Source organism: Nitrosospira multiformis (assembly GCF_900110185.1).
GTDB lineage: Bacteria > Pseudomonadota > Gammaproteobacteria > Burkholderiales > Nitrosomonadaceae > Nitrosospira > Nitrosospira multiformis_A.
Genome location: NZ_FOCT01000001.1, coordinates 228740 through 343055 on the forward strand (window position 1 = coordinate 228740; position 114316 = coordinate 343055).

At 52.4% G+C, this 114316-nt stretch carries 117 protein-coding genes, 3 tRNA genes and 2 pseudogenes (1 of these 122 only partly in view); 63 read left to right on the forward strand and 59 right to left on the reverse strand.

Translation table 11 applies throughout. The features are described 5' to 3' along the window. The 6 genes from BMY01_RS01110 to BMY01_RS01135 all read right to left on the reverse strand — a co-directional run. A protein-coding gene (locus BMY01_RS01110; protein ID WP_074743751.1) for a hypothetical protein crosses the window boundary here: on the reverse strand, window positions 1-227 show its 5' portion. It extends 94 nt beyond the left edge of the window; the window shows 227 of its 321 coding nt (coding positions 1-227); the start codon lies at window positions 225-227; its stop codon lies beyond the left edge, outside the window. Window positions 228-327: 100 nt separating this feature from the next. Continuing rightward, on the reverse strand, window positions 328-546 hold the full coding sequence (locus BMY01_RS01115) for a helix-turn-helix transcriptional regulator (RefSeq protein ID WP_074743752.1): 219 nt from the start codon (window positions 544-546) through the stop codon (window positions 328-330). A gap of 57 nt (window positions 547-603) precedes the next feature. Next, entirely contained in the window at window positions 604-1323 is a 720-nt protein-coding gene (locus tag BMY01_RS01120; RefSeq protein WP_074743753.1) for a hypothetical protein, read from the reverse strand. Window positions 1324-1400: 77 nt separating this feature from the next. After that, window positions 1401-2084 (reverse strand): hypothetical protein, encoded by a 684-nt coding sequence (locus BMY01_RS01125; protein WP_074743754.1) that lies wholly within the window; start codon window positions 2082-2084, stop codon window positions 1401-1403. An 89-nt stretch (window positions 2085-2173) separates the two neighbouring features. Next, window positions 2174-3373, reverse strand: a complete 1200-nt coding sequence (locus BMY01_RS01130; RefSeq protein ID WP_074743755.1) for a tyrosine-type recombinase/integrase — start codon at window positions 3371-3373, stop codon at window positions 2174-2176. Between the two features lie 163 nt (window positions 3374-3536). Beyond that, window positions 3537-3625: transfer RNA gene (locus tag BMY01_RS01135), tRNA-Leu, on the reverse strand. A 472-nt stretch (window positions 3626-4097) separates the two neighbouring features. On the opposite strand from BMY01_RS01135, the gene BMY01_RS01140 reads away from it, so the two are divergent. Both BMY01_RS01140 and BMY01_RS17680 read left to right on the forward strand, forming a co-directional pair. After that, window positions 4098-5318, forward strand: a complete 1221-nt coding sequence (locus tag BMY01_RS01140; RefSeq protein WP_074743756.1) for a PEP-CTERM sorting domain-containing protein — start codon at window positions 4098-4100, stop codon at window positions 5316-5318. Window positions 5319-5443: 125 nt separating this feature from the next. Continuing rightward, on the forward strand, window positions 5444-5602 hold the full coding sequence (locus tag BMY01_RS17680) for a hypothetical protein (RefSeq protein WP_175463182.1): 159 nt from the start codon (window positions 5444-5446) through the stop codon (window positions 5600-5602). Here the strand turns inward: BMY01_RS17680 and BMY01_RS01145 are convergent. Beyond that, the gene (locus BMY01_RS01145) at window positions 5577-6119 is read right to left on the reverse strand and encodes an LPD38 domain-containing protein (RefSeq protein ID WP_074743757.1); all 543 of its coding nucleotides are present in this window, start codon (window positions 6117-6119) and stop codon (window positions 5577-5579) included. The two genes, BMY01_RS17680 and BMY01_RS01145, sit on opposite strands and share 26 nt — an antisense overlap. Before the next feature lie 1346 nt (window positions 6120-7465). Here BMY01_RS01145 and BMY01_RS01155 point away from each other — a divergent pair. After that, the gene (locus BMY01_RS01155) at window positions 7466-9127 is read left to right on the forward strand and encodes a di-heme-cytochrome C peroxidase (protein ID WP_302848410.1); all 1662 of its coding nucleotides are present in this window, start codon (window positions 7466-7468) and stop codon (window positions 9125-9127) included. Window positions 9128-9390: 263 nt separating this feature from the next. After that, window positions 9391-9690 (forward strand): hypothetical protein, encoded by a 300-nt coding sequence (locus tag BMY01_RS01160; RefSeq protein ID WP_074743760.1) that lies wholly within the window; start codon window positions 9391-9393, stop codon window positions 9688-9690. A 272-nt stretch (window positions 9691-9962) separates the two neighbouring features. Here BMY01_RS01160 and BMY01_RS01165 read toward each other — a convergent pair whose 3' ends face one another. Continuing rightward, the gene (locus BMY01_RS01165) at window positions 9963-10982 is read right to left on the reverse strand and encodes an SDR family oxidoreductase (RefSeq protein WP_074743761.1); all 1020 of its coding nucleotides are present in this window, start codon (window positions 10980-10982) and stop codon (window positions 9963-9965) included. A gap of 560 nt (window positions 10983-11542) precedes the next feature. Here BMY01_RS01165 and BMY01_RS01170 point away from each other — a divergent pair. Then, on the forward strand, window positions 11543-11746 hold the full coding sequence (locus tag BMY01_RS01170) for a cold-shock protein (protein WP_074709327.1): 204 nt from the start codon (window positions 11543-11545) through the stop codon (window positions 11744-11746). A 486-nt stretch (window positions 11747-12232) separates the two neighbouring features. Here BMY01_RS01170 and BMY01_RS01175 read toward each other — a convergent pair whose 3' ends face one another. Next, window positions 12233-12844 carry a CHRD domain-containing protein gene (locus BMY01_RS01175; RefSeq protein WP_074743762.1) on the reverse strand — a complete coding sequence of 204 codons (612 nt, stop codon included), beginning with the start codon at window positions 12842-12844 and terminating at the stop codon, window positions 12233-12235. A 399-nt stretch (window positions 12845-13243) separates the two neighbouring features. Here BMY01_RS01175 and BMY01_RS01180 point away from each other — a divergent pair, with 399 nt between their 5' ends. From BMY01_RS01180 to BMY01_RS01205, 6 genes are all read left to right on the forward strand, one after another. Continuing rightward, on the forward strand, window positions 13244-15172 hold the full coding sequence (locus BMY01_RS01180; RefSeq protein WP_074743763.1) for a Tar ligand binding domain-containing protein: 1929 nt from the start codon (window positions 13244-13246) through the stop codon (window positions 15170-15172). Further along, complete coding sequence (locus BMY01_RS01185) at window positions 15169-15582, forward strand: response regulator (protein WP_074743764.1); 414 nt, start codon at window positions 15169-15171, stop codon at window positions 15580-15582. The genes BMY01_RS01180 and BMY01_RS01185 overlap by 4 nt, the downstream gene beginning before the upstream one ends. Window positions 15583-15627: 45 nt before the next feature. Continuing rightward, a complete protein-coding gene (locus BMY01_RS01190) occupies window positions 15628-17340 on the forward strand; it encodes a hybrid sensor histidine kinase/response regulator (protein WP_074743765.1) in 1713 nt (570 codons plus the stop codon). 50 nt (window positions 17341-17390) lie between these two features. Next, window positions 17391-18020, forward strand: coding sequence for a UdgX family uracil-DNA binding protein (locus BMY01_RS01195; RefSeq protein WP_074743766.1), 630 nt, complete (start codon window positions 17391-17393; stop codon window positions 18018-18020). A gap of 127 nt (window positions 18021-18147) precedes the next feature. Then, window positions 18148-18489, forward strand: a complete 342-nt coding sequence (locus BMY01_RS01200) for a cupin domain-containing protein (RefSeq protein WP_074743767.1) — start codon at window positions 18148-18150, stop codon at window positions 18487-18489. Window positions 18490-18494: 5 nt separating this feature from the next. Beyond that, window positions 18495-19355, forward strand: coding sequence for a DUF72 domain-containing protein (locus BMY01_RS01205; protein ID WP_074743768.1), 861 nt, complete (start codon window positions 18495-18497; stop codon window positions 19353-19355). A 230-nt stretch (window positions 19356-19585) separates the two neighbouring features. On the opposite strand, the gene BMY01_RS01210 is transcribed toward BMY01_RS01205, so the two are convergent. Next, entirely contained in the window at window positions 19586-20026 is a 441-nt protein-coding gene (locus BMY01_RS01210) for a KGG domain-containing protein (RefSeq protein WP_074743769.1), read from the reverse strand. A 784-nt stretch (window positions 20027-20810) separates the two neighbouring features. On the opposite strand from BMY01_RS01210, the pseudogene BMY01_RS01215 reads away from it, so the two are divergent. Both BMY01_RS01215 and BMY01_RS01225 read left to right on the forward strand, forming a co-directional pair. After that, window positions 20811-21853, forward strand: a pseudogene (locus BMY01_RS01215) (IS481 family transposase). 833 nt (window positions 21854-22686) lie between these two features. Next, complete coding sequence (locus BMY01_RS01225) at window positions 22687-23079, forward strand: hypothetical protein (protein WP_074743771.1); 393 nt, start codon at window positions 22687-22689, stop codon at window positions 23077-23079. Window positions 23080-23145: 66 nt separating this feature from the next. Here BMY01_RS01225 and BMY01_RS01230 read toward each other — a convergent pair whose 3' ends face one another. Beyond that, window positions 23146-23463: a phage antirepressor KilAC domain-containing protein gene (locus BMY01_RS01230; RefSeq protein ID WP_074743772.1), complete on the reverse strand. Its 318-nt coding sequence runs from the start codon at window positions 23461-23463 to the stop codon at window positions 23146-23148. A gap of 268 nt (window positions 23464-23731) precedes the next feature. Between BMY01_RS01230 and BMY01_RS17685 the strand changes: the two genes are divergently transcribed. After that, entirely contained in the window at window positions 23732-23896 is a 165-nt protein-coding gene (locus BMY01_RS17685; RefSeq protein WP_175463183.1) for a site-specific integrase, read from the forward strand. Window positions 23897-24161: 265 nt separating this feature from the next. On the opposite strand, the gene BMY01_RS01235 is transcribed toward BMY01_RS17685, so the two are convergent. The 7 genes from BMY01_RS01235 to BMY01_RS01265 form a co-directional block, all read right to left on the reverse strand. After that, window positions 24162-24235, reverse strand: a tRNA-Cys gene (locus BMY01_RS01235). Between the two features lie 147 nt (window positions 24236-24382). After that, window positions 24383-24457: transfer RNA gene (locus BMY01_RS01240), tRNA-Gly, on the reverse strand. Window positions 24458-24741: 284 nt separating this feature from the next. Beyond that, window positions 24742-25017: a hypothetical protein gene (locus BMY01_RS01245; RefSeq protein WP_074743773.1), complete on the reverse strand. Its 276-nt coding sequence runs from the start codon at window positions 25015-25017 to the stop codon at window positions 24742-24744. A 28-nt stretch (window positions 25018-25045) separates the two neighbouring features. Then, on the reverse strand, window positions 25046-25618 hold the full coding sequence (gene pgsA / locus BMY01_RS01250; protein ID WP_074743774.1) for a CDP-diacylglycerol--glycerol-3-phosphate 3-phosphatidyltransferase: 573 nt from the start codon (window positions 25616-25618) through the stop codon (window positions 25046-25048). A gap of 81 nt (window positions 25619-25699) precedes the next feature. After that, window positions 25700-27520: an excinuclease ABC subunit UvrC gene (uvrC, locus tag BMY01_RS01255; RefSeq protein ID WP_074743775.1), complete on the reverse strand. Its 1821-nt coding sequence runs from the start codon at window positions 27518-27520 to the stop codon at window positions 25700-25702. 5 nt (window positions 27521-27525) lie between these two features. Then, window positions 27526-27714, reverse strand: a complete 189-nt coding sequence (locus tag BMY01_RS01260) for a tautomerase family protein (protein ID WP_074709302.1) — start codon at window positions 27712-27714, stop codon at window positions 27526-27528. Window positions 27715-27716: 2 nt separating this feature from the next. After that, window positions 27717-28466, reverse strand: coding sequence for a uracil-DNA glycosylase (locus BMY01_RS01265; RefSeq protein ID WP_081353620.1), 750 nt, complete (start codon window positions 28464-28466; stop codon window positions 27717-27719). A gap of 18 nt (window positions 28467-28484) precedes the next feature. On the opposite strand from BMY01_RS01265, the gene efp reads away from it, so the two are divergent. Beyond that, window positions 28485-29051, forward strand: coding sequence for an elongation factor P (gene efp / locus BMY01_RS01270; protein ID WP_074709301.1), 567 nt, complete (start codon window positions 28485-28487; stop codon window positions 29049-29051). 164 nt (window positions 29052-29215) lie between these two features. Here the strand turns inward: efp and BMY01_RS01275 are convergent, their stop codons facing one another. Beyond that, window positions 29216-30529, reverse strand: a complete 1314-nt coding sequence (locus BMY01_RS01275) for an OprO/OprP family phosphate-selective porin (protein WP_254772549.1) — start codon at window positions 30527-30529, stop codon at window positions 29216-29218. A 323-nt stretch (window positions 30530-30852) separates the two neighbouring features. Here BMY01_RS01275 and BMY01_RS01280 point away from each other — a divergent pair, with 323 nt between their 5' ends. Next, complete coding sequence (locus tag BMY01_RS01280; RefSeq protein ID WP_074743776.1) at window positions 30853-31227, forward strand: hypothetical protein; 375 nt, start codon at window positions 30853-30855, stop codon at window positions 31225-31227. A 129-nt stretch (window positions 31228-31356) separates the two neighbouring features. Here BMY01_RS01280 and BMY01_RS01285 read toward each other — a convergent pair whose 3' ends face one another. Beyond that, a complete protein-coding gene (locus BMY01_RS01285; RefSeq protein ID WP_081353621.1) occupies window positions 31357-32283 on the reverse strand; it encodes a DMT family transporter in 927 nt (308 codons plus the stop codon). 152 nt (window positions 32284-32435) lie between these two features. Between BMY01_RS01285 and BMY01_RS01290 the strand changes: the two genes are divergently transcribed. Together BMY01_RS01290 and BMY01_RS18210 are read left to right on the forward strand one after the other, a co-directional pair. Next, window positions 32436-33002, forward strand: a complete 567-nt coding sequence (locus BMY01_RS01290) for a DNA-3-methyladenine glycosylase (RefSeq protein WP_074743777.1) — start codon at window positions 32436-32438, stop codon at window positions 33000-33002. Window positions 33003-33352: 350 nt separating this feature from the next. Then, the gene (locus BMY01_RS18210) at window positions 33353-34132 is read left to right on the forward strand and encodes a PEP-CTERM sorting domain-containing protein (RefSeq protein WP_074743778.1); all 780 of its coding nucleotides are present in this window, start codon (window positions 33353-33355) and stop codon (window positions 34130-34132) included. Window positions 34133-34154: 22 nt separating this feature from the next. On the opposite strand, the gene BMY01_RS01300 is transcribed toward BMY01_RS18210, so the two are convergent. After that, entirely contained in the window at window positions 34155-34826 is a 672-nt protein-coding gene (locus BMY01_RS01300; RefSeq protein WP_081353622.1) for a response regulator transcription factor, read from the reverse strand. 41 nt (window positions 34827-34867) lie between these two features. Continuing rightward, window positions 34868-36184, reverse strand: a complete 1317-nt coding sequence (locus BMY01_RS01305; RefSeq protein ID WP_074743780.1) for a cache domain-containing protein — start codon at window positions 36182-36184, stop codon at window positions 34868-34870. A gap of 279 nt (window positions 36185-36463) precedes the next feature. On the opposite strand from BMY01_RS01305, the gene BMY01_RS01310 reads away from it, so the two are divergent. The 4 genes from BMY01_RS01310 (at window position 36464) to BMY01_RS01330 (ending at window position 41364) form a co-directional block, all read left to right on the forward strand. Further along, window positions 36464-38536: a carbon starvation CstA family protein gene (locus BMY01_RS01310; RefSeq protein WP_074743781.1), complete on the forward strand. Its 2073-nt coding sequence runs from the start codon at window positions 36464-36466 to the stop codon at window positions 38534-38536. A gap of 50 nt (window positions 38537-38586) precedes the next feature. Continuing rightward, window positions 38587-38787, forward strand: a complete 201-nt coding sequence (locus tag BMY01_RS01315) for a YbdD/YjiX family protein (RefSeq protein WP_074743958.1) — start codon at window positions 38587-38589, stop codon at window positions 38785-38787. 310 nt (window positions 38788-39097) lie between these two features. Then, window positions 39098-39910 carry a PEP-CTERM sorting domain-containing protein gene (locus BMY01_RS17230; RefSeq protein WP_139176637.1) on the forward strand — a complete coding sequence of 271 codons (813 nt, stop codon included), beginning with the start codon at window positions 39098-39100 and terminating at the stop codon, window positions 39908-39910. 848 nt (window positions 39911-40758) lie between these two features. Beyond that, entirely contained in the window at window positions 40759-41364 is a 606-nt protein-coding gene (locus BMY01_RS01330; RefSeq protein ID WP_074743783.1) for a PEP-CTERM sorting domain-containing protein, read from the forward strand. 68 nt (window positions 41365-41432) lie between these two features. On the opposite strand, the gene BMY01_RS18690 is transcribed toward BMY01_RS01330, so the two are convergent. From BMY01_RS18690 to BMY01_RS18215, 5 genes and pseudogenes are all read right to left on the reverse strand, one after another. Beyond that, window positions 41433-41597 carry a PepSY domain-containing protein gene (locus BMY01_RS18690; RefSeq protein ID WP_175463184.1) on the reverse strand — a complete coding sequence of 55 codons (165 nt, stop codon included), beginning with the start codon at window positions 41595-41597 and terminating at the stop codon, window positions 41433-41435. After that, complete coding sequence (locus tag BMY01_RS17980; RefSeq protein ID WP_139176639.1) at window positions 41578-41814, reverse strand: hypothetical protein; 237 nt, start codon at window positions 41812-41814, stop codon at window positions 41578-41580. Before BMY01_RS17980 ends, BMY01_RS18690 begins: the two co-directional genes overlap by 20 nt. After that, the gene (locus BMY01_RS17240) at window positions 41815-42129 is read right to left on the reverse strand and encodes a PepSY domain-containing protein (RefSeq protein WP_175463185.1); all 315 of its coding nucleotides are present in this window, start codon (window positions 42127-42129) and stop codon (window positions 41815-41817) included. Then, window positions 42126-42509 (reverse strand): hypothetical protein, encoded by a 384-nt coding sequence (locus tag BMY01_RS17245; protein WP_139176643.1) that lies wholly within the window; start codon window positions 42507-42509, stop codon window positions 42126-42128. Before BMY01_RS17245 ends, BMY01_RS17240 begins: the two co-directional genes overlap by 4 nt. A 590-nt stretch (window positions 42510-43099) precedes the next feature. Next, window positions 43100-43206, reverse strand: a pseudogene (locus tag BMY01_RS18215) (IS200/IS605 family transposase); the annotation flags it as partial. Window positions 43207-43374: 168 nt separating this feature from the next. On the opposite strand from BMY01_RS18215, the gene BMY01_RS01350 reads away from it, so the two are divergent. The 13 genes from BMY01_RS01350 to BMY01_RS01410 all read left to right on the forward strand — a co-directional run bounded on the left by BMY01_RS01350 (window position 43375) and on the right by BMY01_RS01410 (window position 57330). Beyond that, window positions 43375-44949, forward strand: coding sequence for a hypothetical protein (locus BMY01_RS01350; RefSeq protein ID WP_139176645.1), 1575 nt, complete (start codon window positions 43375-43377; stop codon window positions 44947-44949). 389 nt (window positions 44950-45338) lie between these two features. Next, on the forward strand, window positions 45339-45938 hold the full coding sequence (locus BMY01_RS01355) for a YpsA SLOG family protein (protein ID WP_074743785.1): 600 nt from the start codon (window positions 45339-45341) through the stop codon (window positions 45936-45938). Next, entirely contained in the window at window positions 45925-46305 is a 381-nt protein-coding gene (locus BMY01_RS01360; protein WP_074743786.1) for a hypothetical protein, read from the forward strand. Before BMY01_RS01355 ends, BMY01_RS01360 begins: the two co-directional genes overlap by 14 nt. A gap of 164 nt (window positions 46306-46469) precedes the next feature. Then, on the forward strand, window positions 46470-46814 hold the full coding sequence (locus BMY01_RS01365) for a hypothetical protein (protein ID WP_074743787.1): 345 nt from the start codon (window positions 46470-46472) through the stop codon (window positions 46812-46814). After that, window positions 46808-47563 carry an HAD family hydrolase gene (locus BMY01_RS01370; RefSeq protein ID WP_074743788.1) on the forward strand — a complete coding sequence of 252 codons (756 nt, stop codon included), beginning with the start codon at window positions 46808-46810 and terminating at the stop codon, window positions 47561-47563. The genes BMY01_RS01365 and BMY01_RS01370 overlap by 7 nt, the downstream gene beginning before the upstream one ends. Window positions 47564-47977: 414 nt before the next feature. Further along, a complete protein-coding gene (locus BMY01_RS18560) occupies window positions 47978-48109 on the forward strand; it encodes a hypothetical protein (RefSeq protein ID WP_302848408.1) in 132 nt (43 codons plus the stop codon). 46 nt (window positions 48110-48155) lie between these two features. Then, entirely contained in the window at window positions 48156-48974 is an 819-nt protein-coding gene (locus BMY01_RS01380) for a c-type cytochrome (protein WP_074743790.1), read from the forward strand. An 8-nt stretch (window positions 48975-48982) separates the two neighbouring features. After that, window positions 48983-50374 (forward strand): cbb3-type cytochrome c oxidase subunit I, encoded by a 1392-nt coding sequence (locus BMY01_RS01385; protein WP_074743791.1) that lies wholly within the window; start codon window positions 48983-48985, stop codon window positions 50372-50374. Between the two features lie 11 nt (window positions 50375-50385). Beyond that, window positions 50386-51231 (forward strand): CbbQ/NirQ/NorQ/GpvN family protein, encoded by an 846-nt coding sequence (locus BMY01_RS01390; protein WP_217638597.1) that lies wholly within the window; start codon window positions 50386-50388, stop codon window positions 51229-51231. A 71-nt stretch (window positions 51232-51302) separates the two neighbouring features. Continuing rightward, window positions 51303-53336, forward strand: coding sequence for a nitric oxide reductase activation protein NorD (locus BMY01_RS01395; RefSeq protein ID WP_074743792.1), 2034 nt, complete (start codon window positions 51303-51305; stop codon window positions 53334-53336). A 207-nt stretch (window positions 53337-53543) separates the two neighbouring features. Continuing rightward, window positions 53544-54989, forward strand: coding sequence for an amino acid permease (locus tag BMY01_RS01400; protein WP_074743793.1), 1446 nt, complete (start codon window positions 53544-53546; stop codon window positions 54987-54989). Window positions 54990-55004: 15 nt separating this feature from the next. After that, window positions 55005-56726: a glycoside hydrolase family 13 protein gene (locus tag BMY01_RS01405; protein WP_074743794.1), complete on the forward strand. Its 1722-nt coding sequence runs from the start codon at window positions 55005-55007 to the stop codon at window positions 56724-56726. A gap of 106 nt (window positions 56727-56832) precedes the next feature. Then, a complete protein-coding gene (locus BMY01_RS01410; protein ID WP_074743795.1) occupies window positions 56833-57330 on the forward strand; it encodes a hypothetical protein in 498 nt (165 codons plus the stop codon). Window positions 57331-57483: 153 nt separating this feature from the next. Here the strand turns inward: BMY01_RS01410 and yut are convergent, their stop codons facing one another. The 9 genes from yut to BMY01_RS01455 form a co-directional block, all read right to left on the reverse strand. Beyond that, window positions 57484-58449, reverse strand: a complete 966-nt coding sequence (gene yut / locus BMY01_RS01415) for an urea transporter (protein ID WP_074743796.1) — start codon at window positions 58447-58449, stop codon at window positions 57484-57486. 76 nt (window positions 58450-58525) lie between these two features. Then, entirely contained in the window at window positions 58526-59167 is a 642-nt protein-coding gene (ureG, locus tag BMY01_RS01420; protein ID WP_074743797.1) for an urease accessory protein UreG, read from the reverse strand. A gap of 19 nt (window positions 59168-59186) precedes the next feature. Continuing rightward, entirely contained in the window at window positions 59187-59867 is a 681-nt protein-coding gene (locus BMY01_RS01425; protein WP_074743798.1) for an urease accessory protein UreF, read from the reverse strand. Window positions 59868-59869: 2 nt separating this feature from the next. After that, a complete protein-coding gene (ureE, locus tag BMY01_RS01430; RefSeq protein ID WP_074743799.1) occupies window positions 59870-60403 on the reverse strand; it encodes an urease accessory protein UreE in 534 nt (177 codons plus the stop codon). 9 nt (window positions 60404-60412) lie between these two features. After that, complete coding sequence (gene ureC, locus BMY01_RS01435; protein WP_074743800.1) at window positions 60413-62119, reverse strand: urease subunit alpha; 1707 nt, start codon at window positions 62117-62119, stop codon at window positions 60413-60415. A 34-nt stretch (window positions 62120-62153) separates the two neighbouring features. Further along, window positions 62154-62495, reverse strand: coding sequence for an urease subunit beta (locus BMY01_RS01440; RefSeq protein ID WP_074743801.1), 342 nt, complete (start codon window positions 62493-62495; stop codon window positions 62154-62156). A 23-nt stretch (window positions 62496-62518) separates the two neighbouring features. After that, window positions 62519-62821 (reverse strand): urease subunit gamma, encoded by a 303-nt coding sequence (gene ureA / locus BMY01_RS01445; RefSeq protein WP_011380583.1) that lies wholly within the window; start codon window positions 62819-62821, stop codon window positions 62519-62521. A gap of 95 nt (window positions 62822-62916) precedes the next feature. Continuing rightward, complete coding sequence (locus BMY01_RS01450; protein ID WP_254772550.1) at window positions 62917-63762, reverse strand: urease accessory protein UreD; 846 nt, start codon at window positions 63760-63762, stop codon at window positions 62917-62919. A gap of 226 nt (window positions 63763-63988) precedes the next feature. After that, entirely contained in the window at window positions 63989-65329 is a 1341-nt protein-coding gene (locus tag BMY01_RS01455; protein WP_254772551.1) for a hypothetical protein, read from the reverse strand. A 291-nt stretch (window positions 65330-65620) separates the two neighbouring features. On the opposite strand from BMY01_RS01455, the gene BMY01_RS01460 reads away from it, so the two are divergent. Then, window positions 65621-67699, forward strand: coding sequence for an ATP-binding protein (locus BMY01_RS01460; RefSeq protein WP_074743802.1), 2079 nt, complete (start codon window positions 65621-65623; stop codon window positions 67697-67699). Between the two features lie 34 nt (window positions 67700-67733). After that, window positions 67734-68369, forward strand: coding sequence for a response regulator (locus tag BMY01_RS01465; protein ID WP_081353624.1), 636 nt, complete (start codon window positions 67734-67736; stop codon window positions 68367-68369). Window positions 68370-68465: 96 nt separating this feature from the next. Here the strand turns inward: BMY01_RS01465 and nikR are convergent, their stop codons facing one another. From nikR to BMY01_RS01475, 3 genes are read right to left on the reverse strand one after another with little or no spacing between them, the layout of a single operon-like run. After that, window positions 68466-68927 carry a nickel-responsive transcriptional regulator NikR gene (gene nikR, locus BMY01_RS01470; RefSeq protein WP_074743803.1) on the reverse strand — a complete coding sequence of 154 codons (462 nt, stop codon included), beginning with the start codon at window positions 68925-68927 and terminating at the stop codon, window positions 68466-68468. Continuing rightward, window positions 68899-69780 (reverse strand): TonB-dependent receptor domain-containing protein, encoded by an 882-nt coding sequence (locus tag BMY01_RS18220; protein ID WP_254772565.1) that lies wholly within the window; start codon window positions 69778-69780, stop codon window positions 68899-68901. Before BMY01_RS18220 ends, nikR begins: the two co-directional genes overlap by 29 nt. Beyond that, a complete protein-coding gene (locus BMY01_RS01475; protein WP_254772552.1) occupies window positions 69665-71110 on the reverse strand; it encodes a TonB-dependent receptor in 1446 nt (481 codons plus the stop codon). The genes BMY01_RS18220 and BMY01_RS01475 overlap by 116 nt, the downstream gene beginning before the upstream one ends. 399 nt (window positions 71111-71509) lie before the next feature. Here BMY01_RS01475 and BMY01_RS01480 point away from each other — a divergent pair, with 399 nt between their 5' ends. The 3 genes from BMY01_RS01480 to BMY01_RS01490 are packed head-to-tail and all read left to right on the forward strand — an operon-like array spanning window position 71510 to window position 74095. Then, the gene (locus BMY01_RS01480) at window positions 71510-72394 is read left to right on the forward strand and encodes a metal ABC transporter substrate-binding protein (RefSeq protein WP_254772553.1); all 885 of its coding nucleotides are present in this window, start codon (window positions 71510-71512) and stop codon (window positions 72392-72394) included. Beyond that, window positions 72366-73193: a metal ABC transporter ATP-binding protein gene (locus tag BMY01_RS01485; RefSeq protein ID WP_074743804.1), complete on the forward strand. Its 828-nt coding sequence runs from the start codon at window positions 72366-72368 to the stop codon at window positions 73191-73193. The genes BMY01_RS01480 and BMY01_RS01485 overlap by 29 nt, the downstream gene beginning before the upstream one ends. Continuing rightward, window positions 73190-74095: a metal ABC transporter permease gene (locus BMY01_RS01490; RefSeq protein ID WP_074743805.1), complete on the forward strand. Its 906-nt coding sequence runs from the start codon at window positions 73190-73192 to the stop codon at window positions 74093-74095. The genes BMY01_RS01485 and BMY01_RS01490 overlap by 4 nt, the downstream gene beginning before the upstream one ends. 59 nt (window positions 74096-74154) lie before the next feature. Here BMY01_RS01490 and ftsB read toward each other — a convergent pair whose 3' ends face one another. From ftsB to BMY01_RS01505, 3 genes are all read right to left on the reverse strand, one after another. Continuing rightward, window positions 74155-74436, reverse strand: a complete 282-nt coding sequence (gene ftsB / locus BMY01_RS01495) for a cell division protein FtsB (RefSeq protein WP_074743806.1) — start codon at window positions 74434-74436, stop codon at window positions 74155-74157. Between the two features lie 65 nt (window positions 74437-74501). After that, complete coding sequence (gene eno / locus BMY01_RS01500) at window positions 74502-75785, reverse strand: phosphopyruvate hydratase (protein WP_074743807.1); 1284 nt, start codon at window positions 75783-75785, stop codon at window positions 74502-74504. A 127-nt stretch (window positions 75786-75912) separates the two neighbouring features. Then, window positions 75913-77613 carry a CTP synthase gene (locus BMY01_RS01505; protein ID WP_074743808.1) on the reverse strand — a complete coding sequence of 567 codons (1701 nt, stop codon included), beginning with the start codon at window positions 77611-77613 and terminating at the stop codon, window positions 75913-75915. 248 nt (window positions 77614-77861) lie between these two features. Between BMY01_RS01505 and BMY01_RS01510 the strand changes: the two genes are divergently transcribed. Next, complete coding sequence (locus tag BMY01_RS01510) at window positions 77862-78755, forward strand: serine hydrolase domain-containing protein (protein ID WP_074743809.1); 894 nt, start codon at window positions 77862-77864, stop codon at window positions 78753-78755. Window positions 78756-78911: 156 nt separating this feature from the next. On the opposite strand, the gene BMY01_RS01515 is transcribed toward BMY01_RS01510, so the two are convergent. Beyond that, window positions 78912-79391 (reverse strand): L,D-transpeptidase, encoded by a 480-nt coding sequence (locus BMY01_RS01515; protein ID WP_074743810.1) that lies wholly within the window; start codon window positions 79389-79391, stop codon window positions 78912-78914. Next, window positions 79381-79872, reverse strand: a complete 492-nt coding sequence (gene tadA, locus BMY01_RS01520; RefSeq protein WP_074743811.1) for a tRNA adenosine(34) deaminase TadA — start codon at window positions 79870-79872, stop codon at window positions 79381-79383. Before tadA ends, BMY01_RS01515 begins: the two co-directional genes overlap by 11 nt. Before the next feature lie 450 nt (window positions 79873-80322). Between tadA and BMY01_RS01525 the strand changes: the two genes are divergently transcribed. The 8 genes from BMY01_RS01525 to murI all read left to right on the forward strand — a co-directional run bounded on the left by BMY01_RS01525 (window position 80323) and on the right by murI (window position 88287). Next, window positions 80323-81264 (forward strand): DUF5996 family protein, encoded by a 942-nt coding sequence (locus BMY01_RS01525; protein ID WP_074743812.1) that lies wholly within the window; start codon window positions 80323-80325, stop codon window positions 81262-81264. Window positions 81265-81391: 127 nt separating this feature from the next. Continuing rightward, complete coding sequence (locus BMY01_RS01530; protein WP_074743813.1) at window positions 81392-81859, forward strand: hypothetical protein; 468 nt, start codon at window positions 81392-81394, stop codon at window positions 81857-81859. Next, window positions 81856-84522, forward strand: coding sequence for a M64 family metallopeptidase (locus BMY01_RS01535; RefSeq protein WP_074743814.1), 2667 nt, complete (start codon window positions 81856-81858; stop codon window positions 84520-84522). The genes BMY01_RS01530 and BMY01_RS01535 overlap by 4 nt, the downstream gene beginning before the upstream one ends. Window positions 84523-84689: 167 nt before the next feature. Next, a complete protein-coding gene (locus BMY01_RS01540; protein WP_074743815.1) occupies window positions 84690-85154 on the forward strand; it encodes a VOC family protein in 465 nt (154 codons plus the stop codon). 350 nt (window positions 85155-85504) lie between these two features. Beyond that, a complete protein-coding gene (gene ccmA / locus BMY01_RS01550; RefSeq protein WP_074743817.1) occupies window positions 85505-86125 on the forward strand; it encodes a cytochrome c biogenesis heme-transporting ATPase CcmA in 621 nt (206 codons plus the stop codon). 1 nt (window position 86126) lies between these two features. Beyond that, window positions 86127-86786 carry a heme exporter protein CcmB gene (gene ccmB, locus BMY01_RS01555; RefSeq protein ID WP_011380560.1) on the forward strand — a complete coding sequence of 220 codons (660 nt, stop codon included), beginning with the start codon at window positions 86127-86129 and terminating at the stop codon, window positions 86784-86786. Between the two features lie 85 nt (window positions 86787-86871). Continuing rightward, a complete protein-coding gene (locus tag BMY01_RS01560) occupies window positions 86872-87375 on the forward strand; it encodes a GNAT family N-acetyltransferase (protein WP_074743818.1) in 504 nt (167 codons plus the stop codon). Between the two features lie 105 nt (window positions 87376-87480). Continuing rightward, window positions 87481-88287 (forward strand): glutamate racemase, encoded by an 807-nt coding sequence (gene murI / locus BMY01_RS01565; protein ID WP_074743819.1) that lies wholly within the window; start codon window positions 87481-87483, stop codon window positions 88285-88287. A gap of 116 nt (window positions 88288-88403) precedes the next feature. Here the strand turns inward: murI and BMY01_RS01570 are convergent, their stop codons facing one another. Next, window positions 88404-89297: a DNA glycosylase family protein gene (locus BMY01_RS01570; RefSeq protein WP_074743820.1), complete on the reverse strand. Its 894-nt coding sequence runs from the start codon at window positions 89295-89297 to the stop codon at window positions 88404-88406. 425 nt (window positions 89298-89722) lie between these two features. On the opposite strand from BMY01_RS01570, the gene ccmC reads away from it, so the two are divergent. The 7 genes from ccmC (at window position 89723) to ccmI (ending at window position 95635) form a co-directional block, all read left to right on the forward strand. Continuing rightward, the gene (gene ccmC / locus BMY01_RS01575) at window positions 89723-90463 is read left to right on the forward strand and encodes a heme ABC transporter permease CcmC (protein ID WP_074743964.1); all 741 of its coding nucleotides are present in this window, start codon (window positions 89723-89725) and stop codon (window positions 90461-90463) included. After that, window positions 90460-90657, forward strand: a complete 198-nt coding sequence (ccmD, locus tag BMY01_RS01580) for a heme exporter protein CcmD (RefSeq protein ID WP_074743821.1) — start codon at window positions 90460-90462, stop codon at window positions 90655-90657. Before ccmC ends, ccmD begins: the two co-directional genes overlap by 4 nt. Further along, window positions 90641-91087, forward strand: a complete 447-nt coding sequence (gene ccmE / locus BMY01_RS01585; protein ID WP_074743822.1) for a cytochrome c maturation protein CcmE — start codon at window positions 90641-90643, stop codon at window positions 91085-91087. Before ccmD ends, ccmE begins: the two co-directional genes overlap by 17 nt. A 94-nt stretch (window positions 91088-91181) precedes the next feature. Then, complete coding sequence (locus BMY01_RS01590) at window positions 91182-93221, forward strand: heme lyase CcmF/NrfE family subunit (RefSeq protein WP_074743823.1); 2040 nt, start codon at window positions 91182-91184, stop codon at window positions 93219-93221. After that, complete coding sequence (locus BMY01_RS01595) at window positions 93218-93742, forward strand: DsbE family thiol:disulfide interchange protein (protein WP_074743824.1); 525 nt, start codon at window positions 93218-93220, stop codon at window positions 93740-93742. Before BMY01_RS01590 ends, BMY01_RS01595 begins: the two co-directional genes overlap by 4 nt. Then, window positions 93739-94317 carry a cytochrome c-type biogenesis protein gene (locus BMY01_RS01600; protein WP_081353626.1) on the forward strand — a complete coding sequence of 193 codons (579 nt, stop codon included), beginning with the start codon at window positions 93739-93741 and terminating at the stop codon, window positions 94315-94317. Before BMY01_RS01595 ends, BMY01_RS01600 begins: the two co-directional genes overlap by 4 nt. Before the next feature lie 7 nt (window positions 94318-94324). Next, a complete protein-coding gene (gene ccmI, locus BMY01_RS01605; protein ID WP_074743825.1) occupies window positions 94325-95635 on the forward strand; it encodes a c-type cytochrome biogenesis protein CcmI in 1311 nt (436 codons plus the stop codon). Window positions 95636-96224: 589 nt separating this feature from the next. Here ccmI and BMY01_RS01615 read toward each other — a convergent pair. Continuing rightward, on the reverse strand, window positions 96225-97295 hold the full coding sequence (locus BMY01_RS01615; RefSeq protein WP_074743827.1) for a COX15/CtaA family protein: 1071 nt from the start codon (window positions 97293-97295) through the stop codon (window positions 96225-96227). A 38-nt stretch (window positions 97296-97333) separates the two neighbouring features. Continuing rightward, window positions 97334-97777 (reverse strand): SsrA-binding protein SmpB, encoded by a 444-nt coding sequence (smpB, locus tag BMY01_RS01620; RefSeq protein ID WP_074743828.1) that lies wholly within the window; start codon window positions 97775-97777, stop codon window positions 97334-97336. A 366-nt stretch (window positions 97778-98143) separates the two neighbouring features. Here smpB and BMY01_RS01625 point away from each other — a divergent pair, with 366 nt between their 5' ends. The 4 genes from BMY01_RS01625 to guaA all read left to right on the forward strand — a co-directional run bounded on the left by BMY01_RS01625 (window position 98144) and on the right by guaA (window position 102277). After that, on the forward strand, window positions 98144-98581 hold the full coding sequence (locus tag BMY01_RS01625; protein WP_074743829.1) for a type II toxin-antitoxin system RatA family toxin: 438 nt from the start codon (window positions 98144-98146) through the stop codon (window positions 98579-98581). Between the two features lie 24 nt (window positions 98582-98605). Then, window positions 98606-98896: an RnfH family protein gene (locus BMY01_RS01630; protein WP_074743830.1), complete on the forward strand. Its 291-nt coding sequence runs from the start codon at window positions 98606-98608 to the stop codon at window positions 98894-98896. A 194-nt stretch (window positions 98897-99090) separates the two neighbouring features. Beyond that, the gene (gene guaB / locus BMY01_RS01635) at window positions 99091-100551 is read left to right on the forward strand and encodes an IMP dehydrogenase (RefSeq protein WP_074743831.1); all 1461 of its coding nucleotides are present in this window, start codon (window positions 99091-99093) and stop codon (window positions 100549-100551) included. A gap of 163 nt (window positions 100552-100714) precedes the next feature. Beyond that, a complete protein-coding gene (guaA, locus tag BMY01_RS01640) occupies window positions 100715-102277 on the forward strand; it encodes a glutamine-hydrolyzing GMP synthase (protein ID WP_074743832.1) in 1563 nt (520 codons plus the stop codon). Window positions 102278-102322: 45 nt separating this feature from the next. On the opposite strand, the gene BMY01_RS01645 is transcribed toward guaA, so the two are convergent. The 8 genes from BMY01_RS01645 to BMY01_RS01675 all read right to left on the reverse strand — a co-directional run bounded on the left by BMY01_RS01645 (window position 102323) and on the right by BMY01_RS01675 (window position 106942). Next, window positions 102323-102742 carry a CBS domain-containing protein gene (locus tag BMY01_RS01645; RefSeq protein ID WP_074708578.1) on the reverse strand — a complete coding sequence of 140 codons (420 nt, stop codon included), beginning with the start codon at window positions 102740-102742 and terminating at the stop codon, window positions 102323-102325. A 46-nt stretch (window positions 102743-102788) separates the two neighbouring features. Further along, window positions 102789-102938, reverse strand: coding sequence for a lmo0937 family membrane protein (locus BMY01_RS17255; RefSeq protein ID WP_139176647.1), 150 nt, complete (start codon window positions 102936-102938; stop codon window positions 102789-102791). 167 nt (window positions 102939-103105) lie between these two features. Continuing rightward, a complete protein-coding gene (locus BMY01_RS01650) occupies window positions 103106-103522 on the reverse strand; it encodes a hypothetical protein (protein ID WP_074743833.1) in 417 nt (138 codons plus the stop codon). A 72-nt stretch (window positions 103523-103594) separates the two neighbouring features. Continuing rightward, on the reverse strand, window positions 103595-103813 hold the full coding sequence (locus tag BMY01_RS01655; protein ID WP_074743834.1) for a CsbD family protein: 219 nt from the start codon (window positions 103811-103813) through the stop codon (window positions 103595-103597). Window positions 103814-103908: 95 nt separating this feature from the next. Continuing rightward, window positions 103909-104478: a BON domain-containing protein gene (locus BMY01_RS01660; protein WP_074743835.1), complete on the reverse strand. Its 570-nt coding sequence runs from the start codon at window positions 104476-104478 to the stop codon at window positions 103909-103911. Window positions 104479-104556: 78 nt separating this feature from the next. Continuing rightward, window positions 104557-104775, reverse strand: a complete 219-nt coding sequence (locus tag BMY01_RS01665) for a CsbD family protein (RefSeq protein ID WP_074708585.1) — start codon at window positions 104773-104775, stop codon at window positions 104557-104559. A gap of 73 nt (window positions 104776-104848) precedes the next feature. Further along, on the reverse strand, window positions 104849-105448 hold the full coding sequence (locus BMY01_RS01670; RefSeq protein WP_074743836.1) for a BON domain-containing protein: 600 nt from the start codon (window positions 105446-105448) through the stop codon (window positions 104849-104851). 477 nt (window positions 105449-105925) lie between these two features. After that, the gene (locus tag BMY01_RS01675; protein WP_074743837.1) at window positions 105926-106942 is read right to left on the reverse strand and encodes a sulfate ABC transporter substrate-binding protein; all 1017 of its coding nucleotides are present in this window, start codon (window positions 106940-106942) and stop codon (window positions 105926-105928) included. Window positions 106943-107194: 252 nt separating this feature from the next. On the opposite strand from BMY01_RS01675, the gene BMY01_RS01680 reads away from it, so the two are divergent. Beyond that, window positions 107195-109288 (forward strand): hybrid sensor histidine kinase/response regulator, encoded by a 2094-nt coding sequence (locus BMY01_RS01680; protein WP_074743838.1) that lies wholly within the window; start codon window positions 107195-107197, stop codon window positions 109286-109288. Window positions 109289-109656: 368 nt separating this feature from the next. Continuing rightward, entirely contained in the window at window positions 109657-110463 is an 807-nt protein-coding gene (locus BMY01_RS01685) for a PEP-CTERM sorting domain-containing protein (RefSeq protein WP_074743839.1), read from the forward strand. 291 nt (window positions 110464-110754) lie between these two features. On the opposite strand, the gene BMY01_RS01690 is transcribed toward BMY01_RS01685, so the two are convergent. The 4 genes from BMY01_RS01690 to BMY01_RS01705 all read right to left on the reverse strand — a co-directional run bounded on the left by BMY01_RS01690 (window position 110755) and on the right by BMY01_RS01705 (window position 113395). Next, on the reverse strand, window positions 110755-110961 hold the full coding sequence (locus tag BMY01_RS01690) for a YqaE/Pmp3 family membrane protein (RefSeq protein ID WP_074743966.1): 207 nt from the start codon (window positions 110959-110961) through the stop codon (window positions 110755-110757). A gap of 568 nt (window positions 110962-111529) precedes the next feature. Continuing rightward, the gene (locus tag BMY01_RS01695; RefSeq protein ID WP_074743840.1) at window positions 111530-111844 is read right to left on the reverse strand and encodes a DUF1840 domain-containing protein; all 315 of its coding nucleotides are present in this window, start codon (window positions 111842-111844) and stop codon (window positions 111530-111532) included. 51 nt (window positions 111845-111895) lie between these two features. Then, window positions 111896-112933 (reverse strand): SGNH/GDSL hydrolase family protein, encoded by a 1038-nt coding sequence (locus BMY01_RS01700; RefSeq protein WP_081353627.1) that lies wholly within the window; start codon window positions 112931-112933, stop codon window positions 111896-111898. Between the two features lie 147 nt (window positions 112934-113080). Beyond that, entirely contained in the window at window positions 113081-113395 is a 315-nt protein-coding gene (locus BMY01_RS01705; protein ID WP_074743841.1) for an ElaB/YgaM/YqjD family protein, read from the reverse strand. Window positions 113396-113597: 202 nt separating this feature from the next. Between BMY01_RS01705 and BMY01_RS01710 the strand changes: the two genes are divergently transcribed. Continuing rightward, window positions 113598-114200 carry a cyclic nucleotide-binding domain-containing protein gene (locus BMY01_RS01710; protein ID WP_074743842.1) on the forward strand — a complete coding sequence of 201 codons (603 nt, stop codon included), beginning with the start codon at window positions 113598-113600 and terminating at the stop codon, window positions 114198-114200. Window positions 114201-114316 lie beyond the last annotated feature (116 nt).

A 114316-nucleotide genomic window follows, 5' to 3' on the forward strand; every position in this document is an offset into this window, starting at 1 on the left:
AAGCAAGGATTAACCTTGGCTACTTCCTGTACAACTGCATCTACTCGATGCGCGTCTTTGCTGCGGTAGGTTATTTGAACAGGCAGGCCCGCAAGGAACCTGAATTCAATCTCAGCAGGCGTGAGATTGTCTGGAATGATGATCCGAGGATAGGCCTTACCCAGATCCCAATCGAAAGCAACTATTACCATCTTGACAGGCGCTTTTCCTGCTTGCCGGATAGTCATTAATTGCTTGCGTAGGGCGGAAGTCGTTTATAATTGCGGTTCAGTTTGTTATCACATCGCGCCTCGGTTGCCGCCGAGGCGTTTTCTTTTGTGGTGTCTGTCATTCCACCCCCGCTTTCGATTCAAGCCATTCCTTAATGTCTGCCACTTTCCAGGCCGTAATGCGCTTAGAGAGTTTGACTGGAGATGGGAATTCGCCAGTTTTTACTTTTCTCCACAGGGTTGCGTGTGAGATGGGTACAACATCGGGAATCAAGTTTTTTTGGCGGATATAACCAGATGCGGGCAGCTTGTCGAAGCCGGATAAATCTTTTGTCATTTCATTTTTCCTTATGTGATGATGTGTGACGTGGTGAACTTTGGACTATAGATTGAGCTACCACCAGTTGAAGAGAGCGTTCCAAATCCGATTGCCGCAACCCCTTGTAGCAGCATCATTAGGCAACAACCTTCCTAAGCATTTTTGCAACGGTCGAATTCCCGGTGGTCCAGTTACCGCGTCTGCTTCAATTAGAGCCAGTAAACAGGTGGTAAATGCAACAAGCGGCGCAACCTTGCTCTCAAACTTGCCCTCAAACTCCCATATCGCATTATTTTTTCCCCCCATCTCTTTCCACAGAGAGATGGCATAACGGGCAAAAGGCTCGCGGTACCACTTAACCCTCGATCCCCCGCGATCGTTAGGAAATTCCGCAGAAGCCAGCATTGCCGCAGCTTTCCATTTAGCTGGGGCGTGATCAACGGGCAGAAATTTCTTCTTTTCGCCCATTCGCCAAAGCGCGCGGATCAATTTTTCCTCCGTCCAGCTGTCACAATTACTGATGGCGAGATGTATCTCTTCATCCGGCAGCATCGAAATTTTTCTTAAGGTTGCTTTTACATCTTGGGCAGCGACGTGATCGCTCTCATAGTCTTCGCGCATTGACGCGAATAAACTTAAGGCATCTGCTATTGAGACTTTCTCTTCTGCTGTAATGGATCTCTCCAAAAGCCCCTCAAGCCGGGACCAATCCTCAGCCTCAATGGAAATGTCTTTAACTTGCCGGCCTTCTCGACTAGGGTGCGGAATGTTTCCCGCCGTGTTTTTTCCCGCCATCTAAAGTACTCCTGTCTTGTTTTGAAATAACCGCCTAAAAACCGAAGCGGTTATTTGTGGATTATGATGAATAAATTTTACTCAAGGGCAGCTTTCCCTACAGCAAGAGTCGTCTTCATGAATGCCGAGAATTCCGGATTTTCTTTCTCGAACTTTCTTTCGATGTAATCAAGGAAATATTTTTGTCTTATCGGATCGAAACAAACCCTTCCGTTTTCAGCAAGGGAAACAAGGTCTGCTATTAGCTCTTGTGCTTCTTCAACCACCTCAGGAGCGTAGTGGAAACCGTTTTCATCTTCTCTAAACATGCTGTGAACGATTTCCATGAAACCCTTAATTTTCCACGACCCGCTCTTTAGAAAATCACCCGTGGTTTTTGGAGCTTCGTCCAATTCCCTCTTTTTCTCAGCGTACAATTTTTCAATGCGTTTATTCAGGTCTCTACGGTCTTGTTCTTCTTCGCTATAACGCACCCACACTTCGAATCTGGATTTGCCAGAGCGGAAAATTTTTATGGTGTATTTCTTCCGGACGCTCTCTGAAACAGCAAGGTAGGGCAATACTTTCATCTCTCCGTCCAGCATGCCAACGCGGACAGAAGTCTTTGGGTTGCCGGGCTTACCTGGAAACCACCCAGGCTTAATTAAACCAGCGGCCACAAATTCAGCTTCGGATCCTCGGTAAAGTTTACCCCACGAATACTCATCGACCTTGAGACGGTCTAAGGGCGTGCGGATAGGTGTAGAATTGGCGTTAGCCATGATGCGTACCTCCTTATCAGGTTGCGTTGTGGTTAGGGGTGTAATAGTGCTCGCAACACTTTACGCCCCGCTTTATTGCCTGAAGTCCGTCAGGTCACGGTGTTTATACCTTCAGTTTTAAGCCTGTCTAAATAATCAGCCCAAGCCTGCATCATCTCCCTGCGTTTGGGTAAATGCTCAGCGTAGTTATACGCTGCGCTTACTTTATTTCGTTCGGCGTGCGCGAGCTGTCTCTCGATTGCCTCATGCGGCCATCCCTGCTCGTGCAAAATGGTTGAAGCCATACTCCTGAACCCATGACTGGTCATTTCGTCTTTCTCGTATCCCAGGCGCCTCAGAGCCGCGGTCACGGTGTTTTCGCTCATCGGTCTGGACCAACTTCTAACGCTTGGGAAAACATACCTGCCCTGCCCTGTAAGCGGGCGTAGCTCCCCCAATATGGATAGAGCCTGTCTGGGCAAAGGCACAAGATGGACAGCTTTCATTTTCATCTTAGCGGCCGCTATGCGCCACTCAGCAGCTTCAAAATCAATCTCTGCCCATTCAGCATGCCGAAGCTCTCCCAGGCGCACAAAAAGCAATGGAGCGAGCTTTAGGGCCTGCTGCGTAATGAAGGATCCGCTATACCCCTCCAGGGCTAGCAAAAGGTGTTTTATCTTCTTCGGGTCGGTAATGCTTGGATGATGCTTTTCTTTTACGGGGATTAAAGCGCCTTTCAAGACCAGGCTTAGATCTGCTTGCGCTCGGCCAGTGGCTATTGCATACCGGAATATTTGGCCGCAGGTTTGCATTGCTCGATGTGCCGTCTCGATATTGCCCCGCTTCTCGATCTTCTGAACGGTGCTTAGAAGGCTTCCCGCGGTTACCTCGGCTATTGGAGTTTTCCCAATGGACGGAAAAATGTCTCGCACAAGCAGGCTCAAAATTCTGGCCGAATTCTTTGGTGACCACTTAACCGATTGCTTTTCGTGCCACTCCCGCGCCACAGCCTCAAACGTATTAAGCGAAAGCTGCTTGGCTCGTTGCTTCTCCGCTTGCTTTATTGCGCCCGGATCATCACCGTTCGCAATAAGCTTGCGAGCATTACTGCGTCTGCTCCTTGCATCAGCCAGAGAAACATCAGGATAAACACCTAGCGCCAGCGTCTTACGCTTTCCAAGATAGCGGTAGTCAAAGCGCCAGTATTTACCCGCGCTATTGACCAGCATGTAGAGCCCCTCACCATCCGTTAACTTGTATGGTTTGTTAGTAGGCTTTGCGTTGCGCACAGCCACGTCGGTAAGAGGCATGACGGTATCTGAAACTGACGGTATTTAATATACCGACAAAGATACCGCCAACCTTGACGGTATGTCAAGGTATAAATTGATACGTTAAGACACTATGTATTAATATAAGTATCGGTATTTATTAGCCTTTTAATATATCTTGATACCGTATGAAATGCTAAGATGGTGCCCGGAGCCGGAATCGAACCGGCACGGGCGGTTAAGCCCGAGGGATTTTAAGTCCCTTGTGTCTACCAATTTCACCATCCGGGCAATTGATTTTATTCAGTTTTTTGCGTCACATTGCGACATATTTCCCCATGTTTTGGCAGTAAAGTGGTACAAAAATGGGGCAAAATTTTCTATGCAAAAGTTATATAAGTAATGACTTATTTATCATATCACAACCTGTAACAGATATACTCTGCAACAGGCTAGAGAGATGATACGCACCCCTTCACCGCAGCCCGTAACTTCACCTCGCACGCTGTCCGCTCTTCCAATTCTGCCTGCAGCTCTCTATCGGTAGATTTGCCCTTCTGCTTAGAGTATACGTTTTCAACTACTTAGTTGATGCCCGCGTCCTTAGAGTGAGCCCCGGTCAAAACATGCGCCAACCTGATGGCTCCGTCACATATTTACATGTCTGGAGTGATCATTTCTCTGATATGCTGAGCTCGGGTTTCTTCTGTTCCTTTGCTTCTGCTGTGCTTGCTTTCAAAAATAATACTATATGGAGATGTGAGTGAACTCAAAAACCAACCGCGTAGTAATCGCCGCTTTTTCGGCAGTGCTTGCCATGCCTTTATTAGGGCAAGCGGAGCTGTTTACGTTTGACCCGAGCGGCACAGGTCATGGAATTGCAAATTTCGAGTATATTGATCTAGCCCCAGGCAACGCGCTAGTACAGAAAGTGGGAGATACAGAATTCCAGCTCAATCGGTATCAAGCTAACCTTGGATACATGGGGGGGCATGCGGATTCCTCTCCTGGATTCTCCAACGGAACCGGCGGTAATTTCTTCACGTTTGCGGCGAACTCCACCTCCTTCGCCTTATACGCCGCAACCACTCCTGGTGATAACTCGACTGGCACGGGGTTTATAACCGGTACTCCAATTTTGCAAGCTCATCTGGCAAGCATCCCCGTGACAATGTTGGCTGTCCTAGATACCACTCCCGTAGGATTGGATCGTTCCGACAATGGAAATCAAACGCCCACTCTGGAAACGGTAACGGCAAGGGGAGCCTCATACCACGTGTTAGTAGTTGACTCGGTCAATTCTCTCTATTTTCCTTCAATTTTGCCGCATGAAGGAATTTTAGCGGAGATGTCTGCTTCGCTAGAAACTCCATTCAACATGTCAGATCCCACAATCACCTGGGCAGGCGCATCAGGATTAATCAATGGCTCTGGACCAAACATGCTCATTCAAATGGATACAGCTCTATCGCTCGCAGCAGCGCCCGGGGTAAGTCCGGCTACTCCTATTCTCCCAATAGAAAATTTGGCGAGTGGTTGGCAGTTTGATTTCATGGCACCTGCTGCGCCCGTTTTCGTTGATCCATTAGTAGCAGTGGGTTACGATTATCTCTTGGATTCGGGACCGAATTTCACATCTGTGCGACTTCCTAGCATGGGAGATGATCAATTTGCCCTCTATTTATGGGATGGGACTAACTGGATGTTTGATGCTACGATCAGTGCTGGCACTGAACATTTTTTCGGTGGCTCGGGTGTCGATCGATTTCGTATTGCAGACATCGAGCCCAGCGCGGGGTTGGATCCGAACTCCCCTACCGCATTCGTTACGGAACTCACTTTCGCGGGCACGGGTCCGGTAGGTATGCATATGATCCCCCTCACTCAGGACGTAAGTGTGGTCTCCGAGCCTGGAACCCTCGCAATAATCATTGGGGGGCTTGGCATGATGGGCTTTGTGGCGCGTCGTCACACCGCTTGCTAAATTGAATCTGTTCAACCAGAGAGCTGAGGATGTTTATTCTCAGCTCTCTGGTGTTTGGTATCTCGCATACTACTTCCTGTTGCCTGGGCCCCCATCAAGTAAGTACATATTTGAAGTGATCGCGAATGTTCCTCGTCCTCGCCGCAGCATTCTTCGTCGCTTTCCTTGCGTTCGTCGCCACAGCGCCGACCGAGGCGATTCAGATATTCCTGATGTTCGCTTGGATCGGCATGTTGATTCCGAGCGTCTACCTGCTTCTCAAGGGGCTGTTCTCACTTCTTTAACCCGCTCATTCAATCGTGTCATCAACTCAGTGATTCGATCCTCGATGGCCTTCACCTGTTCTTTCGAGGAGTCCTTCTCGATCAATTCAGATTTCCGCCGGCGAAGATTCGAGACAGATCGCTCAGTGTAATTCGCGGCCGTGATCAGCCGGTACTCCGGATTCTCGGTCTTGAATTCATCTACTGGCAGCCGATCCTTGATGCGCCCTTTCAACTCCGCTTCGACCTCGTTGATGCGTTTTAGGTTTGAGTAGAACTTGTTGCCCTGACTCGACTGGCCTGAAGAATCACCAAAGAATCTGCCGACAAGCGGAATTTTATGCGGCGGCAAATCTTCTCCGCTCCCGATTGAGCTGATCGTCTGGTTTAGCTTGCTCGCCTCCCGACCCACACCGCCGGTCGCCTGCCCAAACAGATAATCGATCTGATCTGCAGTCGGACTTGCCAACCCCGGAACGTATTTATTTCCGCCCGTGATGATATTGATCGCTTCAGCTATCCACTTTGCAGGAAACAACCCTTCTCTCCATATGTTAAGTATTTAACGGTAGAGCTTTCGTTGTATTGTTAAGCTATCCATTCGCTTCTCCCTCCAAAACAGGGAAGCGATGGTAGTAAACTCCTCCCGGCCCGGCGTTCGTCGGGCCTTTTTGTTGCTTCTCTTCCATTTAATCAATAAGCAATATTAAATCTACTTTTATTAACTGATTGACGCTCTGTCACAGAGCTAAGATAGCCATATGTTTGCAGTTACCTCCAATCTAGCGTCCCAGGCCCTGAAGTCACTCCCCCTTTTCACCGTTTATGGAGCCGGGGTTTTACTTCCCAATCCTGAAAGTGCGAATGCCAAATGGAAAATAATCAACTGATTAATGACGTCTTAAAGCTATGGAATGACGAGCTAGAAGAATCGCAACGGGCTTTGATTGATTTGATAAGAAGCCTAGACCAAGCTACTCGACAAGAAGTCCTCCAAGTTCTTGAGAGCTCAGTAGGAGCGAAGCCGCATCAAGATTATCGCCGCAAATTGCCTAACTAAGTTATTCCGGGTTGCGTTAGTTATTTAACGGTAATGTTTTATTCACACGGTTACACTTTTTACTCGTTTCCCCTCCCTCCATTCAGGGAAACGAATTTGAAGCGCTCCCCCTAGCCCGGCATAAGCCGGGCTTTTTTGTTGCCCCACCTGCTTCAATAGGTGTTACAACCGAGAAACGCACAATCAGGCAGGTTATAAATGCGTCAAGAAGCTCTACAATCGATTATATTCGTGCGCTATTCATGAAAAATAAAAAATACGAATAAACCCATACAGCTTCCTTCCAGAGCTTGAATAGCGAGGATAAAACTCTTCTTTTTCGCTTATCACCTCTCGTTTCACGCAACCATACTTCCTGTCACCCTTCCCCAGCACTGATCCGGATCAGCAGGCCGAGACCTGCAGCTGTATTACCAGCCATCAGAGATGAGTTCTTCCACCCCCTTTCCGCAAGGAGGTGGTAGCAAGGTCGCATTACCTTCGTGGCGAAGGGCGAGTCGAAATCAGCAATTAAAAAGTGCAACGCAAGGTACCACCAAACACCCAGCTGATTTGATATCTGACATTAGTCGGTTCAAGCACCCAGGATGTTTCTAATGTTCGTCAATATTACCCCGGTTCGTGTTGCGAAGGATTGATGGCCGTTGACCCAGTAACGGCGTCTCGGCACATTTTATCGCTCAACCGGCAAGACCATTATGCAACACGGGTAGCAAGGTACGACAGCCTCAAAACATATCGTTCATTAATCTAAAGGGAGATAAAAATTGAAAATCAAGTTCCTATCCTGGATTGGAAGCCTCCTATCCACACTAGCCTTGCTCGTGTCGTCGATTTCTTCGGCAGCCGAACAAATAATCACGGATCAGGGGGCAGAGTGGACAGTTTCAGCCCGAAAGGATTTCTATAGTCGCGATCAGGGATCTCGTATCATGCCACTTCGCTGGATATCCGCCTTGAAGCAACCAGACGGCCAGCCGTTCATGGCGGAAAGCCTGGACCGATATGGCTACCTCCCCAATAAGACCAGAAAACCCGCCGGATTACCCGTGGGATTCACCGTTGCCAGTGGAAGCGAAGGACAGGAAATTGGCATGAACTGCTCCGCTTGTCATACGCGTCAAATCGAAGTCAACGGTACTGCATACCTGATCGATGGTGGGCCTGGAATTGTCGATTTCCAGAGTTTTCTGGCTGATCTCGATGCCGCGGTGAAAGCCATTTTGACGGACAAGCAAGCGTTCACGGATTTTGCACGCGCCGTCCTTGGCCCGTCAGCAACCTCGAAGGACAAGGAAAAGCTGCAGAAAGCGGTGAAAGCGTGGTATTTACCCTACCACACGTTGATCGAGCGCGCACTTCCGGCAAAACCCTGGGGTCCGGCGCGGCTTGACGCGGTATCGATGATCTTCAACCGACTGGCCGGCCTCGATATCGGTTCTCCACCCACGTATATGATTCCCGAAAACATCCAACCAGCCGTCGCACCGGTACGCTACCCATTCCTCTGGAATGCGTCGATCCAGGATAAGACACAATGGCCCGGTTTCGCCAGCAATGGCAATGATATTCTCGCCCTCTCCCGAAATCTCGGTGAGGTTTATGGCGTATTTGGAGTTTTCCACCCTAAAAAGGATAAATGGCGTCTACTGGGAGTTGATTACCTGGCCAACAATTCGGCTGAATTTCAGGGTCTGGAGGCATTGGAAGATCTGGTAAAAAAAATCAGTCCTCCCAAATGGCCATGGAAGATAGATCAGGCACTCGCCGATAAAGGCAAGGAAATCTTTGCCCGCAAGACTGAGCAGGGTGGTTGCGCGGATTGTCATGGCATTAAACCAGGGCAGACACGGTTTCGGGATCGCAAAACCTGGGCTACGCCCCTCATGGATGTCGGTACGGATTCCAAAGAATATGAAATACTTGCACGGACTGTTAAGACAGGTGTACTTGAAGGTGCGAAGATTCCATTTCTCGCCAGCCCGCTCAAACCCGTGGATACGGCCTTCAATGTCCTGGGAACATCCGTTCTCGGCTCTATCCTCCAGCACTATGTTCCCGTGCTCATGAAAACTGAAGAGGAAGTTGGAGCGAAGAGCACGCAACCTCCCTTCCCCCCAGAGACAGAGTCTCTTCGAGAGGCTTTCATTGCGCGCCCGGTCGAGGCCAAGCCGTCCTATCCGTATGAATCACGCGTCCTCGAGGGTATCTGGGCTGCTGCTCCCTATCTTCATAACGGATCAGTTCCGACATTGGCAGAGTTGCTGAAGCCTGCGGCTGAAAGGATCAGCTCGTTCAAGATTGGCCCGGCTTACGATATCGTCAATATAGGACTGGCCGCCGAGCAGAATAAATTCGACTACACGTTGGAAACTACGGATTGCAGTGATCGCAATTCCGGAAACAGTCGTTGCGGCCATGAATTTGGGACAAAGCTTTCGGCTGAAGAGAAAAAAGCACTGCTGGAATATCTCAAAACACTTTAGCCACCATATCGCTCATTTCCAAATCCATATCATCTTCTTCTCTTATATTCCGGGGTTCATCGCACTTCCCTCACCGTGTGACGAACCCTTCTCTTCTGGGCAGCAATCAATTCCTCGAAACCCTAAATCCCTCCAAACGAAAGTGATAGCGTTTTCATTCAGAGAACATGTACTTAAGTACAATTTATTCTCACCTGACCAAGGCCTAGAATGCAATTATGCAATCCGTAAATTATCTCGCGTTCACATCCTTGGAGGAAAAAATGAAACTTGCGATGGCGCTCCTGGCAGGAGGCTTTTTCGCACTCTCATCAGGAGTTCAAGCACAGCATTCTGTCATCGAACATAAGTACAACGGTTTGCAGGATTTGCAGCGCGCCGGACATGCAACGTACGAACAGAGGCTGCTGGAACAACAGCAGTTGCGAGCGCTGCAGGAGCAGAACGCGCACTGGCGAAGAGATCACCTCCGTTCGCAGCGGTTACGAGCGGGTAACTCCTGGGGGGGACATAGGTTCCGACTCCGGGCATGGGCGGCTGCCACCCTTGCGAAGGACTCATAATCTCCCTGGCCATCGGTTCAACTCCAGCATAAGCACCACCAGATTGAGGAGTTACAAGAGTCTACTTGTAACTCCCTTTTATTTTCTGAATGACAATGAATACCTTCAAGGTTCGCGTATGGAATAATGAGGCATGAGGTAAATCAAGACCATCAAAAGGGCAACAGATATCTGCGATGTAGGGTCGGGTAGCGGAGAGAGTTCCGCACTTGAAGATTTACAGCCCATCCTCACTTGTGTCGACGTAAGAAACCTTGAGGTTTTAAACATCGTTAGGGCTGCCCTTCCCCGCCTGAAGCACCGTACACTTGTCCGGTTGCGTAGCTTGATTCCTGCGATGCGAGAAAGACGTAAAGGGGAGCGAGTTCCACCGGTTGGCCGGGACGCTCCAGCGGCGTTTCTTTGCCAAGTCTGCTGACATCTGTCCATCCAAGCGTTTGCAATGGTGTCCAGAATGGTCCCGGCGCCACTGCATTCACCCGGATACCCTGTTTGGCGACCTGCTTCGCCAGCGATTTCGTGAAAGCAATATTGCACGCCTTTGTCTGCGCGTAGTCGAGAAACGCATCGGATGGAGTGTAAGCCTCAACAGAACTTGTGTTGATGATCGTGGCTCCGGGCTTAAGGTGCGGCATGGCCGCCTTGGTGATCCAGAACATGGCATAGACGTTGCATTTGAAGATCGAATCGAACTGTTCCGTCGTGAGATCGACGATTGAGGGCTGCGCGGCCGCCATAGCGGCATTGTTGACAAGGATATCCAGTCCGTCCAGCTCCCGGACGGCGTTGGCGACAAGCCTGGAGCAAAAATTCTCGTTCCTGATATCGCCAGGAATCGCGACCGCCTTCCGCCCTTCCGCCCGGATGATTTCCACGACCTCACGAGCGTCGGACTCCTCGACAGGGAGATAATTGATCGCGACATCGGCCCCTTCACGTGCAAAGGCGATGGCGGCGGCGCGCCCAATGCCCGAATCTCCACCGGTCACAAGCGCCTTTCTACCCACTAGCCGGCCCGAGCCCTTGTAGGTTGTTTCGCCGTGATCAGGCCGCGGCATCATCTTGCTTACAAGGCCGGGAGGCTCCTGTTTTTGCGGGGGGAAAGGGGGAATAGGATATTGCGTTCTCGGATCCTGTTTACGGGATTGGCTGGGCCCTTGTAAGGAGCCGGGAGGGCTTGCTTGCTGCCCTTGCTGTGCGAAGGCCGGGTAGACAAATGCTGCGGCAAGGCCGGTTGTCATGCCGCCCACGAACTGGCGCCGTGTGGCGCTGGCGTTGTCTTCTGGTTTCATATCTGTTCTCCTGAGAAAATTGCTGGGACAGTTTCCGATCAGTTTTCGCCAGTTCCGGGAGCAACCCGAAAACAGTTTCGTTGCGAACCGATATCGAACAAAACCACGAAAACAAGCAATAATTCATCCGGTGCGGATATATGGGACTTCTCTTTTCATATATTCCATCCGCATTAGGCACATTCAGGTATTTGATTCCCTTCATGATGATATGCCGTGCAGGGTATCTGATACTCGATGCACTACAGTCTTGCTCAAGCCCCCAATAACAGTTGGCCGAGCTTCGGTGAATACCGCTAATGGAAGTTTTCCCTAATTGGCGTGGATAGGTCTGTTGATAACTGCTGGAGCTTGAGTCCCAGCTTAGGTTTCCTGCACTGATCAGAATTATGGCATCGAGAAAGATTTGCTCTCTCGCTAATGATCCAAAAAATGTACGATCTAACGGAGCGCATGGGTTTCTCGGTACGGTAGCGAACATATTTCTCATTCAGGGATTGTCAGAATGCGGTCAGACCTGAAAAAGAGGTCTCTTTTTAACTGATATATAGGAAGTAAAAATGGCAACTGGCACAGTAAAATGGTTTAATGAGGCAAAAGGATTTGGTTTTATTACCCCTGTTGACGGCAGTGAGGATTTATTCGCACACTTCTCCGCAATCAACATGTCCGGCTTCAAAACGCTCCAAGAGGGACAAAAAGTAACGTTTGAGGTTACGCAAGGCCCAAAGGGCAAGCAAGCATCAAACATTCAAGCCGCGTAAGATTGCACGCTGGGCGGAATATTCGTACCAGCGTGCAGCCCTATTATAGAGTTACCCGATCCATATGCTATTTCTATTTGACTGATTGGTGGTCAGCCAGATCAGCGAGAGCGCATGAATAACTCAAGGCTCGGAGCAGATTGTCCCAATAGGTTAAAGAGAACGAAAACTCAGTTGTTCCTCAGTTGTTCTTATGCAATTGCTTTTGAACAGTGAGTAGAAAAATCCTGTTCTCTTGACTCATTACTGTTCTCTTGACTCATTACTCGAAGAGCGGCCGAATGGGTTAGGGGTTACGCGCAATCCCCATCCGGCGAATTTAATAAACGAGAAAAAACGGCGCCTGTGCCCTTCGATTCCGGCTTCGAGCGCTATCCAAGCAATCCTTGAGGATCAGCAGGCCCCCTTCTCTTGGAAACAAAGAAAGCCTGCTTACAGGCCAGCCGTCAAAATCATTCCGCGCAGAGATTACTCGACAGCAGATGTTCAGCCTATCCTGACGCCGCTATCTTCGCGGGAAAGAAGACGCCGCCGCGACATCATGCTCACCATTGCTAAACCGGCCAGCAGCATCGCGTAAGTTTCCGGTTCGGGCACTAGCGTGCCACGAATCTCTCCGGCTTGGAACATCTCCGTATGGATATTGGCGTAGGCAGTTCCGTTATTCAATCCGTCTACGAACGCGTTGAATGCACTTGCGGCAGTCCCACCATTAGCCGAAATGAATGCCGGGTTATAGCTTGAGGTTTCCAGCATATTGAAGGTTTGATCATAAGTACCGGCGGTCACTTCCACTGGAAACCCTGGAAAAGAGGGCACAGTGGTAGCGGGCGCCGCGGTGCCATCTGGACCAGCACAGCAATGGATATGGGAAACTGTTGTAGGTGCCAAAAGGCCGCTGAAAGTCTCGTGAACATGCATCGTTCCCTGATCCGGATCAATCGTAACGGTCGCCATACCTGTACCGGTAGAATTATTGGGATCCGGCCGTTCGTTCGCTCCAAGGAGTTCGGCGGTAAAAATTAACTGCTGCGCGATAGCTGGCCCCGATACAGTTGCGGCAAGCAGACATCCTGCGATTAAGGCGCTCGGTTTCATGATATATCCTCCTTTATTATGGATTCCAGGTATTGCAACCTGAGCAGATTAGCCAGAAAAACGAGAATCGGCGGGCCGGATTAGCAATCCGGGAACGCTATCTAAATATAGTACATATCAAGGAGAACCTCTCAATAGGAATAGGCCGATTGGTTGTGCGAGTACCCGATGAACGCCTGCAGGACGCTCATAACATCTGCTGATCCACATATTTGGATCATAAATTTCCTGCTCCCGGCCGTGAGTTCAATCAACGTTGCCTTCTTTCCCTGGATGAGTCGTGAACAGGGTTTGTCGTATTAAAAGATATTTTTCACTTGAGGTTCATAGGGGTATATTTGTAACTCCCTGTGCAATAGAAAGCTTCAGATATCACCTTTTCGAATCCTTGCAGGTCATATGTTCAAAAAGCTGACATTTAAAAACCTGACGATCAAATCCCGCCTGATCTTTACCCTTTCCTATCTGATCGCCTTTTTGCTGGGAATGGGAATGATTGGCTTGTTCGGCATGAGCCATGCGATAGACGGCCTGAGGACCGTCTACCATGACAGAGCCATCCCACTGAGCCAGGTTGGATATATTGAGTCACTTTTGCTGCAAACCCGGCTTGCCATTACATCTGCCCTGGTAATGCCGACGCCTGAGATCATCAGGAACAAGACCGCAATGGTTGAGAAGAATATTGCGGAAATCAGCAGAACCTGGGAAGAGTACATTGTCACCCGCCTGACCCCGGTGGAAAAAAAGCTTGCCGCCCAGTTTGCTGCCGACCACCGGAAATATGTGACCGAGGGGCTGTTGCCAGCAACAGCGGCCTTGCGGGCCAATAAGATCGGTGAAGCAAACAGGATACTTGTGGAAAAAATCCGGCCAATGTATTTGCCTGTAGGCGAAAGCATAGACGCCCTTGTTTTGCTCCAGATCAATGAAGCGAAAAGAGAATATGATGACGAACAAAACCGGTACGAGACAATCCGTGTCATTCTCATCGCTTCGATAGTCGTTGCCCTGGTGCTGGCGGTGGTGTTCAGCCTGATGTTCATCCGCGCGATTTTTCAGCCTCTCGAGAATGTGGTACGAATCTCCCGCGGCGTGGCGGCAGGAAACCTGAGGCAGGAAATCGAGGTTCCTCCATCGAATGACGAAATTAGCCAACTAATGGGAGCCGTGCGGGAAATGCGCGACAGCCTGGTAGAGACGATTGGCCAGGTTCGCGCCAGCGAAGCCAATACACGCGCCTTGATAAATAACCTGATTGTGGGTGTGGTCTCCGTTAACGAAGAGGGCGTGATCAAAACCGGGAACCCGGCAATGGAACAGATATTCGGTTATTCGGAAAGTGAGTTGATCGGACAAAATATTGGATTCCTGTTCCCCCGGCCTGAACACGGTCAACTGACAGATTATTTTAAAAATTACCAGGAAAACACGAAACTGCAGGCGCCCGGAAAAACGAATGAAGTTATTGGGTTGCGAAAAAATTGTGTAACGTTTCCCCTGGATATTTCTGTGACTGAGATGCATGGCCAGGAGCACCGGATGTTCGTCGTCATTCTGCGTGACATCAGTGAACGCAAACAGGCAGAGGAACAGAAAGCGATACTGATGGCCGACCTGGAAGGTGCCAATGAAGAGCTGAAAAGTTTCGCATACGTGGTATCGCACGATTTGAAAGCACCGTTGCGCGCAATTGGCGCACTTGCAGATTGGCTCTCTACTGACTACCTCGATAAGTTCGATGATGAAGGCAGGGAACATATGCGCCTCCTTGTCAGCAGAGTCCATCGTATGGGAAACCTGATCGACGGTATCCTGCAATATTCACGTGTGGGGCGGGTCAGAGAAGCCCCTGTGGAGGTAAAGGTCGATGAAGTCCTGCGCGATGTAATAGATTTCATTGCCCCTTCGCCAAATGTTACCATTACCGTCGAAAATACATTACCAAGCATAGTGATAGAACCAACACGCATCCAACAGATATTTCAGAATCTGCTTTCAAATGCCATCAAATACATGGATAAGCCTCAATGCGAAATTCGTATTGGCTGCATTGCGGAGGGCGAACATTGGAGGTTCAGCGTCAGTGATAATGGCCCTGGTATTGAATCACGCCACTTTGAAAAGATCTTTCAGCTTTTCCAGACGCTTGCGCCAAGAGACCGGGTAGAAAGCACCGGTGTTGGACTCACTCTGGTAAAAAAGATCGTGGAAATGTATGGTGGCAGTATCTGGCTGGAATCCACGCCCCGTGAGGGTACAACTTTTTTCTTTACTCTCCCTAAAACAGTAGCAGTCGCAAATTCAACCAAAGGAACAGCAGCGTGAAAATAACCAATAGACCCATTCTCCTAGTGGAAGATGATCAAGTAGATAAAATGACGGTCGTACGTGCTCTAAAAGAGATTCACGTAACGAACCCGCTCGTCCACCGGGAAAATGGTGAGGAGGCTGTTCATTATCTCCAGGATCCGGTAAGCGAAAAACCCTGCATCATTTTGCTAGACTTGAACATGCCCATCATGAACGGTACCGAATTCCTGAAAGCGGTTAAAAATGATGACAAGCTGAAGCGTATTCCCATAGTAGTTCTGACTACCTCAGAGGAACAGCAGGATAAGATAAACAGCTTCGACTTAGGCGTGGCGGGGTATATGGCCAAGCCCGTGGATTATCGTCAATTCGTCGAAGTCATGCGTTCCATCGATGCTTACTGGACCATCAGCGAGATGCCATAATAAAGATTCAATCAACTCCCTGATTTTACGAAAGCTCATCCACTTATGACCAAACCCCTGATTCGCGTTCTACTCGTCGAAGACGATGCCGTGGATCGTATGGCGTGTCGACGTGCTCTTGCCCGGGACCCGGACTACGAATTCGTGCTTTCCGAAGCCGAATCAGGCCGGGAGGGATTGCAACTTGCCCATGAGCAAAAGCCGGACTGCGTCCTGCTTGATTACCACTTGCCGGATGTGAATGGTCTTGAGTTTCTGGCAGCGCTGACCGACGAGAGTGGCGATGTTTTCATTCCGGTCATGATGCTGACAGGTACGGACAATGCCGCCATTGCGGTAGAAGCAATGAAGCGCGGGGCGAAGGATTACCTGATCAAGGACCTGGAGCACCAATACCTTGAATTATTGCCTGCCGTTATCCAGCGCGTAATGAGCGACCGGCGGATACGGCTGGAAAAAAAGCAGGCGGAAGAGAAACTCGCCCAAGCGGAGGCCAAATATCGCTCCCTGGTCGAAACCATTCCGGCAATCGTTTACATTGCTGCACTGGATGGGAGCAACCGTTTCCTCTACGTCAGCTCGCGTATCAATATGCTTGGTTTTTCAGCAGAACAGTGGTTGAACGATCCGACTATCCTGCTTGCACAGATTCATCCGGACGACCGGTCGCACGCACTCGAGGAGCGGGCAAAAAGCCGCGCAACGGGCGCTCCTCTGCGCTGTGAGTACCGTTTGCTTACTCAGGATGAAAGGGTCTTGTGGTTCCGCGACGAGGCGAATGTCGTGCGGGATGAATCGGGACGCTCGCTGTTTCTGCAGGGTATCCTGGTTGATATCACTGAAAGCAAACAGGCAGAAGAGGAGTTGAAGCAGCACCGTTATCGTCTCGAAGAGCTCGTGGCCAAGCGCACCGATGAACTGGCGCGGGTGAACGAAGAGTTGCGGTGCGATATCACCCACCGCAAGCTGATCGAAGAAGAACTGATCAAAGCCAAGACAGAGGCGGAAAAAGCCAATCTGGCCAAATCAGATTTTCTTTCCAGTATGAGCCACGAATTACGCTCACCGCTGAATGTCATGCTTGGTTTTGCCCAATTGATGGAATCGAGTTCTCCGCCGCCGACCTTCACGCAAATGACCATGCTCAAGGAGATCAATTCTGCAGGATGGTATCTGCTTGAACTGATAAATAAAATCCTCGATCTTGCCGCAATCGAATCCGGTAAACTGGTTGTTGCGCAGGAACCGATGTGCATCGGAGAGGTGATGGCCGAGTCCCGGACCATGGTCGAACCACAGGCCCAAGAGCAAAACATACAACTGATCTTTCCGCCATCATCGGACATGAACTTCTTCGTTCGGGCAGACCGAACGCGGGTGAAGCAGGTCCTGATCAATCTTCTTTCCAACGCAATCAAATACAACCGCGAGGGTGGCGTGGTCGAAGTGAGTTGCTCCATGACAAAACCGGGGCGTCTGCGGATAAGTGTGCGCGATACGGGGACGGGATTGCCGCCGGAAAAACTGACACAGCTTTTTCAGCAATTCAACCGGCTCGGACAGGAAGCGGGGTCTGTGGAAGGCACAGGCATTGGCCTGGTAGTGACGAAACAACTGGTTGAACTGATGGGCGGGTCAATCGGTGTGGAAAGCACCGTCGATGTCGGCAGTGTGTTCTGGTTTGAACTCATTGCTGATGAAGCTTCCGAGGCTGCTCCCGATTTAGATAAAAACGAAGAGTTCAGTACGGAAGGTTAAGGTAACGTCCCGGACCCCCGACTCGCCATCCCCCGTCCATTCTTCAGCAGATGAAAACGCCTCCACCGGATACTTCACATCCTGCTGAACATGCTGGAAACACCATCGCTTCCCTGCGTAAAGCAGCTGCGAACTGCCGCGCCTGTCACCTCTGGGAACATGCCACTCAGACTGTCTTCGGAGAAGGTTCCTCGCACGCATCGATCATGCTCGTCGGTGAGCAGCCTGGAGACCGTGAAGATACTACAGGCCATCCATTCGTCGGACCGGCTGGATCGATTCTATCGCACGCGCTGACAGCAGTCGGTATATCGCGAGAAGAAGTCTATGTTACCAATGCGGTCAAGCACTTCAAATTTGAACTGCGTGGAAAGCGACGCATGCACAAGAAACCGATAGATGCGGAAATTGTAGCGTGCCACGCCTGGCTGCAACGGGAAATTGAATTGATAGCGCCCCGTCTGATCATTGCTCTGGGCGCTACGGCGGCCCGCTCATTGCTGGGCCGCACCACTCCGATCAAAGTCAACCGGGGAAAATTACTCGAATACACAACGGAGGTATCATTGCTGATTACAGTCCACCCCTCGTTCCTGCTGCGTGTGCCTGAGGAAAACAAGGACGAAGAGTACGAGCACTTCGTGAACGATCTCAACCTGGCAAAACCCTTTCTCGGCTGACTTACACTAAGGCAATGGCCCTGTTCGGCTGGCCATTCTGCTTAACCCCTCCCTGTCTCCCCTTTTCGCGAAACGGCGTTGTCTTTCTGCTGTCAAATTTCTGTAACGGATGAGATAGGAGAAATGGATGAAACGGAAAAACCTGCAGTTCGAAATCGGTTTTCGCATCGTTCTCGGTAATCCGAGTTCGCAGGCGGCAGAAATGGTTTTACTTCCAGGGCAGGCAGAAGGAGGCCCGCATAATCGTCATCGCGGTGCTGACCAGTGGCTGTTTGTCGTTTCGGGAATGGGTATTGCAACCATAAACGATAAGCGCTATCGCCTGGGTGAAGGTTCCCTTTTGCTTATCGAGCGTGGCGATGAGCATGAAATCCGCAATACGGGAGAAGATCTGCTCCAAACACTCAACTTTTATGTTCCCCCTGCATATACGACTGAAGGGGAAGAACTGTCGCGTGGACGGAGTTAGAGCGAGTGAGCGAGACGCGTATCGGCATTTCCGGCTGGCGTTATCCGCCCTGGCGCGGCGTATTCTATCCTCCCGAGCTTCCCCAGCACAGCGAGCTTGAATATGCCTCCAGCATATTTCCGACTATCGAGATAAACGGAACTTTCTACTCCCTGCAGACACCGGACAGCTTTCAGCACTGGTATGGCGATACACCTCCTGGGTTTATTTTCGGCGTTAAAGCATCGCGCTACATCACGCATATCCGGCGCCTGAGCGACATCGACATTCCACTCGCCAATTTCTTCGCTTCGGGAATATTCAATCTCCGGGAAAAACTCGGCCCCATCTTGTGGCAATTTCCACCCAATTTTCGCTATGATCAGGACAGAATGAGCGGGTTTTTCGACCTCCTGCCGCGAGATACCGAGCAGGCTCTGCACCTGGCCCGTCGCCGGGACAAACGCATGACGGGCCGGGCACGCCTGGCAGTCGACGCAAAACGTCCTCTACGATATGCCGTTGAAATACGGCACGACAGCTTCCTCGATGAAACCTTCGTAGAGCTCCTGCGCGCACACAATATCGCCCTGGTCATCGCAGATACTGCAAGAAAATGGCCCTACCGTGAAGACATAACGGCAGATTTCCTCTATCTCCGCCTGCATGGTGATCAGGAAATTTATGCGAGCGGATATACCGATGAGGCATTGGTACGTTGGGCGCAACGAATTCGCCTCTGGCGCACGGGTTTACAACCCGACGACGCGCATCTCATCTCATTGCATCAGCCGCCGCGTATACCTCGCGATATCTACTGTTACTTCGATAACGATATCAAAGTAAGAGCGCCTTTCGACGCGCAATCATTGATCTCCAAGCTTTAGCCACGAAATGAGTCCCAGGAACGTCCTTCCCGTAAGGGAGAGACCCGCAACCCGAAGAGGCACATCTCACTCCAAGCTTAGCTACGAAATGAGTCTCATGAACAACCTCTCCCCGTGGGGAGAGGGCGCAAATTGAAATAAATAATGAAAGGATAACAGCTCGCAAGGGCCCCGCTGTTCAAGGCGGGTACGGAAACGACTTTCCCACTCAAGCAACAGTGTAGAAAACTCTACTGGCCAGTGTGATTTGAGCTGTCACCCTTGTCGTGCTGCCCTGATTTTCCACTCCGCAACGAGTATGGGGTCTCCTTCTCGTGCTCAGCATGTGAACCACCTTTTCCACGTGATTCCCCGCCTTTGCGCCCTGCTTCGCGCGCCTCCCGGGAATCAAACTCATGCGCCGTACCCTTCTCATGTGCGGCCTTGCCACCCTTCCTGCCTGCCTCGCGCGCCTCTTTCGAATCAAACTCGTGCGCCGTGCCCTTCAAATGAGCCGCCCTGCCCCCTTTTCTGCCCGCCTCGCGTGCTTCCTCAGAATCGAACTCATGGGCAGTACCTTTTAAATGGGCCGCCTTGCCGCCTTTACTGGCGATTTCACGCTGCTTGTTTGCATCCATTGAAGCAAAACCGCGCCTGTCACCGCTTTTTCCTCGCTCTTTATCTGCAACCATGCCATGCCTCCGAATTATCAAATACTTTTTAGAACTTCCCTCTGACAAGCCACCGGAAAACTCCAAGCGTCATGAAGATGAGGGTTTCTTATCTCAATTTGTTAAAGTTAAAAGCAGAGAATGATTTATCTTAGCTCCGAAAACACATTGGCTCTGTTCGGAAGCATACATAGTTCAGGTTATTCAAGTTGTTGCAACGATTCCTGTTTCTTCGCGCGAGCAGTGTTGATTGGGCGGGGGAGTTTCTTCGATAGCAAATGGGGAGCGTACTCATCCGGTAGAAGACAAGCGGAGGAAGGCGGTAACTGAGTTACTACTATAGGATGGAACCCGGACTTAGAAGATATGGAAATAGAAATGGATTTACTTCGCGCCGCCCTGGAGGGGAAATGAATCAGCTATCTACCCAAGATACTAATGCTCAATCAGGGAGGAACGCTGGCAATCGGATCATGACAGGACGGCATGACTGTGTGGATGCCTGTTGCCGAAGCTGAAAGCCGAGATGAAAGAAAGACTGAGGAATGAGGGAAGGTTGAGATGAAGATCAAGGTATCTGGCCAGATAAGCGCGCTTCCATTAGTAGTAAGTTTCTATGGAAATCCCGAAATATCGGCGAGTGAACGCTACGTTACCCGATTCGCTCGCATGCTGAAAAACCTTTAGTTGTAGTAGTTTCGATTTAATCTGACAGTAGGACCTTGGCCTTTGGTGGGGTTACCTGGTTTGATAGAGGTGCGAATCTTTATCAAATTGAGCGCGGATAGCGCAAAGGAGTAACCCCATGAGTAGTGTTCAACAAAATGTGATCAGGCACAAGATAGACCTGCTAAATCTGGCGGCCGAGCTTGGCAATGTATCGCGCGCCTGCAAGGTGATGGGTCTTTCCCGCGATACCTTTTATCGCTACCAATCGGCGATGGAATCAGGCGGTGTCGATGCTCTGATCGATGCCAATCGAAGGAAGCCCAATCCCAAGAATAGGGTTGAAGAAGTAACCGAGGTGGCGGTAGCTGCATTTGCTATTGAGCAGCCTGCCTTCGGTCAAGTTCGGGTATCCAACGAACTACGTAAGCGTGGTATCTTCATTTCCCCCTCAGGCGTTCGCTCGGTCTGGTTGCGCCGTGACTTGGAATCATTCAAGAAACGTTTGATCGCCCTGGAGCGTCATGTCGCGGAAACGGGCGGAGTTCTGACCGAAGCGCGGGTTAGTGCTCTGGAGAAGAAGCAAGACGATGATGTAGCCCATGGCGAAATTGAAACGGCTCATCCAGGCTACCTTGGCAGCCAGGACACCTTCTACGTGGGAACAATCAAGGGTGTTGGCCGCATTTATCAGCAGACCTTCGTCGACACCTACTCCAAGTGGGCTGCGGCCAAGCTCTATACGACCAAGACTCCGATTACAGGCGCGGATTTACTCAATGATCGAGTGCTCCCCTTCTTTGCAGAACAGGACATGGGCCTGATCCGTGTTCTGACTGACAGAGGGACAGAGTATTGTGGAAAACCGGAAACTCATGACTACCAGCTCTACCTCGCCATTAACGACATTGAACACTCAGGACTAAAGCCAGTCACCCCCAGACCAACGGCATCTGTGAGCGCTTCCATAAGACTATCCTGCAAGAGTTTTACCAGGTCGCGTTCCGACGCAAGATCTACAGATCAATCGAGGAACTGCAAATTGATTTGGATGACTGGCTGTATCACTACAATCATGACCGCACCCATCAGGGAAAGATGTGTTGCGGCCGAACACCTATTCAAACATTAATTGACGGAAAGGAGGTCTGGAACGATAAAATTACTGCACTGAACAGCTGAATCTGATCTGACAACTGCACCTGTCAAATCGGGTAACTGTCAGATGAAGTCGCAACTACTACACTTTAGTTTTCGAGAAATGTCTCTTTGTGCTTGTAGATTCATGAATGACTCCTGAAAACAGTTCGAATGTATCAAAACTGTCAACTGAAGTCGTGATATTCATACCTTATCGCAATTTTCCGTTGCCTAGTCGCCTCCAAGTTCGGGGAAGAAGTTGAGGAATGAGCTCTCATCGACAAAGAGCTGACTCAACATCTTTAGCGCATTTCTCGTTTGCTGCACTGACGACTACATCACGCGATTCGAGCTCAACCATTTTGGTGCCCGACTTCCGGCTATGGACTGTCCAGCCTCCACCGAATCCAGCCAGAAGAGCTTCAGCCACGATCAAAACCTGGAGAGCTGCGCCGCCAAACATCAACAAACTCGATTGAGGGTATCGCAGATGCTGCATACGACAGCGAAAGCAGTTTAGCTGCACCCTATCTACACGAAGAACTCTTAACCGATTTCCCAAAGCCTAAGGTTTACTGGCAAAGGAATCAGGACCGAGTCTTGGGTTGGTGCCTTGCTGCACCACCTAAAAAGCCCTTAATTATCTCTAGGGCATTAGAAACGAAAAAGCCACTCCGAGGTGGGCTTTTCAATTTTTTTCCAATAAAAACCCGCCTTTCAGCGGGTTTCAAAGTGAGCAACTCGTATTCTATACAATATTTCTATCACTGCTTCCCGAAAAAACAAGCGTTTTTCCCCTTCTATTCTTTATTTAAAACACAGCAAACCTAGCATAAACTTTAAAGTTTTCTGAGTAATAGCTGGAGTATGTTTATATGAGATCCCTGAAGATTCATCTAGACCACGAAAGCTTTCGGCCATTTCTGATACTGCTCGACAAACAGGATCTTCCCTACATTGTGGTCGACCATCGTTCGGATGCGCTCATATCTTCCCTGTTCCTGGACATCCCGAAGTCAGCGGAAGTGCTCGATCGTCTTTCACTAGTGATAACAGAGTTTATATCTCGAAAAAACAAAAAAGCTGTTATTGTCATGAATGACAAACGAAGAGTCAGTGCTTCGGGTCTGCCAGAACAAGAAATTGCTCTTCTTCTCATACATGCCGAGCGCATCAAGATAACCGAGCCAGATGTAGTGAAGCATTTTGTTACCGCTTCCAAAGATGCGACCTTAAAGCGACGAAAGCAACGTTTCTATAGCGAGTAGGGACAGGGACAGACCTGCCTCAAACAAATACGGGGGAGAAATCCCCCGTATTTTCCTGTTACTTGATCAGGCAAGAAACTCAGCTTTTGCAAGCCTCTTCTGAATGAACACCGCTCGTTTCCCTGTAACGAGGGTTTGATGATACATATACGCCTCCCCTCGCTTATCTCTATATTTCTTCATGATTCCTCGGAAATATCCTGAATCAATATAGGTTTGGTATGGAAGCGTATCGTCCATCAGGATCGCCCGCCCCTTTAGGAACTTGAATAGCCTGCCTGAGCCTATTCCCAACTCCTTGGAGACCTCCTGAACCGTCTGGCAATTGACTACCTCGGCAACAAACAGCATCATGGAATTCCGCTTTGGCTTCACCTCAGCCACTTCTGTTTTAACGCCAGCACTTTCTCTGTATAGGCGAGCAATAAGCCGCGCAGCACGACAAAACAAATGAAGGCCACGGAAACCCGCGATATTTTACGTAACAAATGAGATGGTCGCCCTAGTTTATGAATGCACTTCGCCGCTCATAAAATATGCAATTGATCTAGCCTATTTGACAGCACAACGGCCTTCTGATGTGCTGAAAATGTGATGGGATTATATTAAGGATGGTTCGTTATGGGTTGAGCAGGAAAAGACTGGCTCTAAGTTGCAGATTGATTTGGTCGGGGAGTTATCCGCATTGATCAAACGCATCAAGTCGCGCGGCATTGTTGGCATGACCATTCTTGCCGATCCCAGGGGGCAGCCGTTAAAACAGTATAGCTATTTCAGGAGTCAGTTTAAGCTGGCGCGCGATCGTGCAGAGAGGTGAGCAGAAGAACTTGGAATCACTTTCACTCGCTTTCAATTTAGAGATCTTCGTGCAAAGAGCGCTTCCGATATGGAAGCATGGCGAGCGCCGGGAAGCTGCTTGGACACACTACAGAGTCAATGACCGCAAAATACGTGCGGTCAAGAGTGGGCGAAAAGGTTTCCCCGATCCTTAATTCTGGATAATCAAAACTACAGAAGTAATAACTTGGCGAAACGTTTCGCCATTCCTCTATCCAGAATTTTTATAACCTATTGATTTTTTATGGAGGCGGGGGTCGGAATCGAACCGGCGTCCACGGCTTTGCAGGCCGCTGCATAACCACTCTGCCACCCCGCCTTACTAGGCCTACGGCAACCGTATTGCTACTTTGGCACCGTTGCGGTGCGAGAACAAAAAGCAAAAAGGGAAAACGGATATTTTTAGCCTGAGTCCCACAAGTCAAATCCGACAGAGACCACGGCAATGATCCATTTTCCCAGTAACTGGAGCGGGAAACGAGGCTCGAACTCGCGACCCCAACCTTGGCAAGGTTGTGCTCTACCACTGAGCTATTCCCGCGAAAAACAGCCTGCCATTATAAGGGCGGCGCTATCTTTGTCAAGAAAGTAACCCTCAAAGGTATCCATCTGAAGGTAAAAAAGACTTGAGCGAATATTGCATACGGAAAGTGTTGCGTAGGGAAATGACGGCTCTGAGAAGGTAATCTGGATTCAACGCCGGATAGGTCGAGAAACAAATACTCCTATCGCTAGGTCGGCTCTTATTTTTGCCATTCAAACTTCCTGCACCCCGTGGGACAAACATCCTACATCGTGCCTCCTCCATCTGCACCTCCAGGATGTCTACACCTCTGGCGGCTCCGGATTCAGGCCCGACATCACGATGATTTCCATCGGTGCGAGATGACTCAGGTTTGATGCTCTTGCAATCACATCCTGTTCCTGCAGGAGCTGATACTGAAACGCCCCCTCGTACATATCCTCGACCAGCAGTTTCACGACTCTCTTCGGCCATCCTGTCATCCACCGGTTGGCAATCCCGATTCCTGTTTCTCCCGACTCGCATATCATTTCCCGAACCTCATCGGGATAGATGTCCGGATTGTATAGTGATGCCATTTTTTCTCCTTCCTTTGCCCAAGCTTGCTCAGCCGTGCTTTATCACCTGCGGAATCGCGATCTTGAGATAATAGGCCATCGACCACAACGTCAGTATTGCTGCGAGATAGATCAGCCAGGTGCCTATTTCATGCGGATCGAAGCTTTCATCTATTTTTTCGTCATATAGCAACAGCGGAATAGCTGCCATTTGCGATACGGTTTTCAATTTTCCCAGAAAGGAAACAGCCACGCTCTTGCCTTTGCCGATCTGGGCCATCCATTCGCGCAAGGCCGAAATAGTGATTTCCCGCCCTATGATGATGAAAGCGATCAGGGCATCCAGCCTGCTCAGGTAAACCAGCACGATGAGCGCGGCAGCGACCATGAGCTTGTCAGCAACGGGGTCGAGGAACGCACCGAAGGCCGAGGTCTGCCGCAGCACGCGCGCAAGATAGCCGTCCAGCCAATCGGTAATGGCGGCGCCAGTAAAGATAATGGTTGCGATCAGGTTCTGGTCTGCGTGCGATAACCAGGTCGAGGGAAAATAGAATATACCCACGAACAGCGGAATCGCCACGATGCGCAGCCAAGTGAGTACGTTGGGCAGATTAAAAGGCATAAGGGTCGGGAATATGCCATTAAAAAACGAATCTGGAAAGCGTCCCGCTGCAGGCCACTGAGCCTGCAGGCTGGATAAGATTCAATGCAGTTCCCTGTAAATTTTCTCTGCCAGCGCGCGGCTGATGCCGTCAGCTTGCTGCAATTCTTCGATGCTCGCAGTGCGCACGCCTTTCAGGCCGCCAAACCTCGCCAGCAGACTTTGCCGGCGCTTGGCGCCGATACCGGCGATCTGCTCCAGGCTTGAACTGAGGCGGGCCTTGCCAAGTTTTGCGCGATGGCCGTAAATTGCAAAGCGATGCGCTTCATCCCGAATCTGCTGGATGAGATGTAATCCAGGATGATCCTTTGATAATTGTAGTGGTTTTTTCACCCCTGGGAAAATCAATTGCTCCAGTCCCGGCTTGCGCTCTTCGCCTTTTGCCACGCCTACCAGGTTGGCATCGTTCAACCCCAGCTCTACCATGACCTCGTGAGCAGCGTTGATCTGCCCTCTTCCGCCGTCGATCAGGATCAGATCGGGTAGATTGCCTTCGCCTTCCGCAATTTTATGGTAGCGCCGTGAGAGAACATCGCGCATGGCGGCATAATCGTCTCCCGGCGTGATATCAGTAATATTGTAGCGGCGGTACTCGCTATTGCGCATGGCAAAGTTGTCATAAACCACGCAGGAAGCGATGGTCGCTTCACCCATTGTATGACTGATATCGAAACATTCAATCCGGCTCAACCCTGTCATATCCAGGGCTTGCTGCAAGGCTTGCAGCCGCTCCTCCTGACTCGCCTGGCGGCCTAGCATTTGTTCCAGCGCAAGGGCGGCGTTTTCTGTCGCCATATCCAGCCACACGCGCCGGCTGCCTATCGGATTCACATTGATGATCACTTTATGGCCAGCCTGCTGCGTGAGCAGAGCCTGGAGAGATTCCCGCGGAACTCTCTCGCCCACGATGATCAGATCCGGAACGCTGCGATTGAGGTAGTGCTGGGCCAGGAATGCTTCCGCCACGGCGGCGAGATCATATCCTTCCGCGTTTTGCGGAAAAAAACTCTTGTCCCCGAGGTGACGTCCTCCCCTGACCATGGCAAGGTTGACACACACCCGGCCCCCGCCGTTATTCTCTGCCACGCAGGCGACGATATCGGCATCCAACGCTTGCCCGCTATCCACGAATTGCTTTTCGCAAATCTTTCGCAGAGACTGAATCTGGTCGCGAAACAGCGCCGCCTGCTCGTATTCCTGTTCATCGGCGGCCTCATGCATTTTTCTCGTAATGCTTTTCAAAACCTCCGTTTGCTTGCCCTCGAGAAAAAGCTCCGCATCCCTTGCGTCTTCCGCGTAGGCTTCTTCGCTGACCAGATCCACGCAAGGTCCGCTACAGCGCTTGATCTGGTAGAGCAGGCAGGGACGTGTACGATTACTGAAAACACTGTCTTCGCAAGTGCGAATCCGAAATACCTTTTGCAGCAACTGGATGCTCTCTCGCACCATTCCCGCATTCGGGAAGGGACCAAAATAATGGTGTTTCTTGTCGAGCGGGCCGCGATGAAATCCAAGCCGGGGAAACCTGTGCCCGCTCAAGATCACATAGGGATATGATTTATCATCCCTGAATAGTATGTTATAGCGAGGATTTAAGCTCTTTATTAAGTTGTTTTCGAGTAACAGGGCCTCTGCTTCAGATCGCGTAACGGTAGTCTCGATTCCCGCGATCTGGGAGACCATGAGTTGCGTGCGAGGAGCCAAGCCGTTCTTCTGAAAATAGGAAGAAACACGCTTCTTGAGATCAATCGCCTTGCCGACATAAATCACCTGCCCGGCTGAGTTCATCATGCGATAGACTCCAGGCTGGGATGGAAGGCCTATACAAAACGCCTTGGCATCGAAAGCCGGTTCTGCCTGCAAGGCGATCAGTCCTCCTCACCCAGCAGGGTGCCTGCGATGGCCCAGCTTTCATGGGGCATTTCATCGAAAGCGATATACGTATAGGACTTGGGCTTATGAGCGATGCGCTCCAGTGTATCGGTTATTTCCTGAGCAATCTGTTTCTTTTGCTCGCGACTGAGCGAGCCGGCAATACGGATATTGACATAGGGCATGGTTAATCTCCAGTTTTCCGCTGTGACGTCCGCTGTGAAACCAGGTCAGAGCGGATTTTTGCAAACACCTCTTCGAACATTTCTGTAGTCAGGCGATGGGTCTGAGTATTGTAACGACTGCAATGATAGCTGTCATATAGAGTCAACCCGTTGCGTTTCAAGTCATCAGACCCGAAGTTTCCGGCAAGCGCATGAACGGCACCATGACGGAAGGCATGGGACTTCGGCTTGAGCCCTAATGCCATCAGCACAGCCTGATGAGCAACGGCGCCAAGGGCCAGCAGCGCGCTACCGCCTGCTTCAGCAAAGGCCGAAATCTCATGTGCGAGATACCTGTTGCACTGCCTGATCTCGCTTGCCTCCGGTTTGTTCTCCGGCGGGAGACATTTGACCGCATTGGTGATGCGGCATTGCATCAGTTCCAAATTGTCATTGATGGAAGCAGAGCCTTCATGATTGGCAAAACCGAACTTGAAGAGCGTTCCATACAAGAGAATGCCGGCAAAATCGCCTGTAAAAGGCCTGCCTGTTCGGTTCGCGCCGTGGATTCCCGGTGCCAGACCGATGATCAGAAGCCTGGGCCTGGGATCGCCAAAAGCAGGCACTGGTCGGGCATAATAATCGGGGTGGCGCGCTTTTACCTCATCCAGAAATCCGGCCAACCGGGGACAGCGGCGGCAGTCTGCTGAAAACTCAACCGGGGGAGAATTATCGGGGGTTTTTTGTAGTAAGATGCGCGCTTCTTGATTCAAAGGAAATCACCAAAAAATATGGCTAAAGTTCTTGCTACCGAAATTCGCGTCGGCAATCTGATTGAATGGGACAAGCGAATCTGGCGCGTACTGAAATGTTACCACGTGCATGTTGGCGGCCGCGGCGGGGCCTTCATGCAAGTGGAAATGAAAGATATCGAAGCAGGTACAAAGACCAACCAGCGTATCCGGACCGAGGACAAGGTGGAGCGTGCTTTCGTCGAGCCGCGGGAAATGACCTTTCTCTACCAGGAAGGCGACAATTATATCTTCATGGATAAGGAAAACTATGAGCAATTGAGCTTGTCGCGTGATTTCCTTGAAGGCCAGTACGAGTATTTGCTACCGAATACGGATATCCAAGTCAATTTCCACAACGATCGGGCGATCGGGGTGCAACTTCCTGCCAGCGTGGTGCTCACCATCACCGACACCGAACCCAACCTGAAAGGTGCCACCGCCACCAGTTCCTACAAGCCGGCCACGACGGAAACGGGCCTGGTAGTCATGGTCCCGCCATTCGTCCTGCAAGGGGAAAGAATCAAGGTCAATACCGATAGCGGTGAATATATCGAGCGCATGTAGGCTCCGCATGTAGGCCCCTTATATATAGCGAGCGCTCCATAGCGCTTCAGCGAGGCTGGCAAGGAATGTATAGGATTCAACCCCTGAATAGCCTCATGAAGATATACAGGATTCCCCAATATGTTCGTTCGAAGCCGGGCGCCACGACTCAAAACTTCTGCTGGTCAAAAACTCAACTGAGTACGAAATGAAATTACGGACGGACTGTCCTTCCGGTTGGGCGTACCCGGACCGCTGTTCCCGATTGAGGCTTCCGTCAGATAATAATTGAGCATGAAGCGCAAGCCCTGGCGAACATACCAGTTGGCGCCTAATGTAAGGACCTCGACCCGGCATTTTGTGGTACGGGTGCGACAAGGATCTTCCATCAAATTCTGATCCAGGTTTTCCGCCACATCGTACCGAACCGCCAATTCCAGTGCTCCCCATCTGCTTATTGGCTTGGGCTTGCCGAAGGCTCCGCGATCTTTTCGATAAAGCGTTTTTTCCCCAGTCACGAACCAGCTGCCTTGCACATAATAAGCCTGTATCGTCGAGTCTTTCTGGACTCCCGCGAGCAAATGAGTGTCGTCGAGCGTGGAGTTCGCGTATTCACCCTGCAAGGTCATCGGACCCATTGAACACGCAGCTTCCGCTGCAAAGGTTGTCTGCTTGCTCTCCTCGCCCGTGCTGGCACTCGCCCCGGCAATTCCAAGAGATTTGCTGATCCCCCGGCGGCCGCCATAGATATCCACGATTCTCGCACGCAATGAACGTGGACCCGGTTCATCGGCGCTGTAGGAAAACCCGAAATGAAGCGTCTTCCCGTCTTCCTTGAAGGGAAACCAGTAAAGACGAGTACCATACGTCATACCCTTGTAGGAAGTACCCGCATTCGCCAGCGTCATTACATCGGCTGAATAACCCAACTGATCAGCGACAATGCCTTTGTATCCCACTCCCACCAGAAACTGCCTTCCGGAGTAAATGCCTGTCGATGAAGTCGAGGGACGCTCCATCATGGTGATCTCGTTGGAACTGGTAAGTTCTTCCATGCCGCGATAAGGCTTGAACTGACCCAGGATGATTTGCCCCGGGCCCAAGCGGGTGGAAAGCCAGGTTTCCCGAAGACTGCTGGGGAAGCTGCCCGCCGCAAAATCATTTTCGAATTTGAAATTCAGGTCATAAATCTTGCCGGTCAATGTCGTATAAGTGCGGCGCCAGTTAAAACCGCTGCGGTCATCCAGGTTCGGTACCTGGCTTCCAAAGGGAGGTGTGTCATGCGCCATATCTGCATTGAACGAATGCACGTCGAGGTGGGCGCGGGCATTGAAGCCGAGTTCAAAATTGCCATCCTCCGTCCTGATTTTGGGACCTCCCTTGGTTTCAATGACAAAGGCGTGAACCGGGGTAACGAAGCAGTGGGGGAGCATGGTGACGAAAATGGTCAAGGCACTGAATTTCCAAACAAATGTGTTGGCCTTTTTCGTAGTTGGCATATTTGATCGATCCGAATCGGGTACGTATTATCTTATCGGCGTTCGAGGTAGATGTTAGCATCGGGAATCAGACGAAACTCCAAAATCTTTAAGGTACTTAAGGGAAATTTCCCTATCTCAATCGCTGAACCCGCTTTCCTAGAAGCAGTCGGTGCAATTTTCAGCTCCGCCGGTTTCCGCCACGTTTTCCCCTCCAGTTACGATTCGCGCCCGGATTGTCCCTCAAAGGAGCAGCTTCGTGTGTTACCGCACTGACCTGCGAGTGCGCGCTACGTAATCTTTCAGACACAGCAATATCGCTGGATCGACAAGAAGGAATAACTATGAAATCATCTTCGACATCAATTAACCGGGGACTGGCGTCGATATTGGCGCTAACGGGCGCAGCGGTTTTCAGCATTGCAGGTGTGGCGTATGCTCAAACCGGGTCGGGCGCTGGCCAGGGAAGTTCTGGAGGTCAAAGTGGTTATAGCGGACAAGGTTCGCAAAAAGGACCTACCGGAGGGCCGGCTCCATACGACATCCTTGAAGAACCTGTGGATACAGGTTATGTAGACCAGGAGAAGCGCATGGAACGCGCTCAGGATCCCCGCTCGCCGAGCCCGGAATCCCACGTGCCGAAATTTCCCACCGATAAGGAGGGAAGACCCCTAAAGGATCCGAAGTATGAACAAGGTGGGCCGATCGGGCCGAACTGATCGAGGAATGTTGCCGCGGTTATTGAATGTTTACCGCGGCAACTCCTCCTTTCAGCCCCATCCTTTGCCCATCCATTTATGAGTCTGCCTGCCCTTTCAGAATCCCTTTCAATATCCGTTTCAAAGTCTTTATGGCGTTTCCATTTCGCCAGGAGAAGCAAGAGGTTCACGTAATGCTGTGGCCGCAATTCCCGCCAGCGCGATCAGTCCCATCCCAAGCAGTGACACGCCGGTAATCCGGTCGCCGAATAGCAATACTCCATACAGGTAGGACCAGACAATGCCGAGGTATTGAAGGCTGCCATTGACGAGCAGTTTTCCGATCGCATAGGCGCGGGTAAGCAGTAACTGGGCCAATGTCGCAAGCAAGCCCACGGCCAGCAGCAACCCTAAGCCATGAAGCGTGTGAGCATGCCATCCATCCCCAAGGAATGTTACCAAGGCTCCCCCTCCCATGCTGGCAATGGAGAAAAAAAATACGACGCGCGTATCCGGCTCACCTGCTCTGCCGAGTGCAGCCACCTGCAGGTATGCCATTGCCGTGAGCAGGCCGGAGAACAGGCCTACGAAACCGCCCCATGTCTGATCATTCTCGATCTCAGGTCGAAGAATACAGATGGCACCAACGAACCCGGCAAAAACTGGACCGATCAGCCGCGCGTCGGCCCGTCCCCGCTTCAGAAAGACTGCGCCGCCGATGAGCAGGACAGCCATCCAGATAGGAGCCGTGTAATTGAGTGTTACGGCGGTAGAAAGTGGCAGTGCTTCTATCGCGTAAAACCAGAGCCCAAGTGCGCACACACCCGTCAAACTTCTCCAGAAGTGCAATGCCGGAACGGAGGTGCGAAGCGTGACCCCACGCCTTCGCGCCAGCAGAGACACGATCACCGCTCCAATAATGCCACGGTAGAACACCATTTCCCCAGTGCCATACTCTGCGGAAGCAAACTTGACACACATGCTCATGGTGGCGAAAAGCAAGGTTGCGGCAATCATGAGCACGGATGCCGGTATTTTCCCCTCCCCCTTCCTTCTTGAAGTTTCGTCAATCAGCATTCAGTATAAGTTTAACCTGCAAGGGTCCCTGCCAAAAAATTTGGCAGGATAACATCCTATCTGCCTATTGAAGAATCACAGGACGGTATAAGTAAGCTACTGCAAGGCGCAGGCAGTTGGTTTTTTGAGTCGCTCTGTATAAAATCTACGCCATGAGCATGATTCAGCCACCTATCGATTTTTCAGCCTCTTCCGTTGACGTTGCGCGCTCCCTCATAGGCGCCACCCTGCTTATAAATGGAGTTGGCGGGCGTATCGTAGAGACGGAAGCCTATGACCACGATGATCCCGCCTCACACAGCTTTTCGGGTCCTACCAGACGTAACCAAGTGATGTTTGGACCTCCCTGCCATGCCTACATCTACCGCTCGTACGGCATTCACTGGTGTCTGAATTTTGTCTGTCGTCCCGCGGGACATGGAGCGGGCGTATTGATTCGCGCGATTGAACCGCTTGCGGGATTGGATGTTATGCGCAAGCGGCGAGGGCTGAGCGATGAGAGGGTTCTCTGTTCCGGCCCCGGTCGAGTATGTCAGGCGCTGGGCATCACACAGGAGCATAGCGGAATGCCGATCGATGCCCCTCCGTTTCAGCTTACCCCTCCCTCTGATCCTGTTCCAGTTGTAACAGGCCCTCGTATAGGGATTTCCAAAGCAAAAGATGTCCCCTGGCGCTTCGGTCTTGCCAACTCCCCTTTCCTGAGTCGTCCGTTCCGCTAGCTGTTGCACATACACATATATTCCATATTCCCAGTCCTGTCGTAGGGTAACGGCGACTGGAGTTCCTACACTCCACTTGAACCGTGATGGGCTTCGCAGTCCTGTTTGATCTTGGCGCGCAAGAGTCGTGCATGTGGTATCGAAAATGTGCCAGGTGGGTTGAGGCGCAGTAAGCCAGACAAATCTCGGCCAGTTCTTGCAGGTCATGTTCATACAAAGGCTCTTCTTGGCTCCATCACCTATATTTAATTTGTAACTTTCTCTGTGAGGAGTTGCAAGAAAGAAAGATGCTTCGCGTAGCGAATACCCAAATGAAAACTTAAATACCAATTAACCCAACGGAGGCTTACATGAATTTGCTTAAGACAAGCTTTGTCGCGATAGCGTATTCGATAACGGCTGGACTCGCTAACTCAGCTAATGCCTCGGAAGGAACCGCTCAACTCGAATGGAGTCAGCTTCAGCTATCGGTCACGGGTATGAACGGGGCTACACCCACACTCACCTTTACAGATCAAATCACGAACTTAACGTCATCCGTCTCCATACCTGGAAAGGCAATCAGAAATGACACAGCATCATTGCCCGACTGGACATCGAGTGAGGATACCAATGTACAGGTTGGGAGCACATTTTCCAATGCGCTCGCTTCCCCGTCATCCTTGTCAGGGAGCGTAGAAACCAATCCTGAACCTGTGGAACCGGACCACACACATCACCCCGTGGAAGCACTCGCTTCGGGAAGCCGAAGCGCGAACTTCTCGCTGGATGGACCTGGAGTTCTGACCATATCGGTTCCCTATAGCATCAGTATTGCCGGTGGAAGGCCTTTTAATTTCTTTGACGCTATTTCCGCCACTGTAACCGGAAATTCATCCTTCAATAATTCCGTAAACAACCCTGTCTTTTTTTCACTGAGCTCCTTCGAAGAAGGAGGCTCTCCGGGGTCACAGTCGGGAAATCTGGTATTCGATATTGCTGCTACAGAAGCAGGCATGGGAACGTTCGAGCTCCGTTTCGACCTCTCGTCCCAGGCTCCGGCGGTCCCAATCCCCGAGCCTGAATCCTATGCCATGCTGCTGGCCGGGCTGGGCATCGTCGCAACCCTGGCAAGGCGACGGACGATTTAAAGCGGAATCTTTGAATGCACAATCAGACCTGTGGGAGAGGGGTGTCATACTTTTCAGCTTCAACGCATTCGGGAACGCCATAGAACTCCATGCATTTCACCGCGAATTTGTAAAGCTCGACAGGGGTCTTAACCTCGAATTTATCGCGGATGTTAAGCCTGTGCGCTTCCACCGTTCGCACCTTTAGCTTAAGTTTCTTCGCGATCTCTTTAGTCTTCAGATCCTGCGCAATATATTTCAGAACACACATTTCCCGAGGTGTAGGCGGTGTCTGAGGTATTGACTCAATTTTAACAGGAGGCCAGTAGGATCCACCTGCCGCGACCTCATCAATTGCATGCAAAATCCTTTCGGCAGGTTCGTCCTTTGAGATATAGCCTTGCGCACCTGCCCGCTTTGCGCGTTCGACGTATTGGGTTTCTGTGTGCATGCTGATCATCAGCATAGCCGGCTTGCGGGGCACCGCGCTCAATTCCGCTGCCAACTCCAATCCATCAATTCCCGTACCCAATTCGATATCCGCCAATATCACGTCGATATCCCTGAGTTTTGCATATTGGAGAGCCGCGCTTCCAGTCGATGCTTCCTTAACGATTTCAAAATCCCGGTCGGTTTTGAGCAAATTCCGCAATCCATCGCGAAACAGGGAATGATCGTCGACCAGCATTATTTTTACAGTCCTTGGAGTATTCATAATGTTCCCTTTACTTTATTTAAACGTTTCCTTTACTTAATTTAGAGCCGCGGAACGACGGCGCGTATTATTACGCCCTCTTTCGTTGAAGTTATGCTCAACATTCCTCCAATCTCTTCCACTCTCTCTTCCATATTGATCAAACCTATGCCACGGGTAAAGTTCTTGTCCTTGGGAAGGCCCCGTCCGTTGTCGGCCACGGTAAGCTCAATCCTCCTCCATCCGACTCGCAATCGTATCGCTATTTCGGTTGCCTCCCCATGTTTTATGGAATTTTGCAATGCCTCCTGTGCTACACGATACAACACAAAACTGCTGTCAAGCCCAAGCGGACGAGCCTTCTCCCTAGGGAGCGTTAACTCGATCTCGCCCTCAAAGCATGAGGCCCATTTCTCCCGAAGCAGTTGCAGCGTGTGAGCAAGTCCAAACTGCATTAAAGTCTCGGGATGAAGTCCGTGAGAGATTTCCCGCACCTCAGCGATGGCCACCCCAATCTCACATGCCGTGCTTCGCAAAACCTCCTCCGCCAAATCTGTTTGCTCACTTGCCTCCATCAGTTCCAGTGATTTTGCTTCACTTGTCAACTTGGCAGCACCCAATCGCTGGCAGACCCCATCGTGCAGCTCGCGCGCAATGCGCTTGCGTTCCTTCCAGGTTGCGTCACGCCGCTCCCACGTGTTGAAACCCCAGCCGAGAAATACGATGGCGGTGACGCTTAAAAGAGCAGTGGTTGCGATCCAGACGGTCGTATTGAAGACACTGCGTGAAACCTGCGCATCGATACGGGTTAAAGCATCCTCGACATCATCCAGGTACACGCCGGTGCCAAGTATCCAGCCCAGGTTCGGAAGTTCCACGACGTAGGCACGCTTGGGCGTAAGAGCGTTACCAAGAGACGGTTTCTCCCATAGGTAATCCTCAAAGCCTCCGCCGGCACGCCCCCTCCTGACAAGGTCCTGGATAACCAGCTTGCCCTTCGCATCCTTATAATCCCACCAATCCTGTTGGACTCTTTCCGTCAGTCTGGGATGCATGAGCGACTTGCCATTTATGTCAAATAGAAAAAAATACCCGTCCTGGCCATAATCGAGTTTCGCCAATGTGGCTTTCGCTTTCTCCTTTGCAGCCTCCTCCGCCCAACCGGGTTTGTTGACGTCCTCAACTGAACGTTTCGCCAACGCCACGTAGTTTTTCAATTCTTCATCCTTGCTGGCGAGGTAAGATGTCTTGATAACTTGACGGAGTTGCTCGGCCAACAAGACTGAATGACGATGCACCATCACCGCGATGACGATCGATGCGACGAGCAGCGGTATGACCGCGAAAAGAATCACTTTCACTTTCTGTCTTAGTTTCATAGAAGTATCTTAGCTATAATCTTCCCGCTATTCTCTGGTAGTTTTACTAGAGTTCTCCTGAATTTATCCGCCATCCTTGGCCTACTGTAACTTCTATTTAGTTTGCGTAATTTTTCATGGTAATTTCCCGCTAGCGTATACAGCGCACACTCTTCATCATTATCCAGAATATCTCCAACCCGCACGTAAACGTCCCTTGGACCAATTCCAGCTTGCGGGCACGTACACGCAATATCAGCTTCAACTTCTTCAATCCAGGAATTCGAATCGGGAGAAAAAATGAATGCTCTTCTTAGCAAACTCGGCTGGTTTGCATTTGCCGTCACCGGCGCCTTTGCCCTTGCAGTCGTCGCCCTCAACCGTGGTGAATCCATCGGCGCAATCTGGATCGTTATCGCCACCATTTGCACATTTACGATAGGCTACCGGTTTTACAGCCGCTTCATCGCCAGCCAGATTTTGCGACTCGATCCCACTCGCATGACACCGGCTTACAAACACAACGATGGACTGGATTATGTACCCACCAACAAATACGTGCTGTTTGGCCATCATTTTGCCGCCATTGCCGGTGCCGGGCCTCTGGTCGGCCCGATATTGGCTGCGCAGATGGGTTATATGCCGAGCATGCTGTGGCTCCTCGCAGGCGTGGTGCTCGCGGGTGCGGTGCAGGATTTCATCGTGCTGTTCATTTCCACCCGGCGTGATGGCCGCTCCCTGGGCGATCTGATCAAATCGGAGATGGGGCAGTTGCCGGGCATGATCGCTCTCTTCGGCACATTCTTTATCATGCTGGTCCTCCTTGCAGTGCTCGCCCTGATCGTGGTCAAGGCGCTGGCGGAATCGCCCTGGGGAACCTTTACCGTCGCCGCCACCATTCCCATTGCGCTCTTCATGGGGGTTTATGCACGCTACATACGCCCCGGTTCCATTGGTGAAGTATCGCTGATCGGCTTTGTGCTGTTGATACTCTCGATTGTCGGCGGCCAGTACGTGCAGGAGATTCCCTCGCTCGCGGCGTTGTTCATGCTGACAGGCGAGCAACTCACATGGCTCCTGATCGGCTACGGATTCATTGCCTCCGTGATGCCGGTATGGCTGTTGCTGGCGCCGCGTGATTATCTCTCGACATTCCTTAAAATTGGTACCGTGGTCAGCCTGGCAATCGGCGTCCTCATCATCTCACCAGAGCTGAAGATGCCGGCATTGACACAGTTCGTGGACGGCTCGGGGCCGGTCTGGTCAGGCAGCCTGTTTCCCTTCCTGTTCATTACGGTAGCGTGCGGAGCAATATCCGGCTTTCATTCCCTCATATCCTCCGGGACCACGCCCAAGATGATCCGCAATGAGCGCGACGCCCGCTTCATTGGTTATGGCGCCATGCTGATGGAATCGTTTGTCGCCATCATGGCGCTAGTCGCCGCCTCCACCATCGAGCCCGGGGTTTACTTCGCCATGAACAGCCCAGCTGCGATCATTGGGACTACCGCGGAATCAGCCACTCAGGTTATTTCTCAATGGGGTTTCTATGTCACGCCCGAGATGATCACGCAAACGGCGAGGGATGTAGGTGAACATACGGTCATTTCCCGCACCGGCGGGGCGCCCACCCTGGCGGTGGGTATGGCGCAAATTCTCTCCGAGGTGCTGGGCGGCCAGGCGATGATGGCCTTCTGGTATCACTTCGCCATTCTGTTCGAGGCGCTTTTCATCCTCACCGCAGTGGATGCCGGCACTCGTGCCGGGCGCTTCATGTTGCAGGATCTGCTGGGCTCATTCATCCCTTTCATGAAGCGCACCGATTCCATCATCGCCAATCTGATTGCCACTTCTGTCTGTGTCGCGGGTTGGGGTTACTTTCTCTATCAAGGAGTGGTTGATCCTCTGGGTGGCATCAATACCCTGTGGCCGCTATTTGGCATCTCCAACCAGATGCTGGCAGGCATTGCCCTGGTATTGTGCAGTTGTGTCCTGTTCAAGATGAAGCAGGATCGTTTCGCGTGGGTGACAATTCTTCCTGCCATCTGGGTTTTTGTCTGCACCCTGACCGCAGCCTGGCAGAAGATATTCGATGCCAATCCACGCATCGGTTTTCTGGCGCATGCAAACAAATACAAGGAAGCCGTCACGGAAGGCACGGTGCTTGCGCCAGCCAAATCCATCGGGCAGATGCAGCAGGTGATTTTCAACGATTACATCAACGCATCGTTGGCGGCATTATTCATGCTGGTACTCATCAGCATGCTGGCATTCGGCATCCGCACGGCATTGCGCGCGCGCGCGCTCGGCACTCCCACCGCCAGGGAAGCGCCATTCGAGTTATTGCCGGTTGAAATCGTATCGAGGACGTGATGATAGAACGTGAAGGTGATTTCGGGAAAATTATCGAGGAGGAGCGAACGATGTTAACCAGAATTGTGAGTGGATTGCGTTATCTCGGGCAGGGCATGCGGCTGATGGTAGGCATGCCCGAATACAGCACTTACGTCGCACACATGCACCATGCGCATCCCGACCGGCCCGTCATGTCATACGAGGAATTCTTCCGTGAGCGCCAGGAAGCAAGGTATGGCGGCAATGGCAAAGTGACGCGATGCTGTTAGTGCGTTTCCCATAAGACAAGTGCCCTGCGGCAATCCATCCACCTGTCTTGACTATCTCGGCCGCCTGCGCCTTTGCTCAAGCTCCTCAAGCTCAGGAATGAGTACACTGTGAACAGGCGCGCTTCGTCTTTTGCAATAAAGGGTGGTTAAAAGCCCAAAAGACGCGGCTATCAGCGTACGCCTATCTAGCCTTCTTGTCAGTTCACAACTGTACGGAAAAATCGGGAACCTGCCCCTTATAGTTTTACTTCAGCTATCCGGCTGAAGCAGATGCAGACGCATCTGTCTCTTCATATTCAAGGGGATTATCATGAACTCGATTAGATGCGGTCTTATATTAATAAGTTGCTCAACCGGTTTCGCACTTGCTCAGTCTGCGTACGCTGCAGATGGAACAGCTGCTGCCTCACTCGACTGGAGCCAACTCCAGGTTTCGGTCACAGGCGTAGACGGCAACGTGCCTACTGTAACGTTTTCCGACGAATACACCGACTTGAGCTCATCCGCGTACGTTCAGGGTGAGGGAAATGAATACAATACAAAGTCGATCTACGATTGGACATCCACTTTAGCCGCAAATGCGCAAGCAACAGCGACCACATTTGCCCATGCATCAGCTTCGCCGCTAAGTTTCTCGGCAAATGCACAATCCATGGAAGGTGATAACGGATATTCATACTGGGACAATCCAAGCGCTTCATCCTCCGGAAGTCGAAGCGAAAATTTTTCTTTCGATGGTCCCGGGGTGCTTACCGTAACGGTACCCTATACGCTAAATATAACGGGGGGAGAAACGTTCGATTATTGGAATTCCACCTCAGCCTCGGTCTACGCTTCCGCATATTTTAGTGGCTCTAACGAAAACGGAAATTTTAATTCTAATTCCAACGCGTCGTTTTCCCTGAGTTCGTACTACGAAAATTCTCCTGATTCGCAGTCAGGAACTCTGGTTCTCGGCATCTTTGCCGCTGGTCCCGGCAGCGGATCGCTCAGCTTCAATACGAGCGCATCCCTCGGAAGCCCGAGCATAATACCGGAGCCAGAGTCGTACGCCTTGATACTTGCGGGGCTGGGACTGATAGGTATGATCGTGCGCCTCCGAAGTGCTGGCAGCGTAGCTTAAATTCTTATCGGCCTAAATCTACTTTTTGACCTCCCCTCCCTTCTGATCTTTTTGCTTTATTCCCCTCCCGCTCCGGAGAGGAAACATGGGAGAGGAAGAAATAGGATACGGCGGTCAAACAGTTTCATGCCTGGTAACCCGAATGGCTGCGACTCTTTCCATTTGGCATCCGGTTTCAGAAACTGTCTACCGCAAGTCTATGTAATCATTCGCGTTATCACTCCCTTTCTTCCCGCCCCCTCTCCCACCTGTGGGATAGGGGTTGGGGAGAGGAATATTTGGGATTATTTGGTCGAGCTTATTAGTCTAAAAATTGGCAACCACGTCAAGCGATAAATACGCGGCGCGCCGGGCAGGATGTTGTTATTGTTGTTCGCGGAGGCGATATAGTCGATATTGGCCAGGTTTTCGATATTTTGCCTGCACACGGATGACCTTGTTGAGCCGCACAAACATCGTCCCATCTAGGCGGGTAAAACCTGGCACCGTGGGGGATAGGTATGAAGCGATGTACTGGCCACATCACGTGTTTGCAGTCTATCTGCGCATCGGTTTTATGGCACGATAAATATGAGATTTTGAAGGAAGTCCGTAGTTTGTTCTTTCTGCTTTGTTCAGCGGCATGACCAAATATAGCCACTATTTGTCGAAACTTCTTACACTCGCGCCTCTGGAAAACAGGGTTAGCCACGTAAGCCAGTGTTTTGGCGAGAAAACAATAACAGGCGCAGATTTTGCTTGGAATGATAAGGCTATAGACTTGAAAGACATGGAAAACAGGCAAAGCCTATAGCGGCTCGAACGTAACTTTTAATAAACGCAGTAACTTATCATTAGGAGAAATAACAATGAACAAGTTTTCTCAGGTAGTTATAGCTGCTTTAGCGTTCGGAGGTTCTATTTCCGCCGCGTCCGCCGCAGGTGTTATTACCAATATCACCGCCAGTGGAGCAGGTTTGGGATCGTTTGACTTCAACATCGACGACGATGACAGGACAATTGACCTAAGCAAAACCTTTGATAGTGTCAACCCAATCGTCCTTACTTTTACTGTGGGGCACGACACCGGTCCGGGCAATCCCTACACTGTGAGCGAGGCAGTCACAAACAGTACGGGCCAGGATTGGATCGACTTTCACTACGCCATCGGGGAACCAGACCAGGGCCAAGGGGTTGTGTTCACCGCACACAACAGCTCGACCCTTTCCGGCTTCACGCTTGATCAATCGAGCGGCCCGCGCAACCTCGACTTTACAGGAAGCCTAGCCAGTGGCGCACTCGCGGCTGATGCGGCTTTTACAATAAGCCCATTCGATCCCGGCCAAGGGAACACCACCACCTTTACCCTGACACAAGTCCCGACAATCCCCGAACCGGAAACCTACGCCATGCTGCTTGCAGGACTTGGTTTGATGGGTGTTATGGCGAAACGTCGAAGCAGTAAGAACGCTTGAGCTGTTTTTAGCGTCGCAAACCCCCGCCCGCGCTTGGGCGGGTTTTTAAACTCGCCATCTCTATCACCTTATTTACGCCCTTTGATCTTGCTTCGGTTTCTCCACATGATATAGCCGGTAGTAAACAGAATAAGGGGTGAAAAACCGATTAGCAGCTGGAGGACACGCGTAGTTAACCCTCCTGTCTCCCCGATATGGAGGGGGTAGAGATTATTATAAATCCGCGTGCCCACAGATGCAGTCAGCGCATTCTCTACACTCTACAAACAGCACTTTCCGGGTGTATTGATCGAAATAGATGAAACTTCTGCCGTTAGGGTGCCATTCTTCCGACAGCTTTTTTCGTACCACCACCGAGGCCCGCGGCGTTTGAGGGAAATTAACCCAGGTGGTAGGCGCCGGCAGGATACGGTCGGCTTCATACAATAAATCGTCGATTGAAAGGTTCACCTACCCTCTTCCATCAGGATCGGAAGGGGGTGGTGTCGGATGGGGCGGACTGGCTGTCAAAAAATTTATAAATTCAACCACCGGTTTGTTGAACACCAGCGAGATGCCTGTAAAGGCAATGATCAGAAGAAAAAGAACCGCGTAGATACCCAACGCACGATGAGCCGATAATTGCTGCGATTCTTCACGAGAATCCCGCGGATCGAGAGATTGTCGTATGTCGAGCCGTTCAGTTGCGCGAGTCACACCGGCTGTATTGCGCAAAGCACCGAACAAACTGGTGGTTGCTTGCGCATCCAGCACTTCCCTCGTCACGACATTGCTGGTCTGGGTACATCGATGGGCGCCATGTCGCCGAATGTCCCGACCTGCACCGTGTCCAATTTGAAGCTCCCTACGCGTTCTCCGGTAACAGTTACAGGGGGAAGCTGTTTTCCTGGCTCAGCCTGACTTGAATCCTGGGCAGTCTGGATTTGGCTCGAAGCTTGAGCTTGGCTTAAAGTCTGGACTTGGCTGGCCCCCTGCGCCTCCTGATTTGGAGTTTGACCATTTGCATGCATTGTCCAGGAAGCCAAAGAAAACGCAGCGAGGGCGGATAAATCCGCTTTCAATGCCCGGAGCCGGAAGATCCTCTTGTGAGACAGGTTGCGCCGAAACCCGCGAAATGCCGCAGTTTTTTTGTTCTTATTTTTCATGTGGCTACGCCTTAAAAAAGCCGGCCAGCGATTAACTGGCAGGCTCTGGAATAAAAATATGGCTGGCTTGCCCGAAAGCGGGCTGGCGGGCTAAAAGCTGCCGGGAAAGGAGGACCTGGCAGCAACGGATAACCTGTATTTGGCTTTTTTGACTTTTTCTCGAATATTCCTGGTTTTGGTTTTAAAAAATCTGAGGTAAAACTTTTTTATGCCAACGCTAACCCTTCTTCCCTATGGGGAACGCTGCGACATCTCCTCAGATATTACTTGTAGCTCTGCAAAACCAAAAACCAAATTTAATACGAATGATTCTCATTATACATAGCAATGGGAAAAAAGCAAATCATAATCGTTGTCTTCAGGGGAGCAGTCCATTGAGCAGTTGTCAGGAAACATGGAAGAAAATTTGCTTCTGCCGGGATCATTTTTATGTGACCATTTGCCGGTATATATTCCCGCTACGTCTGGCAGATCCTGTACCGTAAAACTCCCTACCGTCGAGGGATTGACTCCGCCCCTTTTTTCACTTGAGTGTCAGACATTCGTCCTTCCTCTATAAAAAACTTTTTCAAATCTACCACTGGTTGATGATGCTTGCGTATCGCTCCGAATATCGCCTTCTTCCGCATCTTCGGTATAAACACAAATGGTACTTACAGTCCCATGTCGTATGCGTCAAACCCTGGTAATCTCTCATTCGATTCTCCTAGCTTTTGGTCGAGCTAAAAGAATCGGGACGACCCCTTCACACGGTCAAACCTTACTGAGTCCTCCAGCATAGGTCGGGGGATTACGTTATTTATTTAAAACACATTTTTACTCCGGCATTGGCAAGCGCAATTTGAAATCTGCTTCGGGAGGGCCCTTGACAATAACATCCAAAAATCCGAGAAAGGCCGAATTCTGGCCATCGCACATACCTATCCACGTTTTAACCCTTGTCGCGGTATCTCTCGCTGTTCTACCTGTACTCAGCGCTCAGCATTTGCCATTGCTTGATTCGGCTGCACACATCGCCCGGATCGCGGTTCTGCGTGATCTCATCATCACAGGGGCTGGCTCGCCTTTTTACTCGCTGGACACCCTGCTTCTGCCAAATGTTGCATTCGACATCCTAGGGATAGGCCTGGTCAATGCTCTCGAACCGGAGACCGTGGCACGGCTATTCTTCGCGCTCACTTTGGTACTGATGCTGACTGGAACTTTGGTGCTGAATCGGATTGCCATTGGCCGGTGGAGCGTGGCGCCACTTGTCTCATCGTTCTTGCTGTTCAATCTGGTTTCAATACTAGGTTTTTTCAGCTATATCTTCGGCCTCGCACTAATGCTCTGGGCCTTGGCTATGCGTTTGAGTCTGGAACGGTCCGCATGGGTGTGGCGCACGATATTCGGGGTATGCGCAGGTGTATTGCTTTTGATGTGCCACGTCTTTGCATTTGGCATATACGCTGTAATGGTAATTGGCGTGGGCGTTGCTGCCATGACAGAACGGCGAATAGGCCTTCGACGATTGGCTGGCTATGGGCTCGAACAGATCCCCGCCTGTCTCCTTTACCTGGCAATGTCGGCACATCAGGTGGGGGCCGGCGCTTATAAGATGCCCTTTTGGCAGAGCAAGATGTTCGGCTTGGCCAAAGCATTTACATCTGGATCGTTCGCCGGCGATATGGCATTTGTGCTTGGCGCAGTTTCATTCGGGGTACTGCTCGTCACCGCGACTCGCTTTCGCTTGGCACGGTCCTTCTGGCCTGGTCTTGCCGCTCTGGTTTTGCTTTATTTGGCACTGCCATTTTCGCTTAATTCAGGTTCCTACGTTGATTCTCGCATGCCTATAGCCATTGTACTATTGGGTTTGGCGGGCACTGACATGCAGATCCTCCGTGGCGTCCTGTCGAACGTATTCCTTGCAGTGCTGGGCGGCTCGCTGTTGGCAAAACAGCTGGCCTTGACGATGCTCTGGGCCTCCGTTGATCCACAGATTGATGCTATCGTGACAGCATTACGCGCCTTGCCCAAGAATGCCATTATCATGCAGCTTGAATGCCATCCCGAAGAAAGCGATGTCATGAATGTCTATCGTTCTCGTCAGCCGCCATTGACGCACGCGGCTGCCTTGGCAGGTCTTGACGGTACACGCTACCTGCCGAATGTATTCGCCATCAAAGGGCAGCAGCCAATTCAGGTGGTCCCGGCATATCAGCCGTTTTACCAGGCGTTCCAGTCCTTTGGCGCATCGGTGTGCACCCGTGCGGAGTATGTTGATGCGGTACGTAAGGTCCAAAACCTTGCCGTAGCAAAGAACGAAACACAGTACACGGTGCATCCGCTGTACTTGTTGCTCATACGCCCACCCGCTCCTCACATGTTGGACGGCGTGGCCATGCGCGTTGCTGCCGCGCCAGCCTGGGAGGTTTACGCCATTGCCGCGGGTCAAGACTAATCCTCAAACCCTCGAAATGATCCGATCGGAAGCATGGGATCTGAGACGAGTCAAACTCAAAACGCATTCCAATAGCCCCTATCATGACGATTATTCGCTTGGTACCTGTATGTTACAGAGATACCGATTCCAACTTCGGCTGGATCATCAATGTTTCAGCCGGCAGGCCGGATATCCTGAAGAATTTGCGGTCGTTCCACCACCGCAATAGTTACAATATAGCATGCGCAATGTCATGTCACCGTAGATCGCACTGATCTACCTCCTTTCGAACATAGCCCGAAGCCGCGCAACCGAACTGTTTAAAAATCACAATTCCCGCAGTATCAGCCACCCCCGTTTCGAACCGGGCTAAACGGCTGGTTTGCCGCGGTGCTGTATACCGGCTCATGCCACCTCCCCCTAACAATGGAAATGAACGAAAGCTTTGCTGTTGCGTTCGAAATCTGAAGCGGAATGATCCGGAAAATCATTTCGAGCGGGCAGACAGGCCCGGATCATGCGGCATTGGACTGGGCCTGGAACACGATGTTCAACATGGGGGATGGTGCCCTGGCGGACGGCGTGCAGAGGATGGGATAATACCCGAGCGCTATTCTTTGCAGGAAACGCCGGTACGCCAATACCAGCAGCGCACACGATGGAACGTGTGCGACAGTGACGCGACGCTGATTATCTCGTTATCGATGGAGTTGACCGGCGGATCGCTGACTACTCAGGAATTGGAAGTCCCGGGACTGGGGCTGGGCGACCAGCTTGAGGTCGACTGGTTGCCGCTGATGGGGAAGGTGCACTTGGGCTACAACCCGCAGAAACCAGGACGACCTTCGCACAGTTCTCACAGTGCGCTGATGGCAAAACACGCGGCTGGCACTGGCGGTGGAAATGATGGCGGGCAACGAGACGGCGCCCATGCACGGCATGCCCGGGATCTGGGCCTTTCTGAATGCGTTGCCGAAGGGGGAGCGCCCCACCTTGCTGCGCGGTGATGTGGCCTATGGCAGCGAGTCGATTCTGCACGAAGCCGAAGCTCGCGGCCAGCCTTACCTCACCAAGCTGCGACTGACGAAGAACGTAAAGGGCCTTATCAGGAAGCTCTTCCACTCCAACAGCTGGGAAGGGGCGGGACAAGGATGGGAAGGTTTGGAGGACACTCTGAAGCTGGCAGGCTGGAGTCGCGGGCGGCGCTTGGTGGTGCTGCGCAGGAAGCTTACGGGCGAGATGCTGATGAGTGGCAAGGATAAGGATCAGGGCGAACTCGCCTTTGTTGTGGGCGAGCGACGCTACGCTATGAGTACACCTGCTGGCCACCTCGGCGCAGTACGAGATCCTCACCCTGGCACAGCTCTATCGTGACTTGCTGACGCCGAGAACAACTTCGATGAACTCAAGAATCAGTGGGGCTGGGGCGCTACCGTCTCATGGCGCGAATGGTGGCACTAGTCTATAAATGATGGACGCTGTTCGTACGGCTGGCCCAGCCGCACAAGCACTTCGAAGCTATTTCCAGCCGACTGCTCTTGCTGCATGGGGTCGCCACGCAAACGCGGCACGCCGGACAGAGGCGCCTGATCATCATCAGCGCCTACGTCAGGCAAGCGGCCGTGCAAGCTGTTCTGACAAGATTGGCAGACTTCCTGAGTTTACTGAAGGCCACTGCGGAGCAGTTGACTGACGCCCAGCGGTTGCGCGATTCTTGCCCGCGCGTTTGCCACATTCATGCTCGCAACCCCCGGTCCGCCCGGCCTGTTGACCGTTCAATCGGACCCAATCTGAAAGCTCGGCTGCTTTATTTAGGTTTAGAGGTGATTTACAGCGTGAAAGAAAATAATCTTACCGTGGTATTTGATCTCGGGGTGTGCTGATCGACTGGAATCTCTGGCACCTTTATCGCAAGCTTTATATGGGCGATGAAGCAGCAATGGAGAAATTCCTGTCGGAAATATGCACGCAAGAATGGAATATGCAACAGGACGCCGGGCGGACCTGGGCCGAAGCAGTGGCAGTTCTGAAAGCTGAATATCCTCGTCATGCAGATATGATCGACGCCTTTCATCTTCGCTGGCATGAGATGATCGGCGGGCAGATCGACGATACAGTTGCAATTCTTCAGGAAACGCGCAAGCGTGATGTACCGCTTTATGCGTTAACGGATTGGTCTCAGGAAACTTTTTTTGACACTGTAAACCGCTTCGATTTCCTAAGCTGGTTCAGAGGCATTGTGATTTCAGGCGCGGAAAAACTCATCAAGCCGGAGCCTCGCATCTTCCAGTTGCTGCTCGACCGATACGGTCTTGCCGCGGAACATGTCGTTTATATTGACGATAGCCCCTCGAACATGAAGGCTGCCGCCGCATTAGGCATGTATGGGATTTATTTTGTTTGTGCGGATACCCTTGGCGCCGAATTGGCAAACCTGGGTTTGTTGCCGAACCCAACCGAAAAGCACTCTCCAGTGAAAACAGCATGCCGTAAAAGACACACGTCCCATTTCTATGCAGGATTTGCCACAGAAGCCTTAATTTACTGCCCGTCTATCCACGCACGGGCTGCCACATTAGCCGCCTCATATGCCTTGTCTTCGTCGTGCAAAGGCTCCACAAAGCTTTCGTAAACCACTATGCCTTCATCATCCATTATCCTGTAGCGGCCATTCCAGAGACTACTGGCATCGTCCCGCTCCGATGCAGTAATGATCGTGTACCCTTTATAGTCAGTATTCATATTGCCTCCATAGGTAAACTGACGATGATAATTGTGAACCGACGTATATCGATGTTCCCTCTCCTCGGTTGGAGAGGGGCGGTATAGCAAACGTTCATTACCAACCCATGCTCCCATTCGAGCCAAATCCCTTAAATCCCTTACGCCCCTTGCTCCGCATCCATTCGGGAATAGAGATGACAAACTTGCCCGGCGTCAACAAAACTTTTCCCCGTTTGTATTATTCTATGAATATTAGAGTTGCAAATTCAACAGAAGTCGGATTCCTCGCACCACTTCCCCGATAGTAAAACCTGGAGTTGTCATGCCGCCTCGCACACCCCGCTATTTTCTTCCCTTCAAAATCCTCAGCATCGTCGTAATCGTATCAATCGCGCTGGCGATAACCTACGCCGCCCTGATCTCGCTTAAGAACTGGCACGGCATCAGCGTATAAACTCTGCCGTAGCAGTACTCGTCTCTAACATTTCAAAGAGGTATCGATGACCAAACGACAGGGACGGCTTTTTTTTATCATTTGCACCCTTATTTCCGCCACCGTCTTCATTGGCCTTACATTCGACAGTCATCGGCGCTTTCCCGGGCTTACCAATGAAGACAAGCTGACGCCCGAGATCATCAGGGGAAAAGACGTCTGGCATAACAACAACTGTATCAACTGCCACACCCTCCTGGGAGAGGGAGGTTACTATGCGCCCGATCTGACCAAGATTACCCAGCAGCGGGGCACGCCTTATCTCACCGCATTCCTGAAGGACCCTTCCCAGTTCTATTCCGAGGAAAAGCATCGACGCCTGATGCCGAACCCGAAACTGAGCGATGCGGAAATCAGCGAGGTCATCGCCTTTCTCGACTGGGTCGGTCATATCGATAACCAGGGCTGGCCACCGCGTCCCATTATCGTATCCGGCACAACGATTCCAGGTACCGACGTCGGCCAACCTCCAACCCATGCTTCCGTTTCCACGGATCCGGTCGCGCAGGGGGAAGCGCTCTTCCGCTCCTCACCTCCTGCCTGCAATGCCTGCCATTCGATTGCTTCTGGGGTAAATCTGGCAGGACCCACCCTCGCCGGGCTTGCCACCCGTGCCGCGGCGATCATTGCCTCTCCTGAATATAAGGGAGAAGCGAAGACGCCGGTTGACTATATTCGCGAATCCATTACGCATCCCAGCGCCTATCTCGTTCCTGGAGCCACGTATTCCGCCAACAACCAGTCGTTTATGCCCGATAATTTTGCTGCCGATCTTGAGCCGCAGCAAATCGACAGTCTCGTTGCTTATCTCGAAACCTTGAAATAGGAGACGCTATGCGCTACCGCTCACAGTCGATCGCATACTGGTATTTCGCTGTCGCCATGTGCCTGTTCGGCCTGCAACTGGTATTCGGGCTGCTCAGTGCGACCAAGTACCTCGGGCCCGACCCGCTTCTGAATTTCCTCCCTTTCGACAAAACCAAGGCTATCCACACCAACCTTCTGATTGTCTGGGTGCTTACCGGATTCATGGGCGCAACCTACTACATGGTGCCTGAGGAATCGCGCAGCGAAATCTATAGCGTCAAACTGGCCTACATCCAGCTTGTCGCCTGGACACTGATGGGAGTGACGACGGTTGTCGGTTATATGTTCGGCTGGACCGCCGGCAACAAAATGCTGGAGCAACCGTTCCCGCTAAAGATCGTGATTGTCATTGTCATGCTGATGTTCCTGTATAACATCCTTATGACAATCAAGCGGGCGGGACGCTGGACCGTTACTGAAGGAGTGTTGGTAGCCGGCTTGGCGTTTGCAGCAATCCTGTATCTGCCGGCCCTGATCGAATATGAAAATTATACTGTCAGCATCTTCTATCGCTGGTGGACGATCCACTTGTGGGTGGAAGGCGTATGGGAGATGATACAAGGCGGGCTGCTCGCGTATCTACTGATCCGGTTGTCCGGTGCCGATCGGGAAGTCATGGAAAAATGGCTGTACGTGATCGTCGGCCTGGTTTTCATGGCCGGTATCCTGGGTACCGCGCATCACTACTACTGGGTAGGCGTGCCTCATTACTGGCTGCCCATCGGGGTTTTTTTCAGCGCCCTGGAACCGGTAGCGCTCCTCGGCATGGCAATGTATGCATACTTTGCCATGCGGCGCGCCGGGTTTTCCCACCCCAACTCGCTGGCCGTGCACTGGACTATCGGCAGCACCGTATTCACGGTATTTGGCGCCGGGCTGCTCGGATTCGCACATACTTGGCCGAGTGTCAACAAATGGACGCACGGCACGCTCATCACCGCCATGCACGGCCATGGGGCTTTCTATGGCGCCTACGCCATGACTGTGCTGGCCATGATCAGCTATATCCTGCCCCACCTCACCAGTGATCGTAAAGTGGAGGGAAACAGTATCGGCTACTGGGCGTTCTGGATGCAGGTAATGGGAATGTTCGGCATGACGCTCTCCTTCGGCACGGCTGGCATTGGGCAGGTTTACCTGGAGCGAATCCTCGGCCTGGGCTACCTCGATACACAGTTGAAACTGCAGGTGCATTTCCTGATGCTGATCGCCACCGCATCAGTATTCGCCACGGGAGCAGCCCTGTTCATCTGGAATTTTTTCCGAACTGCGCCCAGATCCGTCGCGGCAATTGATTCCAGCACATCCGCACCCGATCTTGCGCCCGCCGGTCATGCCAACTCCGCCGCTAGCGGATAGATTGCGCGATAATGGAGGAGTCGTTAATCAAGCTCGCTGCTTCAGAAAATACGTGCCAGGATGTGCCGCATCCGCAGGCTGAAGCGCCTTATTACCTTCCTTTCGGCGATGAAGTAAGCATTTTTACGCAATGCCATCGGCGCCACCTCGCCGTCATGCTGAAAGGACCGACGGGCTGTGGAAAAACGCGTTTTGTCGAGCACATGGCTTGGCGCCTGAAGCGGCCCCTCATCATCGTATCCTGTCACGATGATCTGACCGCGGCGGATCTCGTGGGCCGCTTTCTGATACGCGATAATGCCACGGTATGGCAGGATGGTCCGCTCACGCGCGCTGTTCGCACTGGCGCAATCTGCTATCTCGACGAAGTGGTTGAAGCGCGGCAGGACGCAATCGTCGTTATCCACCCTTTGACGGACTATCGGCGGGTTCTCCCTATCGACAAAACCGGCGAACTGATTGAGGCTACCCCAGGTTTTCAGCTTGTCATTTCATATAATCCCGGTTATCAGCATGTAACCAAGGACCTCAAGCCGAGCACTCGCCAACGCTTTGTCGCGCTTGATTTCGACTTTCCACCTCCTGAACGGGAAGCCGAGATCGTCATCCACGAAAGCGGCGCGGAACACGCCATGGGGCATGATCTCGTGGCACTGGCCGGACGCATCCGCGGTCTGGCAGACCGTGGTCTCGCCGAAGTACCCAGCACGCGCCTGCTGGTGTCAACAGCCCGCCTCATCGCCAATGGAATCGCCCCCCGGCTGGCCTGTCATGTTGCACTTGTGTCTCCATTATCCGATGATCCTGCCCTCGTGGCCGCGATGCGCGATCTCGTAGATGCAACGCTGCTGGATTAAATACTCCTAGCCAAACCTCCTCGTGCGAACCCTCGTTCTTTCTTATACCCTTTTCCCAGCACTGTTTCCGCATGGCCGAACCTGAAGGGCTCATTATCGATGCCGCCCGCCAGGCAACTGCTTTCGTATCCCGTCTGTGGGACAATGACAACAACGTGTCGGATAATTCCTGCACGCTCTCCGCCTGCCGGCAACGCCTGGAATTTCTCCTGTCGGCCGTTCAGGGGCACGCTGTATCGCTGCGGGTCGCCCAACCTCCGCCGCCGCCATCTGCGCTATCCCGGTTGTTTGGCCGCATCCCGCGACATCTGATCGAAACCCGTCCGTTGCCGGCGAACGATGGAGCCACGATTTTCCTGCCCATGCAGCTTCATCCGGGCGAACAGAGCGAGCTTTCTTCGCACCATTTCTTTCGATTGCTCGCCCTGCAGCAAGCCGGGCGTGCCCGGCGGCGGGCACAGCAAATGGCGCCTGCTGATACGTTGTTGACGCTTGATCTTTTCCAGCTGAGCGAAGCGGCTGCCGCAGATCATGCCCTCGCCCTTCATTTTGCCGGCCTGCGGCATGACCTTATGGCCTTGCGCCGCGTGATGCTGTCGCAGCGACCGCAGCCTGCGCTTCTGAACCCGGTCGAACAGGCGGTGGAAGAACTTTATTGTGGCGTACTCAAGGCTTGTCCGGATGACATTCCTCCCCCGCTTGCCCTTGCGCGGAAACCCGAGGATTCACTTGACTGGGCGGTGGAGATGAGCATGAAGATCTCGATTCGAACAGGGGTGCGCGCGGTTCGCTACCGAGGATGCGCCAAGGATCTGTGGTGGGGTAAGATGCTGCCGCCCTCCTCCGTAAATCAACCCATCCGATACGAGGAAGCACTCCGGGATATGACGCAGCCTTCCGCAAACCCCCGGCGCAGCGCGAATCTTTCCCGTCGTCCGCAAGTCCGGGAAAAAACTCCCGATGAGGATGACGAGACGCAAGGGATGTGGATGGTGCAGAAGGATGATCCGCAGCAGCACGTCGAAGATCCCGCGGGCCTCCAGCGGCCGGCTGACCGTGACGACGACGCCGATGCCGGCGATCTGGCGGATTCCCTGTCCGAACTGCCGGAAGCACAGCTCATCTCATCTTCGAAAACCGTGCGCGAACTCCTGCTGGCGGATGATCCCCTTGACCAACGCACGACGCTCGTCCTCCCCGGCAAGGGAGCGGCGCGCGGTATTGCCTACCCGGAATGGGATTTCCGCGTTTCGCGTTATCACAAGGAGGCTGCCATCGTTCGGCTTCAACCGCCATTGCTGGGAGATGTCGCCTGGGCAGAGTCCGTGGTGGCAAGACGCCCTGCTCTGCTGCGGCAGGTACAGCTTCGACTTGAGGGACTGCGACCGCGGCGGATTCGCTACCACCGCCAACCGGAAGGAGAGGAGATCGATATCAACGCCTGCGTGAATGCCTTCGCGGAACAACGAGCAGGCTTGCCCCCGCAGGATCGCTTGTATCAATCAGTAAAAGCAGCGCGGCGCGACATTGCCGTTGCATTGCTGATCGATATCAGCGGCTCGACCGATGGATGGGTTTCCCAGGAGTTGCGCATCATCGATGTTGAAAAGGAAGCGCTGCTGCTCGTTTATCTGGCGTTGACCAAACTGGGTGATCCTTTCTGCATTTATGCCTTTTCGGGAGAAAGCGCCCAAAACGTCTCATTATGGCCCTTGAAGAATTTTGAAGAGAACGACCGGATACTTGTGCAACGCCGCATTGGAGCATTGGAACCGCAGCTCTACACGCGCGCAGGAGCCGCGATTCGCCACACCACCAATCTGCTCACTGCCACCGGCGCCCGGTATCGCCTGCTTATCCTGCTGTCGGATGGAAAACCCAACGATGTCGATCGCTACGAGGGTCGCTACGGGGTGGAAGACATGCGCCAGGCCGTGGCCGAAGCCCGCCTCCAGGCCATTCATCCGTTCTGTATTACCGTCGACCGGCACGCGCCGCAATATCTTGCCCGGGTGTTTGGCGCGCGGCACTACGCCGTATTGCAGCAGGCGGAAACGCTTCCTGTTGTCCTGGCAGACGTGCTCAGAAGGCTGATTAGGCAGTGAGCTTCGCTCCTCTGTCGACCCACGAATTGCCGCCATCCCCCGCATTCCTGCGATAATTCTTTCTCAATCTAGCCGTTTTCCCCACAGCATTTTGGTTTGCGGTGGCCTGCTGGTTTAAAATAACGATCTTGCCTATAACCGCCGAGCTTGAGCGAAACCGGTTAAAATCCAACTGAAATCCTTTGCATCTATTACTGGAGAGACATTGTGCTGTTTAAGCGCGTCAAACCTGTGGATCACATCCTGGAGTCGGCTGAAACCCGAGGGCTCAAACGACAGCTTGGCGCATTTGATCTGACCATGCTGGGAATCGGCGCTGTCATCGGCACCGGCATCTTTGTATTGACTTCGGTGGCCGCGGACAAGGCAGGCCCGGGCATGATGTTTTCCTTCCTCATAGCCGGGTTCGTCTGCGCGCTGGCCGCCCTTGTCTATTCTGAAATTGCCGCGATCGTACCAGTGGCAGGATCGGCCTATACCTACTCTTACGCGGTGTTCGGTGAACTCGTCGCATGGATGGTCGGCTGGGCGCTGATTCTGGAGTATGCGATCGCCGCAGCGGCGGTAGCCGTTGGCTGGTCCGGTTATATCAATGGCTTCCTGAACGAAATAGGCTACGGGCTGCCGCTGGCCCTGACGGCAGGACCGGCGGACATAATTGTCGGGTCGGATGGCACCACAGCGGCAGGAGGATTCAACCTGCTGGCATTTCTGGTGTCGTTGTTCGTCACCGTGCTGCTGATCATGGGCACGACGAAAAGCGCCAGGTTTACTGCAGTTCTGGTTGTCATAAAAATTATCGCACTTACCGCATTTATCGTTCTCGCCCTGCCGGCGGTAAATTCGATAAACTTCCAACCCATGCTGCCCAACGGATGGGGCACGCCGCTTTCAGGAGTGGGAATCCTGGGTGCCGCTGCCTCCATCTTCTTTGCCTATGTCGGATTCGATGCTGTTTCGACCGCAGCCGAAGAAACGAGCAACCCAAATCGTAATGTGCCGATAGGATTGATAGCTTCATTGACGATTTGCACCCTCATTTATCTTGTCGTCGCCTACGCCGCGGTCGGCGCAGTGGGAGCGCAGCCGGGAGGTGATTTGTCCCTCTCCAAAGAACCGCTGGCATTTGTGCTGCGCGAGGTCGGTTACCCAACCATAGGCAACTGGGTGGCTTCGGCAGCAATTGTCGCACTGCCCTCTGTCGTGCTCATGATGCTCTATGGGCAGACCCGGGTCCTCTTCACCATGTCTCATGATGGATTGATGCCCGGTATTTTTTCTCATGTACACAAACGCTTTCACACTCCCCATATTGTCACCCTGGTCACCGGAACGGCCGTCGCGCTGTTCGCTGCCATGTTTCCGGTAGGAATGCTGGCCGATATTTCCAATTCCGGGACGCTCTTCGCTTTCTTCATGGTCGCTCTCGGCGTGATGGTCCTGCGACGCCGTGCACCCGATCTCCATCGGCCTTTCAAGACCCCTATGCTGTGGATGGTCGGCCCACTGGCAATGGGGGGCTGTGGTCTGCTGTTCGTCAGCCTGGGGTGGGAGACAATTAGACTATTCCTTGCATGGGCAGGGACTGGCCTGATTATCTATTTCGCTTACGCTCGCAAGCATAGTCATCTTGGAAAACAGCAGGCAAACTAGTGCTTTCAGATTAAAATGCTAGCATGCGTTTCAAACCCCGATACCACGATTTTCGGTCCACCCGCCAATTCCAATTCCATGAGTCGCACTGCCCTTGACAATTCGAACGCTGAAGGCGAATGGTGGAAGAAAACCACCGTTTATCATGTCTATGTGCGTTCTTTTTACGACTCCAATGGCGATGGAATCGGAGATATCCAAGGCATCATCGAAAAACTGGATTATCTGCACGATCTCGGATATGAAACAATCTGGGTGTCGCCCTTTACGCAAAGTCCACAAAAAGACTTCGGCTACGACATCAGCGATTACCTCTCCATCTCTCCTGAATATGGCGATATGCCGCTCTTTGAGAAACTGGTTGAAGAGGTGCACCGCCGCAACATGAAACTGGTATTCGATCTGGTGCTGAATCACACTTCGAGCGAGCATTCCTGGTTTACCGAATCCGCAAGCTCGCGCGATAACCCCAAAGCCGACTGGTACGTCTGGAAGGATGGGAAAGGCAAAAAGGGTTTGAGGCGCCCGAATAACTGGCGCGCCATGGCAGGTAACAAAGCCTGGACTTACCACCCGCAACGGAAGCAATTCTATTACACTGCTTTCCTCCCTTTTCAACCCGACCTGAACTATCACAATCCGGAAGTCAAACAGGCAATGTTCGAAGTCATCAGATTCTGGCTGAACAAGGGGGTGGATGGATTTCGTCTCGATATCATCAGTGCTATCTACGAGGACCCCGAGTTGCGCAGTAATCCTCCCAGTCCCCGCCTAACCCCATCTGATAAATCGCTATCCATTTTTTTCCAGAACCTGAAAAACAATTTTCTCCACGAAAAGAGCTTTGAATTCGCTACCGAGTTGCGGCGCGTAGTGGATGAGTTCGATAACCCCAAAAGGGTGCTTATCGGGGAATCGCATGGAGATGAAGCACTGATCCATCGCTTCTGTCAAAACAATGGGCAGCATGGGTTGCACGCTGTTTTTCTTTTCAAGGCCATTTCCACACCTTTCAACGCGGAAAAATACCGCGAAATGCTGATGACATTCGAGAAGCATTTTCCCGAACCGCTGATACCCACTCTCGTCTTTGCCAACCACGATCGTAACCGTGTCATCAGCCGCCTGGGAGGGAGTATAGAAAAGGCAAAACTGCTCGCGCTGTTCCAGTTTACCTGCCGGGGGATTCCCTTCACCTATTTCGGTGATGAGATTGGCATACCTCGGGTAAGAATTCCCCTAAAAGACGGAAAAGATGCGATTGCCATTCAGCATAAATGGGTACCGCAGTTTCTGGTTGATCGCAGCAGTGAAATTCTCAATCGCGACGAGTGCCGTACTCCGATGCTATGGAATGAAAGGCCCCGCGCAGGCTTTTGTGAGAGTTCAGCAGAGCCTTGGTTGCCGGTAGCAGACAGCTTCAGGGAAATAAATGTGGACAAACAGATTTCGGAACCGCATTCCCTTCTCAATTTTTACAGGAAAATCATCCGGCTCCGCAACAGGATGCCCAGCTTGTATGCGGGAAGTCTCGAAATCTTGCATGACCTCTGCGACCGGAAAATTCTCGCTTACCGCCGAATATTCAATGAAGAGAAGCACATGGTGCTCCTCAACATGTCCCGCCAGCGGGTTAAAATCCCCTTGAATAAACCAGTGCTGCTTTCCACGCATGCTCAAAGCCCTGTGCATCAATTACAACCTTTCGAAGGGCGCATCATCAACGAATCGCATTGACAACGGCAGCGGGAATCTTTCTTTCTCGCTGAGAAGGATGCGGGCTAAATCCCATCAGTTCATTTGAATGATTATTTTCAATATCTACCAGGAAGGAGTATGACTTGTGGTAATTCTTCAAGCTTTAACGCGCAACATCATTTCTGCAATCCTGTCTGCAATCCTCATGCTGCCAACGGTGTTGCTGGCCGATGCAACCAGCAGACCGCTCAAGGCAAGCGTAGAGACCCATGAACAGCCTGGATTCAGAGCGGATTGTCCTTCCAAATTCGGTGGTACCACTACAGGTATCGGCAAAAGTACCCATATGGGTAAGGTTTCGCTCAAGGCCATCGACTGCATTACCCCGATGGAGGATCATTTTATTTTCGACGGGACGTTCACCCTTACGGTGGCAAACGGCGATACCGTTACCGGCCTCTACAAAGGTGCATTTGTACCGGCCGATGATCAATCCAGGTACAACCTGACGGATGCGAAATTTGAAATAAGCGGCGGAACGGGCCGTTTTCGCGGAGCAAAGGGAATTGCGGAATTGAAAGGAGATCAGGATATCGCGACCGGGAAGGGGAAAATTGAAATTGATGGAACGGTTTCATACTGAGGCAATAAATGTGCGAAGGGCAATAGCAAACAGCAGCATGTGCCTCAATAATATTCACAGATATTCACAGAAGGGATGGATAGCAAACGTCAGCTGATTTTATTTCGGCCATTTCAGGCCGAACGCAACCATAAGACCCCTGCTGGCCCCTGCTCACCCTTCTTCAGCCTCTGGGTCGACCCAGTATCTGGACATTCCCGCGGCAAACAGGAACATCCACATGACCAGAACAAACGGGAACGTGAGAGTCGGCAGGCCTATGGGGGTAAGGAAGCTGGCAAGACCTGCCTGGCATACAACCGTCATCACGCCCCCCAGCACGGCGAGAGCGGCACTTTTCCCGCTGGGTTTGAGAAACACCCAGCCAATGGCCATCATCGTCAAAACCGGATTGAATGCGTACAGGCCCATTTCGATCGCATTCAGGTTTGCGTTCAGAAGGGTCGGAAAGATGATCCCGACAAAGGCGCCACTTATTGCCATCAGGGCGCCGCGCAGGGAAACAATGGCGATGCCGACCAGAAACAGAATACCGACTGTCACACTATCCGCGAACATGACTTCGCCCACCCCCTTGAATAGCGCAACGGGCCAGTTTTCAAAGGACAGGCCGCTCGCGCCTGGAACAGCAACAGGAATACCGGCAGCCGGCAAAACGGAACTGCGGGTAAAACTTTCAAAACCATAGACCGCGACCAGGAACATCCACGAGGTCAGGACAAACGGCGAAGTGGAGGCTGGAATCTGGTAGGGGCGAAGAATTCGCATGAGAGCAGCCAGCACGACACTCGATAATATCGATGCGAGAATGACGTACAGCCATAACTGCGGAGAATGCTCCAGAAACAGAAACAGACAGGGACCTACCAGCGTCCCGTTGAAACCATACAGGCCAGCGTCGATATCCTTTTTCGAGAACCCCAGCAGATGGGCAGTCACGGTACTCGTGACCACTCCTACGGTTGCCGCTGCCCCGGCAGCCACTCCGCCGATAAAGAGCGCTATCAGAAAAATGAGTTTGGTTACTGCGTTACAGCAGAAAAAAACCTGTCCAACACCTCTCAGAATCACCCGCAGGGGTTGGGGGAACGCGCTATCGACTCGGGATGCCCAGTCCATGATATGTGGAAACCCTTACAAAACTCTGTATGAAAAATGCAGTAGCGCGCTTTTGCCAAGCTGCCGGAAAAGGAAATCAGGCGTGGTGCTGCTGCGACCGGACCTCATCCAGCAGTCCCTGCTTCACGATGAAGTCGATTACCTGGTCGACTCCTTCTCCCGTATGCAAGTTGGTGAACACGAAGGGCCGTTCGCCACGCATTTTCTTGGCGTCACGCGCCATGATCTCGAGATTTGCTCCCACGTAGGGAGCAAGATCGATCTTGTTGATGATGAGTAATGCGGCACGGGTAATACCGGGTCCGCCCTTGCGCGGCACTTTTTCGCCCCCGGCCACGTCTATGACATAGATCGTCAGATCGGAAAGTTCGGGACTGAAGGTGGAAGCAAGGTTGTCGCCACCCGATTCAATCAGAATGAGATCGAGTTCCGGAAAATCGGCGGTCATGCGCGCAACGGCTTCGAGATTGATGGAAGCATCCTCCCTGATGGCCGTATGGGGACATCCCCCCGTTTCCACGCCCATCAGACGCTCCGGAGGCAGCGCATCGGCACGCAGGAGAATTTCCATATCTTCCCTGGTATAGATGTCATTGGTGATGACAGCCATTTCATAACGATCGCGCATTCTCTTGCTGAGCGCTTCACACAAGGCCGTTTTTCCGGAACCTACGGGACCACCGATTCCGACACGGAGTGGATTAGATTGTTTGTTCATTCTCTGTTCCCATCAAGAGCTACGATCGATAGATTCGGCTGTATTGAATCTCGTGTTGCATCGATAACAGCGACAAGCCGGGAGCCCAGCTCGACAACTCATCATCCGTGAGCTGGCTTGCGCGAATCGAGCAGGCCTCGATGACGGGATGCAGGGACAATAGCAACCGCTGCCCTGAAAGCTGGCCAAGCGGAACCGATTTTACGCAGACCAGCACCTGATTCTCGGCCATTGAAAACAGCATGCCCAGCAAGCTCTCTTCGTGCGGGATGCCCAACGCTTCGGCAGCACATGCAAATGCCGTGGGGAGCGGAATTGCCTGTTGGTTTTCCAGGATTGCCCGCATCGAATCATCCCCGAGCTTGAGATCGATGATCAACTTTGCCAGTGAATACCCCATCTGTACCGTTTCGGCACGAAACTCCGAGGTCTCGCGGGAAGCGACGAAGCATTCCGTCCAGAAGCTTACCGCAGCCTCATCCCGCTCCGAAAAGGCCTTCAACAGACGTCGCAGAATCGGCAACTCGAAATCCGTAAAAATTCCCAGCATTTCAACGAGCCATTCGCGTGCGGAGGTTTCATCTCGAACCAATCCTTGCTCAATGGCCGATTCCAGCCCCTGGGAATACGTATAAGCCCCGATCGGAAGCGAAGGGCTGGCAAGGTGCAACAGGGCCAGCAGGGCGCGGTATTCTTTCATTATTACCGGGAAGGAATGTCGGAGGGACGATGGATCTTCTGGTGCACCGGAATCGGAGCGAGTGGACCATGGGCATGCCCGTGGCTCGACTCCCCATGATGGTGATGATGTCCTCCGCTGCCGTAAGCCCCCGCCTCCGGCTCGAACTGTGCATCTTCCTCGATGACTGTTGCCCCGAGTCCTTCCAGCATTTCCTTCAGCACGTTGTCGCGGGCGATGCGCAAAAACCCTTCACCCACCTGGGTCTGAGTATGGCGGTTACCCAGATGGAAGGCACAGCGCAGCAAGTCATGCGGGTTTGCACACGTGATGCGGTAGGTGGATTCCTGGGCGGCAACGATCTGAATCACGCGACCGTCTTCCCCCATGAGCAAATCGTTGTTCCGCAGTACCGTGCCCCGCGGGATGAAAATGGCCACTTCTTCCCCTGAGGAAAGCGCGGTGCGCAGGCGGCTGTTTTCGCGCAGCTCATACGGTAGCACGAGCTGTGCGGATACTTTGTCCGCACTGCTTATCCTGGTGTTCAAGGTGAGCATCTATAGCCCCTAAAAAAGGAAATACCTTTGCGCCATCGGCAGAACGTCCTCCGCCCCGCAGGTCAGCAATTGTCCATCCGCCCGAACTTCGTATGTTTCCGGATCGACTTCCATTTTAGGCGTCGCCGAGTTATGGATCATATCTTTCTTGCGCAGGTTGCGCGTATTCTTGACCTCGATCAGATTCTTATCCAGCTTCAATTGATCGACCAGACCTGCAGCCAGCGCTGCTTGTGAGACAAAGGTAAAGCACGAGGTCTTGATACCCCCGCCATATCCCCCGAACATGTAACGGTAATGGACGGGTTGCGGGGTGGGAATCGAGGCGTTCGGATCACCCATTAAAGATGCCGCAATCATTCCGCCTTTCAGAATCACGGAGGGCTTTACGCCAAAAAATGCAGGCCGCCACAACACCAGATCTGCATATTTGCCCACCTCCACTGAACCGAGGGCATGCGAGATGCCATGTGTGATCGCCGGATTGATGGTGTATTTGGCGATGTAGCGTTTGACGCGGAAATTATCATTCTTCGATGTATCTTCCTGCAAAGTTCCGCGTTGTATTTTCATTTTGTGCGCGGTTTGCCAGGTACGCAGAACCACTTCTCCAATCCGCCCCATTGCCTGTGAATCAGAAGACATCATGGAGATTGCGCCCATATCCTGCAGTATATCCTCCGCAGCTATGGTCTCCTTACGAATGCGCGACTCAGCAAACGCGAGATCTTCGGGAATGTTGGCATGAAGGTGATGGCATACCATCAGCATGTCGAGATGTTCATCCAGCGTGTTGATGGTATAAGGCCGGGTTGGATTGGTTGATGAGGGCAGCACGTTTTCCTGACCTACGACAGCGATGATGTCCGGCGCATGCCCTCCACCGGCCCCCTCGGTATGGAAAGTATGGATGGTACGGCCCTTCATGGCTGCAATCGTGTTTTCCAGATATCCGCCTTCATTGATGGTATCTGTGTGAACGGCAACCTGGACATCATACTTGTCCGCCACCGCCAAGCAATTGTCGATGGCTGCGTAGGTCGAACCCCAGTCTTCGTGCAGCTTCAGTCCGCATGCTCCGGCAAGAATCTGCTCTTCCAGCGGGGTCGGAAGACTTACATTTCCCTTCCCGTAAAAGCCGGTATTCATCACCATACCATCCGAGGCCCGCAACATGGAATGGATGTGCCAGGGGCCAGGCGTACAGGTCGTGGCTGCAGTGCCCGCTGCCGGGCCGGTGCCTCCCCCCAGCATCGTGGTAATGCCATTCATCATCGCATCTTCTGCCTGCTGCGGTGAAATGAAGTGGATATGGGAATCGATTCCGCCCGCGGTCAGAATCATGTTCTCGCCTGCTATGATTTCCGTCGCCGCACCGATCGACATCGTAACATTCGGCTGGATATCGGGATTGCCCGCTTTGCCGATCTCGGCGATCTTCCCGTTCTTCAGACCGACATCAGCCTTGACGATGCCCCAGTGGTCAATGATTACCGCGTTGGTGATGACCGTATCCATCACTTGATCGTGATTGTGCTGTGACTGCCCCATGCCGTCGCGTATCACCTTGCCGCCCCCGAATTTCACCTCTTCACCATAGGTGGTGAAATCCTTCTCGATTTCGATCATCAGCTCGGTATCAGCCAGGCGAATCCGGTCGCCGGTCGTAGGGCCCATCAATTCCGCGTAAGTCTGGCGGGAAACCTTGAAACTCATTCTTTAGCTCCTTTCTCGTTTGATCCGGCGATCTCTACTTAAGCTTGCCCATTACTTTCTGGTTGAATCCATAGACGATCCGGTTACCCGCCAGCTCCACTAGTTCAACTGTCCGTTCCTGTCCCGGCTCGAAGCGCACGGCCGTGCCGGCCATGATGTTCAGGCGCATGCCATAGGCTTCCGCGCGATCGAATTTCATCGCCGAGTTGACTTCGTAAAAATGAAAATGGGAACCGATTTGAATCGGTCGATCGCCACCATTTGCAACCTTCAATGTCTTTGTCTTTCTGCCGACATTGAGTTCGATTTCGCCGGGTTGTGTGGTTATCTCGCCTGGTATGAGGGGATCTCTTGCCTTTCTTACCGTCTTTGCCATTATTAATCTCCCACGGTTTCTCTTTATACGATTGGATTATGGACGGTCACGAGCTTGGTACCATCCGGGAAAGTAGCCTCGACTTGAATATCGGGAATCATTTCCGGCACACCTTCCATGACATCGGCGCGTGTCAGAACTTTTCGCCCCTCCGACATCAGCTCTGCCACCGTATTACCGTCACGCGCCCCCTCGAGAATCGCGCAGGTAATCAACGCGACTGCTTCAGGATAATTGAGCCGCAAACCGCGCGCCTTTCGTCTTTCCGCGAGCAATCCAGCAGTGAATATCTGGAGTTTGTCTTTCTCTCTCGGTGTCAGATCCATCGTATCTCCTCATTAAAAATCTCAAATGGTGCTGAAAAATGCCTCCAGCGATTTTCCAAACTCCATCCTCCAAAAACTTGCAGAACAGAACAGCATCAGGTATTCCAGCTGCGCGGCACAATCGCAGGCCGGCCGAGCGTGATGGGGCGGACGGCCCGCCAGATGCAAAGCATCACATGTCTCGCCACCTCACTCGAATCTCCCAGAAAACGTGCTACCAGCAACGATTTGAATTGGGAGATTCCCACCTGCCCCGATTCTCCGCCGATGCGTGCCGCCTCTTCCCGTACAAGATCGATCGCCTGCGCTGGAAGGGGTTTGCCACTCATGATAAAAGTGGCGCAAACGGTGCGACCGGCAAGTGCAAGCCTTCCATTCATCGCTTTGCTCCCGCCCTCCAGACGAAGCTTCTCAAACCAGACCAGCTTTCCCTCCTGGCGGATACTCGTGTGCTGTTTTATCTCACCGCTATTGAATGATTCTCCGAATGCCGTACGGCCAAAGCATAGAATCTCACAACTCATGTAAACTGAATCCTTCTCCAGCTCGACCTGGTGATCGAGCATCACTCTTGCATTATTGAAAAAAATCGTTTCCTGCGGCATCCACTCCAGTACGCCACCCGCTTCCGCCTGCAGGTAAACATGCTGGCGCGCAGTCCGACCGGTGGATTTGTACCATTTTGTTGCACCGGGAGAAGTTATCTGAGCATGAGCGGACGGACCGACATGCACTTGTATTCCCAATTCATCCCCTGCGACCACGCCCCCGGGCGGGTGTATGACAACAGCTTGGCATACCTCATAACCCTCCGGATAGAGAGGTTTTTGCACCAACAGGGGGCCATGATGATCTCGCTCCACCATGCGGGTGATGCCGGAACTCTCCGCAAACTTCAACCGCAAATGGGCCCTCAATGGAGAATCTGGAGCCAGATTCACTTTCGGATCCAATGGCCTTCCAGAAGAGGGTAGCGGGCACAGAGTAGCAATACTGCCGGATGAAGGTGTCGAATTCTCATCAAGTGAGCTCAAATGTGTTTTTGCGCCTGATTTCAAGCTAGCGCTCCCCGAATAACTCAAATGAATCTCCTTCTCCGTACCTCAAGCCTCGTTCCCGGATAAAAAATCAAATGCATGCCGATTGCTTGACCGAAATACGTAATGACTACATTTGCAATTGAAACGACAGCTTGAATACATCAACTTTCTCGCCAGCCACATCCGGCGCATAGTTCAGCCGTTTGGTGAATAGATCTCCGTGTTGGTAGTACGCTGAAATTCGAGCATTGAAACCGTCAATGATATAGTTGACACCCGCTTCAATTTCTTCCCTGTTGCTGCTGTTATTTGGCTGAATACTGGTGAATCGGCCATATGGTTGAAACTGGCCAATACCGATCCTCATGGGCAGGAGATAAAGCCCGGTGACCGTCCACGATTTGCCATCGAACATGCAAAAGCAATCTGGATCTTGAAACGCCGCAGGCGAATAGTTGGCATAAAACTGCTTGTACTCACCATTTGCGGTGAGTACACCCATGTTCCGGGGCAGCACTTTTTCAAAAAGGGCGTCCCCGACCAGTCCCAGGAAATCACTTCGATGCGCGAAGGAGCCGGCGCCATTTTTCTGGTATGAAACGCCGAAAGCAAGCGCGAGAATATCGCCGGCCTTGCCAAAATAGGTGCTACTGGTATAGTAGCCTGGATTCTTTTCTGGATTCAAGAAGTTATATGTGAAACGACCTGCCCATAATACGTCATCGCCCTGATTGGGGCCGGCGCTACGGGATGACTGGACTCCGCGGTAGACACCGACAGCATATCCCAGGGTACCCTTGATGAAGCCCGGTTCAAGGCTTCCCCAGAATGTGCCTCCATCGTCGCGTCCATAGCGTCCGGCTCCACCGCTGCCAAATTTGGTGCTGAAATCCTGGGAAAAAAAAGGTGTCTTGAAAGCGTCATGGGTTGATTGAAAAAAAGGACCGCTCAGTTCGCCCCGTTCGGTCGGCACCAGCATACGGCCACCCCAGATGTTGAAATAACGGTTGAGCTCAAATTTTGCAATCGCATCAAGTACGTTGTACGACATCTTCGGATTGTCACCGGGATGGGTGTTGTTGCAGAAAAAACATTCCGTATTGACTTCGAACTTGAGGTACTGATGTATCTGCCCATTCAAGTAAAAACGGGCATTATCGATGCTGAAATCGCCGCTCCTGAGATTCCCTGGGGCGGGATTTTCCACCCATAGCCCGGTTCCACGGAACCCAATTCCAAGCGTCACCCATTTGGTTTCGTCGATTGCATACTTTGGCCCTTTTGGAAGCGTGACTTCTGCTGCCTGCGCCCACGAGGATAGAAACAGGGAATCCATAATCAGCGCCAGTATCGCAAGCGCTACGCTGCAAACATGAACGAGGAACTTCCGTTGCTTGCAGACAAGTTTCCGCAGGTGCACCTCGACCGGTGCTGATTCATTATTTCGTACTTTATCTGCTCTTTGCATGAAGTTCTTCATTACCAAAGTTTCTTCTTGTAATTGTTACCCGACCGATAATCAGGTTGCACAATCATGCAGGAATTTTTAGTATTCATCATTAGAAAACATCCACAGCTTCCAAATTTGGTATATGAAAATTTCTTGATATTTATTACATTACCAGCCAAAGCTGCTGCTTAGGCGGCCAGCCCTGGCTATAAAAAACCAGCTGCTGGTCCCTGATTATCGTGAATTTATTCACGCTGATTCTTTGGCAAAAAAACCCTGATTGATGGCCATAGGGATATATATAAAAACATGAGGATCGGTTTTTTCACGAATTTCTCTCTCGCCTCCATCCTATTCGTGCTCACCGTGCTCATATTTCTTTCTTCTCGGGCGTTAAACACGCTGGATGAGGTTACCGAGGCTGAACGCCAGAAGCACCGATCGCTACAACTGGCAAATGAGCTGTTTCGCAGTTCCGAAGATTTGACCAAGATGGCTCGCACCTATGCAGTAACGGGAAATCCTGCCTACGAGCACAGCTTTTTTGAAATACTCGATATCCGGAATGGCATACGGCCGCGTCCCCAGGATTACCCGATTGCCTACGCGCATCTGGAAAATACCCACGCCACGAGTACAAGGGAAAATACGATTTCTCTCATGGAATTGATGCGCCGCGAAGGTTTCAGTGAAGGGGAACTCGACCTGCTGCGGCAGTCGCAGGAAAATTCGGACAACCTCGTCAGCCTGGAAAAGCAGGCATTCGCCGCCGTAAAAGAACTGTGTGAAGATCAACAGGGGAATTTCAATGTGCCCTGTCCCTCCCGGCGCAATTTTGCAATCGATCTTTTGTTTGGCAAGCGTTATGAGACTGAAAAAATCAGAATCATGGCACCCATCAACCAGTTCATGCTCGAACTGGACACACGCACCCGCAACAAACTCAGTAATCTGCAGCTCAAGTTCGAGCAGCAAATCCTGCTGATACTGGTCGTACTATGTCTTGCGTTGTTCTTTGCGACTCTTGCCACTTTTTACACACGCCGCAACATTCTGCGTCCGCTCGATTACCTCAGATACCAGGTAAGTGGTATTGCACAAGGCAATTATTCGACTCGTTGTGCTATTTCCACCCGCAATGAAATCGCCGAGCTGGGGACGGGCTTCAATTCCATGGCAGAAGCCATTGAACACGAAATTATCAAACTTAGACAAGTCGAAGAATCGCTGCGCGAACGGCTGAAGGAAATTAACTGCTTTTATTCGATCCGGCGAGGCATGGAGTCCTCATCGCTGGAAGAAGTATGCGGCACAATCGCGACCGAACTCATCGCAGCAATGCAGTTTCCACATCTCGCCAGTGTCAAAATCGAACTGGATGGCAAGGAACTTGTATCCGATCCATACCACGGAAATCATGTGCACGAATTGCAAAAACAGATCACCGTCCACGGCGAGACACGTGGCTGGATCAAACTGTTTTATCGCGGAGATCGGTTCTTTCTGCTGCCAGAGGAGCAGAATCTGATCGATGTAATCGGAGACGACCTGGGACGATGGCTGGAGCACCAGCAGACCGAGGCACGGATTCTGATAGAGCAGGAACTCCGGGTGCGTGACGCAGCGATAAGAGAATTTGCTGCTCACCTCGAGCGAATGCGGGAAGAAGATCGCAAATATATTGCACGCGAGATCCATGATGAGCTCGGTCAGCTTCTGGCGGCGCTGCATCTGGAAATCTCGCTGCTAAGAAGCGCGAAAGATCATGGCAGCGAACGGCTCGAAACCATCAGGCACAACATGGCCGAACTTGTCGAGAAAGCGGGCGAGAGCGTGCACAATGTGGCGGAACATTTACGTCCTGCTTCACTGGGGCTGGGAATCGAATCGGCTCTTACAAAACTGAGCAGCGAGTTCAAAAAACATACCGGCATATACTGCGAGCTGCGACTACCCGAGGAACCGGAGAACCTGGACGAAGACCAGACTGTTGCAATATTCCGTATCGTCCAGGAGTCACTGACAAATGTGACGCGGCACTCAGGGGCAAACCGTGTGGAAATCCGGCTATCCCGGGAAAAGGACGATGTCATTGTCGAAATTTGCGACGATGGCAGAGGATTCGATCCCGAGAGTGCAAAAAAAGGAAAGTCATTTGGATTGGTTGGAATGCGCGAACGGGCCGCAGCACTTCGGGGCTCTATCGCTATCACAAGTGAACCAGGCCAAGGTGCCTTGGTTCGTGTATCAATTCCGGTGAGGCGAAACGAGCGTTTTGATTGTACTGCCTCTGGCATTACAAATAGCGCATCCCTTCTTCATTCCATTGTTGCGGATTGCCCGGGGCCATCCGTATCTTCACAAAATAATGGAATATCCGTTTCATGAGCATCGGTGAGTACCCGTTTTCAGGAGAGAATGCTTGATCATCAAGACTTTTCTGGCTGACGATCATCGGCTTTTTCGTGATGGCCTGAGACGCATTCTTGCCGAAACAGCAGATATTGTGGTCGTAGGCGAGGCTACTGATGGACTTGATGCTTTGAAAAAAATGCGTCTCGGGGGATGGGATGTCGCGTTGCTTGACGTCAGCATGCCCGGAATGAACGGGCTCGAGGTACTACAGCGGATCATGGACGACGATCCAAAGCATCGCATACTGATGCTGAGCACCTACCATGAGGACGAGTATGCCATTCGTGCGATACGCGCCGGTACGTCAGGCTATCTGACAAAAAATAGTCCGATTGACCTGTTGATATCGGTAATTCGCCGGCTGGCGCATGGGGGAAGATACATAGATCCGAAGCTGGCCGAGAAACTTCTGTTCGATCTGGCTCCCTCTTCCACCATGCCACGCCACTCCGCCCTGTCCAACCGCGAACTCGATGTCCTCAAGCTCATCGCAGTCGGAATATCCTTGACCGAAATCTCCCAGAAACTGAAACTGAGCGCGAAAACGATCAGTACCTATCGTGCCCGCGTCCTCGAAAAAATGGGCATGCAGAACAACGCGCAACTGATCCGCTACGTGGCGGAGCATAAGCTGCTCGAATAGGAATTCATGCAGATCGATCCCACTTCATGCAGCGGAATGCGATTCCTGGAATCTCTTCGGCCTGTCCTGGTTCACTACCCGCAGCAACTCGCCTCTTCAGGTAAGAGGGCTGCTATGAACATGCGGCTCGGATTCATGAAAATCGTGCTCCTGCACGATTTCTATCGGTAGAAGATGCAACTTGCCATGCCGTACTCCTGGTGTAGCGGTAACGAGATTGGCAAAATTTTTCACACTCCGGATCGTACCCCTCAGAATGGTCACTTCCAGGCAATTATCATGATCCATATGCACATGCATGGTGGATAGGGTAAGGTTGTGATGATTATGCTGTGTTGAAGTAACACAGCGCGCCAGCTCACGTTCATGGTGATTATAGATATAGCTGAGCGTTGCAATGCAGTATCCATCAGCATGTTCTTCCTGCCGCGTGGTTTCAATCATGTTGCGTATCAAATCGCGAACAGCTTCGGACCGGTTGAAGTAGCCCAGCTTGTGCATTGCGAATTCGAACTGCTTGGCAAGCTGATCATTCAGTGAGATGGTAAGACGTTCCATTGCCTGGGCTCCAGATATTCAATAGTTCGATAGGTTCTTCAGCAGTATGCTGATCTTTAAAAATTTCCGACCAGATTGACTCGGAAAGAACGGCTTTCAATAGGATGGAAGTGCCTGTCGGTAACACCGGCATCGGGCTCACCGGGAAGTCGGGAGGTATAGTAGTAATCAATCGCTGAGCCTTGGTATTGAATAGATTGAATACCTGCAGCATTACGCGGAATTTCTTATCGATCTTTATCCCGATCTGCCCGTTGACTGTGACTGTGTTGCCCGACTGAATGCTGTTATCCTCCACTAGGGGTCGTTTTCCAAAATAGCGGATTTGCATGCTCCCAAAGAGAGGACCCAGATTGTCCACGGCAACAGCAAATTTGCCCACCCCTTTGACCGCGCCGGGAATGTGATTGCCTGTCGGATCTGAATCGGTAAATCTGGCATCGGCCAGCGCATAGTCCAAATCCATCATTAGCCAGTTATTGGGCATATAGAATGCCGAGAGCTCGAACCCCTTGCGTCGACTGGGACGGCTTGCCTCGGTCGTGCCGGCATCACCTACGAATAACAGCTCGGAGGCCAGATCCAGTTGAAAAAAAGTAATCGACGCCTGCAGTCCGGGGACGATAGCGGTGCGTAGTCCCGCCTCATACCCCGTAGAGCGAACGAGTGGATGGACTCTGTTTACAGGTTCTCCGGATTTCGGATCCACGGTTGTCGTCACACCTCGCGCATCGTTGCTATGGAACCCGCTGCCATAGTTGAAGTAATACTCCGTCTTCGCCCATGGGCCAAAGATCAGGCTGAGCTTGGGATTCGTGATGCTGTCGTATTCCCTGCCATTCTCTGCCGGAATTGGCGCCAATATTGCTGTTGATGTCGAACCAGTAAAAGTCGCTACGCACTCCCGCCACGCTGCGAAATTTTTCCAGCCATTGAACGCTGTTTTGGTAATAGAGACCCACACTGTTTTCGAACACATGGTCTTTACGCGTAACCGACAATACCCGGCGCTGCTGCGTGCTTAGCAGGCCATTATCTATAACATCGCTCTGGACCTGGATGCCCGCCAGATTTTCGAATGCGAACCCTGCCAAACCGGTTACCCACGTATGATTCAGGTTAAAGGCAGACTGGAAGCGTTTGTCGGTTTGGGAAAACTGATCACCATTGAGGGGATCATCGAGGAAATAGGTAAAATTGGAAAACAATGCGAGATTGCTATGGATAGTATAGAGATTTGCTCTCGTCACTCCATGATTGCTCATGTGTTGCAAGGCTGCCGATAAACTGAAGCGATGGGACTCTCCCCCGTCGCTTGGGTCAATTGCGCCCAAGCGAGGAATGAGACCCCTCGTTACTGCGCGTTGTGGTATCTGATCGGTCGCATTCCAGTTTCCACCATAACCCATTGCGGTGATATTGAACCGGGTGTTGCCCGTATTTTGACTGTAGCGCAATACAGCGTTGAATTTCTTGTAATTCTCTTTATTAATCCAGGGGCCATCCTTGGTCAGCAGTTCAAAAGCATATAAAAAATTGCTGTTCCCCACCTCATAAGATTTTGCCAATAGTCCACGCATGAACCCTTGCTGGCCTACTCCGTAGCTTGCAATGTCACGCGCCAGCTTATCGACATAACTCATACTGACCGCGCCCGCTGATGAGAAATCACCCTGATCAGCATAATAAGGCCCCTTTTGATATCGCAGTCCCCCGGCCAGTTCGGGAATGATGAAATTCATGTCGGCCCAACCCTGTCCGTGACCGTGGGAACGTTGATTTACCAGCATGCCATCCACCGTTATCCTCAGATCGGTTCCATGATCGAGGTTGAAACCACGGGCAAAGTACTGATTAGCCTTGCCTTCACCGCTATGCTGGGTGACGATCAGGCCGGGAACGGTTTCGAGCAATTCCCCCGGTCGATAAACCGTCCGCTGATCAAGCTGACGCTTGAGTACAGTACCCTCGTTTGCCGAATCGGCAGTCCCGATGAGATTTCTTGCATCAGCCCGGACTTCCACTTCATTCAGCGTGAGGATCCCTGCTGCGTTGCTGCACCACGGCACCATCATTCCCGCAAGTACCGCTTCAATGGAAAGAACAACACGGCAAACCGGTCGAGCCGAATAAGTGCGGGAACTATCCCTGATCGCACGCTCTGATTGATATTCATATCCCACTCGAAACAGGTTCCTTGCTTGATTTCCTTATAGTGAAACTTGAGCCACAATAAAGAAAATGGTAGGAAATATTGCAGATTTGTAATACCTCCAGACGAAAGGCAGGGAGAAACCCGCAATCCAGCTAAAAGTACGTGCAAATAGTGCGCATGTCTGTCGGGGGATATCGAAATGACCGGTAGGACTAAGTGAAGGCTTTGTCAGGGTTTCCCTACATCATCGCAAATGGATTGATGGTAGGCTTTATAAGCACCTTGAAGGATGATCGATCTTCGGCCAAAGCGGGATCTCCATTCACCATCTCTCATCGCTAAAAAAACAGCCGTGCAGCTTCGTCAGATTGCTCTTCCATTTCTATTGCTTCTATTAGTGCAACCGCTACCTTCCCATGCCGGAAATGTGGCCAAAAAGCTCTTTATCGTCACAACCGTGGCCCCCATCACGAATATCGTCCGGAATGTGAGCGGCGATTATGCAAATGTGACAGGAATCGTTCCCGATGGAACCGATTCTCACACCTTCGAGCCGGTTCCCGCGGATGCAAGGCTACTGGAAACGGCCGATATCATTATTGCCAATGGCCTCGATCTCGAATTGCCCACCCTGAAGCTGGCGGAAAAGATTACGAAAGGAAGAATACGGATTCTCGAGCTTGGAAACCGGATCTTGCGCAAGGAGGATTGGCAGTATGATTTCAGCTTTCCCCGCGAGCGCGGCCATCCCAATCCTCATCTCTGGCCCAATATCGCGCTGGCAATGCATTATGTCGAGGTCGTGCAGGACGAACTCATCGCGCTCGATCCCGTGCACAAGGAAGGATACATGGCAAATGCATCAATGTATCTGAGCAAGCTGCGTAAACTGGATAAGGCAACCTTTGATTGCGTAAAGACCATCCCGGAGAAAAATCGCAAGCTCGTGACTTATCATGACTCCTTCGCGTACTTCGCTCCCCGGTATGGGATGAAGATCATCGCGGCGGTTCAACCCTCGGATTTTTCGGAACCCGGCCCGCGAGAGGTAATCCGCATCATAAAGCAGATCAGGAACGAGAATGTGCCTGCTATTTTTGGCTCGGAAGTTTTCCCAAGCAAGATCATGGAGCAGATCGCCCGCGAGACAGGTGTCAAGTTCATAGATCAGCTTTCCGATGATGCGCTGCCTCCGCCTCCGGCAAACTCTTTCATCGGCATGATGGCAAACAACATGAGGATAATGACGGCAGCACTCGGCGGGAACCCAGGTTGCATGACAGATGTCGACACGAGCAATATCAAGTACTGAGTCGGACGTATATCCCGCAGCAGTCAGCCTGACCGATGTGACGGCGGGCTACGGACCTCATATCGTCTTCAAACGCCTGTCATTGAAAATCGACAAAGGTCAGTTCGCAGGAATCGTAGGCCCCACCGCATGTGGCAAAACGACGCTGCTTAAAACCATTCTGGGCACGCACTCGCCCCTTTCCGGCACCGTGCTCCTGGATGGGCAGGCATTGAACGACATTCCGCGCGGCATCATCGGCTATGTGCCACAATTGGGAAGTGTGGATTGGCGTTTTCCCGTTACCGTGGAAGAAGTCATCCTGATGGGCTTCTATACAGGAAAGCGGATATGGCCATGGCCAAGCATGGAAGAGCGGGAGCGTGTCCATGATCTGGCGTACAGGCTGGGCATTTACCGCTGCCTGGGGCAGCAGATATCCAATACCTCGGGAGGGCAGCGGCAGCGTGCATTTCTCGCCCGTGCACTGGTCAACAATCCGGCGCTGCTGGTGCTGGATGAGCCTACCTCAGGGGTCGATATCAAGGCTCAACATGAAGTGCTCCATCTGCTGGGTGATATCAATAGCGAAGGTATTACCATTTTGCTCACTACGCATGACCTTAACGCCGTTGCTTCACACCTGCCCTGGGTAATATGTTTCAGGAACGGCTTGATAGCGCAGGGAAGGCCTCGCGACATCTTTACCAATGACATTCTGACCAGGACATACGGGGGCGATATCACTATAGTGAGGCATGAAGACTATTTCCTGATTGCCACTGGCACACCCATTCACTTTTCAGACGGCGACCCGTGATCGAATTTCTTCTTGAGCCGCTGGAGTATGAATTTTTCTGGCATGGCCTGCTGGCGACACTGATGGTGGGGGCTTCCTGCGGCTTGATTGGAGCCCTGGTGATACTGCGCGGGATGAGCTATGTAGGTCACGGACTATCCCATGCCGCATTCGGCGGAGCAGTGGTTGGATTCATATTGAATCTCAATTTTTATGCCGGTGCCGGGGCGATGGGCTTGCTTGCGGTGCTATTGATCAATCGGATTACCAGGAGCGGCACGATCAAGCTGGATGCAGCCATCGGCATCGTCACGAATGCCATGTTCGCGCTGGGTGTTGCCATCATCAGCCAGGTGCGAGCCTTCAGCCAGAGTTTCGAAGCGGCTCTGTTCGGAAATATCCTTGGAATCACGGAAGGAGACCTGCTGCTCATCGGGTTCGTTTCCCTATCCACTTTGACAATGATGTTCTTGATGTACAGGCCGCTACTCTTCTCTACGTTCGATCAGGAAGCGGCGCGAGTATTCGGCATCAGGACAGCCAGCGTTCAACTGATATTCTCGCTGCTCCTCACGCTAACCATCATTGCTTCCATGAACATTGTAGGTGTCACCATGATCGCTGCCACCCTCATCACCCCCGCGGCCACGGCCCGCCTCATGACTGACTGCTTCAGCCGCATGCTGATCTATGCATGGATCATCGGTGGGATAACGGGTGTCGCGGGTATGTATCTGAGCTACATTTTCAACACCGCGTCGGGGGCAACCATCGTTTTATTTGGGGCTTCGTTATACTGTCTGAGCTGGCTTACCAACTTCCTTCATGACAGGTATGTTCTGCAAAACCATCTTGATGGAAAATCCGATTTCGTTCAAACGACACAGCATCAAAGCGTTGAACGAAACGAGGCTGGACTTTAAGTCAGATTTGGATCAATGCGCTTGTCACAGAAAATAGCTGAACTCTTGCTCACAAAATCCTAATCATTTTTATCGTTCACCGTACGGAAAAAGATCTCACCCTCCTTGATCATCCCGAGTTCATTGCGCGCGCGCTCTTCGACAGCGTCATACCCCTGCTTGAGGTCCCGCACTTCCGCATCCAGCGTGGAATTGCGAGTTTTGAGTTTTTCGTTGGTTTCATACTGGGTTGCAAGCTGCTGATCGACCTCCCATACTTTCAGCCAGCTACCCTTACCCAGCCATAGGGGATATTGCAGCAGAACAATCAATGCCACGAGTATAAGAGTCAATACTTTCACTTCGGCTTCTCCCAGGATTCCTCCTATGAGGAACTCCTGACCTGTCCGCTCGGATTTGAAAAGGCTTATTTCAACTGGTAGAAGGCGCCGCGCCCGGGATAACTAGCGGTATCGCCCAGATCTTCCTCGATGCGCAGGAGTTGGTTGTATTTTGCAAGGCGGTCGGAACGGGAAAGCGAGCCGGTCTTGATCTGCAATGCATTGCTCGCCACTGCGATGTCCGCGATCGTGGTATCCTCGGTTTCACCCGAACGGTGCGAGACGACTGCTGTGTAGCCGGCACGCTTTGCACTTTCAATCGCATAAAGAGCTTCGGTAAGCGTCCCGATCTGATTGAGTTTGATCAATATGGAATTTGCGATGCCCTGGGAGATACCTTCTTTCAGAATGCTCGCGTTTGTAACAAAAATATCATCGCCCACCAGTTGCACGGATTTCCCAAGTCTGCTGGTCAGCAGCTTCCACCCATCCCAGTCATGTTCGCTCATCCCGTCTTCAATGCTGATAATGGGATACTTATCGATCCAGGTGGCAAGATAATCGGCAAACTGGGTCGAATCGAGCGTCAGGCCATCCGACTCCAGATGGTATTTGCCGTCACGGTAAAACTCCGAAGCAGCGCAATCCAGGCCAATGGCGACATCCGGCCCCGGAAGATAGCCCGCGTTCTCGATCGCTTCCACGATCAGTTGCAATGCCGCCTCATTATTGGGCAGATCGGGTGCAAAGCCGCCTTCGTCACCCACCGCCGTATGCATGCCTCTCTTATCGAGCAAGCCTTTCAAGGTATGAAATACTTCCGCGCCACAACGCAGGGCTTCACGAAAACTCTGGGCGCCCAGCGGAATGATTACGAACTCCTGCATGTCAATATTGTTATTGGCATGGGCGCCGCCATTGATGACGTTCATCATGGGAACAGGCATGGACATCGGGCCCGCTCCACCGACATACCGGTACAGCGGTAGTCCGCATTCTTCCGCCGCTGCCTTGGCCACCGCGAGCGATACGGAAAGAATCGCGTTGGCGCCAAGCCTTGATTTGTTGCCGCTGCCATCGAGATCGATCAGTGTGCGGTCGATAAAAGCCTGGTCCACTGCATCCAGTCCCATGATTGCTTCTGAAATTTCGGTGTTCACATTTTCCACCGCCTTCAGTACGCCTTTACCGAAATAGCGCTGAGCGTCCTCATCGCGCAATTCGACAGCCTCCCGGGTGCCAACCGACGCGCCGGAAGGAACAGCCGCCCGACCCAATACTCCGGATTCAAGCAAAACATCCGCTTCCACGGTTGGATTCCCGCGCGAGTCAAGAATTTCGCGGGCGATGACATCTACAATTGCACTCATGCTATTTTTCCCTGATCATTTATCTGCAAGTTATTAAAAACGGCTCTGCTACTTTCCGAGGACTACCGGAGATCGGCTTGAGGACTAGAGGCTGAAACGGTCTTGAAAGGCGCCTCAACAATTACAGTTATTGGATATAGGCGCCCGCTGTGGTGCGTTCAGGTTTATCGGTCGATATCACCCCTTCGCTGGAAAGGCTCTTGTCCGCAAACACGGCGGCCGCCTCGATGAATGCCGCAAAGAGAGGGTGTCCAGTCCGGGGAGTCGAGGTGAACTCAGGATGGAACTGGGAAGCAACAAACCATGGATGTTCGGTTTGTGGCAATTCGACCATTTCGCACAATCCCTCTCCGGCCGATACTGCACTGATACTCAGCCCCGCCTGTTCCAGACGGGAGATGTACTGATTATTAACCTCGTAACGATGCCGATGCCGTTCGATAATTTTGTCGGACCCGTAAATTCTGCGGGCAAGAGACCCCTCTTTGAGCAAGCATTCCTGGCCACCCAGACGCATAGTCCCTCCGAGATCGGAGTCCGCAGTCCTGATTTCCAACTGGCCTTCACGGGAGCGCCATTCGATAGTTAGTGCAATAACGGGATAAGCTGTCTCAGGATGAAACTCGGTACTATGCGCCCCTTGCATGCCAGCCTTGTTACGCGCGTATTCGATGACGGCCAGTTGCATGCCAAGGCAGATGCCGAGGTAGGGAATTCGGTTGGTACGCGCGAAATGGATAGCCATGATCTTGCCCTCTACTCCACGTTTTCCAAAACCCCCGGGCACCAGGATAGCATCCATGCCTTCCAGACAGCCGGTACCGTCCTTTTCTATACTCTCGGAATCCACATAATGAATGTTGATTTTGCTGCGGGTGTGAATTCCCGCGTGAATCAGCGCTTCCGACAGAGACTTGTAAGACTCCGTCAGGTCGACATATTTTCCAACCAGCGCGATTTCTATCACCCGCTCCGGATGCTCCAGTGCGTGAACCAGTTTTTTCCAGGTACTGAGATCCGCCGCCTTGGCAAGCAGGTTCAGCTTGTGGCAGACGATTTCATCCAGCATCTGGTCGTGCAGCAGCGAGGGGATTTTATAGATGCTGTCCACATCCAGTGCCAGGATCACCGCCTCTTCCCGAACGTTGGTGAACAGTGCGATCTTGCGGCGCTCATCCGCAGGCAGTGCACGGTCGGCACGGCATAGCAGCACATCCGGCTGAATGCCGATTTCGCGCAGCTCCTTTACCGAGTGCTGCGTTGGTTTTGTTTTCAGTTCCCCCGCTGAGGTAATGTAAGGCAGCAACGTAAGGTGAATGAAGCAGGTATCTTCCCGCGGGAGCTGAACCGCCATCTGCCGGATAGCTTCCAGAAAGGGCAGTGATTCAATATCCCCTACGGTTCCACCGATTTCAACGATGGCTACCTGGGCATCTCCGGCACCCACCCTGATGTAATGCTTGATTTCGTCCGTGATATGCGGAATGACTTGCACGGTGCCGCCCAGATAGTCGCCGCGCCGCTCCTTCTTTATCACGCTCTCGTAAATCTGGCCTGTGGTAAAGTTATTGCGCCGAGTCATCTTGCCACTGATGAAGCGCTCGTAGTGCCCGAGGTCAAGGTCCGTTTCCGCGCCATCTTCGGTGACGAAAACCTCGCCATGCTGAAAGGGACTCATGGTGCCTGGATCGACGTTGATATAAGGATCCAGCTTGAGCAGGGTAACCTTGATGCCGCGGGTTTCGAGAATGGCTGCGAGAGAAGCGGCAGCGATGCCTTTCCCCAGAGAAGAAACCACCCCTCCGGTCACGAATACGTACTTTGTCATTGGACGCCGATCATAAATACGACCTTTGCCCCAACCAGCGACGCACGCCTCTTCTGGTCGATTCGACTTCGTCATAAGGAGACAGCCACAACGCGTACTTTGTCATGGACGTATATGATACCTGAAAACACCTTGCCACTCAAATTGGGCTGGATAGCAAAGCTGTGTTTTATGGATGAAGTGGACAGGAAGCGCCGAATTCACCCTCTTCTCCTTATACCCGGGCTTTGTTACAGCCATAACAGTCCATGCTTCATGCGCTTGTCCAAAACAGCAAGGTAATCTCCCGGGCAGGCAAAACTATCGCCGTGCCGTGGTGGAGCTTCACCAAAACAGTCATTGCTACTGCAGCACTCGTACTGGTGCGCGACAAGCTGCTGGCATTAGACCAGACCCTCGAAAACCAGTTGTTTACCCTGCGACAGCTATTGCGTCATGAGGCAGGGCTCGCGGACTATGGCCAGTTGCCTGACTATCACCTGGCAGTCGAGCGGGGCGATGCGCCTTGGTCAGATGAAGAAATGTTGGAGCGTACGGAGGCAAAAAGACTGCGTTACCTTCCAGGCAGTAGCTGGGCATATTCCAACATCGGCTATCTGTATGTGCGTCGTCTCATTGAACATAGGACGGGTGAAGATTTGGAGGTTGCGCTACAACGCCTTGTCCTTCGCCCCCTGGAACTTAATCATGTTCGGCTGGCCAAGTCACATCAAGACTTGATCGATGTTGAGATGGGAGTGGCCAATACTTACGATCCGCGCTGGGTCTATCATGGATTGTTGGTGGGTCCTCTTCATGAGGCTGCGTTACTATTGGACCGGCTTATGGCCGGTTCCTTACTTCCCGAGGATTTGTTAGGCGACATGCTTGAGCGGCGCTCCCTTGGGGGATCCATTGCCGGTCGACCATGGGTATCGCCAGGATATGGATTGGGCATCATGGTGGGTACAACTGAGGACGAAACATCAATCGCCGGGCATACCGGGGGCGGCCCCGGTAGCTTTATCGCTGTCTACCGCAACATTGCTTCACCGCTGTCCCCTTGTTGCGCCGCTTTTTCAACGGGCGGCGAGGTAGGAAATGTCGAGCGTGAAGCTATTCGCAGAGTTGAACAGTACCGACTATCAAATGGAGGTTCATGAGAAACATTCCCGTTCCTGCTTGTCACAGGCCCCGCCGCCGTCAGTGCTGAAATGATGGGGTTAGTAAAAACATTTTCTGTTCTCTGAATCCTATTGGATTCGGGCTTTGCTCCCTCTGCTCCTTCTGTCCCTTTGAAGTCAGAGGACTGGCAGTACTTAAGTGTTCCTGATATCCACCGCCGTTCCCGCCTCCACCAGGTCGAACAGCTCAAGTAAATCCTGATTCCGCATGCGAATGCAGCCGATGGACCCGGGTTTGCCCATCTCCACGCTGTCGGGAGTGCCATGAATGTAGATATACCTGCGCATGGTGTCCACCTTTCCCAGACGATTGAAGCCGGGCTCACAACCGGAGAGCCATAAAATGCGGGTCAATATCCAGTCCCGGCGGGGGAAATTCGCAGCAAGTTCCGGCGTATAAATTTCGCCGGTGGGACGGCGTTTCACGAATACCGTATTGACCGGTTGGTCAGTCCCGATCTTGGCACGAATGATGTGCCTGCCTAATGGCGTACAAAAGCTGCCGTTTTCCTGGCCTACGCCATTTTTCGCCGAGGAGATACGGTAGCGCCTGACGACATCGTTCTTATCATGTAAATCAAGTGTTTGAGAAGGAATACCAACTTCAATTCTCATCGATCTCTTCCCTATTCGTTGTTTTTGCATCGCGTCGCTTCGCAAAGAATTGCCTCAGCTTATATCCCCCCTCCTCTGCGAGCACCCCTCTCGTCACCTGCAAGCGATGGTTGAGCCGAAGCTCGGCGGAGAGGTTAATCACGCTTCCACATGCACCCGTCTTCGGATCTGCCGCGCCATACACCAGCCGGACGATACGTGCATGAAAAATCGCTCCCATGCACATGGCGCAGGGTTCCAGAGTCACGTAGAGCGTACAGTCCGCCAGCCGGTAGTTGCCGAGATGACGCCCTGCATCCCGTAAGGCCATCACCTCTGCATGTGCAGTGGGGTCTGATGTCGAGATGGGACAATTATAACCGCGTCCAACAATTGTTCCATTCCTGACTACGATCGCCCCAACCGGCACCTCGCCTGCTTGTTCCGCCCGGGCAGAAAGCTCCAATGCAGCATGCATGAAATCGGCATCCGAACTATTCAAATCGATTATTCTTCCCTTTGTATTACTTGTTACTATTACTTGTTACAGAAAAAATGTTCTGCCATTGGATGGGTCAACCTGCTCCAAAACCTGGACGTCCTCCGCGATCAGCTTTACCCGCAATGATGGTCTACCTTCTGGATATTCCAGCTTTCTCGCCCAATTGAGCGTAAGTCGATATTGTATATCGCCCTCCTGCCACCACGGAAAGTGACCCGATTATCCCCACCCTCTACTTTCGGGCGAATAAATTTATTGATCTTAGCTTCTCCAGATTTCTTGTGTTGTAGGTCTTTCAAGCTTTCTTGCTATTTGAAACAACATGAACTAGAAAAAACTGTAAGGCGAGTGGATTCGAGCTGGTTTGATATAAGCATGCCAGATGAAAGTACGCGCCGTGGTTATTGCGATTTTTCCATTTTCCCGCGTCGACGAGTCGACTCTATACCTATGACGAATAAATATGTAGCGGATATCGGGACGGGTTGGCCGAAACTGCCTCCCCTGGAAGCCTGGCAGGATACCTGCACCACTGTGCATATGTGGACACAGATCGTAGGCAAAGTCCGGCTGAAGCTCTCGCCGGACATCAATCACAGCTGGGGCTGCACACTCTATGTCAGCGCGAGAGGACTCACCACCTCACCCATCCCCTACCGCGGGCTGGTGTTTGCCATCGACTTCGATTTCATCGACCACATGCTGCACATTTCCACCTCGGAAGGCACAAAGCGCTCATTCGCATTGAGACCCATGCCTGTCGCGGATTTTTACCACCAGATGATGCGAGTGCTCGAGGAATTGAACATAGAGATCAGCATCCTCACCAAACCCTCCGAGGTGGAAGTAGCAATCCCTTTTGAAAAAGATGACCAGCATGCGAGCTATGATATCGAGAGCATGACACATTTCTGGCGGGCTCTCGTCCAGGCGGACCGTGTACTCAAGGATTTTCGCGCCCGCTTCGTGGGCAAGGCGAGCCCGGTACACTTCTTCTGGGGATGGTTCGACCTGGCTGCCACCCGTTTTTCGGGAAGAACCGCACCGAAACATCCAGGGGGCGTTCCTAATGTCGCCGCCCGGATAACGGAAGAAGCCTATACGCAAGAGGTATGGGGTGGAGGCTTCTGGCCCGGAACGGGCCTGGGAGAAGCGGCTTTTTACGCCTACGCTTACCCTGAGCCGGCAGGTTTTGATAAATATGTCATTCAGCCGGAGTCCGCCTATTTCCACGACAAGCTGGACAAATTCGTATTGCCTTATGAAACCGTGCGAGCTTCTACAGATCCCGATCAGATGCTCCTTTCCTTTTTCCAGACTACTTACGAAGCTGTGGCCAACCTGGCACATTGGGACCGGGACTCACTGGAACGCAAAGCTATAGAAGCTTGAGATGGCCTCCGGGTAGCTCAGCGGAATTCGACAGGTTAACAGGAGCAGGCAACAGGATTAGAACCAGCGAACCGAGTTTCAACGCATCGCGGCCGTAAGCCATACCGTCCTACCCACAGGAGAAAGCATGCCAAATTCGGATCAATCCCGTCGGCTCGACCCCAATCAGCGCAGGACGCTGAGACTCACATTCCGGGTTGCGGATGGAGCGGTTCACCTGGTCTCGTACGAGCGCCTTCCCATGATTTGCCCGCCTTCGGCCGGAGAAGCGCCTCAGCCCAGGAAAAATGGTGGCTTCTGGATGGAACTCCGGGACGGAAACAACCAGGTCCTGTTTCATCGGCTTATCCATTCGCCGCTCATCGGCTCCGTTGAGGTGCACTCGCCCGATGGCAAGATCGAACGAAAATTTGGAGAGGTCAAGGAGAGTATTTTTGAAGTGCTTCTTCCGGATAATCCTGCTGCCGAATCCATTGCCCTGATAGGTGAGTCGCTGGACCTTTCCGCTCTTTCTGCTACGGGTGCACAGCAGCGTGCCTCAACCGAGTTGGCCCGATTTGACATACCGAGGGGAGAGAAAGGGGGCATGCAATGAGTGCGAGTGACGGGTATGTCGTGGGCACCACGAAGATCGTTGATCATGGCTCCGATAGTGTCCGATGGAATCTGGTCATCCTGGGTGATGGATATCGTGGGACCGAGTTGGCGCAGTACCATACCGACGTACAGAACTTTGTTACAGCCCTGCGCACTACTCCGCCCCTGGACGAACTCTTCTGCGGGATCAATGTACACCGTGTCGACATCGTGTCGAATGAAAGCGGCGCGGACGATCCGGGATGTGCCGGAGGAACTCCAACCACGGCCAATACCTATTTTGACGCGACATTTTGCAGCATCTTTGCCGGAACACCGCTCGATCGTCTGCTCACCGTGGATGCCGCGCTCGCGTTGTCCGTTGCGTCCGCCCAGGTCCCGCTCAGGCATCAGGTGCTTTGCATAGTCAATTCGAGCAAGTATGGAGGATCAGGCGGAATGATCGCCACGTGCTCCACCCATGCCCAGGCGGCGCAGATAGCGATCCACGAAATGGGACACAGCGCTTTTGGACTGGCCGATGAGTATGGAGGGAATGGCGCAGGCACACCGGTGGGAGAACCCTCTCAGCCGAATGTAACGCGCGACACCAGCCTTACCACTAACAAGTGGCGTGACCTCATCGCGCCGAGCACTCCCATGCCTTCACAATGCGACCCCGGTTGCGCGGCATCCGCTTGCATCCCACCCGCGATGCCTCCCGCAGCGGGTGCGGTAGGCACCTTTGAAGGCGCAATTTACTCGGACTGCGACACCTATCGCCCTCTGCCAAGCTGTTATATGCGGGATTACGCGCCTTTCTGCCCCGTCTGCGCAGGCGTAATCCGGCAAACGCTGCAACCGTTTCTTCCCCCTGAATCGATCACCCTGACCACCCCGAGTATAAACTTCCTGAATGTTCCCGCCGGGATGGGGGGTGTCGGTGTAACGACACACCGGGCCATCCTATGGGAAGTGGTGTCCTGCCGGAGCCTGACATTTGAGATGACCGCAGGCCCTACCGGCGGATTCGGTACCCCGAATGGCACCTCCGTTGCTGTGGCGAGCGACCCGATTCTGCCGGTTACCTACGCGCGGCTCTGGCTGTCCTACACCTCCACGAATCCAGGCGATACTGCAAGCGGCAACGTTACCGTGCGCTGCGTCCAGACGGGGGAAAGCTGGGTAATCAACATTGCTGCCAACACGACTGCGCGTCCCCGTTCTGCAGTGGCGCTCGTGCTCGATCGCTCCGGCAGCATGAATGAAGATGCCGGCGATGGCATCTCCAAGGTCCAGAAACTGCGCGAAGCCCTCAATGTTTTTATCAGTGTCATGCAACCGGCGGACGGTATCGGCTTGGTCCGCTTCAACGAAGCGGCCCAGCGGCTGATGGAAATCCAGGAAGCCGGCGCTGCTCCGGGTGGAACGGGGCGGACCATTGCCATGGGACATATTGCCGGAAGCGATATCGATCCTGCTGGCGCCACCTCCATCGGTGACGGTGTCGTGAATGGAAAGCAGATGCTGGATGAGGCGCAGGCGGCGGCAGCCACGCCTTATGACGTTACCGCCATGGTCGTGCTCACCGATGGAATGTGGAATCGTCCCCCGCCTCTAGCCGACGTCACGGGCAGCATCACGGCAAATACCTATGCGGTTGGCCTGGGGATGCCCTCCAACATCAGCATTCCCGCACTGACGACGCTATGTCAGGGACATAACGGATATCTTCTGGTAACCGGCGCACTTTCGGGCGACCAGCCCATGCGGCTCAGCAAGTATTTCCTGCAAATTCTCGCAGGCGTATCGAATGCCCAGATCACCGCTGATCCGCGGGGTATTCTCAGCAGGGAATCGGAGCATCGTATCCCGGTTTCGATCTGTGAAGCGGATTATGGAATGGATCTGATCGTATTGAGCCCTTTTCCGCGAGCGATCGATTTTCAGCTTGAGGCGCCGGACGGTTCCAGTATTACGCCAGCGTCACCGCCGGGGTCAACCAATTCACGATTCATCCTGAGCCCGTATGCATCCTATTACCGGTGCGCATTGCCGGTGCTTCCAGCCCAGTCAGCCGGAAGCCATGCCGGGCAATGGCATGCAATATTGAAGTTGCAGGGCGGAACATCGGTATCTGCTGTGCAGCACGCGGCGCTGCCTTATGAGTTTGTCGCGCACATCTATTCCGGCTTGATCTTCACGGCGTACGTCAAGCAAGCGAGTTTCGAGGTTGATGCCATCATTCACCTGATCGCTGCGCTGTACGAATATGATGCGCTGCTTCAGGGAAATGCAAGCGTCTGGGCCGAGATAGTGCGACCGGATGGGATTTCTGAGCTTATCCCACTCAGCCGCGATCCACAGGGGCAATTTACCGCTGCCTATCCACTCAAGGTGCAAGGCGTCTTCCACATCCGGGTGCGTGCACGCGGTGAAACGGCACGGGGAACGCCTTTTGAACGGGAACGCACACTTACTGCGGTTGCGACCCCGGGGGGCGATGTATGGAATCCGAACGAACCAAAAGCCAACGATTTCTGTAACCTGCTGCACTGCCTTCAGGAGAAGGATGTGCTCAGCGACGAACTCATACACAGGCTGAAAGAACAGGGAATCGATGTGCCGACACTGTTGAAATGCCTGGATGAACGGTGTGGCGCCTGGATAAAACCCGAATAATGCCCGAAGGAGGAATCGGTCGGGAGTCCTGACCGAGTCTTTCAATCACCCTCCACTTCCACTCTTTCCCATTCGCGGGCAGGTGGAAGCTCATCGGCAAGCTCCAGTTTCCGCCCTCAATTCTCCCGTTCCCTTCGGGAGTTCATCAATCAACCAAGGAACCGCGCATGATTGTTAAACCCATACCCGATGGTTACCACAGCATCACTCCCTACCTCATCATCGATGGAGCAGCCGAGGCGATCGCATTCTACAAACGTGCTTTCAGCGCAATGGAATTGTTCAGGATGGATACGCGAGATGGAAAAGTCGGCCATGCGGAGATTCAGATCGGTGACTCGCGCATCATGATGGCGGATGACTACGGCGAAGAAAGCCCTTTCTGTAATCCGCAATCCTCCGGCAGTTCTTCGGTCGGTTTGCACTTATATGTGAACGATGTGGATGCGGTGTTTGACCAAGCCGTGGGAGAAGGAGCAAAGATCATCAAGCCGCTGGAAGACCAGTTTTATGGCGACCGGTCAGGCGCGCTGCAAGATCCTTTCGGCCATATCTGGTTCATCGCGACGCGTAAGGAAGATCTGTCGCTGGAGCAGATCAGGCAACGCGCCGAGGCAAAGTTCAAGCAATAAGTACTTTTGATGCCTCACGCGCTGCCAACGTCATTGGAAGTACGGTTAAAACTCCCGCACTTCTGATACAAGAGAGACGGGTCCACATCTTCGGGGCGAACGCAAACCAGAGGCTTGGAGCGAGGTAATGGGCCACCGTCACCTTGTCCCGAAATTCCTGCTGTTCCTCCTCTCCCCTGCTTCCATCCCTCCTATTCTGATCAATCCCACCACCAGTAATGTCATGAACATCCCGGCTGTACCCAAACCATACTGATTTCCAGCAGTACTGCCGCAGAAACTGGAAGATCAATCCAAAGGCCATCGGCCTTATCGTTACGCTATAATGCTGACTTTTTTGGCGACTGATAATGCCCACGCTGGAAGGAATTGACCTGACATGCATCCGCGGTGACCGCAAGCTGTTCAGTGGCGTCAATTTTTTGCTCGAATCCGGGGGGTTGATGCAGGTTCAGGGCCCGAACGGCAGCGGTAAAACGAGTCTTCTGCGCATGTTGTGCGGACTGGCTTCGCCGGCTGAGGGCGAAATCCGCTGGGATGGTACCCAGATTCGCTCTCTTGGCGGAGATTATTTTGGTGCGATGACCTATCTCGGCCATTTAGGCGGGGTAAAAGACGATCTGACTGCCATCGAGAATTTGCGCATCTCCAGCGCCCTGGGCGGGGTTGATCTGGATGAACGCAAGGCCCATGACGCCTTGCAGCACATGGGATTGGGCGGACGCGAACTGTTGCCTGCCAAGGTGTTGTCGCAGGGACAGCGCCGCCGGGTGACGCTGGCGCGCCTGCTGGTATGCGGTACCGTGCTCTGGATACTGGATGAGCCCCTGACTGCACTCGATACGAGTGCAGTCAGGCTGGTACAAGGTTTGATAGAGCGGCACCTGGAACACGGGGGCATGATCGTGATGACGACCCACCAGGAAATCGAGATAGCAGGCGCCGCCATCCAGCGGCTGCAGCTCACCTGACATGTTTTTCTGGATCCTCCGCCGAGATCTTCTGCTTGCGGCAAGACGCCGCTCCGATGTCCTGACGACGCTGTTTTTTTTCATTATCGTCGTCAGTCTTTTCCCGCTTGGCGTCGGGCCGGAGATGAACATGCTTCGTGTCATGGCGCCAGGCGTGGTCTGGGTGGCTGCTCTGCTGGCCTCGATGTTATCACTGGGACGCATGTTTTCCAGCGATTATCTGGATGGCACGCTGGAGCAGATGCTGCTCTCGCCTCAATCTCTGCCCCTGCTCGTATTGGGCAAGGCACTGGCCCACTGGCTCGTGACCGGGGTCCCCCTTGTACTGATGGCGCCAGTATTGGGCATTCAGTACGATCTGACGGGTGATGCGCTTCTTGTGCTGACCGCTTCCCTGCTGCTCGGAACGCCCGTGCTGAGCCTGATCGGTGCAATCGGCGCAGCGCTTACTCTGGGCCTGCGCGGCGGGGGCGTATTGGTCTCGCTGCTGGTGTTGCCGCTGTACATTCCTGTGCTGATTTTCGGTGCGGGTGCAGTGGAGGCAAGCTCCGCCGGGTTAGGCGCGGGAGCACACATGTCGCTGCTAGGCGCTTTCCTGCTGGCATCTCTCGTATTGGCGCCGTGGAGTACCGCGGTCGCGCTGCGTATATCCCTGGAATAAAGAAGGTCGAAGAATCCCAGCAACTCTTCATTGCGGATCGGCGAGCGCGATGAAGAGGGGTTGCCAATTGCGACAGGAGGTTTACATGCAAATCCGCTTGGAACGACCCGAGGATATTGCCGCCATCCAAAGCCTCATAACTGCCGCATTCAAGGAAATGCCTTATGGCAGCCAGACCGAGGGAGCTGTTGTCGATGCGTTGAGGAGCGCAGGAGCGTTGATCCTTTCGCTCATCGCCACCGAGGATGGCGAGATCATCGGCCATGTTGCTTTCTCACCCGTTGCAATCAACGGCGCAACAAATGGCTGGTATGGACTTGGCCCGGTTTCTGTCCGACCTGATCGGCAAGGAAGAGGCATCGGACAGGCTTTGATCCGCGAGGGGCTTGCCCGCCTTAGAGATATAGATATGAACGCCCAGGGGTGCGTTGTCCTCGGCGACCCTGGCTACTACAGCCGTTTCGGGTTCGTCAGTGATCCTGGACTCCGCTATGGGGACGTGCCACCGGAGTATTTCCAGCGATTGGGGTTCACCGGAATCGTGCCTGAAGGCGAAGTCGTGTTCCACCCTGGGTTTGACGCGACCTGAGAGGATTCTCGCATGAGCTCATGAACAACTCTGCTGGAGGCTGTCTCCATTAGCCCTGATACAGAAAGCGGTATATACACATGTGAGCCATTGAGTGAAAGATAAATGATGCCGGAAATATTTTCTCCCATAGCTGTATTCGATTCCGGTATCGGAGGATTGACTGTTCTTCAAGCGCTGAAAAAGCGTTATCCGCAAGAATCTTACCTCTATCTAGGGGATACGGCCCGCCTTCCTTATGGAACCAAGAGCCCCGAAATCGTGCAGCGTTATAGCCAGAGCCTGTGCAGAATTCTGCTGAACTATAATCCAAGTGCAATCGTGATCGCCTGCAATACCGCATCGACTCATGCGCTGGAGGCCGTACGCGCGCTAGCAGCTCCGCTGCCCGTGATCGGCATGATCGAGCCGGCTGCGGCTGCGGCAATTCAGGCAACAAAAAATCAGCATATCGGTGTCATCGCCACCTTCGGCACCATCCGGAGCGGGGTATATGAAAAGGAACTGAAAAAAATCAATCCTCATATAAAGGCATCGTCCCAGGCCTGTCAGATGCTGGTGGCTCTTGCGGAAGAAGGCTGGTCTTCAGGCCCCATAGCCACGGCTATTGTCCGCCAGTATCTCGATCCCATATTCGACACAGCCGAAGCGCCGGACACGTTGATTCTCGGGTGCACCCATTTTCCTGTCTTTGAAGCCCTCTTCCGGGACATTCTGGGATCATCGGTCACACTCATCAACAGCGGTGAAGCGGCAGCCACGCAGCTTTCGGGAATTACGGGAACAAGGGGCCAGATTAAAATGCTGGCAACCGACGATCCCGAGCGCTTTGCCGCCAATGCTTCCAAATTCTTCGACCAGGGCCTGGTGGCTGCCGATATAGAACTGATCGACGTAACTGCCGCATCCTAGCGCTGGAATTCATCAGCCCCGCCTGTTGCTCAAGGGCACAGAAACGTATCATCCAAATTGCTGTCCGTATCGCACAACGAGACTGTCGGACCACAATGAGGCGCATCAAATTCTCATCAGGCAATCGCAGCCTGGGCTGCCCAGAGATGGGCGCCGACCAGGGCTCGCCAGGGGGAAAACTGTGCGAGCCAGACCTTCGTGTTTTCCTCGCTGATTTTGTCCTGCGTACCGAGCAAGGCTTGCAGGCCTCGGCGGACTGCTGCGTCGCCGTGCAGTGAGCCGTCGAGCCAACCGAAACCGCGCAGCAATCCATAATTCACTGTCCAGGGACCGATGCCGCGGAGTGCTTCCAGTTTTTCGCGAATGACATCGACCGGAAGCGTCTCAACCCACGCATCCAGTGGAAACTCGTTATCGGCCACGAGGGCGGAGAGTGCAAGCAAAGTCCTGGTTTTGGTTGTCGAAAAACCCGCTTGCCGTAACGTCTCTTCGGACAGTTCGAGAATCCGGCGCGCATCCGGGTAGCAGAACAGCCCACAGGAGTGAGGGATATTGGTCGCGCCGATCAGCTTTCGCCGCAGGGAAACCGCGGCGTTGACGCTGATTTGTTGGCCAGTGACTGCCCAGGTCAGCGCCTCGAATGGGGTGGCAGTGACCGGCACACGTAGACCGGGTTGTTGCGCGATCAGGATGCCCAATTGCGGGTGATCGCGATACCGTTCCTCGAAGATCTCGATCTCCTGGGTCAGACCCAGCATGCGCCGGACCATACCTTCGAAGAAGGGCTGGCGATCCTCTGCTACTTTGCCATCGATAACCAATGAAGCCTTTGCCAATCCTGGCTCAAAGCTGATAGAAAGGTACGCCGGGGCGTCGCACCAGATCATGGCTTTTTGCACGGAGGTATGGCTGACACGCTCTGCGATCTCTTGCCGGTCACGCCGATGAAAGGCCAGGATATCGCCGGGACGAAAGGTCGCAGGTAAGGAAATGGAACAGGAAAATTGCATGGTCGCTTTCGGATTTCTGGAACAGAAAGAAATGTCTGCCGGATTATTCGGCTAAATGAAATGATTATGATCCCAGGATACCTTGCGCGAAATTCTGTTTTCCTGCTTTTGCACGTATTTTTGCATCTCTACCGGCTGTAGCCGATCCACACTCCCTCGCTCTCCTCCGCAACAGTCCACCTCCCCGTTACAATCAAGCAATAGTTTTTAACAAACCAATTCTGAATTTGAGGTTTTTAGGTTAAAATTGGGAGTTACGCGCACGGGGCGTAAGAATGGGTAGGTAGATTGGGTTGAAGTGGCCAACAGTGTCCTGCGGGATGCACGGCCACATGGGATATATGACCATATGACCTATGGCACGGCGCAATCTATCAAAGCCTCATCGAGGCCTCAATTATGAAGTCTGCTACCTGCTTTGCTACATGGCGATAAACTGGTTTAAATATTCCTCTCCGGCAAGCTTCTATTTTCTCGCCGGCAAAATGATTCCCCTATTTTCCATTGCTGCAATTGTATTGTGTGCGGTGGGACTTTATATCGGCTTTTTTGTAGCTCCCACCGATTTTCAGCAGGGTGAAGCCTATCGTATCATTTTCATCCATGTCCCTGCGGCTTGGCTGTCGATGTTTCTCTACGTCATCATGGCGTTGTGGTCGGGTATCGGCCTTGCATTCAATACCCGCCTTTCCGCCATGATGGCAACCGCCATTGCCCCCACTGGCGCAATGTTCACATTTATTGCGCTTTGGACCGGCGCGTTGTGGGGCAAGCCCATGTGGGGCACCTGGTGGGTGTGGGATGCGCGCCTTACCTCTGAACTGATTCTTCTGTTCCTCTACATCGGCTTCATGTCTTTGCAGGCGGCCATAGACGATCCGCGCCGTGCAGACAAAGCCGGAGCAGTGATTGCTCTGGTAGGCGTGGTAAACGTCCCCATCATCTATTTTTCAGTGAAGTGGTGGAATACATTGCATCAAGGCGCCTCTGTCAGTCTCACGCAGTCACCGAAAATGGCAACCACCATGCTTACAGGGATGCTGATTATGTCAATCGCATGCTGGATGTATGCCATCGCGGTGATATTGATACGCACGCGCGCCATTATCCTGGAACGTGAACGTCATACTGCGTGGGTAGGTCAGTTGCAGGAGGCAGCGCAATGAACTGGAACAGTCTGTCTGAATTTCTGGATATGGGTGGGTACGGGTTCTACGTATGGGGGTCCTACCTCGTTACCTTGATCTGCATTGCAGGGGAAATCGTTCTGGTTTCCAACCGCAGGCGAACTTTGCTCAGGCATCTCAGTCTGATTCATCAGTCAACAAAACAAGAGAAGGGAAATGAAACCACGTCATAAAAAATTGGCAATCATCGCTTCGAGCGTGACCGCGTTGGGCGTTGCTTCGGTGCTGGTTTTAAATGCATTTCAGAGTAATCTGGTATTTTTCTTCAGCCCTACCCAGGTCGCCAATAATGAGGCGCCCGTTGGCAAGAGTTTCCGTATCGGCGGCCTCGTGGAAGAAGGCAGCGTCAAACGCCAGGCTGACGGCGTGACGGTCAATTTCCAGGTGACAGATACCGCAAAGGTTATTCCAGTCGTATATACCGGCATCCTTCCCGACCTGTTCAAGGAAGGCAAAGGTGTGGTAGCCCAGGGCAAGCTGGCTTCGGATGGTATTTTCCGGGCGGACGAGGTGCTCGCGAAGCACGATGAAAATTATATGCCGCCGGAAGCCGCGGGTGCGCTTGATCAAGCCGACAAGGCACGCAAGACAGTGATGCAGTAGCAAACAGTTTCAGCCCCGAGCCCTTCCAGAATCGAAAGGGCTCTCCTCATTCTTATTCACATTTTTCCACAGTCCATAACCCACAGCCTCAGCCATGATTCCAGAACTCGGTAACTTCGCCCTGATCCTCGCCTTGCTGCTGGCACTCATACAAGGCACCCTGCCCATTATCGGCGCCGCACGCGGCATCCCTTCCTGGATCGCCCTGGCGCGACCGGTGGTTCAGGGACAGTTTGTGTTTGTAGCCATCGCCTTCTTCTGCCTGGCCTACTCATTCGTAAACAGCGATTTTTCGGTAGTCAACGTCGCGCAGAATTCGAATTCGAAGCTCCCGCTGCAATACCGCTTTGCTGCCACCTGGGGCTCGCACGAGGGCTCCCTGCTGCTCTGGACGTTCATGTTGGCATGCTGGTCGGTTGCAGTCAGTGTATTCAGCAAGCATTTGCCGAATGATATGGTGGCGCGCGTGCTGGGCGTCATGGGCCTAGTCAGCGTGGGTTTCCTGATATTCATGCTTTTTACTTCGAATCCTTTCGATCGGATGCTGCCGGGGGCGATGGAAGGAAGCGACCTCAACCCGCTGCTGCAGGACCCGGGCATGGTCTGCCATCCACCCATGCTCTACATGGGTTATGTCGGCTTCTCTGTGGCGTTTGCATTCGCCATTTCCGCACTGCTGAGCGGACAGATGGACGCGACCTGGGCGCGTTGGTCGCGGCCATGGACGACAGTTGCCTGGATGTTCCTCACCATCGGCATCATGATGGGAAGTTGGTGGGCCTATTATGAACTGGGCTGGGGGGGATGGTGGTTCTGGGACCCCGTTGAAAATGCCTCTTTCATGCCCTGGCTGGTAGGAACTGCCCTGGTTCATTCCCTTGCCGTGACGGAAAAACGCGGTAGCTTCAAGAGCTGGACTGTGCTGCTGGCAATCTGCGCGTTTTCCCTGAGCCTGCTCGGCACGTTCCTGGTTCGTTCGGGCGTGTTGACCTCCGTTCACGCTTTTGCAACCGACCCCACGCGCGGTATATTCATCCTGGCCTTCCTGGTGACCATTACCGGAGGCTCTCTGTTGCTGTTCGCATGGCGGGCGCCGAAAATCGGATTGGGTGGAAAGTTCGAACTGGTTTCACGCGAATCCATGCTGCTCGCCAACAATCTGTTGATGATGGTTGCAGCGGGAAGCATCCTACTGGGCACGCTCTATCCCCTGTTCATGGATGCACTTGAACTCGGCAAGATTTCGGTCGGCCCCCCCTACTTCGAAGCAGTATTCGTCCCGTTGATGACCCCTGCCGTCTTTCTGATCGGCCTTGGCCCCCTTGCGCGCTGGAAGCAGGCAAGCCTGCCTGAACTTGCGGTTCGCCTGCGCTGGGCATTCGGGGTAAGCGTAGTTACCGCTCTCGTAATGCCCTTTGTCATGGGCGAATGGAAGCTGATGGTGAGCTTCAGCTTGCTGATGGCCTTCTGGGTCATTACGAGCGTGATCGTCAGCGTAATTCATCGCCTCCGAAGCACTGGTAAGCAGGGACTGTTTGCCAAGCTGGCGGCGCAGTCGCGCAGCTACTACGGCATGCACGCTGCCCACCTTGGCATCGCCTTCTTTATTATCGGGGTGGCGCTTGTGGGTGGTTATGAAACGGAAAAAGATGTGCGCATGGAAATTGGCGACACGGTCGAGGTAGGAGGCTATACCTTCCGTTTCAACGGCGTGAAAAAAGCGCCGGGGCCAAACTACATGTCAGACATCGGCAATGTCGATGTATTGCGCGACGGAAAGAAAATCAATGTGCTGGAACCCGAAAAACGAACCTATAACGCATCCGGGATGCCGATGACCGAAGCGGCAATCGATACCGGTATTCTCCGCGATCTGTACGTTGCCTTGGGTGAACCTCTGGAAAACGGAGCATGGGTCGTGCGTGTTTATCATAAGCCCTTCGTGGACTGGATATGGTTCGGCTGTATGTTGATGGCATTCGGAGGCTTCCTTGCCGTCACTGACAGACGTTACCGGCTGTCCTCGCGCAAGCAGCGTGAGACTGTCGAGGTCGAGGAAAGGAAGGCCGCTAAAGCCAGCAAGGCCGGCAGGAAAGCCACCGCGCCTATGATTGCCAGGAGCAAAAAGGCATGACGCGTTTCCTGTTGCCACTCGCTGTTTTCGTCGTACTGGTGGGTTTTCTGCTCGTCGGCCTGGGCCTCAATCCGCGTCAGGTCCCCTCTCCCCTGGTGGGGAAACCAGCTCCCGAATTCCAGTTGCAACAACTGCATGAACCGGAAAAAACGCTGACCTCGAAGGAAAACCTGGGCAAGGTATGGCTATTGAATGTGTGGGCCTCGTGGTGCGTTTCCTGCCGTCAGGAACATCCGGTATTGGTGGAACTGTCGAAGTCGGGAATTGTCCCTGTCTATGGACTCAATTACAAGGATCAGCGAGACGACGCGTTAAGATGGCTTCAGCAGTTTGGTGACCCCTACGCCGCCAGCGCGGTTGATCCCGAAGGTCGGACGGGCATAGAGTTCGGCGTTTATGGGGTGCCGGAGACTTATGTCATCGACAAGAATGGGGTAATTCGCTACAAGCAGATCGGTCCCGTAACAGTGGAAGCACTGCAGAATAAAATTCTGCCTCTGGTGAGAGAATTACAAGGATGAGATTGAAACTTTTATCCCGGTCGTCTTTGGCGGCTTGTGGCAGCAGTAAAAACGATAAAGGCGATCGTCCAGGCGCCCTGGAAGACATAAGGGCAAATGGAGGCGGTTTCGCGCTGCTAAAAACGGCGCTGCTGCTCTGTCTGTTGCTTTTCGCTCCGTTTGCGGGGGCAAAGGAAGCTGCTCCTGTTGCCGAAGACCCGGAAATAGAGAGACGCATGGTTGCGCTATCCGAAGACCTGCGATGTCTGGTTTGTCAGAATGAGACGATAGCCGCTTCGCGTGCCGATTTTGCAAACGACTTACGGCGCGAAATCCGCGAACAGATGCAAGCCAACAAGAGTGACAAGGAAATTGTCGACTTTCTGGTGGCGCGCTACGGCGATTTCGTGCTTTATCGTCCACCGATGAAAAGTACCACCCTGTTCCTATGGTTCGGTCCTTTCATCTTCCTTTTGGCCGGAGCACTCTTCCTGGTGTTTTATCTCAAGCGCCGCCGCAAACACATCGAAGAACCCGCGCTATCCGAACAGCAACTCAAGCAGGCGGAAGCCCTGCTGAAGGAAGGCAAAGGGTAATAAACGCATGACTTCATTCTGGATTGTGGCCGGCATATTTATTGTCGGCGCTCTGCTGTTCGTACTGCCTACATTGTGGAGCAAGAAGGATCGCGACGCCGGCGTCGAACGGGATGCCACCAATATCGACGTTTATCGGGATCAGTTGGCGGAGCTCGATAGCGATCTGCGCAGCGACATCCTGACGCGCGAACAATACGAGCAAAGCAAGCGCGAGTTGCAGCAAAGAATGCTGCAGGATATTCCCGAAGATGGCAATACGACGACCATGATAATGGGTGGAAGGCACAACGTGGCGACCATGACTGTCACTGCGCTCGCCCTGCCTGTCCTCGCGGTTTCCCTTTACCTGGCGATAGGCAACACCAAGGCGTTGCTGCCGCAGCCTGCTGCGGAGCATCCCTCAATGTCGGCTGGGGAAGGACAAGGAGGCCATCCCGATTTTTCCTCGGTAATGGAAAACCTCATTGCGAAGCTTGAGGACAATCCCGACAACGTCGAAGGATGGCTTATGCTTGGTCGGACCTACGCAATGATGCAGCGGTTCAACGAGGCAAAGGAAGCTTATGAAAAGGCACTTGCCTTGACGCCCGAGGACTCCGCCATCATTACCGATTACGCCGATATTGTGGCGATGACGAATAAGGGCAGTCTGGTCGGGAAACCGACGGAACTGATCAAAAAGGCATTGAGCCTGGATCCCAATAACCCCAAGGCGCTGGCGCTGGCAGGCACAGCCGAATTCGAGGAGAAGAGATACAAGGAGGCTGCCAGATATTGGGAAAAACTGGCGGCCCTGATTCCGCCATCCGAGGCTGAGCTGGTGCAATCCGTTAACGCCAGCATCGCAGAAGCAAAATCGCTGGCAGCAGGAAAAGGCAGCTTGGTGGCTAGAGCACCAGACCAACCGGGTACTCAGACACCTCCTCCTGCAAATAAACAGGGATCAGCCTCGGGCGCGGCAGGTGCTACCTCCGGTACACTTTCCGGCAAGGTAACACTGAGCCCTGCCCTCGCAAGCAAGACCTCCCCAGGCGACAGCCTGTATATTTTTGCCCGTGCCAAAGTGGGACCAAAGGCACCCCTTGCGACCCTGCGCCTGCAAGTCAAGGATTTGCCGGCGAACTTTTCACTGAACGATTCCATGGCCCGATCCGGCGTGCAGTTGTCTACTTTCCCTGCGGAGGTGGTAGTAGGCGCCAGAATTTCGAAATCGGGATCCCCCATGCCACAAAGCGGCGACCTGCAAGGTTTCAGTCAGGCGGTGATGGTCGGCGCCAGCGGGATCAGCGTGGTTATCGATCAGCAGCTGCCTTAATAGTCAGCATCAGCTGACGGCAGCATATCTATCTCTGGAGTATGCCCCTTGGGGGCGCAAAGGCTCTGCCTTTGCGCCCCCTTCTTTCTCCGGAAATCCCCCTTGAGATGATTTCCGGATAAATAGAATCTGCTCTTTCCCACTGTAACTTCGCGTGCTGCCGTTCTAAATCTTTCCCCCGTCTTTCATGCCTTCCACAACCTCAGGCTCAGGACGAATGATATTCACGACACGCTTGTTCGAAAGGAAGAACAAGCTTCAAAACAGATCAAAGGGAAATTTGGTGGCTTACCAATTTTGATAAATTTCTCGTCGGGGTCCCACTTTGCTCAACCCGATCTATCAGTTGTTTGGCATAATGCGGGATGATGAAGACGCCCCAGTAACTAATGCATGTTCATTGTCATTAATGAGGTGCACTGCCTCCATTCTGCTCGGCTTCCAAAAGATCTTGTCAAAGCCATGAAGGGTATGAAGCATGCAACAAGCAATCAAAGCAATCACTCGCTGACCCTGCTCTTCGCAGTGAATAAAGGCGTCGAGGCCAAGCTCCTAGATCTGCCAGCGGCCGAGGAGCTGAAACGCTCAACTATTGACGCCGTAGCTCATGATTCACCCAAAGGGCAGCGGTAAACAGCAATAGTGCACCTGCCTGATGCGCTGCCGCAAGGGTTAGAGGAACAACCAGCAGCAGCGTGGAAATCCCCAAGGTGATCTGCACTGCCAGCATGATCAACAGCAGAGTGCATGCAAGACGAGCCGAACCTGAAAGTGGCGCTGCTCTCGATTTGAGCCAGAAAATCGGAACAAGAATTGCCAGCGTCCACGCAATCAGGCGATGATCGAATTGCACGGTAGTCATGTTGTCAAAGAAATTCCGGTACCAGGGTTCCAGCATGAATAGTTCCGGGGGGATGAAGTGGCCATCCATGAGTGGAAAAGTATTGTAAGCCAGACCTGCCCGAATGCCTGCCACGAACCCTCCCGATAAAACCATTATGAATATCAGGGCAGACAGCGTGGTCGAGAAATTGAGTAAACTGCGTAGTCCACTGTTTGCGGACAAATCGCGGCCGGGATTGAGCAGATCGAGCGCTACCCAGAACATTGCGGCATAAATCGCAAAAGCGAGGCCAAGGTGCGCAGTCAGGCGATACTGGCTGACATGAGGGTTATCCACCAACCCGCTCTTTACCATGTACCACCCCATCCCACCCTGCAAGGCACCTAGCAGGAAAATTCCTGACAATTTCAGACCCAGTGGGCGATCGACTGCCTTTTTCGCCAGAAAATACAGGAATGGTATGAAAAATGCCAATCCGATGACGCGCCCCAATAAGCGGTGGAAATATTCCCACCAGAAGATTGTCTTGAACTCTTCCAGGCTCATGCCAAGATTTACCTTTTTATACTGAGGCGTCTGGTGATATTTCTCGAAGAGCTCATCCCAGTCATTCTGACTGAGTGGAGGTACCGTGCCAACGAGGGGTTGCCATTCGACGATGGAAAGGCCTGAATCGGTAAGACGGGTTACACCGCCTACAACCACCATGGCGAATACCAGAGCGCAGCAAACGAACAACCAGATGGCAATCGGTTTTTGCACAGCAAACTCTTGATCGGTTTTCTGCGGGATTATTGAGGTTTGGACAAACTGCATGGCTAGGAATTTGATCTAAGGTTATAAAATATCGAGGATTATTTCGCGCGCATCAACCGCTGCTTGTCGCGCTCCCACTCTTTCTGCTTCTCGGATTCGCGTTTGTCATGCTGCTTCTTGCCCTTTGCAAGACCGATTTCAAGCTTGATTCGCCCTTTCTTATAATGGATATCCAGTGGAACCAGGGTGTATCCCGCCCGCTCCACCTTGCCGATAAGCCGTTTGATTTCCTCAGCATGCAACAACAGCTTGCGCGTACGAACCGGGTCGGGCTGGATGTGAGTGGAAGCTGCCAGCAACGGACTGATATGACATCCGATGAGAAACAATTCACCGTTCCGGATAATGACATATGCTTCCTTCAGCTGCGCTCGTCCCGCGCGAATCGCCTTGACTTCCCATCCTTCCAGAACTGCCCCTGCTTCATGTTTCTCCTCGATAAAATAGTCATGAAAAGCTTTCTTATTCTGGACGATGCTCATTCAGGGATTCTCAAGACAAGTGCTCGCTGCTCACAAAGAGTGCAAAGGGCGCAAAGGATAAAGGGTACGATATACGGAGGTATGATGTTCAAGAAATCCCTGGATAAGTCCTCAAGGGAAGAAAAAGGGTGAGTTCAACGCGGGTTTCGTGTATTTTAACAGCTTTCGCCTTGAATTCGGCAGATGGACAAGCTGGAGCACTGACGCAGCTCGGATCACAGTTCAGGCTCCCGGCAGGTTCATAAGTTGGAAACACTCAGGCAATTAAAACAATGTATATGTATCAATTTTCCAAGTCAAAAAACGAGCAGTCCGCCATCAAGTTGACGTTCAATACTGTCTCGCTGAAGCGGAGCAGTTCATCGCATGGCTGACATCGAAAAATCGGTTCTGATTGGTTATTCCGCAAGCCGCATGTTCGAACTGGTGGATGCGGTGGAGGATTATCCGAAATTTTTACCCTGGTGCGGAGGATCTTCCGTTGTGCATCAAAGCGAGTCGGTCACCCATGCTACTATCATGATCGATTATCACCATATCAAGCACAGTTTCACGACCGAGAACGTACGCAAGCCGCCAGAGCTCATTACAATGACATTATTGAACGGACCGTTTCAGAACCTCGACGGGCACTGGCGCTTCATTCCCCTGGCGGAAAATGCATGCAAGATCGAGTTTCGCCTGCACTACACGTTCTCGCACATATTTCTGGAAAAACTGGTAGGACCCGTCTTCTTTGTCATTGCCAACAGCTTCGTGGAAGCGTTCATCGAGCGCGCAGAAGAAGTTTATGGAAGTTCCTGATCGGGTATTGACGTCGGGAAGTCTATGGAAGTTCCTGGTCCGAATATTGATATCGAAGTGGTGTATGCATTGCCGGAGAAACAGATTGTACGGCAGATGAATTTGCCGGAGGGCACTACCGTGGAACAAGCGGTAAAACTATCCGGCATCCTCCCCCGGTTTCCCGAGATCGACCTCCTGAAAAACAAGCTCGGTATATATGGCAAACTGGTCCCGCCCACCACGGTTCTGCGCAATCGCGACCGGATAGAAATTTATCGTCCTCTAAGGGTCGATCCCAAGGAAGCCCGCAGGAAGCGTGCAAAAAACCGGTGATTGTGCATCAACCCCGGAACGAAAATAAAAACCAAGCTTATAAATGGACGTGGGCCGTGACAATTGCGGCAAGGGAGCTTACGGCATGAACAGATAGGAAAGCTTCGAATCGTTCCTGTGCTTCGTCTTCGTACGGGATGATTCCCCATAGCATCCATGTTCGCTATAATGCCGCTTTGTGAAGGATCACTATCATGCGACTGGTTGAGAAAGCTTTAACCTTTGACGATGTCCTGCTGCTTCCCGCCCACTCCGTCGTTTTACCACGCAACGTCAATCTGACAACGCGACTCACGCGCGAGATCTCCCTCAATATTCCTCTTGTATCAGCCGCCATGGATACCGTTACCGAGGCGCGGCTCGCAATCGCGCTCGCCCAGGAAGGCGGAATCGGCATCATACACAAGAATATGCCGGCGGAATCCCAGGCTGCCCAGGTTTCCAACGTCAAGCGCTTCGAAAGCGGCGTGGTAAAAGATCCCATTACCATTCCGCCTGACATGACCGTGCGGGAAGTCCTCAACCTGATCCATAAATTCAGGATTTCAGGCTTACCGGTGGTGGAAGGTTCGAAAGTGGTGGGGATTGTGACAAACCGCGATCTTCGCTTCGAAACCAACCTGGATCAGCCGATCCGGAATATCATGACCTTGAAGGAGCGGCTGGTAACGGTGAATGAAGGCGCCAGTCGCGAAGAAGCAATGGCCCTGTTGCACAAATACCGGCTGGAGCGCGTGCTCGTCGTGAATAACGACTTCGAGTTGCGTGGACTGATCACTGTGAAAGATATCATCAAGACATCCGAACACCCCAACGCCTGCAAGGACGAACAGGGCCGGCTGCGCGTTGGCGCTGCGATAGGGGTTGGCGAAGGCAGTGAAGAGCGGGCAGAGGCGCTGGTCGATGCAGGTGTGGACGTGATTGTCGTGGACACCGCACATGGACACTCGCAGAGTGTGCTTGAACGGGTACAGTGGGTAAAGAAACGATTCCCTAAAATCCAGGTTATTGGCGGCAATGTAGGTACTGCCGCCGCTGCCAAGGCTCTGGTGGATCATGGCGCCGACGCGGTAAAGGTAGGAATCGGTCCGGGTTCGATATGCACCACCCGCATTGTGGCGGGAGTGGGAATACCTCAGATTACGGCCATCAAAAACGTTTCTGCGGAACTGGCGGGCAGCGGCGTGCCGCTGATCTCCGACGGCGGCATCCGCTATTCGGGGGACATTGCAAAGGCGTTGGCCGCCGGGGCGAGCTCAATCATGCTGGGGGGATTGTTCGCGGGCACGGAAGAATCACCGGGAGAAATTGAACTCTTCCAGGGGCGCTCATACAAGACCTACCGTGGAATGGGTTCACTTTCGGCAATGCAGCAGGGTTCGAGCGACCGCTATTTCCAGCAGCCCGAGCAGGACTCCAGGAAGCTCGTGCCGGAAGGCGTGGAAGGCCGCGTTCCCTTCAAGGGAAGCGTCATTGCGGTCATCCATCAGTTGATTGGCGGGGTACGCTCGGGCATGGGCTATCTGGGCTGTGAAACAATCGATGACATGCATGCCAAGGCAGAGTTTATCGAGATTACTGCCGCCGGGATTCGTGAATCACACGTCCATAACGTGCAGATTACCAAAGAGGCCCCGAACTACCATATCGATTAGGCATAAATGGCGTTGCATGGCAATAATATATTGTTTCAGCATAACGTTGCACCTTACGGTCTGCCCTGCTACTTTCCTCCCTTCTTCACTGACACCAATATTCATTTTAGGACGGATTTCCGCTCTCTGAATGCTCGGATGATCGGGTCCGAGTGCTTTGGTCATGCATCAAAAAATACTCATCCTTGACTTTGGTTCCCAATATACGCAGTTGATTGCCCGCCGCGTGCGGGAAAGCAATGTCTACTGCGAAATTCATCCTTTTGACATAAGCCCGGAATTCATCGGGAATTTCGCTCCGGCAGGCATTATCCTTTCCGGGGGCCCGGCCTCTGTCGCCGCGGATGAAACGCCGCGTGCTCCCCAGATCGTCTTTGAGTTGGGAGTGCCGGTAATGGGCATCTGCTATGGCATGCAAACCATGGCGGCGCAGTTGGGTGGTTCAGTTGAAAACTCGAAGGTGCGCGAATTCGGTTACGCCGAACTGCAGGTAAAAGACCTTGCCGGCCTGCTTCAGGATATCCATGATCGTACTGATGCATCGGGCCAAAAGCTTCTGGATGTGTGGATGAGCCATGGCGACAGCGTGAACATTCTTCCTCCCGGTTTCCAGGTCATGGCAAGCAACCCTGCCACCCCCCTTGCTGCCATAGCGGATGGAGCGCGCAGGCTCTACGGGATGCAATTCCATCCGGAAGTCACTCATACCCCGCAGGGCAAAGCCATTATAGACAGATTTGTCCACGAAATTTGCGGGCTCGCTTATGACTGGAACATGCCCGACTATCTGGAGGAAATGGTTGGCAGAATCCGTTCCGAAGTGGGGCCGGACGAAGTTATTCTGGGGCTGTCCGGGGGTGTGGATTCCTCCGTTGCAGCGGCCCTCATTCATCGTGCTATTGGCAAGCAGCTTACCTGTGTTTTCGTGGACAACGGCCTGCTGCGCCTGAATGAGGCCGAACAGGTAATGGACACCTTCAGCCGAAATCTCGGCGTAAAAGTCATTCATGTCGATGCCAGCGAAGAATTTCTAGGACATTTGCAAGGAATCACGGATCCGGAAGCGAAGCGTCGCATTATCGGACGCGAATTCGTCGAGGTATTCCAACGGGAAGCAGCAAAAATCGCGGATGCGCGCTGGCTTGCCCAAGGCACGATTTATCCGGACGTCATCGAATCCGCCGGCGCTAAAACAAAAAAGGCAAACACGATCAAATCCCACCATAATGTTGGCGGCCTGCCGGAAACATTGCATCTGAGGCTTCTGGAACCGTTGCGGGAATTGTTCAAGGATGAAGTACGCGAACTTGGACTGGCCCTGGGGCTGTCGCACGATATGGTCTTTCGTCACCCTTTTCCCGGACCGGGGCTTGGAGTGCGCATTCTCGGTGAAGTCAAGCGCGAGTACGCCGAGCTATTGCGGCGTGCCGATGCAATCTTCATCGAGGAATTACGCAATGCGGGCTGGTATGAAAAAACTTCCCAGGCGTTTGCGGTCTTTCTACCAGTGAAATCGGTGGGAGTGATGGGCGATGGCCGCACCTACGATTTTGTCGTCGCCCTGCGCGCCGTTCAGACAGAGGACTTCATGACGGCACGCTGGGCGGAACTGCCTTACGCTCTGCTCGCGAGAATATCCAACCGCATCGTGAACGAAGTACGTGGAATAAACCGCGTGGTTTACGATATCTCCGGAAAGCCGCCGGCCACTATAGAGTGGGAGTGAAAGCAGTCCGAAGAAGTCCCGATGCTTTGCTTTTCCTGGATCAACTCAGGGCGGATTGGAAATTTCAGTAAGCGCATCCGCAACCGGTCCGATATCGGAGGCATCCACTGCAAAATCCCCGAGAGAGACGATTCCCACCAGTCGTTGTTCGGCGTTTACGACCGGCAGGCGGCGGATCTGGTTATCACTCATGATCTCGGCTGCTTCCTCTATCGAATCATCCTCATGAACCCAGATCACACCTTCGGACATGATTTCACTGACTGGAGTGCTTGGTCCCCTGCCCTCCGCCACCGCTCTGATGGCGATATCGCGATCAGTAATGACGCCCAACAACTGTTCTTCATCGCCCACGGGCAAAAGCCCGAAGTCGCCGTCGCGCATTTCCTGGGCCGCCTCCTCAATGGTTGCATCCGGGCTGATGGTCTGCACATCCGAACTCATCACTTCGCTTATCTTTTGCATGTCATTCTCCTCATCGACTCGCCTGCGGCGTCTCGGACGCAAATAATCAAAGCGGTTTTCGGCCGCTGATTATGCGAAGCAGAATCACCACGATGGCTATTACCAGAAGAAGGTGTATGAAGCCGCCCATCGTATAGGAACTGACCAATCCCAATAGCCACAGGATGATCAAAACAACAGCGATTGTGTAAAGCATGATAGCCTCCTTTTCGTTATCATGAAGTTATCAGCAAGCGCCGCCCTTGGATCTTGCCTGGGCTACAGACGCTTGCTTTACTTGCCAAAGGCATATTCCTCAAGCCCGCTCTTCTGAGTATGGTGCTGATGGAAAACCTCTCGCAAGAGGAATCTGTTCAGAGATTCCTAATCCTCCCTCTTGGCATCCGCTATCGCAGCCGCTTGCGCGGCTTTTGCTTCTTCTAGACACACATCCTTCACATTGCCTGATAAGTCATCACATCGCTCTTTCGCCACCCGATAGTCAGCTTTCGCTCTTGCCGCCCGCACTTCGTACCGGCTTTCTTTCGATGGCCTGTACTTATCTTCCAGCTCGGCCTTTGCAACTTCTTCCCGACCCTTGGCTTCCGCCTCACATATATCCTCGGCATTGCCATCGAGGGAATCACAGCGCTGCTTGTCCGCCTTGTATTCACGCTCGATGCGCTCCTTGTCGGCCGTATATACCTCATAGACGTCGGACGGCAGCCGCTGTTGCTGCGCTATTACGATCGAACTGACCGAAAAGCCGAGTGCGACAAGAATGACATTTGATTTACCCATGATTCCCTCGCTTTAATGGTTTGACTTTGTGGTTCGGACAGAGAAACAGTCCTTCATTCCCCGCTTTTCCCTTTAATAGGAACGGTGATGTGTGTCCTGCTGTTTTTCCCATTCATTGATCTGTTTCTCGGCTTCTTCCTTCGTGATCCCGTATGATTCCTGGATCTGGCCGGAGAGCTGATCCCTTCGTCCGGCGATCTGGTCAATATGATCGTCGGTGAGCTTACCCCACTGCTCTTTCACTTTACCCTTGAATTGCTTCCAGTTGCCCTCTACTTGATCCCAGTTCATTTTTAGCTCCTCCTTTAAGTCTGATCCCGCCGTTTAAAAAACTATTGAGCATCCGTGCTCATTGATACCGATCTACTGTCGATAATCTGGAATTCCTATCGCTTAATGCTTATTTTATTGACGACGTTCTTGACACCTTCAACGCCACGGGCAACCTTGACGGCGCGATTCATCTGCGCTTTATCGTTTGCATACCCGCTGAGCTGAACCTTCCCTTCGTGCGTTTCCACCGCGATGTCAGTACTGTTCTTGATGCTGTCATCACCCGCCAGTGCAGCCTTGACCTTGGTGCTGATAATACTGTCATCTATCTTCTCGCCGACCGAGGCCTCACCCCCCTTTACCATCATTTTGTTGTCAACGTTTTTTACCCCCTTGATACCCTTTGTAACCGCAACGGCCTTGTCAATCTGCTCCTGGCTATCCACATAGCCACTGAGCTGGACTACCCCTTTGCGCGTCTCCACCTTGATGTCCAGTCCCTTGACGTAATCGTCCGCCAGAAGCGCAGTTTTTACCTTAGTGGTAATCGCGGTATCGTCGATCTCGGTGCCTATCGTCGTTTTCGCCTCCGACTTAGGTTCTGCCGAGGCAGGTTGCTGGGCCATCAGGGCGGAGCTGACCGAAAAGCCAAGTGCGACAAGAACGACATTTGATTTACGCATGATTCCCTCGTTTTGATGGTTTTATTTTTTACCTAGGTAGGTCGGCAAATAAGCCCCCTACCCGTCCCACTTTTCTCTTTAATAGGAGCGATGATGCGTGTCCTGCTGTTTTTCCCATTCATTGATCTGTTTCTCGGCTTCTTCCTTCGTGATCCCGTATGTTTCCTGGATCTGACCGGAGAGTTGGTCCTTCCGTCCGGCGATCTGGTCGATATGATCGTCGGTGAGCTTGCCCCACTGCTCTTTCACTTTACCCTTGAATTGCTTCCAGTTACCCTCTACTTGATCCCAGTTCATTTTTAGCTCCTTTCTGGTCTGATTGAGTTAAAAATCCTGAAATTAGCGCCCGTGGTGCAGACGCTTCTGATTCCTATTCCTTGATGTTCATTTTATTGACAACGTTCTTGACACCTTCAACCCCTCGTGCAACCGCGACGGCACGGTCCATCTGGGCTTGATCGTTCGCATGACCACTAAGCTGAACCTCCCCCTCCTGAGTTTCTACCGCGATGTCAGTACTGTTCTTGATGCTGTCATCACCTGCCAGCGCAGCCTTGACCTTCGTAGTGATGATAGTGTCATCGATCTTTTCGCCAACCGAGGCTTCGCCTCCTTTTACCATCATTTCATTGTTGACGTTTTTGACGCCTTCAATACCTTTCGCAATTGCAACCGCCTTATCAATCTGCTCCTGGCTATCCACGTAGCCGCTGAGTTGAACTTCCCCCTTGCGAGTCTCCACCTTGATATCCAGTCCTTTGACGTAATCGTCCGCCAGAAGCGCGGTTTTTACTTTAGTGGTAATCGCGGTATCGTCGATCTCGGTGCCAATCGTCGTTGGAGCTGTTTGAGCCTCCGACTTCGGCTCCCCGGGCGCAGGGGCTTTCTCTTCTTTCTTTCCGCAACCCGCGAGGGCAAGCGCACTAATGAGCGCAATGGTCAGAACAAGCAATTTATTTTGAATACTCATGCTGTTTTTCTCCCGACTAGATTTGAATTAAGGGTCGCCAATGACTCGCAGCTAAAGGCCAATTCATGCCTTGCTCCACACCGGCTTAGTTTCTGATCCTGCGATTCAATCATCCCGCGCTATCGCTTATGGCTCAGTGCGCTGGCGCACATAAATTGGAAAAAGTCAATTAGCCGTATTTCGACGAATACTATAAGTCGCTGATGCAAAACCTATAGTTGGGCAAAAGCCTGCTCTTGCTCGCAGCCGCCTTCCCACTCAAGGAAACTGAGGAGTTGAAGGTGCCTGAAGCAAAAAACAGTCAGCAGCAAAGAAAAAGGTGAGAAACCCGGGAAGAATTTTTATTTCGATGAAGCTGCGGGTTTGAAAGAGGGGGGAAGTTGCAGTCGGAAAGATAGCAGGAATTTGTAGAAGGTTGTGGTAGGCATGAATGTCAGTTTTCTGGAAACACTGCCCCGCTGACAAGCGGCTGCAATTTCAGTAAAGCGCGCTTGAATGCGTTTGAATTCGATCGAAAATGCCGCCGTCCGCAAAATGGATGTTTCGAGCCTCCTTCCAGCCACCAAACATGTCATCGACGGTAAACAATTCGAGGGATGGAAATTGCATCGAATACCTGGTGGCTATCCTCTCATCACGCGGGCGATAATAGTGGCTGGCTGCTATTTCCTGTGCCTTCAGGGTGTAAAGATAATCGATGTAAGCCCTGGCCACTTCACGCGTTCCATTCCGTGAGGCAGCATCACTTACTATACTCACAGCAGGTTCGGCCAGAATAGAGAGGGAGGGGGTAACGATCTCAAATTTGTCTCCACCATGCTCTTTGACGATCTGGTGGGCTTCATTCTCCCAAATCAGCAGCACATCCCCTATGCCGCGTTCGACAAAAATCGTTACTGAACTACGCGTTCCGGTTTCCAGAGTCTTTACGTTGCCAAATATTTTTTTTATGAATTCAATCGCTGTTACGTCACTTCCTCCACGCTGCTTGAGCGCATACCCCCAGGCAGCCAGGTAACTCCAGCGCGCATCCCCCGAAGTCTTTGGATTGGAAGTTACAATCTCGATACCCGGGTTCGCGAGATCATTCCAATCCCGCACCTTCTTTGGGTTGCCATTGCGTACCAGAAAGACAATCGTTGAGATATATGGTGATTTTTGTGGTAAGGGTTTTTGCCAGTCAGGTAACGAAAATTTACTGGCTTTTTGCAGTATCTCCGGATCATAGGACAGAGCAAGTGACGTGACATCGAGTCCATCTATATTCACCCGGAGGGGTATACCTGGCTTGCTTTCCGCATGCCGGATCTTAACCTCCACACCGGTTCGCGTTTTCCAGTGCTTGATAAACGCCTTGTTGAAATCATCAAACATTTTGTGACTCGCATCGGAACTGTAGTTCGCGGACATGCTGTGCAGCGCGGCAACTGCTGCACTGAAGCTGAGCAGAATTGCCAGAATCGCAAAAACCAGCCGGAAGTGATATGGACGCATCTTTTTTCCTCCTGTGTATTGATAACAGGAAATCTAGCACCGGTTTATTTCAGCAGCATTGCATGAAAATGAAGAAATAGAGTGGGTTGCCGTTCTTTTAGAAAAGCGGGAGGGAAGCCGCTTGCCGTATATCACCCTCGGCTGGGTACAGGGGTCTGTAAATAGATCGCGCTCGGGAGTCCAGGCGTATAAAATTAAAACAGGCAATTGATGCAATAGATAATTGGCGGGCAATTGCAGCGGGATGGATTCATGAACATCAGAAACTTTATCAGTTTTTCCAATGTCACCCTTGCACTGCTGCTTGCGGCGATCGGTGCGCTCGTCTTTCATTCGATGGGTATCCGCGAGGAGATCAACATCGCGGAACGGCACCGATTCCAGGCGCTGCTGCTCGGGGATGAGCTGCTTCACACCTCCAATGACCTCACACGCATGGCGCGCACGTATGTCGTTACCGGCGACCCGGTCTACAAGCGGTATTTCAACGAAATACTGGATATTCGCAACGGACTGCATCCACGCCCGTTGAATTATTCCCCGACATACTGGGACCTGATGATGGCGGGAAAGACTCCCGTCGTCAGGCAAGGGCGTGCCGTTCCTTTGCTGGAGAGGTTTCAGCAAGGAGGCCTGAACAATGAGGAATATGGCTTGCTGCAAGAATCGCTGGAACGCTCCAACAGGCTGGTCAAACTTGAGCAACGCGCCTTTGCCGCACTGGAAGGCTTATATGACGACGGCGAAGGCAATTTTACCGTGCGCGGCAAACCCAACCGTGACCTCGCGATAAAGCTCCTGTTCAGTGAACACTATATTGCAGAAAAAGCCGCCATCATGGAGCCGATTCAGGCGTTCCTGGACTTATTCGGTGAACGCATGCAAACTCAATCAAATCTCGGGCTGGCGCGACTCGAGCGGCAGATCATCTTCGAGATGGCGCTTATCTTCGTTGCCCTGGTGGCCACTATGGGCATCATTTTTTATACCCGGCTCAACATACTACGGCCGCTGGCCGATCTCGGCCGCCAGGTCACGGGAGTCACTCGGGGCATTCTTCCCAGCCGCTATGGAAAAGCGACGAGTAATGAGGTCGCCAAGCTCGGCGAAGCATTAGCCCTGGCAGATGCGGAAAAACGACAGCTTCTCGAGAACGAACGAATTGCCCGAAATGAAGCTGAGCGCGCAAGCCGCCTCAAGGACGAATTTCTGGCAACCCTTTCTCATGAATTGAGAACCCCGTTAAACGCAATCCTGGGATGGTCCCAACTCATCCTGAGCGGAAACCTTAAAAAAGAGGACATCCACAGGGGACTGGAAACGATCGAGCGAAATGCGCGTGCCCAGAACAAGCTGATTGAAGATCTCCTCGAGATGAGCAGCATCATCTCCGGAAAAATTAGACTGGATATGCGTCGGCAGGATATTGCCAATCTGGTTGAGACAGCGGTCGAATCAGTAAAGCCGACAGCGCAGGCCAAAGGAGTCATTCTGCAAAAAACGCTGGGCAAAAAAGTCGATTCCATCATTGGAGATTCCAACCGGCTCCAGCAGATACTCTGGAACCTGCTCTCCAATTCGATAAAATTTACGCCCAAAGGCGGGAAAATAGAAGTTACAGTAGAACAGCGGAACTTGTTCCTCGAAATCAGGATAATCGACTCCGGGTCTGGAATCACTTCCGAATTCATGCCCTATGTCTTTGACCGCTTCCGGCAGGGAGACGCTACGCTTACGCGGCAGTACGGCGGACTCGGTCTTGGTCTCGCCATTGTGAAGCAACTGGTGGAGCTTCACGGTGGAACGGTGCGTGCAGAAAGTCCGGGTGAGGGACAAGGATCATCCTTTATCGTCAACCTGCCGATCGCTCCTCCCGTTCCCGAGACAAAAAGCGAACCCCTCCCGTCGCAGGAATGCATCGAACCGCAGTCATTGTTCAAGGGATTGAAAGTGCTGGTTGTCGATGATGAACTGGATGCGCGCGAACTCATCAGGCGGATTCTGACGCAGCAGGAAGCAAGTGTGATTACGGCTGCACGTACGGTAGATGGCCTGGAACTCTTAAAGACCGAGAAGCCGGATATCGTTATCAGCGATATCAGCATGCCCGAAAAAAACGGGTATCAGTTCATCGCCGAGGTGAGAAGCCTTTCGGCAGAAAATGGGGGAACAACCCCGGCTATCGCCCTCACGGCATTCGCCCATCCGGAGGACAGGGCCAAAATGATGAGCGCAGGCTACCAGAAACACCTGCCCAAACCTGTCGATTCCGTTGCATTGATTACAGCCATCGATAACCTGGTCAGATCAAAAAAGCTGACTCATACCAGCACTAACGCTACCTGACCAACCATATCTTCAGGTGCCGCAACAATATCACTTTGTCATCCAGCACCTCAAGATTCTCCTCCACGAACGGATTCTCCCCCACTCCGCATCTTTAGGTTGCCAGGTTTCCGGCACCCTTTCCATATTTATATTTATTCACGTCATATCTCCTCATAGCCTTGCTTCTTATGGTCCAATCCGCGCTCCCCGTCAACCTTCCATCAGGAAACTGCGACATATTGCCGCATGCGACAATATGCCACATTGATTTTCCGGTATGAATAATAAATACTCCTTAATATTCGGCACTTAATTGTAAATATGCCGATATGTTAAAAATACGGAAAAAACACATACCTTCAATAGACAATCAACGAGGGGTCAATATGAAAAAAGCATTCAGGTATCTGCCCGCTGTCACCGCCACTGTCACCGCCATCATCTCGCTGCCCGCGATGGCGCATGTAGGTTATACGGACCGCAATTTCGGCACTTTCGACAACACCTATAGCAGGACAACATTGTCCAATCAGGCGGTTGTAGGTAATTACGGCTGGATCGATGGAACCGACTCCGATAATGGCGATAGCCACAAACTGCGCCCCTACCGTTTTACCCTTGCTGAAGAAACGAACATTACACTCACGTTCGAACAGGCGACCTCCCAGGTGACTGACCATTTGGGGAATGTCTCGACTTCCCAGTTGGGCCTGAAACCTGGTTTCTCTCTCTATGAAGGCTTGGCGCACCTGGCCCCGGTGAAGGCAGATCATGATTCTGCCGAAATATCGATTGCCAATCGTGACCCTGGTGCAGAGGGATCATTCAAAGCTTTGGCGGATTGGTCGATCGGTAACGATCCGGGCGATTTGAACGGAACTCCAACCCCGGCGAGCCTGAGCTTCTTCAAATATATCGGTCATGCTTATGATGGTACCGGCTTCGGCTCCGACGGTACGCCCGACGGCAGGGTTTCGCACACATTCTTGAATCTCAAGCCCGGGGACTACTCCGTGTTCGTCGGCGGCACCGACTATTTTGCCCAGGAAGCCAGCAATCCCGACCTCTCAACAAAGTATGGCGTTACCGCAACGCTAGTAGCAGGCGTGGTCCCCGAACCCGAAGTTTATGCAATGTTGTTGGCGGGCCTTGGGCTGATGGGCGCAATGGTGCGCCGAAGAAGCATGCATTAATCTCCCCTGCCGAATGTTGCCGTCCTGATCGGGCGGCTTCCCCCGCAATGCAGTGGCAATTATTACTAGGTGAATATGAAAGGATGAGGGTCGTTAAAATCACCCACCATCAATCATTCTCAGCATGATTGCGACATCTACATTTTCGAGAGAGTGCTGTCTCATCTTCGCGCCAAGGTCATGTAACATTAGCTGAACTTCCCTTCCTTGTCTGACCTGATTACTTCCCACGTTTTACCCTCTTGCCTCTTGCAATTGATGCTTGTAAAGCGCTAATCGTGTTATCACCTCTTACGGGGGTTCTGCACGTCTTTGATTGAGAGCCTTTTCGATTTTTTGATCCGTCTTATACTGGCTTAATGCGTATACTGCCCAAATCGTCGCAGGAATCCAGCCGATAAGCGTTATTTGCAGAAGCAAACAGATAACGCCCGTAATGGGCCGACCGATTGTGAAGAAGGTTAGCCAAGGGAGGAGCAAAGCAATAATCAAACGCATACAGAGCCTTTCAAGGGGGTTGTTAATGACTATTATTGCCCATCCTGCCAAAAAGATAAATTGACCGGGTGCTTGCATGCATAAATAGTTGATTACGGCGGAGCACATTCATCTTGTACCAGTGAGTCGTAGCCGGCAAGCCTTTCAAAATGCTGGCAGTAGCCAGGATCAATGCACTCGTACAGACCGAAACTGTCCAGTGGTTGTCTGATGAACCTTGCGAAGCCAGTCGAGCACCTCATCGTCGACCATTTGCCTGGGGGTGATCATTCCGCCCGGTACCACTACAATGTCAGGTGACAGAGTCTCAGTTAAAGTGTATGCGGCACCGAGGAGTAAGGCGCCGCCCTCGCTCACGACCGGTCCGGCTTCTTTACCGACAAACCGTATCTCGTATCAGGCATGCGAGACAATACCTCCCACGGGCCAACCACGTCCAAGGCAGTCACCCCAGGATAGAGGAGAAATGCAATTTGAAAGGGTACCTTTCTTATCCTGGATGCGCCCAATCCGTCCCGACGCGTCGCGCGCCTCCTGATTATCTTCTGCGGGATTTGTTCAGTCCTTCCTAGGTCTTATCCCACATCACGTCGCAGCGCTTCCGGGCTGCTGCGGAGAGCAGTTCAATCAGTGGTAATGCGCGATACTTCAGGCTGACACTCTGGTCGTCAGCCTGTTCGGCATTGTCTCGCGGCTTCTGTTCCTCGTCCGCTCTTTTCGCCTCGACGGCATGCTTCAGGCGATCGAGCGCTGCAGGCACTTCTTCCGCCACCATCGCACTGGGCACGGTTCCGCTATGTCCCATCATCTTCAGCAACTGTTTTGCAACGTCACCGAACATGATGATGTCAGCATGGGCGGAAGTCTTGAATGTCACCAGCATAAGAATGGAAATATCGCGGAGAAGTCGTTACAGGTAATATCCCTGGCCTTGTTACATGGGTATGCGAGCTTCCACTTGCCTCTCAACGCATAAGGCTCTCTGTCTCCTGCTTACTGCCGCGGCAAGCACCAGCAGGCCAAGCATGAACATAAAGATTGCCGCTGGCTCCGGTATCGCAGCGGCGAAGCCTGCCGCCAGAATGGCATGAGCGTTAGTGGTGGGGTGAAAATCATCCCAGAAGAGACGTACCTCGGGATTATCGCAAATAAAGCCCAGCCCTGTGAGGCAAGGATTGGTCACATCGGTGAGCCCGTAATTAAGCGGATTCTGCGCGACATCGTTCAGGAACGCGAATGTGTCGAAACGGTGGATGCTTACCCCTGGAAGAGTTCCGTCGAAACTTCCGAGCTGGTTCGCCAATTCCGTATTGAACACTACCGAATAGTCGTGCGCCAGCGACACTTCATCATCCATCCTGGCGGAAGGGGTAAGACCGAGATCAGGCAGGTTTGGCACAAGAAAATTCCGCGCCCCCGCCGCTGCAAGGGCATTCACGTAACTTCCTATGTTTCGGGCGGCCTGAACGGGAGAGTCGTGGATAAGATAATCATTGCTCCCGCCCCATACGAAGTACAAGGCGTTTGGATCTGCTGCTCCGCCTGCATTACTCAGGTAGAGATTCACCTCCTGCTGCATGCCCGGCAGATTCAATATCCCAAACGGGTCGGAATCGTTGCCGATGTTGTGGTTACCCGACGTCGAACCGGCGACGGCATAGCCCTGAAAGTTAGCGGTATTTACTCCGGCGGGAAAGAGGCTTTTCGCCAGATACTCCGGAGCGACCGGACCATTGGAGAAGCGGCCATCATCATATAACGGCTTAAATTCTGGTGGCAGGGGCAAACAGGGATGCAAAGGATCGCAATTACCGCCGAGCTCTTTGTAAAGACTGTTGACGGCGGAAGGATTGTCCCCCACATCGGACAGACTGTCCCCGAATACGATAAGACTGCTGAAGGGGGAGGCAGCACTGGCGCTTCCGCCAGACAGCAACACGACAAGCGCGACAACTGTTGTTGATATTTTCATTGTCAGTCCTCCTTGGCTCAGAGATCGTTTTTTTAAGGGAGCACCCAATGTCGCCGGCAGACAGCGGGAAAGTTTTCAGGACCGGCTTCTCCTTGCGAATATCATCGATCCTTTTCCCTTGCCCCGCTTCTCCATCACAGTCCCGGACTAATCGCGCGGGCTTATCAAATACCCAACCAGAATACCCACCGCAATCGCCAGCCCGACCGTCTGCCAAGCATTCTCATGTACGTATTCATCAGTAGCACGTGCGGCGACTTTGGATTTATCCACCACCACATCCTCAAAATTACGTAAATATTCCTTGGCTACACTCAGGTTCTGGTTAAGCTTGTCCCGCACCATTTGCGCCTTTCCTTCCCCCTCGTTGCTTACGAGCTTCATTAATTCTTCTGTATCAGCAATAACCGAACGGAAATCTTTGATGAGTTTTTCTTTGCTTCCCCTGCCGGTTCTAACCATTACAACCTCCTATGAGCTATGAATAGAGTAAATCAAATTCAAATCAGACATTCCTTATCTCGTGCACGAGCATAACTAATTTTTTCTTTTTTCAAAGCAAATGTCTGTCTGGCACCGCACATACGCCCGTGTAAATGGACAGGTAATCTCTCCAAAGAATAAAGGAAAATTTTTTATCGGACCGGCGAATAGTGAGGCACACATGTCACATATTCTTACTCCCACGCAAAACCTTTCTCACAGGCAAAATCTTTTATTAGCGGCTCTCCCCCAAAAGGATTATGAGCGTTTGCAACCTTCCCTTGAACTTGTCGCACTATCACAAGGCTGGTCGGTCTATGAAAACGGGGGCGAACTGGACCTGGTGTATTTCCCTACCAGCAGCGTCATCTCCCTGCTTACTGTTTCCGATAAAGGAGAGACGGTAAAAATTGCCGCTATCGGCAAGGAAGGAGTATTCGGTATTTCCATGCTGATGGGGAGAAAGATCGCGCCGACTCAAGCTCTGGTGGCAACCGCGGGCTACGCCTATCGTCTCAGTGCCGCGAGCCTGAGAAGCGAGTTTGAGTTGGGAAGCCCTCTGCGTTATCTACTCCAGCGCTATACCCACGCCCTGACAAGCGGGTTTATCCACTCCCCCATGCCTGGGGCGGCGCATCCGTCAACAAGACGAGGCACGCCAGCGAAAGCGCCCTCTACTCCGGCTGCCGGGGTTTCCCCACGCATATTTACACATTCCTCTCCTGACGACCCCCCTTGTCGGCTTCCGTCTCGTTCCGCTCACACTCCTGGTCATTCCTTATAACCTGGGCTTGAGCAAGATTGGGCTCCCCTGGAAAGGGAGCTCGACCTCGCTCAACCCGATCTACCACCTTACTACTTACTACTATGCAAGGAGTAAAGTGTGGCATAAATCGATAA

What these genes read in the sequence shown, in the direction of transcription:
- BMY01_RS01115 (WP_074743752.1), bottom strand. Translation starts at nt 546, where the DNA reads ATGACAAAAGATTTATCCGGCTTCGACAAGCTGCCCGCATCTGGTTAT.
- BMY01_RS01120 (WP_074743753.1), bottom strand. Translation starts at nt 1,323, where the DNA reads ATGGCGGGAAAAAACACGGCGGGAAACATTCCGCACCCTAGTCGAGAA.
- BMY01_RS01125 (WP_074743754.1), bottom strand. Translation starts at nt 2,084, where the DNA reads ATGGCTAACGCCAATTCTACACCTATCCGCACGCCCTTAGACCGTCTC.
- BMY01_RS01130 (WP_074743755.1), bottom strand. Translation starts at nt 3,373, where the DNA reads ATGCCTCTTACCGACGTGGCTGTGCGCAACGCAAAGCCTACTAACAAA.
- BMY01_RS17680 (WP_175463182.1), top strand. Translation starts at nt 5,444, where the DNA reads ATGTTCCTCGTCCTCGCCGCAGCATTCTTCGTCGCTTTCCTTGCGTTC.
- BMY01_RS01160 (WP_074743760.1), top strand. Translation starts at nt 9,391, where the DNA reads ATGAAACTTGCGATGGCGCTCCTGGCAGGAGGCTTTTTCGCACTCTCA.
- BMY01_RS01165 (WP_074743761.1), bottom strand. Translation starts at nt 10,982, where the DNA reads ATGAAACCAGAAGACAACGCCAGCGCCACACGGCGCCAGTTCGTGGGC.
- BMY01_RS01170 (WP_074709327.1), top strand. Translation starts at nt 11,543, where the DNA reads ATGGCAACTGGCACAGTAAAATGGTTTAATGAGGCAAAAGGATTTGGT.
- BMY01_RS01175 (WP_074743762.1), bottom strand. Translation starts at nt 12,844, where the DNA reads ATGAAACCGAGCGCCTTAATCGCAGGATGTCTGCTTGCCGCAACTGTA.
- BMY01_RS01180 (WP_074743763.1), top strand. Translation starts at nt 13,244, where the DNA reads ATGTTCAAAAAGCTGACATTTAAAAACCTGACGATCAAATCCCGCCTG.
- BMY01_RS01190 (WP_074743765.1), top strand. Translation starts at nt 15,628, where the DNA reads ATGACCAAACCCCTGATTCGCGTTCTACTCGTCGAAGACGATGCCGTG.
- BMY01_RS01195 (WP_074743766.1), top strand. Translation starts at nt 17,391, where the DNA reads ATGAAAACGCCTCCACCGGATACTTCACATCCTGCTGAACATGCTGGA.
- BMY01_RS01200 (WP_074743767.1), top strand. Translation starts at nt 18,148, where the DNA reads ATGAAACGGAAAAACCTGCAGTTCGAAATCGGTTTTCGCATCGTTCTC.
- BMY01_RS01210 (WP_074743769.1), bottom strand. Translation starts at nt 20,026, where the DNA reads ATGGTTGCAGATAAAGAGCGAGGAAAAAGCGGTGACAGGCGCGGTTTT.
- BMY01_RS01225 (WP_074743771.1), top strand. Translation starts at nt 22,687, where the DNA reads ATGAGATCCCTGAAGATTCATCTAGACCACGAAAGCTTTCGGCCATTT.
- BMY01_RS01245 (WP_074743773.1), bottom strand. Translation starts at nt 25,017, where the DNA reads ATGGCATCACTATACAATCCGGACATCTATCCCGATGAGGTTCGGGAA.
- pgsA (WP_074743774.1), bottom strand. Translation starts at nt 25,618, where the DNA reads ATGCCTTTTAATCTGCCCAACGTACTCACTTGGCTGCGCATCGTGGCG.
- BMY01_RS01260 (WP_074709302.1), bottom strand. Translation starts at nt 27,714, where the DNA reads ATGCCCTATGTCAATATCCGTATTGCCGGCTCGCTCAGTCGCGAGCAA.
- efp (WP_074709301.1), top strand. Translation starts at nt 28,485, where the DNA reads ATGGCTAAAGTTCTTGCTACCGAAATTCGCGTCGGCAATCTGATTGAA.
- BMY01_RS01275 (WP_254772549.1), bottom strand. Translation starts at nt 30,529, where the DNA reads ATGCCAACTACGAAAAAGGCCAACACATTTGTTTGGAAATTCAGTGCC.
- BMY01_RS01280 (WP_074743776.1), top strand. Translation starts at nt 30,853, where the DNA reads ATGAAATCATCTTCGACATCAATTAACCGGGGACTGGCGTCGATATTG.
- BMY01_RS01285 (WP_081353621.1), bottom strand. Translation starts at nt 32,283, where the DNA reads ATGCTGATTGACGAAACTTCAAGAAGGAAGGGGGAGGGGAAAATACCG.
- BMY01_RS01290 (WP_074743777.1), top strand. Translation starts at nt 32,436, where the DNA reads ATGAGCATGATTCAGCCACCTATCGATTTTTCAGCCTCTTCCGTTGAC.
- BMY01_RS18210 (WP_074743778.1), top strand. Translation starts at nt 33,353, where the DNA reads ATGAATTTGCTTAAGACAAGCTTTGTCGCGATAGCGTATTCGATAACG.
- BMY01_RS01300 (WP_081353622.1), bottom strand. Translation starts at nt 34,826, where the DNA reads ATGAATACTCCAAGGACTGTAAAAATAATGCTGGTCGACGATCATTCC.
- BMY01_RS01305 (WP_074743780.1), bottom strand. Translation starts at nt 36,184, where the DNA reads ATGAAACTAAGACAGAAAGTGAAAGTGATTCTTTTCGCGGTCATACCG.
- BMY01_RS01310 (WP_074743781.1), top strand. Translation starts at nt 36,464, where the DNA reads ATGAATGCTCTTCTTAGCAAACTCGGCTGGTTTGCATTTGCCGTCACC.
- BMY01_RS01315 (WP_074743958.1), top strand. Translation starts at nt 38,587, where the DNA reads ATGTTAACCAGAATTGTGAGTGGATTGCGTTATCTCGGGCAGGGCATG.
- BMY01_RS17230 (WP_139176637.1), top strand. Translation starts at nt 39,098, where the DNA reads ATGAACTCGATTAGATGCGGTCTTATATTAATAAGTTGCTCAACCGGT.
- BMY01_RS01330 (WP_074743783.1), top strand. Translation starts at nt 40,759, where the DNA reads ATGAACAAGTTTTCTCAGGTAGTTATAGCTGCTTTAGCGTTCGGAGGT.
- BMY01_RS17245 (WP_139176643.1), bottom strand. Translation starts at nt 42,509, where the DNA reads ATGAAAAATAAGAACAAAAAAACTGCGGCATTTCGCGGGTTTCGGCGC.
- BMY01_RS01355 (WP_074743785.1), top strand. Translation starts at nt 45,339, where the DNA reads ATGCCACCTCCCCCTAACAATGGAAATGAACGAAAGCTTTGCTGTTGC.
- BMY01_RS18560 (WP_302848408.1), top strand. Translation starts at nt 47,978, where the DNA reads ATGCCGCCTCGCACACCCCGCTATTTTCTTCCCTTCAAAATCCTCAGC.
- BMY01_RS01380 (WP_074743790.1), top strand. Translation starts at nt 48,156, where the DNA reads ATGACCAAACGACAGGGACGGCTTTTTTTTATCATTTGCACCCTTATT.
- BMY01_RS01385 (WP_074743791.1), top strand. Translation starts at nt 48,983, where the DNA reads ATGCGCTACCGCTCACAGTCGATCGCATACTGGTATTTCGCTGTCGCC.
- BMY01_RS01390 (WP_217638597.1), top strand. Translation starts at nt 50,386, where the DNA reads ATGGAGGAGTCGTTAATCAAGCTCGCTGCTTCAGAAAATACGTGCCAG.
- BMY01_RS01395 (WP_074743792.1), top strand. Translation starts at nt 51,303, where the DNA reads ATGGCCGAACCTGAAGGGCTCATTATCGATGCCGCCCGCCAGGCAACT.
- BMY01_RS01405 (WP_074743794.1), top strand. Translation starts at nt 55,005, where the DNA reads ATGCTAGCATGCGTTTCAAACCCCGATACCACGATTTTCGGTCCACCC.
- yut (WP_074743796.1), bottom strand. Translation starts at nt 58,449, where the DNA reads ATGGACTGGGCATCCCGAGTCGATAGCGCGTTCCCCCAACCCCTGCGG.
- ureG (WP_074743797.1), bottom strand. Translation starts at nt 59,167, where the DNA reads ATGAACAAACAATCTAATCCACTCCGTGTCGGAATCGGTGGTCCCGTA.
- BMY01_RS01425 (WP_074743798.1), bottom strand. Translation starts at nt 59,867, where the DNA reads ATGAAAGAATACCGCGCCCTGCTGGCCCTGTTGCACCTTGCCAGCCCT.
- ureE (WP_074743799.1), bottom strand. Translation starts at nt 60,403, where the DNA reads ATGCTCACCTTGAACACCAGGATAAGCAGTGCGGACAAAGTATCCGCA.
- ureC (WP_074743800.1), bottom strand. Translation starts at nt 62,119, where the DNA reads ATGAGTTTCAAGGTTTCCCGCCAGACTTACGCGGAATTGATGGGCCCT.
- BMY01_RS01440 (WP_074743801.1), bottom strand. Translation starts at nt 62,495, where the DNA reads ATGGCAAAGACGGTAAGAAAGGCAAGAGATCCCCTCATACCAGGCGAG.
- ureA (WP_011380583.1), bottom strand. Translation starts at nt 62,821, where the DNA reads ATGGATCTGACACCGAGAGAGAAAGACAAACTCCAGATATTCACTGCT.
- BMY01_RS01455 (WP_254772551.1), bottom strand. Translation starts at nt 65,329, where the DNA reads ATGCAAAGAGCAGATAAAGTACGAAATAATGAATCAGCACCGGTCGAG.
- BMY01_RS01460 (WP_074743802.1), top strand. Translation starts at nt 65,621, where the DNA reads ATGAGGATCGGTTTTTTCACGAATTTCTCTCTCGCCTCCATCCTATTC.
- nikR (WP_074743803.1), bottom strand. Translation starts at nt 68,927, where the DNA reads ATGGAACGTCTTACCATCTCACTGAATGATCAGCTTGCCAAGCAGTTC.
- BMY01_RS01485 (WP_074743804.1), top strand. Translation starts at nt 72,366, where the DNA reads ATGTCGACACGAGCAATATCAAGTACTGAGTCGGACGTATATCCCGCA.
- eno (WP_074743807.1), bottom strand. Translation starts at nt 75,785, where the DNA reads ATGAGTGCAATTGTAGATGTCATCGCCCGCGAAATTCTTGACTCGCGC.
- BMY01_RS01505 (WP_074743808.1), bottom strand. Translation starts at nt 77,613, where the DNA reads ATGACAAAGTACGTATTCGTGACCGGAGGGGTGGTTTCTTCTCTGGGG.
- BMY01_RS01510 (WP_074743809.1), top strand. Translation starts at nt 77,862, where the DNA reads ATGCTTCATGCGCTTGTCCAAAACAGCAAGGTAATCTCCCGGGCAGGC.
- BMY01_RS01515 (WP_074743810.1), bottom strand. Translation starts at nt 79,391, where the DNA reads ATGAGAATTGAAGTTGGTATTCCTTCTCAAACACTTGATTTACATGAT.
- BMY01_RS01525 (WP_074743812.1), top strand. Translation starts at nt 80,323, where the DNA reads ATGACGAATAAATATGTAGCGGATATCGGGACGGGTTGGCCGAAACTG.
- BMY01_RS01530 (WP_074743813.1), top strand. Translation starts at nt 81,392, where the DNA reads ATGCCAAATTCGGATCAATCCCGTCGGCTCGACCCCAATCAGCGCAGG.
- BMY01_RS01535 (WP_074743814.1), top strand. Translation starts at nt 81,856, where the DNA reads ATGAGTGCGAGTGACGGGTATGTCGTGGGCACCACGAAGATCGTTGAT.
- BMY01_RS01540 (WP_074743815.1), top strand. Translation starts at nt 84,690, where the DNA reads ATGATTGTTAAACCCATACCCGATGGTTACCACAGCATCACTCCCTAC.
- ccmA (WP_074743817.1), top strand. Translation starts at nt 85,505, where the DNA reads ATGCCCACGCTGGAAGGAATTGACCTGACATGCATCCGCGGTGACCGC.
- ccmB (WP_011380560.1), top strand. Translation starts at nt 86,127, where the DNA reads ATGTTTTTCTGGATCCTCCGCCGAGATCTTCTGCTTGCGGCAAGACGC.
- BMY01_RS01560 (WP_074743818.1), top strand. Translation starts at nt 86,872, where the DNA reads ATGCAAATCCGCTTGGAACGACCCGAGGATATTGCCGCCATCCAAAGC.
- murI (WP_074743819.1), top strand. Translation starts at nt 87,481, where the DNA reads ATGATGCCGGAAATATTTTCTCCCATAGCTGTATTCGATTCCGGTATC.
- BMY01_RS01570 (WP_074743820.1), bottom strand. Translation starts at nt 89,297, where the DNA reads ATGCAATTTTCCTGTTCCATTTCCTTACCTGCGACCTTTCGTCCCGGC.
- ccmC (WP_074743964.1), top strand. Translation starts at nt 89,723, where the DNA reads ATGGCGATAAACTGGTTTAAATATTCCTCTCCGGCAAGCTTCTATTTT.
- ccmD (WP_074743821.1), top strand. Translation starts at nt 90,460, where the DNA reads ATGAACTGGAACAGTCTGTCTGAATTTCTGGATATGGGTGGGTACGGG.
- ccmE (WP_074743822.1), top strand. Translation starts at nt 90,641, where the DNA reads ATGAAACCACGTCATAAAAAATTGGCAATCATCGCTTCGAGCGTGACC.
- BMY01_RS01590 (WP_074743823.1), top strand. Translation starts at nt 91,182, where the DNA reads ATGATTCCAGAACTCGGTAACTTCGCCCTGATCCTCGCCTTGCTGCTG.
- BMY01_RS01595 (WP_074743824.1), top strand. Translation starts at nt 93,218, where the DNA reads ATGACGCGTTTCCTGTTGCCACTCGCTGTTTTCGTCGTACTGGTGGGT.
- BMY01_RS01600 (WP_081353626.1), top strand. Translation starts at nt 93,739, where the DNA reads ATGAGATTGAAACTTTTATCCCGGTCGTCTTTGGCGGCTTGTGGCAGC.
- ccmI (WP_074743825.1), top strand. Translation starts at nt 94,325, where the DNA reads ATGACTTCATTCTGGATTGTGGCCGGCATATTTATTGTCGGCGCTCTG.
- BMY01_RS01615 (WP_074743827.1), bottom strand. Translation starts at nt 97,295, where the DNA reads ATGCAGTTTGTCCAAACCTCAATAATCCCGCAGAAAACCGATCAAGAG.
- smpB (WP_074743828.1), bottom strand. Translation starts at nt 97,777, where the DNA reads ATGAGCATCGTCCAGAATAAGAAAGCTTTTCATGACTATTTTATCGAG.
- BMY01_RS01625 (WP_074743829.1), top strand. Translation starts at nt 98,144, where the DNA reads ATGGCTGACATCGAAAAATCGGTTCTGATTGGTTATTCCGCAAGCCGC.
- BMY01_RS01630 (WP_074743830.1), top strand. Translation starts at nt 98,606, where the DNA reads ATGGAAGTTCCTGGTCCGAATATTGATATCGAAGTGGTGTATGCATTG.
- guaB (WP_074743831.1), top strand. Translation starts at nt 99,091, where the DNA reads ATGCGACTGGTTGAGAAAGCTTTAACCTTTGACGATGTCCTGCTGCTT.
- guaA (WP_074743832.1), top strand. Translation starts at nt 100,715, where the DNA reads ATGCATCAAAAAATACTCATCCTTGACTTTGGTTCCCAATATACGCAG.
- BMY01_RS01645 (WP_074708578.1), bottom strand. Translation starts at nt 102,742, where the DNA reads ATGCAAAAGATAAGCGAAGTGATGAGTTCGGATGTGCAGACCATCAGC.
- BMY01_RS17255 (WP_139176647.1), bottom strand. Translation starts at nt 102,938, where the DNA reads ATGCTTTACACAATCGCTGTTGTTTTGATCATCCTGTGGCTATTGGGA.
- BMY01_RS01650 (WP_074743833.1), bottom strand. Translation starts at nt 103,522, where the DNA reads ATGGGTAAATCAAATGTCATTCTTGTCGCACTCGGCTTTTCGGTCAGT.
- BMY01_RS01655 (WP_074743834.1), bottom strand. Translation starts at nt 103,813, where the DNA reads ATGAACTGGGATCAAGTAGAGGGCAACTGGAAGCAATTCAAGGGTAAA.
- BMY01_RS01660 (WP_074743835.1), bottom strand. Translation starts at nt 104,478, where the DNA reads ATGCGTAAATCAAATGTCGTTCTTGTCGCACTTGGCTTTTCGGTCAGC.
- BMY01_RS01665 (WP_074708585.1), bottom strand. Translation starts at nt 104,775, where the DNA reads ATGAACTGGGATCAAGTAGAGGGTAACTGGAAGCAATTCAAGGGTAAA.
- BMY01_RS01670 (WP_074743836.1), bottom strand. Translation starts at nt 105,448, where the DNA reads ATGAGTATTCAAAATAAATTGCTTGTTCTGACCATTGCGCTCATTAGT.
- BMY01_RS01675 (WP_074743837.1), bottom strand. Translation starts at nt 106,942, where the DNA reads ATGCGTCCATATCACTTCCGGCTGGTTTTTGCGATTCTGGCAATTCTG.
- BMY01_RS01680 (WP_074743838.1), top strand. Translation starts at nt 107,195, where the DNA reads ATGAACATCAGAAACTTTATCAGTTTTTCCAATGTCACCCTTGCACTG.
- BMY01_RS01685 (WP_074743839.1), top strand. Translation starts at nt 109,657, where the DNA reads ATGAAAAAAGCATTCAGGTATCTGCCCGCTGTCACCGCCACTGTCACC.
- BMY01_RS01690 (WP_074743966.1), bottom strand. Translation starts at nt 110,961, where the DNA reads ATGCGTTTGATTATTGCTTTGCTCCTCCCTTGGCTAACCTTCTTCACA.
- BMY01_RS01695 (WP_074743840.1), bottom strand. Translation starts at nt 111,844, where the DNA reads ATGCTGGTGACATTCAAGACTTCCGCCCATGCTGACATCATCATGTTC.
- BMY01_RS01700 (WP_081353627.1), bottom strand. Translation starts at nt 112,933, where the DNA reads ATGAAAATATCAACAACAGTTGTCGCGCTTGTCGTGTTGCTGTCTGGC.
- BMY01_RS01705 (WP_074743841.1), bottom strand. Translation starts at nt 113,395, where the DNA reads ATGGTTAGAACCGGCAGGGGAAGCAAAGAAAAACTCATCAAAGATTTC.
- BMY01_RS01710 (WP_074743842.1), top strand. Translation starts at nt 113,598, where the DNA reads ATGTCACATATTCTTACTCCCACGCAAAACCTTTCTCACAGGCAAAAT.